This is a genomic window from Mariniflexile sp. AS56, from assembly GCF_030552475.1.
Taxonomy (GTDB): domain Bacteria; phylum Bacteroidota; class Bacteroidia; order Flavobacteriales; family Flavobacteriaceae; genus Mariniflexile.
Map to the genome: position 1 here is coordinate 1 of NZ_JAUPED010000012.1, position 115026 is coordinate 115026.

Annotated in this window: 82 protein-coding genes and 2 tRNA genes; 49 read left to right on the forward strand and 35 right to left on the reverse strand. The window is 35.0% G+C overall.

What is annotated here, in order from left to right; all coding sequences use genetic code 11:
• Positions 1 to 302 precede the first annotated feature (302 nt).
• The 3 genes from Q5N74_RS14260 to dxs all read right to left on the reverse strand — a co-directional run bounded on the left by Q5N74_RS14260 (position 303) and on the right by dxs (position 3325).
• Positions 303 to 1010, reverse strand: a complete 708-nt coding sequence (locus tag Q5N74_RS14260; RefSeq protein WP_304389581.1) for a DUF1919 domain-containing protein — start codon at positions 1008 to 1010, stop codon at positions 303 to 305.
• A 27-nt stretch (positions 1011 to 1037) separates the two neighbouring features.
• Entirely contained in the window at positions 1038 to 1496 is a 459-nt protein-coding gene (locus Q5N74_RS14265) for a GNAT family N-acetyltransferase (RefSeq protein WP_304389582.1), read from the reverse strand.
• A gap of 77 nt (positions 1497 to 1573) precedes the next feature.
• Positions 1574 to 3325 carry a 1-deoxy-D-xylulose-5-phosphate synthase gene (gene dxs / locus Q5N74_RS14270; RefSeq protein WP_304389583.1) on the reverse strand — a complete coding sequence of 584 codons (1752 nt, stop codon included), beginning with the start codon at positions 3323 to 3325 and terminating at the stop codon, positions 1574 to 1576.
• A gap of 89 nt (positions 3326 to 3414) precedes the next feature.
• Between dxs and Q5N74_RS14275 the strand changes: the two genes are divergently transcribed.
• Positions 3415 to 3864: a nucleoside deaminase gene (locus tag Q5N74_RS14275; RefSeq protein WP_304389584.1), complete on the forward strand. Its 450-nt coding sequence runs from the start codon at positions 3415 to 3417 to the stop codon at positions 3862 to 3864.
• Between the two features lie 33 nt (positions 3865 to 3897).
• Here the strand turns inward: Q5N74_RS14275 and Q5N74_RS14280 are convergent, their stop codons facing one another.
• The 3 genes from Q5N74_RS14280 to aspS are packed head-to-tail and all read right to left on the reverse strand — an operon-like array spanning position 3898 to position 7762.
• Complete coding sequence (locus Q5N74_RS14280) at positions 3898 to 4131, reverse strand: hypothetical protein (RefSeq protein WP_304389585.1); 234 nt, start codon at positions 4129 to 4131, stop codon at positions 3898 to 3900.
• A gap of 44 nt (positions 4132 to 4175) precedes the next feature.
• Positions 4176 to 5963, reverse strand: a complete 1788-nt coding sequence (locus Q5N74_RS14285; RefSeq protein ID WP_304389586.1) for a chloride channel protein — start codon at positions 5961 to 5963, stop codon at positions 4176 to 4178.
• A gap of 44 nt (positions 5964 to 6007) precedes the next feature.
• Positions 6008 to 7762 (reverse strand): aspartate--tRNA ligase, encoded by a 1755-nt coding sequence (aspS, locus tag Q5N74_RS14290; protein ID WP_304389587.1) that lies wholly within the window; start codon positions 7760 to 7762, stop codon positions 6008 to 6010.
• Between the two features lie 298 nt (positions 7763 to 8060).
• Here aspS and Q5N74_RS14295 point away from each other — a divergent pair, with 298 nt between their 5' ends.
• From Q5N74_RS14295 to Q5N74_RS14305, 3 genes are all read left to right on the forward strand, one after another.
• Positions 8061 to 10961: a TonB-dependent receptor gene (locus Q5N74_RS14295; protein WP_304389588.1), complete on the forward strand. Its 2901-nt coding sequence runs from the start codon at positions 8061 to 8063 to the stop codon at positions 10959 to 10961.
• 311 nt (positions 10962 to 11272) lie between these two features.
• A complete protein-coding gene (locus Q5N74_RS14300) occupies positions 11273 to 14251 on the forward strand; it encodes a SusC/RagA family TonB-linked outer membrane protein (RefSeq protein WP_304389589.1) in 2979 nt (992 codons plus the stop codon).
• An 18-nt stretch (positions 14252 to 14269) separates the two neighbouring features.
• Positions 14270 to 15571 carry a RagB/SusD family nutrient uptake outer membrane protein gene (locus tag Q5N74_RS14305; protein ID WP_304389591.1) on the forward strand — a complete coding sequence of 434 codons (1302 nt, stop codon included), beginning with the start codon at positions 14270 to 14272 and terminating at the stop codon, positions 15569 to 15571.
• Positions 15572 to 15644: 73 nt separating this feature from the next.
• Here Q5N74_RS14305 and Q5N74_RS14310 read toward each other — a convergent pair whose 3' ends face one another.
• From Q5N74_RS14310 to Q5N74_RS14325, 4 genes are all read right to left on the reverse strand, one after another.
• Entirely contained in the window at positions 15645 to 19142 is a 3498-nt protein-coding gene (locus tag Q5N74_RS14310) for an efflux RND transporter permease subunit (RefSeq protein ID WP_304389592.1), read from the reverse strand.
• A gap of 64 nt (positions 19143 to 19206) precedes the next feature.
• A complete protein-coding gene (locus Q5N74_RS14315) occupies positions 19207 to 20382 on the reverse strand; it encodes an efflux RND transporter periplasmic adaptor subunit (RefSeq protein ID WP_304389593.1) in 1176 nt (391 codons plus the stop codon).
• Positions 20383 to 20387: 5 nt separating this feature from the next.
• Positions 20388 to 21713, reverse strand: a complete 1326-nt coding sequence (locus Q5N74_RS14320) for a TolC family protein (RefSeq protein WP_304389594.1) — start codon at positions 21711 to 21713, stop codon at positions 20388 to 20390.
• A 1-nt stretch (position 21714) separates the two neighbouring features.
• Positions 21715 to 22320 carry a TetR/AcrR family transcriptional regulator gene (locus Q5N74_RS14325; protein WP_304389595.1) on the reverse strand — a complete coding sequence of 202 codons (606 nt, stop codon included), beginning with the start codon at positions 22318 to 22320 and terminating at the stop codon, positions 21715 to 21717.
• Between the two features lie 123 nt (positions 22321 to 22443).
• On the opposite strand from Q5N74_RS14325, the gene Q5N74_RS14330 reads away from it, so the two are divergent.
• Together Q5N74_RS14330 and Q5N74_RS14335 are read left to right on the forward strand one after the other, a co-directional pair.
• Positions 22444 to 23418 (forward strand): polyprenyl synthetase family protein, encoded by a 975-nt coding sequence (locus Q5N74_RS14330; protein ID WP_304389596.1) that lies wholly within the window; start codon positions 22444 to 22446, stop codon positions 23416 to 23418.
• Positions 23418 to 23768 (forward strand): hypothetical protein, encoded by a 351-nt coding sequence (locus tag Q5N74_RS14335; RefSeq protein ID WP_304389598.1) that lies wholly within the window; start codon positions 23418 to 23420, stop codon positions 23766 to 23768. Before Q5N74_RS14330 ends, Q5N74_RS14335 begins: the two co-directional genes overlap by 1 nt.
• Before the next feature lie 19 nt (positions 23769 to 23787).
• On the opposite strand, the gene Q5N74_RS14340 is transcribed toward Q5N74_RS14335, so the two are convergent.
• The gene (locus Q5N74_RS14340; RefSeq protein WP_304389599.1) at positions 23788 to 24318 is read right to left on the reverse strand and encodes an alpha-ketoglutarate decarboxylase; all 531 of its coding nucleotides are present in this window, start codon (positions 24316 to 24318) and stop codon (positions 23788 to 23790) included.
• A gap of 155 nt (positions 24319 to 24473) precedes the next feature.
• On the opposite strand from Q5N74_RS14340, the gene Q5N74_RS14345 reads away from it, so the two are divergent.
• Entirely contained in the window at positions 24474 to 27215 is a 2742-nt protein-coding gene (locus Q5N74_RS14345) for a 2-oxoglutarate dehydrogenase E1 component (RefSeq protein WP_304389601.1), read from the forward strand.
• A 52-nt stretch (positions 27216 to 27267) separates the two neighbouring features.
• A complete protein-coding gene (gene odhB, locus Q5N74_RS14350; protein WP_304389602.1) occupies positions 27268 to 28479 on the forward strand; it encodes a 2-oxoglutarate dehydrogenase complex dihydrolipoyllysine-residue succinyltransferase in 1212 nt (403 codons plus the stop codon).
• A gap of 649 nt (positions 28480 to 29128) precedes the next feature.
• Here the strand turns inward: odhB and Q5N74_RS14355 are convergent.
• From Q5N74_RS14355 to Q5N74_RS14380, 6 genes are all read right to left on the reverse strand, one after another.
• On the reverse strand, positions 29129 to 29758 hold the full coding sequence (locus tag Q5N74_RS14355) for a response regulator transcription factor (RefSeq protein WP_304389603.1): 630 nt from the start codon (positions 29756 to 29758) through the stop codon (positions 29129 to 29131).
• Positions 29759 to 29820: 62 nt separating this feature from the next.
• Complete coding sequence (locus Q5N74_RS14360; RefSeq protein ID WP_304389604.1) at positions 29821 to 30264, reverse strand: TIGR02281 family clan AA aspartic protease; 444 nt, start codon at positions 30262 to 30264, stop codon at positions 29821 to 29823.
• Positions 30230 to 32818 carry a CHAT domain-containing protein gene (locus Q5N74_RS14365; RefSeq protein WP_304389606.1) on the reverse strand — a complete coding sequence of 863 codons (2589 nt, stop codon included), beginning with the start codon at positions 32816 to 32818 and terminating at the stop codon, positions 30230 to 30232. The genes Q5N74_RS14360 and Q5N74_RS14365 overlap by 35 nt, the downstream gene beginning before the upstream one ends.
• Before the next feature lie 29 nt (positions 32819 to 32847).
• Positions 32848 to 34803, reverse strand: a complete 1956-nt coding sequence (locus tag Q5N74_RS14370; RefSeq protein WP_304389608.1) for a PKD domain-containing protein — start codon at positions 34801 to 34803, stop codon at positions 32848 to 32850.
• A gap of 375 nt (positions 34804 to 35178) precedes the next feature.
• Positions 35179 to 36153 (reverse strand): hypothetical protein, encoded by a 975-nt coding sequence (locus Q5N74_RS14375; RefSeq protein WP_304389609.1) that lies wholly within the window; start codon positions 36151 to 36153, stop codon positions 35179 to 35181.
• Positions 36154 to 36241: 88 nt separating this feature from the next.
• Entirely contained in the window at positions 36242 to 36679 is a 438-nt protein-coding gene (locus Q5N74_RS14380; RefSeq protein WP_304389610.1) for a hypothetical protein, read from the reverse strand.
• Between the two features lie 133 nt (positions 36680 to 36812).
• Between Q5N74_RS14380 and Q5N74_RS14385 the strand changes: the two genes are divergently transcribed.
• From Q5N74_RS14385 to Q5N74_RS14430, 10 genes are all read left to right on the forward strand, one after another.
• The gene (locus tag Q5N74_RS14385; RefSeq protein ID WP_304389611.1) at positions 36813 to 37394 is read left to right on the forward strand and encodes an RNA polymerase sigma factor; all 582 of its coding nucleotides are present in this window, start codon (positions 36813 to 36815) and stop codon (positions 37392 to 37394) included.
• A 5-nt stretch (positions 37395 to 37399) separates the two neighbouring features.
• Entirely contained in the window at positions 37400 to 38134 is a 735-nt protein-coding gene (locus Q5N74_RS14390; protein WP_304389612.1) for a tol-pal system YbgF family protein, read from the forward strand.
• A 135-nt stretch (positions 38135 to 38269) separates the two neighbouring features.
• Positions 38270 to 39037, forward strand: coding sequence for a TatD family hydrolase (locus Q5N74_RS14395; RefSeq protein ID WP_304389613.1), 768 nt, complete (start codon positions 38270 to 38272; stop codon positions 39035 to 39037).
• 77 nt (positions 39038 to 39114) lie between these two features.
• Positions 39115 to 40146, forward strand: coding sequence for an asparaginase (locus Q5N74_RS14400; RefSeq protein WP_304389614.1), 1032 nt, complete (start codon positions 39115 to 39117; stop codon positions 40144 to 40146).
• Between the two features lie 77 nt (positions 40147 to 40223).
• Positions 40224 to 40311, forward strand: a tRNA-Ser gene (locus Q5N74_RS14405).
• 78 nt (positions 40312 to 40389) lie between these two features.
• Positions 40390 to 41160 carry a MotA/TolQ/ExbB proton channel family protein gene (locus Q5N74_RS14410; protein ID WP_304389615.1) on the forward strand — a complete coding sequence of 257 codons (771 nt, stop codon included), beginning with the start codon at positions 40390 to 40392 and terminating at the stop codon, positions 41158 to 41160.
• Between the two features lie 19 nt (positions 41161 to 41179).
• Positions 41180 to 41602, forward strand: coding sequence for a hypothetical protein (locus Q5N74_RS14415; protein ID WP_304389616.1), 423 nt, complete (start codon positions 41180 to 41182; stop codon positions 41600 to 41602).
• Between the two features lie 3 nt (positions 41603 to 41605).
• Complete coding sequence (locus tag Q5N74_RS14420) at positions 41606 to 42193, forward strand: biopolymer transporter ExbD (RefSeq protein ID WP_304389617.1); 588 nt, start codon at positions 41606 to 41608, stop codon at positions 42191 to 42193.
• A gap of 21 nt (positions 42194 to 42214) precedes the next feature.
• Positions 42215 to 42691, forward strand: coding sequence for a biopolymer transporter ExbD (locus tag Q5N74_RS14425; protein WP_304389618.1), 477 nt, complete (start codon positions 42215 to 42217; stop codon positions 42689 to 42691).
• A gap of 121 nt (positions 42692 to 42812) precedes the next feature.
• Positions 42813 to 43505, forward strand: a complete 693-nt coding sequence (locus Q5N74_RS14430; protein WP_304389619.1) for a porin family protein — start codon at positions 42813 to 42815, stop codon at positions 43503 to 43505.
• 4 nt (positions 43506 to 43509) lie between these two features.
• Here the strand turns inward: Q5N74_RS14430 and Q5N74_RS14435 are convergent, their stop codons facing one another.
• The 14 genes from Q5N74_RS14435 to polA form a co-directional block, all read right to left on the reverse strand.
• On the reverse strand, positions 43510 to 44115 hold the full coding sequence (locus Q5N74_RS14435; protein WP_304389620.1) for a hypothetical protein: 606 nt from the start codon (positions 44113 to 44115) through the stop codon (positions 43510 to 43512).
• The gene (rpoN, locus tag Q5N74_RS14440; protein ID WP_304389621.1) at positions 44115 to 45575 is read right to left on the reverse strand and encodes an RNA polymerase factor sigma-54; all 1461 of its coding nucleotides are present in this window, start codon (positions 45573 to 45575) and stop codon (positions 44115 to 44117) included. The genes Q5N74_RS14435 and rpoN overlap by 1 nt, the downstream gene beginning before the upstream one ends.
• A 97-nt stretch (positions 45576 to 45672) precedes the next feature.
• A complete protein-coding gene (gene asnS / locus Q5N74_RS14445) occupies positions 45673 to 47106 on the reverse strand; it encodes an asparagine--tRNA ligase (protein ID WP_304389622.1) in 1434 nt (477 codons plus the stop codon).
• A 96-nt stretch (positions 47107 to 47202) separates the two neighbouring features.
• Entirely contained in the window at positions 47203 to 49608 is a 2406-nt protein-coding gene (locus tag Q5N74_RS14450; protein WP_304389623.1) for an RND family transporter, read from the reverse strand.
• Positions 49609 to 49655: 47 nt separating this feature from the next.
• Positions 49656 to 50921 carry a hypothetical protein gene (locus Q5N74_RS14455; RefSeq protein WP_304389624.1) on the reverse strand — a complete coding sequence of 422 codons (1266 nt, stop codon included), beginning with the start codon at positions 50919 to 50921 and terminating at the stop codon, positions 49656 to 49658.
• A 57-nt stretch (positions 50922 to 50978) separates the two neighbouring features.
• Positions 50979 to 51536: a ribosome recycling factor gene (frr, locus tag Q5N74_RS14460; protein WP_304389625.1), complete on the reverse strand. Its 558-nt coding sequence runs from the start codon at positions 51534 to 51536 to the stop codon at positions 50979 to 50981.
• Between the two features lie 44 nt (positions 51537 to 51580).
• A complete protein-coding gene (gene pyrH / locus Q5N74_RS14465; protein ID WP_304389627.1) occupies positions 51581 to 52288 on the reverse strand; it encodes a UMP kinase in 708 nt (235 codons plus the stop codon).
• A gap of 209 nt (positions 52289 to 52497) precedes the next feature.
• Positions 52498 to 53472 (reverse strand): translation elongation factor Ts, encoded by a 975-nt coding sequence (gene tsf / locus Q5N74_RS14470; RefSeq protein WP_304389628.1) that lies wholly within the window; start codon positions 53470 to 53472, stop codon positions 52498 to 52500.
• A gap of 84 nt (positions 53473 to 53556) precedes the next feature.
• A complete protein-coding gene (gene rpsB, locus Q5N74_RS14475; RefSeq protein WP_304389629.1) occupies positions 53557 to 54330 on the reverse strand; it encodes a 30S ribosomal protein S2 in 774 nt (257 codons plus the stop codon).
• Positions 54331 to 54534: 204 nt separating this feature from the next.
• Positions 54535 to 54921 carry a 30S ribosomal protein S9 gene (rpsI, locus tag Q5N74_RS14480; RefSeq protein WP_304389632.1) on the reverse strand — a complete coding sequence of 129 codons (387 nt, stop codon included), beginning with the start codon at positions 54919 to 54921 and terminating at the stop codon, positions 54535 to 54537.
• Complete coding sequence (gene rplM / locus Q5N74_RS14485; RefSeq protein WP_304389633.1) at positions 54921 to 55376, reverse strand: 50S ribosomal protein L13; 456 nt, start codon at positions 55374 to 55376, stop codon at positions 54921 to 54923. Before rplM ends, rpsI begins: the two co-directional genes overlap by 1 nt.
• Before the next feature lie 161 nt (positions 55377 to 55537).
• Entirely contained in the window at positions 55538 to 55906 is a 369-nt protein-coding gene (locus Q5N74_RS14490; protein WP_304389634.1) for an iron chaperone, read from the reverse strand.
• Positions 55907 to 56000: 94 nt separating this feature from the next.
• A complete protein-coding gene (locus tag Q5N74_RS14495) occupies positions 56001 to 56903 on the reverse strand; it encodes a transporter (protein ID WP_304389636.1) in 903 nt (300 codons plus the stop codon).
• 104 nt (positions 56904 to 57007) lie between these two features.
• Positions 57008 to 59851: a DNA polymerase I gene (polA, locus tag Q5N74_RS14500; RefSeq protein ID WP_304389638.1), complete on the reverse strand. Its 2844-nt coding sequence runs from the start codon at positions 59849 to 59851 to the stop codon at positions 57008 to 57010.
• Positions 59852 to 60048: 197 nt separating this feature from the next.
• Between polA and Q5N74_RS14505 the strand changes: the two genes are divergently transcribed.
• Both Q5N74_RS14505 and Q5N74_RS14510 read left to right on the forward strand, forming a co-directional pair.
• Positions 60049 to 61284: a metallophosphoesterase gene (locus Q5N74_RS14505; protein WP_304389640.1), complete on the forward strand. Its 1236-nt coding sequence runs from the start codon at positions 60049 to 60051 to the stop codon at positions 61282 to 61284.
• A 131-nt stretch (positions 61285 to 61415) separates the two neighbouring features.
• Positions 61416 to 61712: a co-chaperone YbbN gene (locus Q5N74_RS14510; RefSeq protein ID WP_304389641.1), complete on the forward strand. Its 297-nt coding sequence runs from the start codon at positions 61416 to 61418 to the stop codon at positions 61710 to 61712.
• A gap of 99 nt (positions 61713 to 61811) precedes the next feature.
• Here Q5N74_RS14510 and Q5N74_RS14515 read toward each other — a convergent pair whose 3' ends face one another.
• Together Q5N74_RS14515 and Q5N74_RS14520 are read right to left on the reverse strand one after the other, a co-directional pair.
• Positions 61812 to 62480 carry a polysaccharide deacetylase family protein gene (locus Q5N74_RS14515; RefSeq protein ID WP_304389642.1) on the reverse strand — a complete coding sequence of 223 codons (669 nt, stop codon included), beginning with the start codon at positions 62478 to 62480 and terminating at the stop codon, positions 61812 to 61814.
• A gap of 3 nt (positions 62481 to 62483) precedes the next feature.
• Positions 62484 to 65795: a DUF2723 domain-containing protein gene (locus Q5N74_RS14520; protein ID WP_304389644.1), complete on the reverse strand. Its 3312-nt coding sequence runs from the start codon at positions 65793 to 65795 to the stop codon at positions 62484 to 62486.
• Positions 65796 to 66037: 242 nt separating this feature from the next.
• Between Q5N74_RS14520 and Q5N74_RS14525 the strand changes: the two genes are divergently transcribed.
• Positions 66038 to 66110, forward strand: a tRNA-Gln gene (locus tag Q5N74_RS14525).
• A gap of 164 nt (positions 66111 to 66274) precedes the next feature.
• Here Q5N74_RS14525 and Q5N74_RS14530 read toward each other — a convergent pair.
• Entirely contained in the window at positions 66275 to 67099 is an 825-nt protein-coding gene (locus Q5N74_RS14530; protein ID WP_304389645.1) for a universal stress protein, read from the reverse strand.
• A gap of 214 nt (positions 67100 to 67313) precedes the next feature.
• Here Q5N74_RS14530 and rimP point away from each other — a divergent pair, with 214 nt between their 5' ends.
• From rimP to infB, 3 genes are read left to right on the forward strand one after another with little or no spacing between them, the layout of a single operon-like run.
• A complete protein-coding gene (rimP, locus tag Q5N74_RS14535; protein WP_304389646.1) occupies positions 67314 to 67775 on the forward strand; it encodes a ribosome assembly cofactor RimP in 462 nt (153 codons plus the stop codon).
• A 13-nt stretch (positions 67776 to 67788) separates the two neighbouring features.
• The gene (gene nusA / locus Q5N74_RS14540; RefSeq protein WP_304389647.1) at positions 67789 to 69021 is read left to right on the forward strand and encodes a transcription termination factor NusA; all 1233 of its coding nucleotides are present in this window, start codon (positions 67789 to 67791) and stop codon (positions 69019 to 69021) included.
• A gap of 29 nt (positions 69022 to 69050) precedes the next feature.
• A complete protein-coding gene (gene infB, locus Q5N74_RS14545; protein WP_304389648.1) occupies positions 69051 to 71879 on the forward strand; it encodes a translation initiation factor IF-2 in 2829 nt (942 codons plus the stop codon).
• Between the two features lie 64 nt (positions 71880 to 71943).
• Here infB and Q5N74_RS14550 read toward each other — a convergent pair whose 3' ends face one another.
• Positions 71944 to 72333, reverse strand: coding sequence for an SPOR domain-containing protein (locus Q5N74_RS14550; RefSeq protein ID WP_304389649.1), 390 nt, complete (start codon positions 72331 to 72333; stop codon positions 71944 to 71946).
• Between the two features lie 214 nt (positions 72334 to 72547).
• Here Q5N74_RS14550 and Q5N74_RS14555 point away from each other — a divergent pair, with 214 nt between their 5' ends.
• The 25 genes from Q5N74_RS14555 (at position 72548) to Q5N74_RS14675 (ending at position 114800) form a co-directional block, all read left to right on the forward strand.
• On the forward strand, positions 72548 to 73843 hold the full coding sequence (locus tag Q5N74_RS14555; RefSeq protein WP_304389650.1) for a c-type cytochrome: 1296 nt from the start codon (positions 72548 to 72550) through the stop codon (positions 73841 to 73843).
• Between the two features lie 33 nt (positions 73844 to 73876).
• Positions 73877 to 76966 (forward strand): TAT-variant-translocated molybdopterin oxidoreductase, encoded by a 3090-nt coding sequence (locus Q5N74_RS14560; RefSeq protein WP_304389651.1) that lies wholly within the window; start codon positions 73877 to 73879, stop codon positions 76964 to 76966.
• A gap of 27 nt (positions 76967 to 76993) precedes the next feature.
• Positions 76994 to 78451, forward strand: a complete 1458-nt coding sequence (nrfD, locus tag Q5N74_RS14565; RefSeq protein WP_304389652.1) for an NrfD/PsrC family molybdoenzyme membrane anchor subunit — start codon at positions 76994 to 76996, stop codon at positions 78449 to 78451.
• 3 nt (positions 78452 to 78454) lie between these two features.
• Positions 78455 to 78985 (forward strand): DUF3341 domain-containing protein, encoded by a 531-nt coding sequence (locus Q5N74_RS14570; RefSeq protein ID WP_304389653.1) that lies wholly within the window; start codon positions 78455 to 78457, stop codon positions 78983 to 78985.
• Between the two features lie 5 nt (positions 78986 to 78990).
• Complete coding sequence (locus tag Q5N74_RS14575) at positions 78991 to 79542, forward strand: cytochrome c (protein WP_304389655.1); 552 nt, start codon at positions 78991 to 78993, stop codon at positions 79540 to 79542.
• Between the two features lie 22 nt (positions 79543 to 79564).
• Positions 79565 to 80920: a quinol:cytochrome C oxidoreductase gene (locus tag Q5N74_RS14580; RefSeq protein ID WP_304389656.1), complete on the forward strand. Its 1356-nt coding sequence runs from the start codon at positions 79565 to 79567 to the stop codon at positions 80918 to 80920.
• A 30-nt stretch (positions 80921 to 80950) separates the two neighbouring features.
• Positions 80951 to 82018, forward strand: coding sequence for a cytochrome c oxidase subunit II (locus Q5N74_RS14585; protein WP_304389657.1), 1068 nt, complete (start codon positions 80951 to 80953; stop codon positions 82016 to 82018).
• Between the two features lie 28 nt (positions 82019 to 82046).
• Positions 82047 to 83837, forward strand: a complete 1791-nt coding sequence (locus Q5N74_RS14590; protein ID WP_304389658.1) for a cbb3-type cytochrome c oxidase subunit I — start codon at positions 82047 to 82049, stop codon at positions 83835 to 83837.
• Between the two features lie 235 nt (positions 83838 to 84072).
• Complete coding sequence (locus tag Q5N74_RS14595) at positions 84073 to 89274, forward strand: gliding motility-associated C-terminal domain-containing protein (protein ID WP_304389659.1); 5202 nt, start codon at positions 84073 to 84075, stop codon at positions 89272 to 89274.
• Positions 89275 to 89300: 26 nt separating this feature from the next.
• On the forward strand, positions 89301 to 90260 hold the full coding sequence (locus Q5N74_RS14600) for a type IX secretion system membrane protein PorP/SprF (RefSeq protein WP_304389660.1): 960 nt from the start codon (positions 89301 to 89303) through the stop codon (positions 90258 to 90260).
• Between the two features lie 18 nt (positions 90261 to 90278).
• Positions 90279 to 92168, forward strand: a complete 1890-nt coding sequence (locus Q5N74_RS14605) for an OmpA family protein (protein WP_304389661.1) — start codon at positions 90279 to 90281, stop codon at positions 92166 to 92168.
• Between the two features lie 196 nt (positions 92169 to 92364).
• A complete protein-coding gene (gene ruvB, locus Q5N74_RS14610; protein ID WP_304389662.1) occupies positions 92365 to 93387 on the forward strand; it encodes a Holliday junction branch migration DNA helicase RuvB in 1023 nt (340 codons plus the stop codon).
• An 85-nt stretch (positions 93388 to 93472) separates the two neighbouring features.
• Entirely contained in the window at positions 93473 to 94564 is a 1092-nt protein-coding gene (locus Q5N74_RS14615; RefSeq protein WP_304389663.1) for a nickel-binding protein, read from the forward strand.
• 161 nt (positions 94565 to 94725) lie between these two features.
• Positions 94726 to 96096, forward strand: a complete 1371-nt coding sequence (locus Q5N74_RS14620) for an FAD-binding oxidoreductase (RefSeq protein WP_304389665.1) — start codon at positions 94726 to 94728, stop codon at positions 96094 to 96096.
• 96 nt (positions 96097 to 96192) lie between these two features.
• Positions 96193 to 97116, forward strand: a complete 924-nt coding sequence (gene queG, locus Q5N74_RS14625) for a tRNA epoxyqueuosine(34) reductase QueG (protein WP_304389684.1) — start codon at positions 96193 to 96195, stop codon at positions 97114 to 97116.
• A gap of 221 nt (positions 97117 to 97337) precedes the next feature.
• Positions 97338 to 98540: an ATP-binding protein gene (locus tag Q5N74_RS14630; RefSeq protein WP_304389667.1), complete on the forward strand. Its 1203-nt coding sequence runs from the start codon at positions 97338 to 97340 to the stop codon at positions 98538 to 98540.
• A gap of 223 nt (positions 98541 to 98763) precedes the next feature.
• Positions 98764 to 101061, forward strand: coding sequence for an NADP-dependent malic enzyme (locus Q5N74_RS14635; protein WP_304389668.1), 2298 nt, complete (start codon positions 98764 to 98766; stop codon positions 101059 to 101061).
• Between the two features lie 51 nt (positions 101062 to 101112).
• Positions 101113 to 101694: a Holliday junction branch migration protein RuvA gene (ruvA, locus tag Q5N74_RS14640; protein ID WP_304389670.1), complete on the forward strand. Its 582-nt coding sequence runs from the start codon at positions 101113 to 101115 to the stop codon at positions 101692 to 101694.
• A 6-nt stretch (positions 101695 to 101700) separates the two neighbouring features.
• The gene (gene sprA / locus Q5N74_RS14645; protein WP_304389672.1) at positions 101701 to 108936 is read left to right on the forward strand and encodes a cell surface protein SprA; all 7236 of its coding nucleotides are present in this window, start codon (positions 101701 to 101703) and stop codon (positions 108934 to 108936) included.
• Positions 108937 to 109003: 67 nt separating this feature from the next.
• The gene (gene gcvH, locus Q5N74_RS14650; protein WP_304389673.1) at positions 109004 to 109384 is read left to right on the forward strand and encodes a glycine cleavage system protein GcvH; all 381 of its coding nucleotides are present in this window, start codon (positions 109004 to 109006) and stop codon (positions 109382 to 109384) included.
• 82 nt (positions 109385 to 109466) lie between these two features.
• Positions 109467 to 109751, forward strand: a complete 285-nt coding sequence (locus tag Q5N74_RS14655; RefSeq protein ID WP_304389674.1) for a VanZ family protein — start codon at positions 109467 to 109469, stop codon at positions 109749 to 109751.
• 62 nt (positions 109752 to 109813) lie between these two features.
• Positions 109814 to 110536, forward strand: coding sequence for an energy transducer TonB (locus Q5N74_RS14660; protein ID WP_304389676.1), 723 nt, complete (start codon positions 109814 to 109816; stop codon positions 110534 to 110536).
• A 126-nt stretch (positions 110537 to 110662) separates the two neighbouring features.
• Positions 110663 to 111448 (forward strand): energy transducer TonB, encoded by a 786-nt coding sequence (locus Q5N74_RS14665; RefSeq protein WP_304389678.1) that lies wholly within the window; start codon positions 110663 to 110665, stop codon positions 111446 to 111448.
• Positions 111449 to 111566: 118 nt separating this feature from the next.
• On the forward strand, positions 111567 to 113666 hold the full coding sequence (locus tag Q5N74_RS14670) for a gliding motility protein RemB (protein ID WP_304389681.1): 2100 nt from the start codon (positions 111567 to 111569) through the stop codon (positions 113664 to 113666).
• A 339-nt stretch (positions 113667 to 114005) separates the two neighbouring features.
• On the forward strand, positions 114006 to 114800 hold the full coding sequence (locus Q5N74_RS14675; RefSeq protein ID WP_304389683.1) for a hypothetical protein: 795 nt from the start codon (positions 114006 to 114008) through the stop codon (positions 114798 to 114800).
• The last annotated feature ends 226 nt before the right edge of the window (positions 114801 to 115026 follow it).

The following is a 115026-nucleotide window of genomic DNA, read 5'->3' on the forward strand; positions in this document are numbered from 1 at the left end:
GTAAAAATGAAAACCGCCTTAAAAGACGGTTTTGAATTATAGTTTTGTATTTTATAATAGGCTTGTGCAACGATTACGGTTGTTAAACGAAGTTAGTTGTTTTTTCTTATAAAGTCAAACTTTCAAAATTCAGTCCCCTTATTTTTTGCGGTTCGGTAACACTGCCATGCTCAATAAAAAAGATTAGGAGTGCCTAAAACCTTAATGTTTTTTTTGTGGTTTATGGTAGCAGAAAATTTTAAAATAGCAGGCTAATACTGTTGGTTTCAGCAAACCTATTGCACTATCTTGTAATGTCTGGTTTAAAAAATACGGGCTATTTTTGTGCGCAGTTTTCTAATTTTATATAGAATTTTTCTATCTGTAGTAGGGTCAAAAAGAAGGAAGTTCATCATAGCGTATATTAAAGATTTATTAATGACTCCTGTATTCAACCACTTGAAAACATTAAAAGACCTTCTTGAAATGTCAAACATTAAAGCGCCATCTAATACCCAGTTTTTAATATAAACACCGTTGTGAATGTCGCCACTCCATTCTTTTAGAACTCTATCTGAATAAAAAGCGATGCTGTTTGGAAGCTTCATTTCATTCCATTTCTTAATATGGTCCGCATTCATTCCAGGCTTTTCTAAATCAATTTTATACAGTAGCTTATTCCAGTTAATACGTTGATACCTTCTTTGGAATGTGTTAACAGCGATATCAAAATTTTTATAGTGTAGAAAATGGAATTTCGCATAAGCAGACTGCCCTACAGGATATGTTTCGTTAGAATTAGCATTGTAAAGATTGGCAGCGTTAGCCTTGCTTAAATTTTCAATAAATTGGATGTAATCATGTCCTCCAATCCATAAGCCAACTGTTGGTGTGTAGTACGGTATCTCTAATTGATTATATATTTGTCCGCCCCAACAATCATCTGAAATTATTGTGAATTTGTCCTTAATTAGTCTTTTAGAAAGGTTTTTTGAGATTTTATTTCTGTGATTATAGATGTTTCTTAACATATATGCTGTTTATAATTAAGCGTCATTCTATTCTTTAAAATGTAATTTCATGCCTTCATGGCTTGCTATAAACCCTACATCTTCGTAGAATTTTATGGCTCTCGGTCTTTGTTTGTCCGATGTTAATTGTAATACATGCGCATTTCGTTCTTTGGCTCTGTTTATAGCCCATTCAAACATACGTTTTCCAATCCCCAAGCCTCTTTGGTCTTTTCTAATCATGACGTTTTCAATTTGTGCTCTAATGCCACCGTAATAAGACATATATTGAATATATGTTAATTGGAAGGTGCCAATAACCTCATAGTTTTCATTTTCCACCACCATAAGTTCTTGATTGTCGTCGGCGTTTATTTTTTCAAAAGCTTTGAGATAGTGTTTAGGCAAAGGTGTTTGGAAATTTTCTCTGTTTTTTCCAAGGTCATCATTTGCCATGAGTTGCACAATGGCTAAAATATCATTTTCTGTAGCTCTTCTAAAGGTCATGATGGGTAATTTGGTAATTTAATTTGTGAATTTTATTAAATATTTGAACTGAAAATAGAATTCTAAAAGGTAATCAATTACAAAAGCTCATTAAATAACAACCTCAAACTTGCCACATCCAAGAATATACTTTTTTGAAGTTCAGTTACACTACCATGCTCAATAAAAGTATCAGGAACACCTAAAACCTTAATTGTGTTTTTGTAGTTATTGGTGGCAGCAAATTCTAAAATAGCAGACCCGAAACCGCCGTTGATGCTGTTATCTTCAACAGTAACTATGGTTTGGTGTTCTTTAAAGATGGTATGTAATAAGGTTTCGTCTAAAGGTTTTACAAAACGCATATCGTAATGTGATATCTCTAAATTTAAAATAGCTTCAGAAATATTTTTAGCCATAGTTCCTATGCTTAAAACGGCAAGAGAATTACCTTTTTTAAGTTGTACTGCTTTACCAATGTCTATTTTTTCAAAAGGCTGTTTCCAATTAACGATGACGCCAGTGCCTCGTGGGTAACGAATGGCAATGGGTTGTTGTAAGCCTAATTGTGCGGTGTACATGATGTTGCGTAATTCCACCTCGTTTCTAGGTGCAAAAATGATGAGGTTGGGTATGCATCTTAAAAAAGATAGGTCGAAAACACCATGATGTGTCGCACCATCTTCACCTACCAAACCTGCACGGTCTAAACAAAAAATAACGGGTAACTTTTGTAAAGACACATCGTGTATTATTTGGTCATAAGCACGTTGTAAAAAGGTGGAGTAAATATTGCAAAACGGAATTAAGCCTTGGGTTGCCATACCTGCGGCTAAGGTAACTGCGTGTTGCTCTGCAATACCCACATCAAATGCTCGGTCTGGCATTTGTTCCATCATATATTTTAATGAACTTCCTGTAGGCATCGCGGGTGTAATACCTACAATATTTTTATTTTGTTTCGCAAGTTCCACTAGCGTGTGCCCAAAAACATCTTGGTATTTGGTGTATTCTGATGGTGTTTTAGAAATGATATCGCCCGTTGAGGCATCAAATTTTCCTGGAGCGTGGTAGGTTACTTGGTCTTCTTCTGCTTGTTTTAAGCCTTTACCTTTGGTGGTAATAATATGTAAAAACTTAGGACCTTTTACCGATTTTAAACGTTTTAATTCTGAAATGACTTTGTTGATATTGTGCCCATCAATAGGCCCCGAATAATCAATATTTAAAGCGTGAATAATATTGTTTCTGCGTTGTGTGCCTTTTTTAACATTGGTTAAATACTCTTTTAATGCACCAACGCTTGGGTCGATTCCAATGGCATTATCATTTAAAATAACCAATAAATTAGCATCGGTAACTCCTGCATGGTTTAAACCTTCAAACGCCATACCTCCAGCAATACTAGCATCACCAATTACCGCAATATGTTGCTTTTTCAAATCCCCTTTTATTTGGGATGCAATCGCCATCCCTAAGGCCGCAGAAATGGACGTAGAGGCATGTCCAACGCCAAACGTGTCATAGATACTTTCGTCTCGTTTTGGAAAACCACTAAGGCCCCCAATTTGTCGGTTGGTATGAAATAAATCTTTTCTGTCAGTTAAAATTTTATGTCCGTAGGCTTGATGGCCCACATCCCAAATTAGTTGGTCTTCCGGAGTATTAAATACATAATGGAGCGCAATAGTTAATTCAACCACACCTAAACTAGCACCCAAATGCCCTTCTTTGGTGGCGACAATATTTATGATGAAGTCACGTAATTCTTTGGCAAGTTGAGGTAAGTCTTTTTGATTTAAAAGACGGAGTTCTTTAGGTGAATTAATATGTTTTAAGAAATCACTCATTCGCTTACAAATGTAATATTTGAAAACGATACGAACGCCATTATCATTTTGAAATTGTATTTTTGATTTTTGACAACTAATTTTTCCCCATGATAGAGCCTTTTGATGATACCTATTTTATGAAGAAAGCACTTCAAGAAGCGGAAGCCGCTTTTGAGAAGGGCGAAATTCCTGTGGGAGCTGTTGTTGTTATTGATAATAGGGTTATTGCACGCGGTCATAATTTAACTGAAACACTTACCGATGTTACCGCGCATGCTGAAATGCAGGCTATTACCGCAGCTTCTAATTTTTTAGGGGGAAAATATTTAAAAAATTGTACACTGTATGTCACGTTAGAGCCTTGCCAAATGTGTGCGGGTGCTTTGTATTGGAGTCAGATTTCAAATATCGTTTATGGTGCCAGAGATTTGGAACGTGGTTGTATTCATTTGAACACGAAACTACACCCAAAGACCATCATGAAAGGTGGGGTTCTGGAAACTGAAGCATCGGAGTTAATGAAACGCTTTTTTATTCAAAAACGTAATTTGAATTGATTCTCTGAATATGCTTACTAGCACTGACTCCTGCTAGTTCTCCTTTTTTTCACGTTCACGCATTTTATCTAAATTCTCCTTGGTAAGCATGTAATCTTTAACATCTTTATCTTTCCATCTGTAATATGAAAATATAGGAAATGCAATAAAAAAAAGACCACAAACACCAAAACCAATTAGTTTTTGGGAGTATTCAGATTCTAAGAAATAGCCTGTTAAGATACTTCCGAATGCTGCTATAAAAAGAAAAATAATTAGATATTTCACGGTTGGTATTTTTGTTCTAAAACTCTTAAATTTAAGCTTTAGGTTTATTTTGTAAAGTTTATTAATTGTCTTCTGTAAGCTGTTAAAAGCTTTGATTTGGATATGAAACCAATATATTCATTGTTTTTAACCACAGGTAAATTCCAGGCACTACTGTCTTGAAATTTCCTCATAATATCGGTCATCTTATCCTTTTCTAGTTCTATTATTTCGGGTGCTGGTTGCATGATGTCGGTAGCTGTAATATCCATGTACAAACTTTGGTCGAACATGACGGGGCGTAAATCATCTAACAAAATAACACCAAGAAACGCGTTGGTTTTTTCATTAACAACTGGAAAAATATTCCGATTCGATTTTACAACCGCCTCATGTACAATATCTCCTAGATTCATTTTTGGAGTTATGGTAATGAAGTTGGTTTCAATAACCTTATCAATATCCATGAGGGTAAGCACCGCGTGGTCTTTGTCGTGGGTGATAAGCTCCCCTTTTCTACCCAATTCCATGTTATAAACAGAGTGTGAGCTAAAATATTTAGTTATACCAAATGATATGGTTGCGGTAAGCATTAACGGAATAAATAGTTCATAACCACTAGTTAGTTCTGCAATTAAGAAAATAGCGGTTAGTGGCGCGTGTAAAACACCAGCCAATAGACCAGCCATACCAACTAGTGTGAAATTACTTTCGGAAACGGGCGTGTTAAACAAGCCACAGTTATTAATTATTTTGGCAATACAGTTTCCCATAATACTTCCCATAAAAAGTGTTGGAGCAAAAATACCACCTACACCACCAGCACCAAACGTAAGCGCACTGGCTATAATTTTAAAGAAAACCAAGCCGGCAAGAAGTAAAACGATGGTCCAAATATTGGTTAAATCCATTTGGAAAATGTTGTTTTCTAAGGCTTTTTCAGGGTTACCGGCTATCAGGTTATTAATAACATCAAAACCTTCACCATAAAGTGGCGGAATGAAATACACTAAAACACCCAATAAGATACCTCCCAGAAGAAGACGTTTTATAGGTGAGTTTATTTTATCGAAAAAGGTATGAAATGCATCGTATACTTTAGCGAAATATATAGAAGTTAAGGCAGCAAAAACACCAAGAATCATGTAAAAAGGGGCGTCTGCCAGTACAAATTTATCTTCAATTTTAAATGGCAATAAAATATCGTCACCAAAGAAAAAATAAGAAGTTAAAATGGCTGAAAGCGATGCCAGTAAAAGCGGTAACATAGATGCTATGGTTAAGTCTAAACTAAACACTTCAATAGCAAAAATAATAGCAGCAATGGGGGCCTTGAAAATAGAAGACATCGCACCGGCTGCAGCACAACCAATCAGTAAATTCCGAGTGGTTTGGTTCATGTGGAACATTCTCGAAATGTTTGAACCAATAGCAGCTCCTGTCGCAACTGTAGGACCTTCTAGCCCTACCGAACCTCCAAAACCAACGGTTAAGGGTGCTGTTAAGATTGAACCAAACATTTGGTACTGCTTCATAACACCTTTTCGTTTGGAAATGGCGTAAAGCGTAGAAGGGATACCATGACTTACTTTGTTTCTAATAACGTATTTTATAATAAAATAAACAACGGTTAAACCAATAATGGGAAACAGAAAGTAAAAGGCATGATGGTAATATTTTATTAAATTACCTTCTAGTAAATGTTGGAAAAAGTGCGTTAAATTTTTTAAAACAACCGCGCCAACCCCAGAGGTGAAACCAATAACAATACTTAATATGTACACAAACTGCCGGTGAGAGATGTGTTTTGCTCTCCAGATAAGTACTTGTTTTAAAATGGTTTGTTTAGGCATAATTTAGGTTACTAAAAAATCCTGCAAAAAGCAGGATTCATTTTTTATTGTTTTAAATTAAGTTTTAAGCTTAACTCGGTTAATTGAGCATCGTCTATTCGGGAGGGCGCATCAATCATCACGTCGCGACCTGCATTGTTTTTTGGGAAGGCGATATAATCGCGAATGGTTTCTTGTCCGCCAAGTATGGCTACCAATCTATCCAAACCAAATGCTAAACCACCATGTGGCGGTGCACCGTATTGAAAGGCATCCATTAAAAAGCCAAATTGAGCTTTTGCTTCTTCGGGTGTAAACCCTAAGTAATCAAACATTAAGGCCTGTGTTTCTTTATCGTGAATTCTTATAGAACCACCGCCAATTTCGTTTCCGTTCATTACCAAATCATAAGCATTGGCTTTTACCTCTCCAGGGTTTGTTTTTAACAACTCTAATTGTCCAGGTTTTGGAGATGTAAAGGGGTGATGCATCGCGTGGTAGCGCTTGGTATCTTCATCCCATTCTAATAGAGGGAAATCCATCACCCATAATGGTGCGAATTCTTTAGGGTTTCTAAGGTTTAAACGTTCTGCTAATTCCATACGTAAAGCACTTAATTGAGCACGTACTTTGTTTGTGTTACCAGAAAGAACGCAAATTAAATCGCCTGCTTTGGCTCCAGTAGCTTCTGCCCATTTTGCTAAATCGGCTTCATCATAAAACTTATCTACAGATGATTTGTAGGTGCCATCTTCATTGCAACGCACGTATATCATACCTAAAGCACCAATTTGTGGACGCTTCACCCAATCAATAAGTTTGTCTATTTCTTTACGTGTATAAGTGTTTCCGCCAGGTACCGCAATTCCAGCAACCAATTCGGCACTATTAAATACACCAAAGTCTTTATGTTGTGCATTGTTGTTTAATTCGCCAAATTCCATCCCAAAACGAATGTCTGGTTTGTCGTTTCCGTACAAGCGCATGGCATCGTCATAAAGCATTCTTGGGAATTTATCAATAACAACACCGTTCACTTCTTTTAGTAAGTGGCGTGTTAAACCTTCAAAAGCATTTAAAATATCTTCTTGGTCAATAAACGCCATTTCACAATCTATTTGTGTGAATTCTGGTTGTCTATCTGCACGTAAATCTTCATCTCTAAAGCATTTTACAATTTGGAAATATTTGTCCATACCACCCACCATAAGCAATTGCTTAAAGGTTTGTGGTGATTGCGGAAGTGCATAAAATTGACCAGCGTTCATGCGAGAAGGCACTACAAAGTCACGCGCCCCTTCGGGTGTCGATTTTATTAAATAAGGGGTTTCAACTTCTATAAAACCTTCTTTAGATAAGTAGTTTCTAACTTCCTGAGTTACTTTATGTCTAAAAATCAAGTTGTTTTTAACAGGGTTACGACGAATATCTAAGTAACGATACTTCATACGTAACTCTTCACCACCATCGGTTTTATCTTCAATAGTAAAAGGAGGCAGTAAAGATTCGTTTAGAATGTTTAATTCTGAAACCAAAATTTCAATATCACCAGTGGTCATATTTGGGTTTTTTGAAGCACGTTCTATAACGGTTCCTTTTACTTGAATAACAAACTCACGCCCTAAGTTTTGAGCTTGTTCTAGCATGGTTTTAGAGGTGCGTTCCTCATCAAAAACTAATTGCGTAATACCGTAACGATCACGTAAATCGACCCAAACAATAAAACCTTTATCTCTAGATTTTTGTACCCACCCAGCAAGTGTAACTTCTTTATTTATAAATGACGCATCTAATTCGCCACAATTATGACTTCTATACATAGTTGAAAATTGAAGTGCAAATTTAATGAAATACAACGGAGTATAAATTTTTTGGCATTTTTTTTTAAATCTCTATTTATACCTTGTAAAGCCCAGTGTTTGCTGTAGGTTTTTTTATATGTGTATTGCGAATCGATTTTGAAATATCGATTTTAAGGATGTATTATTGTGAATAATTCATTTTTACATGCTTATTACTGTTGAAATTTCATATGCATGCATAATAAATTCTTGTATTTTTTTTCAAATACCTTTATTATCCGTACCTTGTCGGAACTAAAAACTAATTAAAATACATATGAAAAACTTTTTACTCTTTAAAATCTGCTTGGTTGTAGGTTTGTTTTTTCCATTGGCAATAGTTGCTCAAGGAACAATAACAGGAACAATAACCGAAGCAGGAAGCAATGCGCCTTTGCCAGGAGCAAATGTTATCGTTAAAGGCACAACGAATGGAGCTATTTCCGATTTCGACGGTAATTTTAGCATCAATGTTTCAGCATTTCCAGTAACCGTAGTTGTCTCATCTGTTGGTTATAATACGAAAGAAGTGTCAGTAGCATCTGCTAAAAATCTTAAAATAACACTTCAAGAAGGTGTTTCTTTAGATGAGGTTGTGTTAATTGGCTCTAGAAATAAATCTAGAACAGCGATTGATACTCCTGTTCCTGTAGATGTTATTAATATGTCTGAAATTGCTACATCAGGACCGCAGACAACAATTACGGAAATTTTAAATTACGTGGCTCCATCATTTACATCAACAACGCAAACCGTTTCAGACGGAACAGATCATGTAGATCCAGCATCTTTAAGAGGTTTAGGTCCAGATCAGGTTTTGGTTTTGATTAATGGTAAAAGAAGACACAAATCTTCATTAGTAAATGTAAATGGTACGGTTGGTACAGGTACAGTTGGTACCGATATGAACTCGATTCCTACGGCTTCAATACAACGTATCGAAGTTTTAAGAGATGGTGCAGCAGCCCAATATGGGTCTGATGCTATTGCAGGTGTAATTAACCTTGTTCTTAAAAAAGCAACAAATGAGTTGACTTTAAACGTGAACTCGGGCGCTAATATGAGTAAGCACTCTAATCAATATAATGAAGGAGGTACTGATGGTGAAAAATTTCAAATAGATGCTAATTACGGTGTCGGTTTAGGTGATAACGGTGGGTATATTAACTTTACGGGGTCTTTAAGTACAAGAGGAGCTACCAATAGAAGTGATGAAATGGGACAGCCTATTTACACTATGTTTGATGTTGCGACTAGAACATTGGGTTATGATAATGCTTTTGCTATGGACCCTAGTGACTTAGCTAGTTATGTGGCAGGTTTAGACCCGACATTACAAGCTGTTTATGATAATGGTGTTGTGGCAGGCGATTCTTTTTATGATATTATAAGTTCAGATTCAGCAACCTTTGTTGGAGATACATCGAACTCTTCACCAATTTCAGATTATGAATTAGCACAACGTGGTTTAACACGTGATGATTTTAGAATGAAAGTAGGGCAGTCTAAATTAAGAAGCGGACAGTTTATGATGAATATGGAGATACCTTTAGATGATAACGGTTCTGCTATTTACTCTTTTGGAGGCATGAGTTTTAGAGATGGTTTAGCTGCAGGATTTTATAGAAGACCAGCTTATACAGATGGTAGAGGAAATACAGAAGCTTTGCCAGATGGTTTTTTACCACATATAGCTTCGCGTGTTATAGATAGATCTTTAGCTGCTGGTATTAAAGGAAAAATAGGTGATTGGGATGTAGATTTTTCTAATACATACGGCGTAAATAGCTTCGATTTCACTATTAAAAACACAGTGAATGCTACTTTAGGGGCGTCTTCTCCAAGAGAGTTTGAAGCTGGTGGATTTGCATTTGCACAAAACACTACAAACTTTGATTTGTCTAACTTTTACGAAGATACTTTCGAAGGTTTAAACGTGGCTTTTGGAGCAGAGTATAGAATTGAAAATTATCAATTAGTTGCTGGAGAGGAATCTTCGTATGCTAAATATGATGTAAATGGAGAAGTCGTAAATAACTATACGAATTCTGATGAAATAGTAACAAGTTATTTTGGTAGTGATGTTCCAGGTGGAGCACAAGTATTTCCTGGGTATAGACCAGAAAATGAAGTAGATCAAAACAGAAATAGTTTTGCTGCGTATGTTGATTTGGAAGCAGATTTAACAGAAGCGTTTTTATTAAGTGCAGCTTTACGTTACGAGAATTTTAACGATTTTGGAGAGACCTTTAACTGGAAATTATCTGGTAGATATAAATTATCAGAGAACAGCGCTATACGTGGTGCAGTAAGTACAGGGTTTAGAGCGCCAGATTTACATCAAATTTATTTCAACGCTACAGCAACACAATTTGTTGGAGGCGTTCCTATTGAGCAAGGAACTTTTGCAAACAATAGTAGGTTGGCCGATTTATTATCTATACCAGAACTGGAAGAAGAAACTTCATTTAATTTAAGTTTAGGGTTTACTGCTAAAATTCCAGATGCAGGTTTAAAAATTACTGTTGATGGGTATATGGTAAATGTAGATGATAGAGTAGGTATAACAAGAAGTTATTCGCCTTCTACAACAGAACAACAAGCTATTTTTGATGCAGCAGCAGCAGGTTCTGCTAAGTTTTTTACCAATGGTTTTGATACAGAATCTAAAGGTTTAGATCTTGTTTTAGATCATAAAACGAGCATTGGTACTAACGGAACTTTAACCAATATTTTATCGGGAACATTCTCTAAAACTGAAGTTAAAAATGTGAAGTCTATTCTAGGAACCGAAATTTTAGATGAAACTCTTAAAGGCTACATAGAAGATGCTATGCCTAGAACAAAATTAAACTTAACAAACAACTATGCTACTGGTGATTGGAATTTTATGTTGCGTAACGTATATTTTGGTGCAGTTAACGATCCGGACTTTAGAGGATCTGCTACTCCAGTTACTTATTCCGAAAAAATTATTACCGATTTATCTCTAACATATAGTTTTTCTGATAATTTAAAACTTACAGCAGGAGCAAATAACTTATTAGATGTGTATCCAGACGAGGTTCCTTTTGAAGGTTCACAATACGGAGATCAATTTATATTCTCTCGTAGAACGTCTCAATTTGGATTTAATGGACGTTATGTGTTTGGTAGATTAACATTTACTTTAAAATAATAGAAAGTTAATTTATAATTATTAAAAATATAGGGTTTCAGTTTCATTTTTAAAGGATATAAAATAGAACCAACAATTTGGAATTGGTGGACGCTTTATGTTTGCTAGATTAAGTTTTAAATTGAAATAAAATAAAAGACTTTTAATGAAAAGCCTCAGCGTGTGTTGAGGCTTTTCTTGTTTTATAAATTATCAAAATCGTAATTTTTTAAACTTTAAATTATGAAATTACAAATTATTCATAAGGTATTTTGTGATATTTGTTTATTTTTTAAATATATTAGCAGTACTAACTCAATAATTAAACAATTATGAACAAATTTTTAACTATCAAATGGCTTACGCTTTTGTTAGTTTTTATTCCATTACTATCTTTTTCACAACAGATAAAGGGAACAATTACTGACGGAACAACAAAAATGCCTCTGGCTGGAGCAACAGTTTTAATAAAAGGGACAGCTACCGGGACTACATCAGATTTTGATGGGAATTTCAGTCTAAATGTTAGCGGTTTTCCAACAACGTTAGTATTTTCTTCCTTAGGGTTTGAAAAATTAGAAAAAACATTAAAAGATGCTTCAACCGTTAATGTTGTGCTTACTGAATCTGCAACAGCGCTTGATGAGATTGTAATTTCGGGATTAGCATCTTCTGTAAAAAGGTCCAATTTAGCAAATTCTGTAGCTACAGTTTCTGCAAGCGAACTAACAGGGGTAACACCAGCACAAACATTAGACGGTGCCTTGTCAGGGAAATTTACAGGAGCCTTAGTGACCGCTAATTCTGGCGCTCCAGGTGGAGGATTGTCTGTTAAATTAAGAGGGGTAACTTCTATTAATGGTAACTCGCAACCATTATATATTATTGATGGTGTTTATATTGATAACAGTAGTATTTTCTCTGCTGGTTTAAATGATGTGTCTAGTGCAGCTTCTGGAGGTGCTAGTGCAAACAGTAACCAAGATAATGCGACAAATAGAATCGCTGACATAAATCCAGACGATATTCAAAACATTGAAATTTTGAAAGGAGCATCTGCTTCTGCTATTTATGGGTCTAGAGGAGCTGCTGGTGTAATTATTATTACCACTAAAAAAGGAAAACAAGGAAAGTCTAAATTAAATTTTTCTCAGTCTTTAGGATTTAATGAAGCTTTAAGGTTGCAGGGCCAAAGAAAATGGACTGCTGCATTGGCAGAAAGTGAATATGGTGAAGGAGCTCTTTATACAGCTGCACAAAATGCTGGGACTTTACGAGATTATGAAAAAGAAGTTTATGGAGAGAAAGGTTTTATTACTAATACTAATGTGAGTTTATCCGGTGGAAATGAATCTACTTCATTTTATTCTGGTATAACAAGAAATCAAGAAGATGGTATTGTTAAAGGTACAGGCTATGAAAAAACATCCTTTAGATTAAATTTAGATCACGATTTTAATGATAATATTAAACTGTCATTAACGTCTAATTATATAAGTTCTTCGGCAGATAGAGGATTCTTTAATAATGATAATGCAGGAACAACAATTGGTGTTGCATTAACGGCTACACGTCCTTGGGATAATCTTTTGCCAGATGCGAATGGAAACTACCCCGACCATCCTAATAATTCATCGAACCCGCTTCAAACAAGAGATTTGATGACTAATAACGAGTCTACAAAACGAATTATATCTGGAGGATCTTTGGATATTAATTTATATAGATCTTCTAATTCAGATTTGAAATTTGTTGCCAAAGCAGGTGTAGATAATTATACGCTACAAGGAAAAGTGATTTTTCCTAAAGAATTACAGTTTATGAGACCAGATAATGGTGGGGTAAACGGATTGTCGGCTGTGTCTACCACTACAAACACGAATGCTAACTATTCTGCTTTCTTAGTTCATAGTTATGATACACAGAATGATATGTCCTTTTCAACACAAATTGGAGCTACAAGTCAGCAGTTTTCACAAAATACAGTGAGAGTTACGGCATCTGATTTGATTGCATCTGAAACAAATGTGGATCAAGCTGCCAATGTGGGAACGAATCAAGCGAGGTTAGAACAAGAAGATTTTGGTTTTTATGCCCAGGAGATGATTAATTATCAGGATAAATTAATTGGTACTCTTGGTGTAACTGGTGATAAATCGACTAATAACGGAGATATAAATAAGTTCTTTTATTATCCAAAAGCATCCTTGGCTGCAAATTTACATAAATTTGATTTTTGGGGGTCGAGTGATAAGTTAAATAGGCTTAAGCTTCGTGCAGCCTATGGTGAAGCAGGAACTTTTGCAGCTTTCGGATCGTTATACACGGTTTATGCAAATACTTTGGTTGATGGAAATGTAGGTATTGTTGTTCCTACCACACGTGGTAATCCTAATCTTTCACCTGAAAGACAAAAAGAATTTGAAATTGGACTCGATGCTGGTTTCTTAGAGGATCGTGTTGGTCTTGAATTTTCATATTATAAGAAAAAAGTTGAAGATTTATTATTGAGAGCTAATGCAGAACCTTCATCTGGTTATTCAACAAAATGGACCAATGCAGGAGAGCTTGAGAATAAAGGGGTAGAGATTGGGATAAATGTAAGTGCTGTTACTTCTGAAATTTTTTCATGGGATACGAATGTAAGCTGGTTTAAAAATAAATCTGAAATGACTAAATTGAATGTTCCAACATTTAATCTAGGTGGTTTTGGTAATAGCCTAGGGCAGTTTCAAATTGAAGAAGGAAAAAGTGTTACACAAATTGTTGGAACAACCGGTCCTGGTACGCCTGTAAGTGTATTGGGTGATGCTGAACCAGATTTTCAAATGACGTGGAGTAATAACATGAAGTATAAGGATTTTACATTGTCATTCTTATGGCATTGGAAAAAAGGTGGAGATAATATTAATTTAACGAATTTACTGTCTGATTTTGGTGGAACAAGTTCTGACTTTGATGATTTTGATATAGATCCAAACCATCAAATTAACAATGGAACATATAGAATTAATAATGGCTTGTTTGCGGGGAATGCAACACCGTTTGTTGAGGATGCTTCCTATTTAAGATTAAGAGAACTAGGGTTGTATTATGCTATCCCTTCGGAAATGCTTTCAAAGTGGTTTAATGATACAGTCTCAAATGTTAAATTGGGCTTTTCAGGACATAATTTAATTAATGTTTTCGACTATAAAAGTTTTGATCCAGAAGTTTCGAATTTTGGAGGTTCTGGTTTATCAACGGGTGTTGAGGTAACTCCTTTTCCATCGTCAAAAAGATACATGTTGCACTTATCGGCACAATTTTAAAACTTAAAAAAATACAAAATGAAAATTATAAAAAAGTTTAACATACTTATACTAACTATCGCTTTTCTAGCATTAATATCTTGTAGTCTAGAAGGTGGTGAAAGTTTAAATGGAGCAAGTACCTCTTCTATCTCAGATGATTTGTCAAGAGGTGAATTGCCACAGGCGGTGTCTGGTGTGATTTCAGAAATGAGGACTAGAATAAATACGCAAGTAGATGTTCAAAGTATTCTTGGTAGAGAATATTATTATATTACAAATTCAGACCCAAGATATGAAGGTGATGTTGTTACTGGTAATTTAGATGATAATACGTTTTATGTAACGCAAGCTTGGGGTTCAAGATACGCGGCAATAAAAGAGGCGAATTTAGCTTTGGCTGGATTGGAGAATACAACTTCTGATTTTTCACCTGAAGAAATTGCAGCTTCAAGAGGTGTTTTAAATACGCTTAAGGCTCATGAACTTTTAATGGTGGCAAATAATCAAGAAAGTATTAGAATAAACGTTGCAGATCCTGATAATTTGGGGCCATTTGTTGGTCATGATGCTGCTTTGGCGGCTATATCAGAACTACTAGTAAGTGCTGCTGCTGATTTAACAGCTGGAGGAACAAGTTTTCCATTTAGTTTAACTTCTGGATACGCAGGGTTCGATACGCCAGCTGGATTTCTTAAATTTAACAAAGCGCTAACAGCTAGGGTTGAGGCTTATAGAGGGAATTACACTAGTGTTTTGAGTCTTCTAGGAGCTTCATTTATGAATATGACTGGAGATTTGAAAACAGGTGTTTATCATACGTTTTCATTATCGGGGGCAGATATTGCGAATCCACTTTTTCTTGCGTTGAATCAAGAGGCTAATGTAAGAATGGTTCAGTCTAGTTTTATAACTGATGCCTTGCCAAATGATACAAGAGTTAATAAGGCTGTTTTAAGAAATTCGCCTAAAACGGCTTCTGGATTAGTGGGTAACTATGATGTGTATATTTACCAATCAAATGTTGCCAGTGTGCCCGTAATTAGAAATGAAGAATTAATATTGTTGTTTGCAGAAGCTAATATGGTATCCAATCCTTTGGTTGCTGTGGATGCTATTAATGTTGTGAGGAATGCTGCTGGTTTAGGTAACTATTCTGGGGCTCAAACTGCTGCTGCATTAGAAAGCGAAATTCTTTTTCAAAGAAGATATTCATTGTTTGGAGAAAGTCATCGATGGATTGATATGAGAAGGTTTGGAAGATTAAACGAATTGCCGAACGATAGAGCAGGTGATGCGGTTCCTGCTTATATTCCAATACCAAGAAATGAAAACCAGTAGTTTAACTGTTTTATAAAAAAAAAAGCCTCAACATGTGTTGTGGCTTTTTTTTTTATGATTATTAGTCTGTAATTTATGGTTGTTTTATAGTCGTAGTAGTTTCCGAAGTCGTTTTACTGCGTATCCACATTTTAAATTGCATTGCTAAATAGAATAAAACAGGAACAACAATTAAAGTTAAAAAGGTTGCTACGAATAAACCATAAATAACGGTCCAAGCTAAAGGTCCCCAGAATACTACATTGTCTCCACCAAAATAGATGTGAGCATTGAATTCACTAAACAATGTGAAGAAATTAATATTTAAACCAATCGCTAAAGGAATTAAACCTAATATGGTAGTAATCGCTGTTAGTAATACAGGGCGTAAACGTGCTTTTCCTGCCTGAACAATACTATCATATAAATCTTCTTTTTCTAGGTAATCATCTTCTTCTAAACCTCTATCGTATTTTTTTCTGTCAATAAGAAGTTGGGCATAATCTAAAAGTACCACACCATTGTTTACTACAATTCCAGCAAGCGAGATGATACCCATCATGGTCATCATAATAACAAACGCACTTCCAGTAATTACAATACCACTAAACACACCAATTAAGCTTAAAAAGATGGCAAGCATAATAATGGTTGGTTTTGAGAACGAATTAAACTGGAAAATAAGAATTAAAAAGATTAAGAATAATCCAGTAAAGAAAGCGCCCATTAAAAACGTCATTTGTTTATTCTGTTCCTCAATTTGCCCAGTGTAATCTACTTTAATGTTTTTTGGTAGTTGGGTAAAGTCTTTCATAACATGCTGTACTTGTGTTACCACGGCGCCTGCATCGGTATAACCGGGTGCTAAGGCAGAATATACGGTAACAACACGTCTAACATCCCTATGTTTAATAGAACTGAAACCAGAGGTGTTAGATTGCTTTGTTACAGCAGATACGGGAACTTCTTTAATTTGTCCCGAAGCCATATCTCTAAATGTTATTTTCTGATTAAAAATGGCGCTTGAGTTATAGCGGTTTTCTTCATTAAAACGCACATAGATGTCGTAATCATCTCCATCTTCTTTATAAACACCTGCTTTGGCTCCGAAAATAGCATTTCTTAGTTGGGTTCCAACTTGAGACGAACTAATGCCTAATTCACCTGCTTTTTCTCTATCAACCACCACTTGCATAGCTGGTTTGTCTTTATTAACGTCTATTTTTAACTCGTCAATGCCCGCAATACTTCTAGAGTTTATGAAGTCACGCATTTTTTCAGCGGTATTAATAAGCTCTGAATAATCATCACCTTCTAATTCAATATTAATTGGTGCTCCTGCAGGAGGTCCGTTTTGGTCTTTTTCAACCGAAATTAAAACCCCAGGGTAGATGCCAACTAAAGCTTCTTGTACTTTTTGACGCATTAATTCACTGTCTTCTCCTTCTCTAAACTTATACTCGCGCATAGAGGCTGTAATTTTACCTTTATGAGGCATTTCAGCAGCCGATCCACCATCGGTTTGAGGGTTTCCTGCACCTTCGCCAACTTGAGATACTGCACTTTCTACCATAAAGTTATGGTCGCCTTTTTTATACATGTCTTCATTTAAAACATGGTATACTTTGGTTTCTATTTCTTTAGTAATGGTGTTGGTTTTTTCAATATCGGTGCCTTCAGGGTATTCAATATAGACAATAATTTGATTTGGTTTATTGTCTGGAAAGAACTCTACTTTGGTTCGTTGTGTTGCCAAGGAAATTCCGAAAACTATAAAAGCTACGATCAATAAAATGAAGGTTCCAATACTTATAACATAGGGTCTTTTTCCTTTTAGAGCACTTTTTAATGCTTTTTCATAGAAATTTTCAAGTCTTACAAGGGTCTTGTTTTGAAAACGATTCGCCATTTTACGAAGTATTAAGCGATATACCCAGAGCATAATGGCTGTGAAAATCATTAGGGAACCAAAGGCTCTATAATCACCACCAATAACAAGAATAATAAGCCCGATAATAGCGATTATGGACGTTGTATAAATAATACGTTTTAAAGGCATGTCTTTATCTTCAACCGTCATAAATTGCGATACTAATACCGAGTTGAAAAATATAGCAACAAATAGTGAAGAACCTAAAACGACAGATAATGTAATTGGGAAATACACCATAAATTGCCCCATAACTCCTGGCCATAAACCTAACGGAATAAAGGCTGCTACTGTAGTTGCTGTAGAAATGATAATAGGAAATGCAATTTCACTAATACCTTTTTTAGCGGCGTCTACTCTGCTCATGCCTTCTTCATCCATAAGTCTGTAAACATTTTCTACGACCACGATACCGTTATCTACCAGCATACCTAGCCCCATGATAAGCCCAAAAAGAATCATGGTATTCATGGTGTAGCCTAATAAGCTTAAAACCATTAAAGACATAAACATAGACATGGGGATGGCAAACCCAACAAATAGCGCGTTTTTAAATCCTAAAAAGAACATTAAAACGGTTACAACCAGTATGATACCGAAAATAATATTGTTCACTAAATCATCAACCTGCCCAATTGTTTTGGAAGATTGATCGTTAGTGATGGTTACTTTTAGATTTTTTGGAAATACGTTTTCTATGGCATCATTCTTTATCAGTTCTATTTTTTCGGCAGCTTCCACCATGTTTTTTCCAGCACGTTTTTTAACGTCAAGCATAACAACAGGTTCGCCAAATTCACGGGCGTAGGTTGTTTTGTCTTTTTCTCTAAAACTAACATCGGCAATATCTTTTAAATAGATAGGGTTGTTGTTTTCAGATTTTACAACAAAGTTTTTTAAACTATTTGGATCGTCTATTTCACCAATAATTCGAATGGTTCTACGTTGGCCACTGGCTATAAAGTTACCGGCAGACATGGTCATGTTTCCTCTGCTTATAGCTCCAATAACATCATCAAAACTTACTTGAGACGCCATCATTTTATAAATATCTACGGCTACCTCTACTTCTTTTTCTTGTGCACCACGGATGTCTACTTTTTTAATTTCGGTTAAATTTTCAATTTCATCTTGAAGATATTCACCAAATTCTTTAAGTTTTTCAATGGGATAATCGCCGGAAATATTAATGTTAAGAATGGGCATTTCTTCAGACATGCTTAATTCAAACACATTAGGTTCTACTTTTGCGCCGTTAAAGGTTGGCCAATCTTCACTAGAAGTTTCAGAATCTATTTCATCTTTAACCTTTTGTTTTGCTTGTTCTACGGTAATATCTTCATCAAATTCAACCACGACCATCGAGTAATCTTCTTGTGATGATGAGGTTATTTCAACCACATTACTAACCGTTTTAAGTTTGTCTTCAAGAGGGTCTGTGATTAACTTTTCAATATCTTCGGCTGTATTTCCAAAGAACGGTGTGCTTATATAAATTTTGGTTTCCTTAATTTCAGGGAAACTTTCTCTAGGCATTTTAAAATATGCTGAAATACCTAAAAAGAGAATCATAGCCATCATCATGTAAATAGTGGTCTTGTTATGTATAGCCCACGATGATAGTTTGAATTCTTTATCGACTTGTTTTTGTTGTTTCGTCATGATTGTTAGTCTTTGGTCGTTAGACCTTAGTTTTTAGTATCTGTTTTTAGATGATATTATTTGGCTAGAGACTATTTATAATCTTAACGGTTTGGCCGTCGTTTACACTTCTTGCACCTTCTTGAATAATTTCGGCGCTGTTTTCAAGACCTTTGGTTACTTCAATCACATTGCCTTGAGATTTACCTGTTTCAATAATAATACGTCTAGCGCTTCCTTCGTTGGCAGCATTTTTATTTTCAACAATGTAAATGTATTGCTCACCTTCTGCATTTTCTGAAATGATACTTTGAGGAATTAGTATTGCTGTATCGTTGGTGTAATCGTTAATTTTAAGTTTAGCTGTTAAGTTTGGCTTGATACTTTTATCTTTATTAGGAATAGCAATCTCAATTTTAAAGGTTCTGTTTGAAGGATTTATAAAGTTTCCGGCTTGTCTAATTTTAGCATCCATCGATTTACCTAAAATAGGGAACTCTACTTTTACGGTTTTGTTAACGGTAATATTTGTAATGTGATTTTCTGGTACATCGGTTTCAATATACATGTCTTCTAAATTCACAATACGCATTAGTTGTGATTGACCAGGGGCCACAACGCTACCTTGATCTGTGATTACATCATCAATAACACCAGAGAAAGGGGCTCTTATAGAGGTTTTGCCTAACTGACTTTTTAGCTGACTTACAGCACGTTGTTGTGCTTCAAAACTAGATTTTGCTTGCAAATACTGCATTTCACTACCTATTTTTTGGTTCCATAATCGTTCTTGACGCTCAAAGGTTGTTTTGGCTAAATCGGCTTGAATTTGTAATTGGGCTACTTGTTGGCTTAATCCACCATCATCTATCGTTGCAAGTAATTGTCCTTTTGTAACGTTTTGACCTTCTTTTACATAAACACGTGTTAATATACCGCCCATTTCTGGGTAAATAACAAGGTTTTGTTTGGTTTGTACATTCCCTTGTAATTCTAAATAATGATCAAATTTTTCAGATTGTACACTTACTGTAGTAACTAGAGGTAGTTTTTTAACGGTGTCTAGTTCTGATATTCTGCTGTTAATTAGCTTTAATTGTTCTGCAAATTCTTGTTGTTTTGTGTCGATATCTTCACGTTTTTGTTTTAGGGCTTCTAAGTTATTTGAAGCGACTAAATCTTCTAAAGATTGTTCTTTTTTCTCACCACTGCATGCAGTTAACACAAGTGTGACAATTAGTATGGCGTATATATTTTTCATGAGTGTTATTTTTTAATGTTTAGTAAGTTCTTTAATTCTGATTTTTTATTGATAACATCTATAATTGCTTGTAGATATTCTTGTTGACTGGTATAGAGTTGCATTTGTGCTTGTCTTAAATCGAAGCTACTTACTAAACCTTCTTTATACTTAATAGTGTTTTTGTTTTCTATTTTTTCTGCTAGTTTTAAATTTTTCTGCTTATTGCCATAAGTGTCTATCGCTAGCACGTATTCGTTTTTTGCTGTTTTAAAATCTAGTTTTAATTTTTCTTCAGTTTCCTTTAGATTAGTATTAGCGATGTCCCACTCAATTTTAGATTTTTGTCGTCTCGCTCTGCCTTGAAAAGAACTGAATATTGGAACTTTTAAACTAACTCCTCCAGTGGTTGTAAATAACCATTCTTGCTCCTTCTTAAAGTAATTGGAAAAATGATCGCTATAACCTAAATAACTTGAGTTTATAAAGCCAGTAAGGGTTGGTAATTGTTTTGATCGTTCTAATTTATATTCCAGTTTTTTGCTTAAAACGTCATTATCTGCCATTTTATAATTTAAATTGTTGGATACAGAATGGGTGGTGTTAATTAGTTCTAAGGAAATGTTTTCCATGATTAAAGAGTCTAAGCTATCTGTTAATTTGATAGTTCCGTCTGAATCAATTCCCAATAAAAATTTCAAATACCCCATAGAAATAGTATGAAGGGTTTCCATGTTTTTTAGATTTAACTCTAAATTTGAAAGCGTTAGTTGTAGTTGTTCAACATCTTCTTCTTCTACAAGGCCATTTTTATAAATTTCGGCAGTCTCATTCAGGTTATTAGTTAATACAAAAATGTTGTTTTTCATAATGATAACGCTTTCTTGAGTAAATAAGGCGTTATTATAAGCGCTTACAACCATGGTCTCGACGTTGTTCAAAGTTTGGTCTTTCGCTAATTGTGAAATAGATAAAAACACTTTGTTTGCTTGCAAACCAACAATATAGCCGCCATCAAAAATAAGTTGAGATAGGGATACGCTTGGAGACATGTTATGTTTTGGGTACAGAAATAAAAACGGACTGTCAGGATCTAAATTTGCTGTGTCAAATGGTGTTTTAATGTTTGTTGTATAATCAATAGCGCCATTAACTTGTGGCAACCCTTGAGCGGTAGTTTCGCGAACCGTTTGTTTTGCTATTTGTATATTGGAATAGGCGTTTTTAATAGTTCTATTGTGTTCAAGAGCATGATCTATAGCTTCCTGAAGGGAAAAACGCTGTTTAGTTTCTTGCCCAAATCCAGAAATGGATAGGAGTAAACTAAAAATTAAAATTAATTGGTACTTCATTTTATGATTGATTTGATGTTATAAATTTATTTAGTAATTGTAAACCTTTGTCTGTTACAATGGCTCTTAAATGGTATTCTAAGTAGCTTTCCATGAGGTACTCCATGGTGTATAATGTAGAAGGGAAATAGGTGTCGTCTTTAATACCCGTCATTCCGTTAAAGTACATTCTGGAAATAAAATCGACATTGATGCTAGCCCGAAACAGCTCAGTATCTACGCCTTTTTGAAGACTTTCTGTTACCGAACTGTGCATTTTTTCGAATTGCTTTAAATGGAGACGCTGGTATATTTGTGGGTAATATTTTTTAAGCTGGTGTTGTGGCGATGTTTTTTCGTTTCTTAGGTGTTGCATCACAAACAATTTAATGTCATATAACTGCTGAATGGGGTTTGGCGATGTATCACAAATACCATCAATACCTGCGCAAATGTTTTCAAAAACATCAAAAGTTACGGCTTCAACAAGCTTCGTTTTATTTGCAAAGTGTACATATATGGTTTTTTTAGATATGCCCATTTCATTAGCAATATCATCCATTGTGACGCTTTTAAAGCCAAGACTTAAGAATAACTCGGCAGATTTTTGTATAATATTTTCTCTCATAATTGGCTGCAAAGATAGTTAGGAAACTTTAAAAACCAAAAAAGTTTCCAAAGTTTTATAATTATTTAATACTAAATTTATATTCGAAGGTTTTAATACAGGTAATTATTTTATTTTTGCGGCATGCTTGCAATAGAAAAATACCAAAACGACTTTGTTGACTATTTAAAAAAATATGCCATTGTTAAAGAACCTGCGGGACTTTATGAGCCTATACAGTATATTTTAAATTTAGGAGGGAAACGTTTACGCCCAGTTTTAACTTTAATGACTGCTGATATTTTTAGTAGTAATGCTGAAAAAGCACTCGATGCTGCTTTAAGTATTGAGGTGTTTCATAATTTTTCATTGGTACATGATGATATTATGGACGATGCACCGCTGCGAAGAGGTCAAGAAACCGTTCATGAAAAATGGAATATCAACACAGGTATCCTTTCAGGTGATGCCATGTTGATTATGGCGTATCAATTGTTTGAAAATTACGAGCCAAAAACCTTCCAAGCACTTGCTAAATTGTTTAGTAAAACAGCTTTGGAAGTTTGTGAAGGTCAGCAATATGATGTCGATTTTGAAACACGTAACGATGTGACCATTCCCGATTATTTAAAAATGATCGAATATAAAACCGCTGTTTTGGTGGGTGCAGCTATGAAAATGGGTGCAATTGTGGCGAATGCATCAGAAAACGATCAAAATAGCATCTATGAATTTGGTAGAAATTTAGGTATTGCATTTCAATTACAAGACGATTATTTAGATGCCTTTGGAGATCCTGAAACCTTTGGGAAACAAGTGGGAGGTGATATTATTGAGAATAAAAAAACCTATTTGTATATAAAAGCTTTGGAGTTTTCTTCCGAAGAAAATAAAAATAAATTAGAACATTTATTTAGCAGCAAAACAAACGAAGCTACACAAAAAATAAGCATTGTAAAAAACATTTTCGAACAAAGTGGAGCTGCTGATGCTACTAAAATAGCCATTCAAGAGTATACGAATAAAGCGTTTGGTGTTTTAAAAACTATTAATATTTCTGAAGATAAAAAAGCTTTATTGGAAACCTTTGGGAACAATCTGATGAATAGAAACGTTTAATGAGTTTACCAACAACATTCGAAAATTTAGTTGAAGAAGCCAATCAACTAGATTTATATAAAAGTTTAGTGGTTCAATTGAATAAAGATTTTTTATTAGCGAATATCGATTTAGATTTTCATGAAGATATTTTACCTACTAGCTTAAAGTTTTTGCTTCATGAAACGGTATATAAACTTATTCAGGATAAATTTACTGAGTATTTAAGTCTGCTTTACATTATTGATGTTTCAGAAAAAAAAGTAAAAGCACTAAATGGTGAAGATACCCTAAAACTATCTGAAGATGTTGCTTTCTTAATTCTGCAACGTGAATGGCAAAAAGTGTGGTTTCGAAATAAATATTCTTAAGTTTTAAAGGTCTTATTTACTAAAAATAAAACCGTACAAAAGGGATGAAAGCGTTGGCGTAAATACTTTTGTTTTCATCGTATAATAAATCGTATCGCATCCCAAAGGTCACGTTTCCATTTCTAAAACCTGCGCCTAAAAAGAAAGCGGGCGACCAGTAGGTGTCGTTTTCTAAATTCAGGTTACTTTCATAGCGTCTATTAACATGGAGTTGTTCGTATTCTGCGGATAGTTGAATCGCATTAACGGGGCTAAATAAACCAATAAGGCTACCTCCTAAAATAGTCGATTTATAAAAGTCTTTTTGTGTATTGTACGTGCCATTGAGTCCAAAACCTAAAGCAACTTGGTTATTGAATTCATATATAGCGCTGGGGGCAAGCGTGCCGCTAAAAAAGCCATTACCAAAACTAAGGCCAATGCTTCCTCCAAAACGTACCGAATTAAAGAAATCATTATCATTTTGTTGCGCATTTAAAGTACTTGCGGAACTAAGAAAAATGAAATAAAATAGGGCGTAAATTTTAATGATTAAATAAAATCTATTCATATAATTAGAAATATTTAAAAAATTAACATATAAAATTAATTTTTCTATATTACGGTTGTAATTGAGTTATAAATATAACAAAAGAAACATCTATTTTTGGTAAAAGTTGTATTTTTGCTGCAAATTTGATTTAAATTAGTGTATTAAAAATTATAATGGATAAATTTTCCTTTTTAAACGCAGCACATACATCGTATTTTGCCGATTTATATGACCAGTATTTACAAAGCCCAGATTCTGTAGAACCAAGTTGGAGAGCCTTTTTTCAAGGTTACGATTTTGGTAGTGAAAATTCAGAATTACAAGGGGATACGGTTGAAAGTTCTTCAACACAAATGCCAGAATCTCTCCAAAAAGAGTTCCAGGTAGTGAAGCTAATTGATGGTTACAGAATGCGAGGGCATTTGTTTACAAAAACAAATCCTGTTCGCGAACGTAGAACCTACGAACCGTCATTGGCTATTGAAAATTTCGGACTGAGCTCAAACGATTTAGATACCGTTTTTAATGCAGGTGAAGTTTTAGGTATTGGTGCTCAGACTTTACGTGAAATTTTAATTCATTTAGATAAAATTTATTGCAGTTCTATTGGGGTGGAGTATATGTACTTGCGTAACCCCGAAGTTATTGCATGGTGGCAAGGTCAATTAAATGTGAATGACAACCAGCCTAATTTTAATGAAGATTCTAAGAAATACATTCTTTCTAAATTAAACCAAGCGGTTACTTTCGAGAATTTTTTACAGACCAAATATGTAGGTCAAAAACGATTTTCGTTAGAAGGTGGAGAATCTCTTATTCCTGCATTAAGTAATACTTTATATATTTCTTCTGAAAAATATGGCGTAAAAGAGTGCGTTTTAGGAATGGCACACCGTGGTCGTTTAAGTACTCTCGTTAATATTTTTAGAAAACCAGTTCACGAACTTTTTAGTGAGTTTGATGGTAAAGATTTTGAGGATTTAGATATTGATGGTGATGTAAAATACCATTTAGGTTTAACTCTAGATAAAACCTACCAAAACGGTAAAACTATTAAGATGAATTTGGTTCCAAATCCATCACATTTAGAAACTGTTGCATCGGTAGCCGAAGGTATTACACGTGCTAAGATTGATAATGATTATGATGGTGATGACTCTAAAATTTTACCAATTATAGTACACGGTGATGCGGCTATTGCAGGTCAAGGTATTGTATATGAGGTGGCGCAAATGAGCCAACTTAATGGTTATAAAACAGGAGGAACGCTTCATATTGTAGTTAATAACCAAATTGGTTTTACTACCAACTATTTAGATGCACGTTCAAGTACCTATTGTACAGATGTTGCTAAAGTAACATTGTCTCCAGTATTGCATGTTAATGCAGATGATGCTGAAGCAGTAGTACATGCTGTAGAACTCGCGTTGGCATATAGAATGCGTTATAAAAAAGATGTATACATCGATTTATTAGGTTATAGAAAATACGGGCATAATGAAGGTGATGAGCCTCGTTTTACACAACCTAAATTATATAAAGAAATAGCCAAACACAGCAATCCATTTCAAATTTATTCAGATAAATTAATTGCTGAAAAAACGATCGAACAATCGTATACGGATGGTCTTGTAGCAGAATTTAAAAATGTTTTAGAAGCAGCTTACGAGAAATCTAAAGACGAAAAATCGTCGAAGGTTAGAGAGTTTATGATAGAGCGTTGGGGAGGTTTTAGTCGTAAAGGTCTAGAAGATATTCTTAAAACCGAAAACACATCATACTCGAAAAGTAATTTAGAAGCGATCGCAAAGGTGGTGTCAACAGTTCCAGAAGGCGTAAAATTTGTTCGTAAAGCAGAACGAATTTTGGACGGAAGAGCGTCTATGGTTTTTGAAACCGATACATTAGATTGGGGAATGGCTGAAACTTTAGCTTACGGAACCTTACTTGAAGAAGGTTATAATATTCGTATTTCTGGTCAAGATGTAGAGCGTGGTACTTTTAGCCACCGTCATGCTATTTTGCGTGATGAAATTTCAGAAGAGCGTATTAATTTATTAAACACAAACCCGTTAAATAAAGGTAAAATGGATATTTATAATTCCTTTTTATCAGAATATGGTGTGCTTGGTTTCGATTATGGTTATGCCATGGCAAACCCAAACACACTAACCATTTGGGAAGCGCAGTTTGGTGATTTTAGTAATGGTGCTCAAATTATTTTCGACCAGTATTTATCGGCTGCAGAAGATAAATGGAAATCTCAAAATGGTATTGTGGTCTTATTACCTCATGGGTATGAAGGTCAAGGGTCTGAACACTCTTCAGCAAGAATGGAGCGTTATTTGCAATTATGTGCAGATGATAATATGATTGTTGCCGACTGTACAACCCCTGCAAACTTTTACCATTTATTGCGCCGTCAAATGAAATGGGATTTTAGAAAACCATTAATTGTTTTTACACCAAAAAGTTTACTACGTCACCCAAAAGCAGTATCATCTTTAAATGATTTAGCAGCGGGCGAGTTCCAAGAAGTTATAGATGATACTATAAACCCAGAGCAAGTAACTAAATTAGTTTTCTGTACGGGTAAATTCTATTACGATTTATTGGCACAGCGTGAAAAAATAGAGAATACAAATGTTGCTTTAGTACGCGTAGAGCAATTATTTCCGCTTCATGAAGCGAAGATAAAAGAAGTGGTTGCAAAGTATCCGAATGTGAAAAATTATGTTTGGGCACAAGAAGAGCCGAAAAACATGGGTGCGTGGAGTCATATCGTACAACGATTAGATTTTATTAAATTAGAAGTTATGTCGAGACCTTATAGCTCTGTACCAGCACCAGGTTCTAGTACAAGAGACAAGAGACGACAACAAAAAGTTATCGACAACGTATTTGATATAGTGTAACAAAACATATTAGTTGAGTTGAAAAACTCGTAAAAACATTAAAATAAAAAGAATGATTTTAGAAATGAAAGTGCCTTCACCAGGCGAGTCTATAAAAGAAGTAGAAATAGCAACTTGGTTAGTTCAAGATGGCGATTATGTTGAAAAAGATCAAGCCATTGCAGAAGTAGATAGTGATAAAGCGACTTTAGAACTTCCAGCTGAAGCTGCGGGTATTATTACCCTTAAAGCAGAAGAAGGCGATGCTGTAGCAGTAGGCGCAGTGGTATGTTTAATCGATACGAGTGCAGCAAAACCTGAAGGTGCTGAAGCACCAAAAGAGGAAAAGAAAGCTGAAGCACCAAAAGCAGAAGCTCCTAAGCCTGCAGTAGCAGAAACTAAAACTTATGCAACAGGAACAGCAAGTCCAGCTGCAAAAAAGATTTTAGCTGAAAAGAATATGGATGCATCATCAATTTCTGGAACAGGAAAAGATGGACGTGTAACTAAAGAAGATGCTGTTAGTGCAGTACCATCTATGGGAACACCAACAGGAGGAAGCCGTGGTACTTCAAGAAGTAAAATGTCTATGTTGCGCAGAAAAGTAGCAGAGCGTTTAGTAGAGGTTAAAAATACAACAGCGATGTTAACAACGTTTAACGAGGTTGATATGTCGCCTATTTTTGCGTTGCGTAACGAACATAAAGATGCCTTTAAAGCAAAACATGGTGTTGGTTTAGGGTTTATGAGTTTCTTCACTTTAGCAGTTGTTAGAGCTTTAGAAATGTATCCAGCAGTGAATTCAATGATGGATGGTAAAGAAATGTTGTCTTATGATTTTTGCGACATAAGTATTGCTGTTTCTGGACCAAAAGGTTTAATGGTTCCAGTAATTAGAAATGCTGAAAACTTAAGCTTTAGAGGTGTTGAAGCAGAGGTTAAACGTTTAGCACTTCGTGCAAGAGACGGGCAAATTACTGTTGATGAAATGACAGGAGGAACTTTCACTATTACAAATGGTGGTGTTTTTGGTAGTATGTTATCTACGCCAATTATTAACCCGCCTCAAAGTGGAATTTTAGGAATGCATAATATTGTAGAGAGACCAGTTGCTATTGATGGTAAGGTTGAAATTCGTCCTATTATGTACGTTGCTTTATCTTATGATCACAGAATTATTGACGGAAAAGAAAGTGTTGGGTTTTTAGTAGCTGTAAAAGAAGCTTTAGAAAACCCTACAGAGTTATTAATGAACAACGATGTGAGAAGAGCTTTAGAGCTTTAATAAACTCGTTTTTGTTAAATAAAAAAGTGCTAACACAATTTTATGTGTTAGCACTTTTTTTTTAAATTGATTAACTAACTCAAACAATAAAAGATATTTATTGCAATTACAATTACAACTAATGTAATTAATCCGACAATAAAATATTTGTCCAGATAACTGTTATCCTTCTCCATGTTTTTTTTTTTTTTTTGGATTTCCAAAAAAACAGTAATACGACACGCTGCATGATAAAACGCAGCGTGTCTGTGTTTTATGTAACCCCTTAGTAATTGATTAATAGCAGTGTAAAGGTAAGGTTTGTATGTCAGATAAAAAATACGCAGTAGTACGTATTTTAAGTTTTTAAGAGGCTTTATTGGGACTATTATAAATGCAGAAGACTTTAAGCATAACACTTAAAGCCTTCCATAATTCTCCCTAAGAACTAATTAATAGCCTTGTAAAGGTATCCAGAATAAGAGTCTTAAAAAATACGCACTTCTACGTATTTTTAGGTTATTGAAAGACTTTTATGAAACTATTATAAATGCAGAAGACTTTAAGCGAAACACTTAAAGTCTTCTATAATTCTCCCTAAGAACTAATTAATAGCACTGTAAAGATACAGTGAATAAGGGATTTAAAAAATACGCACTTCTACGTATTTTTACAAATGCTCCCTGTTATTATTAGCCCAAATAGATAATGAGGTTGGTTTATTATCTAAATTTAATTTAGCTACAATATTACTTCTGTGTTTATCTACCGTTCTAATAGATATAGATAATTCTTGAGCAATATCATTACTTGTTTTTGTTTCAGAAATAAGCTTTACAATTTTCAATTCTGTTTTGGTAAGTAGCTCTATTTCTGCAGGTTTGTGGTTCGTGCTGTATTTTAAATACTGAGCTATTTCTTCACTAAAATAAGGTTTGTTATTTAAAGCATGCTCAATACAAGTTTCAATTTCTTCAACAGCAAATTCCTTTAAAATATAGCCGTAAACATTAAATTCTTTGGCTTGATCGTACAACTCTTCTTCTTTATCGAAGGTTATGATGATGATTTTAGTTGGTAAATTATTTTTTTTACAGGCTTCGGCAATTTCTAAACCTGTTTTGTGAGGCATTCTTATATCTAGAATCGCAATTTCTGGCTTTAATTTTACAATAAGATTGTAGGCCGTATTGCCATCTTCAGCACTTCCTATAATATTAAAACCTTTTGAGGTTAAAAAGGAACTGAGACCACGCAACATGATAGGATGGTCATCTGCTATAACAATAGAGGTGTTCATTTAAGAGGGAATTATGTATTACTATTAAGTTGCTATTAACCTAAGGCGTAAATATAGTGATATTAAGGTTTTAAGTAAAGGTATTTTGTCTCATAATCTATAACCGCATTTGATTTTTTTAAAATATCGGCCCCAATAATGCCATCAACTGGTTTTGATTTATGGTTTATAAGCGCCGTATTTACATGAGTAAGGTTAAATAAAACCAAGACAAGCTTGTTGGTTTCCCATTTACCAATGCGCACTTTGTTTTTTTTAGACATTTTAGTTTCCATATTAATGGCGCCTGCACCAGCCGCCAAAATATTGGAATCTTTTACTTTTAGATTAAACGTTTCTACAGCTTCGAAACCAACACAGGAATTAGAGGCGCCTGTATCTAAAATAAAGCGTCCTTTAACACCATTTAAAGTGGCCTTTATTTCAAAATGATTGGTTTTGGTAAGTCGTAACTTAACACGATTATAACCTTTATTTATAAGAAATTCTTGAAGAGTTTCGGTCATGATTTTTAAATTTCAAAAATAAAAGTACCAAAATAATAACGATTGCCATGCCAAAAAAAACATAAAACAGGCTGTTATGTGGTTTTTCGGTTTCCATATTTCCGTAATAAACAAAGGCACTCCAGTAGTAAGGTGACTTTTTTACATTGGTAATGGCTTCATTTTCGAGGTATTCTATTTTTGAATGGTAATTCGCTATATACGCAGATTCCGATTTATTATAATGTTCATAAAACGATTGCATGATTTGTGAGGTCGATAAATCATTTATTTGCCAAAGTGAAAACAATAAGTTATCTGCACCAGCATATTGAAACCCTCTCGCAATACTCATCGCGCCTTCACCCTTGTAAAGTTTGCCAATGCCCGTTTCGCAGGCGCTTAGCACCACTAACTTTGGGTTTAAATCTAAGCTGTATAATTCATTTAAAAATAGTGTGTCGTCATAAAACGAAATGTTGGCAGGGTTTACAACATCACCACTACTGGCATGGGTTGATAAGTGTAAAATACTATAAGAACTTGCATTTTTTATGAAGTTTTCTTTAGTTGCCTTCGCATTCCTAAATAGGGTTGATGGCATTTCCTTTTCAATAGCTTGTGCTTCGTTAACGGAATAGGTTAGTTTTTGGTTGGTGTTTTCAAATACGGGAAAGAAACCAAGCAGATCTTCGTTTTTGTATTTTTGACTTTCGTTTAGATAAAAGCTTGCACTCGAATTATAAACAATATTTTGTCTCCTAATTACAAAAGGCATTTTTGAAAAGGATGTCGAAGTCGTTTTAGAAGTAAGTAAAGCTTCAAACGGAATGAAGTTTAATAAGCCGTCAGGAATTATGACAACGTTTTTATGGGAGGAAAGGGTGTTAAAATTCAGTAATTTGAAAATAGCGTAGGCTTGATTGGTGTAGTTTTTTATATCATTGTTTATAACGGAGGCATTGTCAAATAGATGAATAAAGCTTACTATGTTTTTTTGGACTTCTTCGCTTAATGGAATGCTTTCAATTGTTATGTCTTGTTCTGAAATAATGAATTGGTATATGGTCTTTTTTCCGAAGAAATATTCAACTAAAACGGCGTCGTTTTTTTCTAATTTATTTTGAAAATCTTTTAAAGTGTCTGTCTTAGTGCTTTCTGGATGCTTTTTGGCAATAGCGGTTTTTATTGTCTTTAATTGAAGACTAATGGCGCTTAATTTTTTGCTTAAATGGTTAACAGTTGAGGCTTTATTTTTACCAAGCTGTTCTTTTATTAGTAAACCTGTATAATATTCTTGTGTTTTTAAAAGCTGAAATTCTTTAGTAAGTAAACTGTCATTTGGAAACTGTAGAAGGCGTTTTTTCTTCTGGTTCATATCCTTTAAAACAGATGCTTTGTTATTTTCTGAATATTGAAAAGCTTCAAATAAAAGCGCTGTATTTTTAGTTTGTTTATAGCTGTTAAAAAGGATGTCGATACAGCGTTCACTTCTAATACGGTTAGTGGTTTCATTGAAAATTTTAGTTTCCTGTGAAGTCCAATTTTCTTGCAACAAATTAGAAACATGAAAGCTTAAATTATAGCTTCTTAAAGCTTTTTCAGGATTATTTTGAATGGCTGCATACAAGTCGAATATATCTATAAACGTGTTTTCTGAGTATAAATCTTTTTTACTGGGTAATCCAATACCATTAAAATGGGGTAGCAAAATTTTGAGAGCTTGTTGTAAACTATTTAAAGCTTCCTTTGGCCGATTTAATAAATGAAATAATTTTGCTTCTTCTATTTGAAATTTGGCCCAATCTCTGGTTGATAGATTTTTTTTAGGAAGTAATTTTTTTGCTTTTTGGAAAGCAGTTAGCGCAGTTTCATAATTACCTTTTTGGAATTCTATAACATAATCAGCTTTATGCTTTTCAAAATCTGAGTTTCTTGAAGTATTGTTTAATATTGAAGCGCCTTCGTAATTATTTAAAGCAATCAAGCTGCTTGTTTTTATACTTTGAAGCAGTGCTTTCTGGGTGCCTTTTATATTAGGGAATTTAAAAGCGTCATCAATAATTTTTAAGACCGTTTCATGCTTGTTAATAGTTTGATATAATTTAGCCAAGTTGATAGCGCCACTAATTTGATGTTGGGTGTTTTTACTTTTTTCTGCTAAAAATATATATTGATTGATGGTGCTTACAGCATTGGTGTAATCGTCCGTTTTGGTGTATAAATTACCGAGTGGTTTTAAGCAATTTTCAATAATGTCGAAATCTGAAAGTTTTGAAAGCTCATATGTATTGAATCGTTTCAGGGCATCTTCATAAGTGGAAATAGCTTCTTTTAGTTTTGAATGGGCGTCTAAATAATAGCCCTTGTGGCATTGTAAAAAAACGAGTGCGAGTTGTTCATCTTTAGATGTTGCATGTGTTTTAAATGAGGCTTCTTGCTGATTTAAAAGCTTTAATGCTGCATCATTTTTAGTACTAATAAAAGTTTCTGCAGCCGTATAAATAGCTTCTTCTAAATTTTGAGAAAAAGAGATTCCATAAATTAAAAAGAAGAAGATATATAGGTTTTTCATGAGTGTGTACTGGCAAACGAAGTTTATATTTAGAATTTCCAAATGGCATAAAACTGCCAATAATTAAAGTCATTTTCAAAATTCATAATATAACGCGCACCTAAACTGGGGCCTATTCTAGCGAAACCTGCTGTAGCTTCAAAGAGTAAGCCAGTTCTTAAATTAGTGAATGAATTGGTTTCAGAGCTTGAACTTTCTTTGCTGCTAAATGGTGGGAAATCGCTTGAATCTCCTTCATATTGTTCTACTAATACCGCTTGTTCTTGTTCTTCACTTAACGAAATCGTGTTTTGTAAACCAGCGCCTAAACCAAAAAAATTATTAAGATTGTAGCGTATTAGAACAGGCACATCCCAATCAATATTTTCAAAAGAATTTCTGGTAGTGGTGCGCTGTAAAAACCGAAACCCTTGCGCATCTTGAATAAATTCTTCGCTTACTTGTGTTGAAGCATCGTACTTATGAAAATTATTCATCAACTCTACTTGCCAATACAAGCGATAGGATTTGTAAGGAGATAGAGTAGCTCCAAAAAAGTAGCTTTCGGAATTGTTTAAATCTGAAAAGGAATTTACCCCAACCTTTGCGCCAATAGAAATTCCTGGAAGAAACCGCGTGGTGGAATAGTTGGTAATAATAGGGTCGTTTTTATCAAAAATAATAGCGGTTCTACTTTTTGTTTTTTTCTTATGAAAATCTTTAGCAAACTTGATACTGTATTTTACAAAGCCTTTGGTAGAATCGTATTCCATTACGTTTTTTTGTTCGCTTCCGGGAAGGTAAATGTTTTTAAAGGTGAATATCGCCTGAGTGTCTGTAAACGTCGTGTCTAAACAACTATATAAAACTTCTTTTTTAGGGCAGATATCACATTTGGGATACATATCTAAAACTTTTAGAGTCGATTTATCCAACATTTCAGGAATATCAGTTTCCAAACGAATGGTGCGTGCGGGCCCTTCACCGTTATTTTGAAACTTGATTTTATATTTTAATGTTTTAAAACGAACGAACCTATAATTCATAAAAGTACCGTTTGATGACATTTTATTGGGATCGTGCGAGGTTACAATTTCCATTTCCATGTCCTTAACCTTATGGTTATCGTAATTAGCATCTGGCACATACACACCTCGCACAGAAATGATGGCGCTGGTATCCTTAAGCATCTCGGGAGTTGTTTTTAAACTAAAAAAGACATTGCGTTCTTCTTGAGGTTTCATATTATCGAACTCTAAAAGGCTCCAGTTTTTGTAAAAGGCTTTCGAGTTTATAACGGTTAAGGGCAAATTATTTTTTTCGGTAGAATCTTGCTGAAAGGTACGCGCTTCTATAAAGTCGTTATTGGACGTTGCTAAATAAGTGCCATCATTCTCTATGTTATGGGTGAAAGCAAAACCAGCTTCCGAAGTGTTTTTTTCGTTGTAATACGTTCGTGTGTCTGTTAATTCAAAATTATTGGCTTTGTATTGGTGTTCGTTGTAAAAAAGATACAATTTTCCGTTTGTAGTATAGTTTTTTTGGTTTTTGTAACTTACTATAACCACCATTTCTTCATCTGGAACCGGTTCGCGGTTGCGTTTTAATGTGAAGTCTTCGTCCATACTTGCAATGTCATTATCCTGAGTTGTTATGTTGTTTATTGCAATTTTTTTAGGTCGGGTTGTTGGTGGTTTTCCAGTATCATAATTGTTAGTAGCCCATAAACGTACGTCGTATTCACCAGTTTTTTTATAACTGTGTTTTGGTTGTTCTTCCGTACTGTAGTGGCCATCGCCAAATTCCCAGTAATGGGTATAAAAGGCTTTGGGAGCTCCTGCAATTTGATTTAAAGTTGGTGTTTCGGGTGTGAATAAAACGGTATTGCCTTGAGTGATATTTTTAATGTTTGCAATGCGGGTGAGCGTATCGTTTTCAATAGGCTTTTGGGCATAGCTGTTAATAGTCAATAAAATTAAACAGAAGAAAGAAAACCGCTTGTTCATGATTATGAGGTTTGAATAGGTTTTAAATATACAAAAAGTGACATTTAAGTCCCCGTTTTTAATAAGTATCTATTTTTATGATGGTTGTAAGTTAGATAGTATTACAAAAATATTAGCACCAATTACAAATAAAATGATGCAAACTATAATGAATATAAAAACAAATTTTTTCATGATATGTTCTGTATACTATTATATCAATAACGTAAGGTTTTTGTTACCCTTTTTTAGGAATAAAAAAATTAGGTATTTGGTATAAATGGGTGAGGAGTAAAAAAAAATCCCAGAAACGTGGTGTCTCTGGGATTAAAAAAGCAGGTTAATAATTGTGGCAAACCATGATTTTTAAGTAGGTAATTAAAATGAGTAGATTATTTATGGTAAACCATTTATGATGGTTGTAAGTTGTGCTTCAGTGGCTACAGAAGTTTCACCTTCCGTAAATGTGATGACACCGTTTTCTATGATAGTTGCAGCTTTTACAGCATATTTCCAGTTTCCACCATCTTCAGTTGCAAAAATAACATGACATTCTAAACCGATTGGAATTTGTCCGTAATGTTCACTGAATAACCCTGTTCCAGCATCATAAGTATCTAATTTTGCAAGTCCAGCTTCTTCACCATCATATGATAAATATACCGAGCTATTTGTGTTGTCATATCCTGTTGGTACAGCAACTAAAATAGTAGTTTTTGGTCTTGGGTCGCTGTAAAAACGATCTACGTTACTCCATCCAAACGATTGGAAAAAACCATAGTATTGGTTACCTTCTGCAAATACACCAGCATTTTGTCCGGCAGCATCACGTTTTTCTTCAGCCCAAGCAAGGTCTCCGTTATCGTCTATAATACCATTCCAAAGTATCATGGCATTATCAGCTCCTCCAGTTAAATCGGCAGGGATTTGCATTTGGAATCCACAATTAGTTTCTAATGCAACACCATCTTGAGTAGCTTGTACAAAAAACTCACCACCAGAGATTAATAGGGCTTTGTCGCCGTTGGGTAAAATACCCATAGTAGGTTTGTTGGTTGTAAGCATGTTGCCTTTATCGAATAATTCAACAAATTCTAAATCAACATCTCCAGTTACAGCTACGCCGTTTTTTGTTAAACATCCACCGTTAATAAATATTTCAACGCCTTTATCTGATGTTAAATTAATAGACCCGTCGTCAGCATTAAATTGAAATGTTTGTGTTAATCCGTCTAAAGCTTGTTCTCTTATGGCATCAAATTCTTGAGCAGATGCTGGAATTATTAAATCGTCGTTGTCGTTTTTTGTACAGCTTGTTAATGTAATCGCTGTTAATAAAAGTGTTCCTAAAATGTGTTTTAAATTTTTCATAATATTAAGGTTTTAAATTGTTATTCATGTTTATATAAACAGGGCAAGTAATTTGTTACCCTGTTTTGGTAATTATTTTATTTTTTTTTTATTGTTGAGGTTGACTGATGATCATTTTAGAGACCACAGCATCACCAGATGCTACTAAAGCAATCATTTTGTTGGCATAATCTTCAGAAGAAGCGTAACCTTTTGCGGAGCCTGTTTCAGTTTCAACTTCCCAGAAATAATTTCTTTGGGCGTTCACTTCAGCTTTTAAAACCAAGTAACTTTGAATTTCGGTTCCTAAAATAATTTCACCAGAACTAGTTAAGGCAATCATTTCTTTGGCGCTTTCAAGAGTAAGGGAGGTTCCTGAATAAGTGGTTTTGTTGGTTTCAACTTTCCAACCAAATACTTGAGCAATGTTTTCTTTTTTAAGGGTTACAACTTCCGTTGAAGTGTTAAGTGTTGATGTTTCGTTGGTAGCGTTTATATTTAATATTGAAAAAGCTACAGTTGCGATAATTAAAATTGATTTTTTCATGATTTCTAATTTTTGGATTAATTAAAATTTTGTTTTAGCATATTTGCTGTTACACCCTTATATCAAAACCATTTAAAAATTGTTACCCATTTATTTTAAAGTTTTTTTAAATTAGCAGTAAATACAAGGGTTAATGAGCGAAAAAAAAATACATGAAGACCAAAAGTATATTGTTGGATTGCTTAAAAACAACTCCTTTATTATACAAGCTATCTATGATAAGTTCGTGCCGAAGGTTATTAATTATATAAAGCAGAACAGCGGTGATGCCGAGAGAGCCCAAGATATTATTCAAGACACTTTAATTACTATATATAATCAGGCAAGTGCAAAGAAATTAGAATTAACATGCCCGTTTGATGCCTATTTCTTTTTACTGTGTAAACGGAAATGGTTAAATGAACTGAAAAAAACATCTAATAAGGAGGTAACAATTAATGAAGAAGTTTTATATAAAGATGACGACGCTCAAGAACTAGCGTTTGAAACCGATGTATTTAGCGAAAAACAAGCCTTATTTACAGAAATGTTTCAAAAACTAGGAACTGCTTGTAAAGAGTTATTAACGGCTACTTTTAAAATTAAATCGATGGAAGAAGTAGCAAAGAGTTTAGGGGTAACATACGCTTATGCTCGAAAAAAGAAATCTTTATGTACAGGGAAATTAACAGAGCTGGTTCAACAGTCGCCAAAATTTAACCAACTTAATAATTAATTGTCATGGAAGATCAAGATTATATACTATTCGAAAACTATTTGCTAGGAGACCTATCTAAGGAAGATGAGGTAGCTCTAGAAGCGCGTTTGGAAAGTGACTCAAAATTTAAAGACAGCTTTACTACTTATAAAGAGCTCTCATCTTTTTTAGAACATAAGTTTGAGAATGAAGACGCTTCTGTGGCATTTCAAGATAATTTAAAAAATATTTCAAAAACTTATTTTGAAAAACAGGAAGCGCCTAAAAAGATAGCTCGTTTTAAACCTTGGCAATATGCTATGGCAGCCACTGTCGCTTTATTTATAGGGGTCACAGTGTTTAATAACTTTTCTAGTCCCGTTTATGAAGATTTTGCAAATTATGATAGCATTAGTTTAACCGTAAGAGGCGATCAAGATGCTTTATTAAAAACGGCTGAAAATGCTTTTAATACAAAAGATTTCGCCAAAGCAGATGAAGCTTTTAAAAGTTTAATGGTGATGAATAAAGACAATGCTGAATTTCAGTTTTATAGAGGCGTAGCCAATTTGGAATTAAATAAATTTGATACTGCTGAAGGCTTATTAACAAGTTTAAGTAAAGGGCAATCGGCCTATAAAAACAAAGCAACCTGGTACTTGGCTTTAAGTAATTTGAAGCAAAATGAATTTGATGATTGTTTAGAAATATTAAGAACCATTCCAGAAGATGCTGAAGATTATAAAAAAGCACAAAAACTTATTAAGAAGTTAGATTAATAGGTGTCAAGTTCATCCTAATCGAGAACTTGAAATTATTTAATAATATTATTTGAGTTGAAAGTTATCCAGACCTCACTGTTTTTTAAAACCGGTGGGGTCTTTGTTTATTAAAATACTTCTTATTTTTACCGAATGATAATTACAGATACCCATACCCATTTATATAGTGAAGCTTTTGATGAAGATAGAGATGCCATGATAACTCGGGCGTTAAATGAAGGTGTTTCACGCTTTTTTATTCCAGCAATCGATTCGACCTACACCGCATCGATGTTGCAATTGGAAAAAGACTATCCTGAACATGTTTTTTTAATGATGGGCTTACACCCGACGCATGTAAAAGATAATTTTAAAGACGAGTTAAAGCATGTTGAAGAGATGCTTGCAAAACGAAAATTTTACGCTGTGGGTGAAATTGGTATCGATTTATATTGGGATAAATCGACACTTGCCATTCAGCAAGAGGCTTTTAAATATCAAATCCAATTAGCGAAAAAATATAAATTACCTATTGTTATTCATTGCAGGGAAGCCTTCGATGAAATATTTGAAGTGTTAGAGGCTGAGAAGGACGCTGATTTATATGGTATCTTTCACTGTTTTACCGGAACTTTAGAACAAGCACATCACGCAATATCCTATAATATGAAATTAGGAATTGGTGGCGTGGCTACTTTTAAAAATGGAAAAATCGATCAGTTTTTAAATCAAATAGATTTAAAACATATTGTATTAGAGACCGATTCACCTTATTTAGCACCAGTGCCTTATAGAGGGAAGCGCAATGAAAGTGTTTATGTTATAACGGTGTTAGAAAAATTATCAGAAGTATATGCTTTACCTTTAGAAGCTATAGCCGAGATAACAACCCAAAACTCCAAAGTCGTATTTGGTATCTAGAAAACCAATTCAAGTGTTTTAGGTTGAGTAGAATCAAGGCCTATTAGTAATGTGTAAATCCATAATTGTAATTTAACATGACAAAAAACATTCCCAACATATTACTTATATATACTGGCGGTACCATAGGTATGATTAAAGATTTTAAAACAGGTGCTCTAAAGGCCTTCGATTTTAAAAATCTGATAGATAAAATACCCGAATTACAGCTTTTAGAATGCCAAATAGAAACCGTTTCTTTTGAAGAGCCAATCGATTCTAGTAATATGAATCCTGTTTATTGGGTTCAAATTGCCGAGGTTATAGAAGAAAACTACACTAAGTTTGATGGGTTTGTGGTGCTTCATGGTAGTGATACTATGAGTTATACCGCATCTGCATTAAGTTTTATGCTTGAAGATTTGGCGAAACCAGTTGTATTCACGGGTTCACAATTGCCTATTGGCGATTTAAGAACCGATGCTAAAGAAAATTTAATCACTTCCATTCAAATGGCATCTTTACAAGAAGGTGGAAAGCCATTGGTAAAAGAAGTGTGTTTATATTTTGAATATAAATTGTATCGCGCTAACCGAAGTACGAAACTAAATGCAGAAAATTTTAAGGCATTTGCGTCGTTAAATTATCCGGAATTGGCAGAATCTGGCGTGCATTTAAAAGTAAATAATGATTATTTATGGAAGCCAGATTCTAATAAATCACTAAAAGTTCATAAAAATTTAGACACCAATATTGCGCTTATTAAACTTTTTCCGGGTATATCCGAGGGGTTTTTAAGGGCTGCTTTGGCAACTCCTAACCTAAAATCGGTGGTTTTGGAGACCTTCGGATCAGGAAATTGTAGTACAGAGGCTTGGTTTATTAATCTTTTACAAGAAACAATTTCTAAAGGTTTACACGTTGTAAATGTAACCCAATGTGTAGGCGGTAGTGTGATGATGGGACATTATGAAACAAGTAACCAGTTGAAAACCATAGGTGTTATTTCAGGAAAAGACATGACAACGGAAGCGGCCATTAGTAAATTAATGTATTTGCTTGGGCAAAAAATACCGGCTAAATTATTTAAAAACACCTTCGAAAACCCGTTGCGGGGCGAAATGTTTTAAAATTAACTTATAAAATTTTAGCGTTCAAAGTTTTTTTTGTTATTTGCTCACCCATAAAAAAGTGCAATATAAAATACAGAGAGGTGGCCGAGTGGTCGAAGGCGCACGCCTGGAAAGTGTGTATACCTCAAAAGGGTATCGAGGGTTCGAATCCCTTCCTCTCTGCTGTTATTTTTATTTTTTTATTGTATTTTTTTTATATCTTTAACACATTAATTAACTAATAAAATTAAGATTTAGAACATGAAAAGATTATTTTCTATCCTTGCCATTACAGGAATGATGGCTTTTGGAACTGTTAATGCAGCTACAAATGCAAACACAAGTACAGTTGCAACAACTGTAGCAAGTATGACACAAGATGACACTGCACAAGCAGAAGAACTTGGGTTTCATCAAGAATTAAAAAAGAGATTTATTGAAGGAGGTCCTGGATTTATGGGGATTGTATTATTATGTTTAATTCTTGGATTAGCAATTGCTATCGAAAGAATTATCTTTTTAAATCTTTCAACTACAAACACAAAAAAATTAACTCAAGAAGTTGAAGATGCACTTGCATCTGGTGGTGTTGAAGCTGCTAAAGAAGTTTGTAGAAACACAAAAGGCCCAATCGCTTCTATCTATTACCAAGGTTTAGACAGAACGGATGAAGGTTTAGACGCTGTTGAGAAAGCTGTTGTAGCTTACGGTGGTGTTCAAATGGGTCAATTAGAGAAAAACGTATCATGGATTTCATTATTTATCGCATTAGCGCCAATGTTAGGGTTCATGGGAACTGTAATTGGTATGATTAACGCGTTCGATAAAATTGAAGCTGCTGGAGATATGCAACCATCACTTGTTGCTGGGGGTATTAAAATTGCACTTTTAACAACCGTATTTGGTCTTGTTGTTGCGATGATCCTTCAAGTTTTTTACAACTACATTATTGCTAAGATTGATAGTATTGTTAACGATATGGAAGATGCTTCTATCACGTTAATGGACTTATTGATCAGAAATAAAAAGTAATAATTAAAACGAAATAATCATGAATTTATATAAAATACTCAAGTATTTAGCTTACGCTCTTGGTATTATTGGTGCTATTTTTGCACTAATGTTAATGACCACAGATTCAGAAAGCATGATAGATAACATTTTATTTGTTACTTATATTGTACTTTTTGTTGTTATAGCTTTAATACTTATTTATGTCCTTAAAGGCATATTTGCAGGAAATATTAAAAAAACTTTATCGACGGTTGGAATGTTTTTAGCTGTTATTTTGATCTCTTATCTAATATCTTCAGGTACAGATTTAGATTTGAAACAATTTAATGATAAAGGTTTAGGCATTACAGAAGGAGTTTCTAAGAACGTTGGAGCAGGTTTATATGCTTTTTACATTCTTGCGGCTGTAGCAGTAGTTGCTACGTTCCTATCAAGTGCGAAAAAACTAATAAATAAATAAATTATGGCAAAAAGAGCAGCACCAGAAGTAAATGCAGGCTCCATGGCCGACATTGCGTTCTTACTATTAATATTTTTCTTAGTAACAACCACTATTGAAACGGATTCTGGTTTAAACAGAAAGTTACCGCCTATCGAGGATAACGTAGAACCGCCTATCATTAAGCAAAAGAATATTTTTACTGTACTTTTGAATGGTAAAGATCAATTACTTGTTGAAGATGAGGTTATGGAACTTAAAGATTTGAGAAAAGCAGCCACAGAGTTTTTGGATAATGGTGGTGATCGTACTTGTGATTATTGTAATGGAGAAAAGGATCCTGATTCATCAGATAATCCAGATAAAGCCGTTATATCATTAAAGAATGAACGCGAAACAAGCTATAAAATGTATATAGCTGTTCAAAATGAGTTAGTAGCTGCATACAACGATTTAAGAAATACGAGAGCATCAGCGCTTTATGGTAAATCTTTTGTTGAAATGGAGGCGAACCTTAATGATGTGAATTGGCCAGGAAACAAAGAAAAGCTTAAAGAGCAACTTGAGAAGATAAAACTTGAGTACCCTCAAAAGCTTTCAGAAGTACAATAATTTAAAATTTAACACATTACTATGGGTAAATTTAAAAAGAATCAAGGAGGCGATATGCCAGCAATATCAACTGCATCATTACCCGATATTGTATTTATGTTATTATTCTTTTTTATGGTGGCGACTGTTATGAGACAGAATACCTTAAAAATAGAGAATAATTTACCGTTTGCAGATCAGGTTGAGAAGTTAGATAAGAAGGATTTGGTAATGTATATATATGCAGGTAAACCAAGTGCTAATTATAGAAACTTTGGTACTGAAAGCAGAATACAATTAAATGATGATTTTGCTGATGTTAAAGATATCGCAGCTTTTATTGCCGCTGAACGCGCTTCTAAAAGAGAGGAATTAATTCCTTTTTTAACTACTGCATTAAAAGTAGATAAAGACGCTAATATGGGTTTAATAGGTGATATTAAGCAAGAATTGCGAAAAGTAAATGCACTTAAAATTAATTACACAACTAAGAAAGGTTCTGTAATGAGTAACAATTAATTTCTATATTCTTAATTTTATAACAAAGGCGCTTTGATTTATCAAAGCGCCTTTGTATTTTTAATAATATCACATGTCATTATATTACCTTTGCCTGTGTAACTAATTATAATTGTTAAGAATGAAATCTTTATATACTATTCTATGTTCTTTAGTGTGTGTAACCGTAGGTTATTCTCAAACAGATAGTATTAGTAAGGTTGATGAACATTATAAAGAGGATCAATTTTATATAGGTATTACTTATAATTTATTGGGTAATAAACCAACAGACTTGTCTCAAAGCGGGTTTTCTAGTGGGTTGCATTTTGGTATTGTAAAAGACATGCCATTAAATGAGGCAAGAAATGTAGCCTTGGGTATTGGTTTGGGCTATTCCTTAAATTCTTTCAATCAAAATTTGCTTATTGATAAAGATGCTTCAGGTACTGTCACCTATGCTGTTTTAGATGATGGGAGCACGTATTCCAAAAACAAGTACACTAACCAACTGTTAGAACTTCCGATTGAATTTAGATGGCGTACATCAACACCATCGGAATATAACTTTTGGCGTATTTATGCTGGTTTTAAGGTTGGCTACTTAGTAAGTAGTACAACAAAGTATAAAGGCGACTTAGGCTATCTTAAACATCGTAATATTAGTGATTTTAATAAGCTTCAATATGGTGTAACGCTTTCTGCAGGCTATAATACTTGGAACTTATACATATATTATGGGTTAAACCCCATTTTTTCGAATGATGCGACCTTAAATGGAAGTACAATTAAAGCAAATACCTTAAAAGCAGGGTTGATGTTTTATATTTTATAGGTGACTATAACCAATAAGTCACTAAGATGAGTTGGGGCATCATTCCAATAAATATACCCATAAGTAACTCTTTATACGTATGTGCCTTTAAATGCAGTCTAGAAGTTGCTACGGCGCCTGTTATTACACACATTAAAGCCAGTATATCATTTATGTTTATATTGAAATGAATACTTAAATCAATAAAAAACATAAAAAGCCCGGAAATCGCAATCATGTGTATACTTGCTTTGAATTTAAAAACGGCTAAGATTAAACAGGACATGGTGGAAATTAGTACGCCAACAAAAAAGAAATAAAGTTCTATAAATTGCGATTGTGTAAATATTCGAAGTAAAATTATAAGAATAATTACACTATTTAAGGCTAATGGAATAATACGTTCGGTTGTTGTTTTTAAATAGATAGTCTGTATCTTACCTAAGGTTTTTAATAAAAAATATATTAAAACTGGTAAAACAATGGTTAGTATGGCTAATGATATGAGTTTCGCATACACAATTTCTTGTGGTGTAAAACGAGGGGAAACAAAAAAATAAAAACCAACCCCCACTAAAGGCATAATTAAAGGGTGGAAAATAACCGAGACACTTTTTAAAAAACGATCCATTATATTTTTTTTCGTAACCTAGCCACTGGTATATCTAATTGCTCCCTATATTTAGCAACAGTGCGTCGTGCAATTGGGTAGCCTTTTTCTTTTAAAATAGCAGCTAAAGTTTCATCGGTTAAGGGTTTTCTTTTTTCCTCTTCTTCAATAACTGTTTCTAAAATTTTCTTGATTTCTCGGGTTGAAACATCTTCACCTTGATCGTTTTTCATCGATTCTGAAAAGAATTCTTTTATTAATTTCGTTCCGTAAGGTGTGTCAACATATTTGCTGTTTGCTACGCGTGATACTGTGGAAACATCCATAGATATTTCATCTGCCACGTCTTTTAGAATCATAGGTTTTAAATTGCGTTCATCGCCTGTTAAAAAATATTCTTCTTGATAGTTCATGATGGCACTCATGGTAATGAACAGTGTTTGCTGGCGCTGCTTGATGGCTTCAATAAACCATTTGGCAGCATCTAATTTTTGTTTGATAAATATAACGGCGTCTTTTTGAGATTTCGATTTATCTTTAGATTCTTTATAGCCTGTTAGCATGTTATTGTACTCTCTCGATACATGAAGTTCGGGGGCATTACGGCCGTTCAAAGTTAATTCCAATTCACCATCAACTATTTTAATAGCAAAATCAGGAACTACATGTTCCACAATGCGGTTGTTACCGGCGTAAGAGCCTCCTGGTTTTGGGTTTAAATGTTCAATTTCACGAATGGCATCTTTTAGTTGAATTTCTGAAATGTCAAACTTTTGAAGCAGCTTGTCGTAATGCTTCTTTGTGAATTGATCGAAGGCGTTATCTATAATATCAATTGCTAATTCGGTATCGGCTGTTTTTTCTTTTCTATGTAATTGAATACTTAAACACTCTTGTAAATTTCGAGCTCCTACACCTGCAGGATCTAATTGATGTACAATTCTAAGCACTTTACCTATTTTTTCTTCAGTGGTATAGACACTTTGCGTAAAAGCCAAATCGTCCATGATATCTGGTAACGATCTGCGTATATAACCGCTTTCATCAACACTACCTACTAAAAACTCTGCAATTTCGTATTCTTCATCATCCAATCTGTAGGTGTTTAATTGGTTTATTAGATGTTGTGTGAATGAAGTTCCTGCAGCATAAGGCATTGTTTTTTCTTCATCATCGCTGCTGTAGTTGTTGGCTTGGGTGCGGTAATCTGGAATTTCATCATCACTTAAATATTCATCAACATTGATGTCTTCGTTTCCGATGGTTTCACTGTCATCAAAATCATCATTGGTGTTGTCGAAATCTGAGTCAAAATCACTTTCTAATTCTTCCTTGCCACCTTCTAAAGCAGGGTTTTCTTCCAACTCTTGTTTCAAGCGTTGCTCAAATGCTTGCGTAGGCAACTGTATCAATTTCATTAATTGAATTTGTTGCGGCGACAGTTTTTGCGATAATTTAAATTGTAAATGTTGCTTGAGCATATTGTGATTTGGTTTCTGTAAAAATAAAAAACTATTTCTAAAAAAAAGACCTCACATGTTTTTAATACTTGTGAGGTCTAATTAATTCATATAGAATTTAGAATTCAGCGTTTTGCGGTGTTCTAGGAAACGGTATAACGTCTCGAATATTGCTCATACCAGTCGCAAACATAACCAAACGTTCAAAGCCTAAACCAAAACCAGCGTGTACAGCGGTTCCAAATTTACGTAAATCTAAATACCACCACAGTTCTTCTTCAGGGATATTAGAAGCTGCCATACGTTGTTTAAGGACTTCTAAGCGTTCTTCACGTTGTGCACCTCCAACAATTTCTCCAATACCTGGAAATAGAATGTCCATAGCGCGAACGGTTTTCCCGTCATCATTCATACGCATGTAAAATGCTTTGATGTCTGCCGGATAATCGAACAATATGACTGGACATTTAAAGTGTTTTTCAACTAAAAAGCGTTCATGTTCACTTTGTAAATCGGTACCCCAATCTTTAATTATGTATTTAAACTTCTTTTTCTTATTAGGTGTGCTGTCTCGAAGAATGTCTATGGCTTCTGTATAGCTTACGCGTTTGAAATTATTATCGGTTACAAAGTTTAATTTTTCAATTAAACTCATATCGTTTCGTTCGTTTTGAGGTTTTCTTTTGTCTTCGTCTTGTAAACGAGCGTCTAAGAAATCTAAGTCTTCACGGTTATTTTTAAGAATGTATTTGATTACGAATTTCATGAAATCTTCAGCCAAATCCATATTACCAGCTAAATCCATAAAAGCGACCTCGGGCTCAATCATCCAGAATTCTGCTAAATGTCTTGATGTATTGGAGTTTTCTGCTCTAAAAGTAGGCCCAAAAGTATAAACCTTCCCTAAAGACATCGCGTAAGTTTCAGCTTCTAATTGACCAGAAACGGTTAAATTAGTTTCTTTTCCGAAGAAATCTTTAGAATAATCCACATGACCTTCTTCATTTAAAGGTGGTTTTTTAGCATCTAGATTGGTAACTCTAAACATTTCACCAGCACCTTCGGCATCACTTCCAGTAATGATTGGGGTATGCACGTTGTGAAAACCGTTCTCATTAAAGTATTTATGAATGGCGAACGATAACGCAGAACGCAAGCGCATAACGGCACTAAACGTATTTGTTCTGGTTCTTAAATGGGCATTTTCTCTTAAAAATTCAAAAGAATGTTTTTTGGGTTGAATAGGGTAGGTTTCAGGGTCTGAATCGCCTAAAATTTTGATACATGTTACTTGAATTTCAACCTTTTGTCCTTTTCCCTGGCTTTCTACTAGCTCGCCTTTAATATGTATTGCAGCACCTGTAGTAATGCGTTTTAAGAGAGATTCTTCTAAGGTTTCAAAATCGACAACACATTGTATGTTATTAAGTGTAGAACCATCGTTTAAAGCGATGAATCGATTCGCTCTAAAAGTTCTAACCCATCCTTTTATGTCAACTTCAGAACGAACATAATCTTGCGTTAGTAAGTCTGAAATGGTACGTAATTTCATAAGCATTAAAATTTAGTAATGTAAATATAAAGGTTTCGAAGGTGAAAATTCAAAATCTAAAAACCAAATTCCAAAATCTTAATTTGAGATGTGGTTTTAAATATTGGAATTTCTGTCATCGCTATCATCTTCCTCTGGAATAATATTGATTGCAGGCTCTTTTAGCACTTCTTTATTAGCGATGCTACGTTCTAAAGATAATAATAAAGAAGGTAGTAATAGTAAGTTTGACAACATCGCAAAAAGCAATGTGGCCGATACTAAAGCACCTAAAGCGACGGTGCCACCAAAACTAGAAATGGTGAATACAGAGAAACCAAAGAACAGTACAATGGAGGTGTAAAACATACTCACACCCGTTTCGCGTAATGCCCCATAAACAGATACTTTAATTTTCCAGTTATTAGCTTGTAATTCTTGTCTGTATTTTGCTAAAAAGTGAATGGTGTCATCTACTGAAATACCGAAGGCGATACTAAATACCAAAATGGTTGAAGGTTTGATGGGAACACCTAAATACCCCATAAGACCTGCGGTGACAAGAAGCGGAATGAGGTTAGGAATTAATGATACAATAATCATACGTCCAGATCTAAACATATACGCCATAAATAGCGCTATTAAGATGATGGCTAGCGATAAAGAAATGGCCAGGTTTTTTACCAAATAGGTAGTTCCTTTTTGAAAAACTAAGGCTTTCCCCGTCATGGTAACTGTATATCTTTCTTTAGGAAATAGTTTATCTATTTTAGTTTGAAGGTTTTCTTCAATACGTTCCATTTTATCGGTACCAATATCTTTCATAAAGGTTGTGATGCGGGCGTATTGACCAGTGCTATCCACAAAGTTTTTAAGTAAATCGACATTAGAGGTCGAGTTTTTGGCATATGATAAAATAAAACTGTTTTCTTGTGAAGTAGGCAGTTGGTAAAATTTAGTATTCCCGTTGTAATAGGCTTGTTTGGAATATTTAACCAAATCGACCACCGAAATAGGTTTTGATAATTCAGGTGTTTCAGTGATTAATTCCTGAAGTTCGTCCATGCGTTTTAATGTAGAAAGTTTCATGACACCTTGCTTGCGCTTCGTATCAATCATTATTTCTAAAGGCATGATACCATTAAATTCGTCTTCAAAAAAGCGGATATCCTTAACAAACCCCGAATCTTGCGGCATGTCTTCTATTAAACTACCCGAAATTTTTATCTGGTAAATACCAATAATACTCACAATTAGAAGCACTAAAGCGACCGAGTAAATAGCAATACGCTCATGTTTTACCATACGCTCTGTCCAGTTTACGAAGCCACCAATCCAACGTTTATTTAAATGTTCTAAATGCCTGTCTTTTGGGTAAGGCAAAAACGTATAGATAATGGGGATGATAAGTAAACATAAAATAAAAATGGCAAGAATACTTAAAGAAGCTACAATACCAAATTCTTTTAAAAGGGTGCTTTCTGTAAGTATGAAAGTCGCAAAACCAGAAGCGGTAGTGACATTCGTCATTAAAGTCGCATTACCAATTTTTGTGATAACACGCTGTAACGATTTTACTTTATTACCATGCAGTTTTACTTCGTGCTGGTATTTATTTATTAAAAAGATACAGTTTGGAATCCCAATAACAATAATTAATGGCGGAATAAGGGCTGTTAAAACTGTTATCTCATAATTAAGTGCACCAATAATACCTAAGGTCCACATAACACCTACACAAACCACCACCAATGATATTAAAGTCGCTCTAAACGATCTGAAAAACAAAAAGAAAATAAGTGAGGTTACTAGTAATGCGGCTAGCACAAACCAAACAATTTCATCAACTATTAATTGGGCGTTTAAGGTTCTAATATAAGGCATACCCGAAATGCGCACATCTAAATGGGTAACATCCTCAAAAGCCTTAATTTTAGGTTCTAATTCCTTAATTATAAAATCTTTTCTGGCCGATGTGTTAACAATGGCTTTGTCAAGATAAATTATGGTTCTTATGGTTTTTGTTTTCTTATTGAATAAGAAATTATCGTAAAAAGGGTATTTGTTGAAAAGTTCATCTTCAAGCTTATTTACTTGTGCGGTAGAAGTAATAGAATCTTTTATGAAAGGTTCTAAATTGAATTTTTGTTGAAGGGTATCTTTTACAAGTTTTTGAAGGTCTTTAACAGAAATAACGGTTTCAACTTCAGCATAATCTTTAAAGCTATCGGCTAATTTATTCCAAGCATTTAATTTTTCAACTGAAAGTAAGGTGCTGTCTTTAACACCAATAATAATAAGATTTCCTTCTTCACCAAAGGTGTTTAGAAAGTTGTTATAGGTGACATTTACTTCATGATCGTCTGGTAAAAGATTCGCTTCCGTATTCGAAAAACGCATGTTTTTCCATTGGGTACTAAATAAAACGGTGATACTAATAATACCAACAAGAATTCCTATCTTATTACGTAAAATTAACCTTGCGGTAACGTCCCAAAAATCTTTGGTAAAAAGTTTTAACATGCCTTAAATAAAAGTTGGGCAAAGGTAGAAAAAATGAGGGTAATACCTCATAAAGTCAAGTTAAATGTAAACTTAAAGGCAACATTATCACCAATATCAGGCAAGTGGTAGGCGCCGTAGCGGTAGGTGAAGCTTAATCCAAATCCGAAAAGTAATTTGTTAATTTCAAAACCCGATTCCGTATAGCCCTTTTCAATCGAACCAAAAGTGACGTTTTGGTGTCTTTCTGGCTCTTTAGTGTCACCAATTGCGTAGCGCGTGATTAATACCATTTGGGGTTTAAAACGTTCGGAAATATGAAAGGGTTTTAAAAAGTGTTTAACCTGAAGTGTAGCAAACTTGTCAGAAAAAAACTCATTAAAAAACATAGTTTCGAAGCTATTGGTACCAGCTACCGAAAACCGTTGCATAATAGTTTCTTTAGTAATGTTATTGGGGTAGGCGTGGTATAAATGTGTTAAGGGGATGTCTCCGCTAGCAATACCGCCAACTAAGGTGATTTCAGAAAGGTTGCCATCTTTTTTTCCAATTTGGTGAATGGTTCTGAAATCTAATTTTGAAAAACTTAAATCACTCTTGAAAACGTCGTTAAAACTTTTGGTGTATTGAAGGGTGACTAAGGGGTAGTCGTTTTCTTGAGTATCAGTTTCTGAGGCTGTGCTACTTTTTAAGGGTTTCCATTGCAGGGCTACTTTTGCCATGCTTAGTTTGAAAATGTTCAGTACACCGTCATCGGTAACAAAACCATAATTGTAGGTTGGGGAAATGTTGCTTCTAGAAAATTCTGTTTCTACATTTAAATTGTTTGTTACTTCGCGTTCGAAGGAAACTGCTTTAGTAATGTGCTTATGAAATAAGTCGATGTTAAGTAAGCGTGGTTCAAAAAACTGAAAGAAACGTTTGTCTGTTAAAAATTTGGTGCTCCCTGTTTCTTGTAAATCGTCTGTATAAGTAAGTGTTACCCAGGTTTTGGTTGCTTCATCTATCCGGAAACTGGTACCAACACTGTATTTAAAACGGTCGTCTCTAAATCCATAAACCGTATAGCCGTTTATTTTTATTTTCTCCGAAAGGGCATCGTTTGTAACACCTCCAATTCCCGTACGTATACCTTCATATTGGTTGTATTTTATGAGGTATCTTAAGTCGAAATTAAAGTATTTGGTAGGTATGTAGCCGTTGCCAAGACCTTTTACAAAGGCATTTTTTTTAATAGAATCTTGAGTAGTTTCTAAGTTGTTTTCATGACTTGATTGTGCCTGAAATGAGGTAGCATAAAAAATGCAAAAAAGAAGAATGCCATATTTAAACATAGGTACAACGTAAAGCTAAAATTTGTAAAAAAAAGCGACTTGATAGTCGCTTTAATATTATACAGTCATAATTTCCTTTTCTTTGATGTCGAAATGGTCATCAATCTTTTTAACGTACTTATCAGTTAAATGTTGTACATCTACTTCTGCGTTCTTTTTCAAATCGTCAGATACATCTTCAGATTTTTTAATATCGTTGTTTGCGTCTTTTCTAGCAGAGCGCACACCTATTTTAGCATCTTCAGCTTCTGCTTTAGCTTGTTTTGCTAAATCACGACGGCGTTCTTCTGTTAAAGGTGGTACATTTATTATAATAGTATCGCCATTGTTCATTGGGTTGAAACCAAGATTTGCAATTTGAATACCTTTTTCAATTTCTTGAAGCATCTTTTTTTCCCAAGGTTGTACGGTAATCGTTCTACCATCGGGTGTATTTACGTTGGCAACTTGGGTTAAAGGTGTTGGTGCACCGTAATAATTAACCATAACGCTTCCAAGCATGGCAGGACTCGCTTTACCTGCTCTAATATTAGCAAATTGCTTCTCCAAATGCCTCACAGCATTATCCATAGATTCTTTTGCTGTGTCTAATATAAATTGTATTTCTTCATTCATAATATCAAACTTTTTCTATCAATTACTCAAAAATTACGCCAAATTTATAGGTTTACTTCGGTTCCTATGTTTTCGCCGGCAACAACTTTTAATAAATTGCCTTTTTTATTCATATCGAAAACTATAATAGGAAGTTCGTTTTCTTGACTTAGTGTAAAAGCCGTAGTATCCATGACTTTTAAACCTTTTTTCAAAACATCATCAAATGAAATGAAATTAAATTTAACAGCTGTATCATCTTTTTCAGGATCTACATTGTAAATACCGTCAACACGAGTTCCTTTTAAAATAACGTCGGCTTCCACTTCAATAGCACGTAAAACGGCTGCAGAATCTGTTGTAAAATATGGATTTCCTGTACCTCCACCAAAAATAACAACACGTCCTTTTTCTAGGTGACGCATGGCTTTACGTCTAATAAAAGGTTCTGCTACTTGGTTGATGTGTACGGCCGATTGTAAGCGTGTTGGTAATCCGGCATCTTCTAGGGCACTTTGTAGCGCTAAGCCGTTTATAACGGTTGCTAACATACCCATATGGTCTCCTTGTACACGATCCATACCGTTACTTGCGCCTGCAACACCTCTAAAGATGTTACCACCTCCAATAACGATGGCAACTTCAACACCTGCATCTGTTATGGTTTTAATGTCTTGAGCGTATTCGGCTAAACGTTCTGGGTCGATACCGTACTGGCGTTCTCCCATTAGGGCTTCACCAGAAAGTTTTAAAAGAATTCTTTTATATTTCATGTTCGTTTTTGAAAGTTCAGCAAAACTACATAATTTTTTGTTGTTTACCGAAAACCTAATTATCAAAAACAAGGCTGTTTGAAAAATATAGGGTGTATTTTAAGTGATCGCTGCCAATTTTGGATATAAAAAAACCACTAAGCTTTGAAGCATAGTGGTTTTTTTATAATTTATTGTTTTATTAAATTTTGAACCCGTAGGTTTAAAAATTATCCTAAAGCAACACGTTTAAATCCTAAGATTGAAACATCTCCGTAAGATGCTACATATTTAGCAACGTTTATTTTCTCATCTTTAATAAAGTTTTGATCTAATAAACATTGTTCTTGGTCTAAAGTCGTGTTATCTGAAATAAAACGCTCTAATTTACCTGGTAAAATTCTATCCCAAATTTGCTCTGGTTTACCTTCAGCTTTTAATTCTGCTTTCGCATCTTCTTCAGCTTTAGCTAAAACTTCTGGCGTTAATTGAGCCATAGAAATGAATTGAGGTACATTTTTAAGTGTTTTACCTAAACGTGCAAACTCTTCGTTATCTTTTTCAATAACTGCAATTCTTGCCTCTAATTCTGAAGCGATGAAAGACGCATCAAAATCTTTGTAAGATAATGTGCTAGCTCCCATAGAAGCTATTTGCATAGCTACATCTTTAGATAGAGTTTCAGCATTTTTTACGTTAGCAGATAAACCTACTAAAGCTGCAATTTTGTTAATGTGAACGTAAGAACCAACATAAGGTGCTTCTAATTTCTCAAAAGCATTGATATCTAATTTTTCACCAATAACTCCAGTTTGCTCAATTAATTTATCAGCAACAGTCATTCCACCAAAATCTGCAGCTAAAAGCTCTTCTTTAGTGTTTACTGTGAAAGCTAATTCAGCTAATTGGTCAGCTAAAGCAATAAAATTTTCGTTTTTACCAACAAAGTCAGTTTCGCAACCTAAAACGATGGCAACACCTACTGTATTGTCAGCATTTACTTTTGCAATGGCTGCACCTTCAGAAGACTCACGGTCTGCTCTGTTAGCAGCAACTTTTTGTCCTTTTTTACGTAGAACTTCAATTGCTTTATCAAAATTGCCTTCAGCTTCAACTAAAGCTTTTTTACAATCCATCATTCCTGCACCCGTAGCTTGTCTTAATTTGTTAACCTCAGCTGCTGTAATTTTTACTGTAGATTCCATATGTAATTTAAATTTAAAAAAGTCGTTCAAATATTCCTGTAAAGAAAATAATTAAACGACTTATTTGTATTGTGAAATTGTTAATTATTCTTCCTCGTCGGCAACAACAGCTTTAGCAGCACTCTTTTTAGTTGGTGCAACTGCTTCATTGTTATCATCTTGGTCTTTATCAGCTTTTCTGTCTGCTAAACCAGCAGCAACAGATGCTGTTACATAAGATAACACTTTATCGATAGATTTAGAAGCATCATCATTTGCAGGTATTACATAATCAACTTGACGTGGATCTGAGTTGGTATCTACCATTGCAAAAATTGGAATGTTTAATTTTTGAGCTTCTTTAATAGCGATGTGCTCACGTTTAATATCAACTACAAATAATGCACCTGGTAAACGTGTCATGTCTACAATAGAACCTAAGTTTTTTTCTAACTTAGCTCTTAAACGATCTACTTGTAAACGTTCTTTTTTAGAAAGCGTTAAGAAAGTTCCGTCTTTCTTCATTCTATCAATCATAGCCATTTTTTTAACAGCTTTTCTAATAGTTACGAAGTTAGTTAACATTCCACCAGGCCATCTTTCAGTGATGTAAGGCATGTTAATAGAACCTGCTTTTTCAGCTACGATATCTTTTGCTTGCTTTTTTGTAGCAACGAATAAAATTTTACGACCAGAAGCTGCAATTTTAGCTAATGCTTCTCCAGCTTCGTCAATTTTAGCCGCTGTTTTATAAAGGTTAATAATGTGGATGCCATTACGCTCCATGTATACGTAAGGAGCCATGTTTGGATCCCACTTACGTGTAAGGTGACCGAAGTGTACACCTGCTTCAAGTAATTCTTTTACTTCTACTGCCATTTTGTGATAGTTTACGTTCTGTTGAATTAGCAATGATAAAGTGGTCACTTGCGTTCGCCTTTACCATTTAGATGCTAAACTTATCCCGCTGTTAAGCTAGGACAACAATAACTGGTTAAATTTTGTTTTAATTTGAAATTAATATTGAATAGCGCTGCGACAATGCGTAGCGAAACCATGCAATAAAAACTCCCAAATTGGGTATTAACGTTTAGAGAATTGGAATTTCTTACGCGCTTTCTTCTGACCGAATTTTTTACGCTCCACCATTCTTGGATCTCTTGTTAATAAACCTTCTGGTTTAAGTGTTAGTCTGTTTTCTGCATCTAACTCGCACATTGCACGAGAAATTGCTAAACGAACAGCTTCTGCTTGTCCAGTAATACCGCCACCGAATACACTTACTTTAATATCAAAGTTACCTTCATTATTAGTCAAAGCTAATGGTTGGTTTACTTTGTATTGTAAAGTAGTTGTAGTAAAGTAGGCGTTTAATTCTTTTTTGTTAACTGTGATGTTACCAGTTCCTGAGGCAACATAAACACGAGCAACTGCCGTTTTTCTACGACCAATTTTGTGAATTACTTCCATTACTTGAATTCGTTTAAGTTAATTGTTTTTGGCTTTTGTGCAGCATGAGTGTGCGCTGAACCAACAACAACGTTTAAATTACGGAATAAATTTGCACCTAATTTGTTTTTAGGTAACATTCCTTTTACTGATTTTTCTACTACTCTTGCTGGATCTTTTCCAAACAATTCTGTAGCAGTTAAACTTCTTTGACCACCTGGATAACCTGTGTGACGAATGTACGTTTTATCGTTCCATTTGTTACCGGTTAAGTTGATTTTTTCAGAGTTGATAACAATTACGTTATCACCACAATCAACGTGTGGTGTGAAGCTTGGTTTGTGTTTACCTCTTAAAAGTTTTGCAACTTTAGAAGCTAAACGACCCAAAGTTTGACCTTCAGCGTCAACTAAAACCCACTGCTTATCTACAGTAGCTTTGTTCGCTGAAATGGTTTTGTAGCTTAATGTGTCCACGTTATTAATTATTTTTTATTAAACATTCCTCTCTCAAAAAGAGTTTGCAAATGTACGATAATCTGATTGATAACCAAACACTATACAGGAAAATTTATTTTAGAGTTATTCTGTTGAATATTAGGGGGCTTAATATTTTAGGTTAAACATTAAAAAGAAGTTTAGAATTTAATTAAAATTGTTTGGTTTTCTTGAACCCTAAAGTTTATAATACGCGTCATTAAGTCTATAGGAATGGCTGTGTTTAAAAGGAACTGAATAGAGCCTTTGCCTTGTTTATAGTGGCTTAATTCTTCAACGAAAGGTTTATGTCCCGTTGGGGTTGCATAGAAACCAATGTGCTTTTCATAGGCAGCAAAATAGACCAAAGGTTTATTATGGGTTTTATAGGCAGGCATACCGAAGGCTATCGTTTCAGTCACCCCTGGAGCTTGTGTTATTATTAAGTTGCGAATAATTTGAAGTATTTTCTGGGTGTTATAAGGGAAAGAGGTAATATATGCATCAACTGTTATTATCGTTTCTTTCATTAGGTCGTTGTTTCGAGGTTTCCGTATACAATAAATCCCATTTGAATTTAATTCAAATGGGATTTATTAAAAGTAATAATTTTTTTCGAAAACCTTATAGTTTGAAAACGACTCCTCCTGTGTAAGTTGTGCCTTTTCCTATATTTCTTCCATCTACAATAGTACCAACACCTGCGTTAATACCAAAATTGCTCGCGATAGGTACATAAACGTTACCACCAACTCTTGCATAATCTACTTTCGTCTCAGGAAAGTTACCAAAGAACCCTGGTCCACCTATGTCAATGCCTTTTTTCGATGTCGATTGTGAATCAAACCAGGCATCCAAATAAATAATACTTGCGCTATAACCTACTTTAATGAGTGTATTTACACTGTTTGGAGCATCAAAATCAGATCCATCACCTAAGTTAAAGTTGTTGTCGGCTTCTCCTCTAACGGTATATCCTAATGCTACTGTTCCAAAAAAACCACCATTATTTTTATAATGCATACCTAATTTAGCATCCAAGGTAGGTGCACCATTACCTATAGATAAAATACCGGTAGGCTCATAACCAAGCGGCATAGAACCTCCAAGAGCCGCAAAATACGTCATGGTACCATGTTTTAAAGTTTCATTGTGTAAATTATATTTTAAAGCAACACTTAAATCTTGAATATCTTTTTGCTCGGTAGTTCCGTTAATTGGATCCGGATTTCCTTTACCATTCGAAGAAATATAAGGTAAGTTTACAATGGCTGTAAGCCTATCCGTAATACCATAATTAGCATAGAAATTAAAAATGTCTTGAGTTATTTCGTTGTGTGCTGGGACGCCTTCAACTTTTGTTTTACCAACATAAAAAGAATCGTAAGTGCTATACGAGTATGATAAGGATAAGTTAGCTTCTCCTTTTTTATTGAAAAAGCCATCGATAAGTCCTTGAGCTGTGACATTTGTTGTTGTTAAGCATATAAATGCTACAATCATTGCGGTTAGTTTAATTTTCATCATATTAATTTTTTTAGTTAGGTCATTCAGACGCATTAAAGCATGAGTCATTACAAAAAAACGGATGGTATATGATAAAGATTTTCTTAACTAAATATTCGTATTATTTAATGTGCTTCTAACCAGTCGTTTCCAACGCCTAATTCAACATCTAAAGGCACTTCTAGTTTATAAGCATTTTCCATTTCGGTTTTAACCAAGGTTTTAATGGTTTCTAATTCGGGTTTGTAGACATCAAAAACCAATTCATCGTGTACTTGCAGTAGCATTTTGGTTTTGAAATTGCCTTCAGAAAGTTTCTTGTAAATATTAATCATGGCCAACTTAATAATATCGGCAGCGCTTCCTTGTATAGGTGCGTTTACAGCATTACGTTCGGCAGCGCCGCGTACTACAGCATTCCTAGAATTAATATCGTTTAAATAGCGACGTCTTCCTAAAACGGTTTGTACATAACCATTCTCTCGAGCAAAATCTATCTGTTCACTTATGAAATTTCTAAGTTTCGGATAGGTTGTATAATAGGTGTCTATCAATTCTTTAGATTCACCTCTGCTTAAATCGGTTTGATTACTTAAACCAAAAGCCGAAACACCGTAAATAATACCGAAGTTAACGGTTTTGGCATTGCTACGTTGCTCTCTAGTAACTTCTTCAAGAGGCACATTAAATACTTTTGATGCCGTACTTGCATGAATATCTTCACCGTTTTTAAAGGCCGAAATCATAGTTTCTTCGTTGCTTAAAGCAGCAATGATGCGGAGTTCTATTTGCGAATAATCGGCAGCTAAAAGCGTGTAGTCTTCGCTTCGCGGAATAAATGCTTTTCTAACTTGACGTCCGCGTTCCGTACGAATTGGAATGTTTTGAAGGTTCGGGTTGTTGCTTGAAAGTCGCCCGGTGGCAGCAACAGTTTGCATATAGTCGGTATGTACACGACCTGTTGATGGCTCTACTTGGTTTGGTAGGGCGTCCACATAGGTGCTTTTTAGTTTTGCTAAGCCCCTAAATTCTAAAATATGTTGAATAATATCGTGGTCTTTCGCCAGGTAACTTAAAATATCTTCACCTGTGGCATATTGACCTGTTTTGGTTTTTTTAGGTTTGTCAACTAGTTTTAGTTTGTCAAATAAAATATCTCCCAATTGTTTTGGCGACGCGATGTTGAATTCCTCGCCTGCTTCCGCATAAATTTTGGTTTCTAAATCTTTGATATCACTATTTAATTGTTCCGATAAGGAATTTAAAAACGTTTCATTCAAGTTAATACCTTCTAATTCCATGGCAGCTAAGACACGAAGTAGCGGAACTTCAATATCCTCAAACAGTTTTTTTGTATTGGCATCACCTAATTCCTTTTCAAAATGTTCTTTAAGTTGCAAGGTAATATCAGCATCTTCAACTGCATATTCTGTTTGCTTTTCTAAAGCAACATCACGCATAGACAGTTGGTTTTTTCCTTTTTTACCAATTAATGCTTCAATAGAAATTGGGCTGTAATTTAAATAGGTTTCGGCCAGCACATCCATATTATGGCGCATATCGGGGTTAATTAAATAATGCGCTAACATGGTGTCAAACAGGTTTCCTTTTACTTCAATATTATATTTTGCTAAAACTTTGATGTCGTATTTTAAATTCTGACCAATTTTTTCAATGGTTTCATTTTCAAAAAACGGACGCAATTGTTCTATAATTTCTTGAGCTTCGTCTTGAACTTCCGGAAAAGGAAGGTAGAAGCCTTTACCAGCTTCCCATGAAAAGGCAATGCCTACAAGTTCTGCCGTTATAGGGTTTAGTCCAGTTGTTTCCGTGTCAAAACACACCGAAGTTTGCTTCATTAAGTTTTTAATAAACAATTTGGAAGCCATGCCTGGAGCGACACTTTGGTAAAAATGCGCATTGGTTTCGGCTGTTTTTCTAATGAATTCTGAAACACTCTCAGTGTCAGCCTTAGTAGAAATATCACCTCCAAATAATGAAAATTGTCCGGCACCTGCAGAAGCTGTTTCTTGAGGTGTTGCTTTTACTTCGGTTTTATTTGAATCTATTTCTGTTGAAGTAGCTTGTACTGCAAAGGTTTTTTCAAAGTTAGTTAGTAATTGTCTAAACTCTAGATCTAGAAAAATTTCAGTAACTTTTGGAAGATCCGGTTGGTCTAATTCAAAATCTTTTGCGTGAAAAGTAACGGGAACATCTAGCATAATAGTTGCTAGTTTTTTTGAAAGTATGCCCAATTCTTTATTGTCTTCTATTTTCTCCTTCATTTTACCTTTTAGCTCGTGGGTGTTGGCTAAAAGATTTTCCATGCTGCCGTATTGTGCTAAAAATTTCTTGGCCGTTTTTTCACCAACTCCAGGAAGTCCGGGGATATTATCACTAGAATCGCCCATCATCCCTAAAAAGTCAATAACTTGTAGCGGGTCTGTGACTTCAAATTTTTTCTGAACTTCGGGAATGCCCCAAGTTTCGTAACCACCACCAAAAACGGGACGGTACATAAAAATGTTTTCTGAAACTAATTGCGCAAAATCTTTATCTGGGGTCACCATAAATGTTTGGTAGCCTTCCTTTTCCGCTTGTTTGGCAAGTGTTCCAATAACATCATCGGCTTCAAAGCCTTCTTTTACCATAATAGGAATGTGCATGGCTCTTAAAATGTCTTGAATAATAGGCACAGCTATTTTTATAGCTTCGGGCGTTTCATCTCTATTTGCTTTATAGGCTTCAAACATTTCAACACGATCGGCACTTCCGCCTTTATCAAAACAAACCGCTAAATGGTCTGGACGCTCTCGTTTTATAACGTCTAAAAGTGAGTTCATAAAACCCATAACCGCAGAGGTGTCTAAACCTTTAGAGTTAATTCTAGGGTTTTTTATAAAAGCATAGTAACCACGAAATATTAATGCGAAGGCATCAACTAAAAAGACACGTTTATTGTCAGACATTTTGTTTGTTTTGATAGAAAACCAAAACTACAAAAAGTATTTCTGTTTTGGGGTTTGCTATGTTACAATTGCTCGAATTTTGAAACAAATACTTTAAACCATCAATAGTATGCTTAATTGTTCTGTGTAAACGTTTAACAGTTTGCTAAGAAAATCAAAACGTGAAATGAGTAACTTTACAGATTAATTTGATATATATGCTTCGCTGGATTATTTTCCTTGTTATTTTTTTCATTCTAGATTTATACGCTTTTCAGGCATTTAAAACGGTCTCAAAAAACAATTGGTCTCATGTAACTTATTGGTTAATCTCGATGTTAGTGGTGGGTAATTTTGTTTACAGTTATTATGGGTTTAATAGGAGGGATGGTTTTTCGCATGCGAACGCCTATGCTGCTGGTTTTTTAATTGCTATAGCGCTTCCTAAATTGGTGCTTTTTTTCGGAATGTTTGCCGAGGATGTTTTTAGAGTGCCACTAGCTATTTATCGTTATTTTACAGAAGGTGATACCGCTAAAGGCAATTACTTTGCATCACGTAGGCAGTTTGTTAGTAAAATAGCATTGGGTATTGCAGCGATTCCGTTGGTATCTGTATTATACGGAATTTATAAAGGGAAGTATAATTTTAAAGTTTTAAAATACACCTTGACTTTTGAGGATTTACCTAGTGCCTTCGATGGGTATAGAATTACGCAGTTAAGTGATATCCATTCGGGGAGTTTTGATAATGTTGAAAAAGTAAAATACGCCGTCAATTTAGTAAATGAACAAAAAAGTGATGTGATTTTGTTTACCGGTGATATGGTAAATAATAAGGCAGAGGAGATGCACCCGTATTTGGATGTATTTGATAAGCTACAAGCTAAAGATGGTAAGTTTTCTGTATTGGGAAATCATGATTATGGCGATTATGTTTCTTGGGATTCTGAGGCTGATAAACATCAAAATTTAGAAGATTTAAAAACGATTCAGAAACAAATTGGATTCGATTTGTTGTTGAATGACAGTCGCTTTATAGAAAAAGATGGACAGCGAATCGCTTTGGTTGGTGTCGAAAATTGGGGAACAGGAGGTTTTAAACAGGCGGGAGACTTAAAGAAAGCTGCTGCGAATGTTGATAAGGACGACTTCAAAGTTTTAATGAGTCACGACCCAACCCATTGGGAAAAGGTGGTGATTGATGATAATTATCACTACCATTTAACCCTTAGTGGGCACACCCACGGGATGCAGTTCGGTATAGAAATTCCGGGATGGTTTAAATGGAGTCCTGTAAAATGGCGCTATAAATACTGGGCAGGTATTTATAAAGAGATGGGCCAATATATTAATGTGAATAGAGGTTTTGGTTATTTGGCTTTTCCGGGGCGTGTAGGGATTTGGCCAGAAATAACGGTAATTGAGCTTAAAAAAGGGAAAAACGTGGTTTAGTACATTGCATTTTTAATATGTAAAGAAATTGCTTACTTTTATCCGAAACCATTATAAATACAGCATTTATTGATATTTTCGAAAAATTGCGTAGGTTTGTATAAGTACATTTGACTAATAAACAATAAAGTATGTCAAAATTTGGGGAACTAATTGATGTAGAAATTCCTGTTTTGTTAGAGTTTTTTACAGATTGGAATGATCAATCTACAATCATGCACGCCGTTTTAAGAGATGTGGCTGCTGCACTTGGAGATAAAGCTAAAGTGATTAAAATTGATGTTGAAAAAAACAGCGAACTTGCTGAAGCTTTACGTGTAAAATCACTACCAACTTTAATTATTTATAAAGATGGTGAAATGAAATGGCGCCAAAGTGGAGAGCAAGATGCAAATACGCTTATTGGAATTATTCAAAAGTATGTTTAGTGCCTGCAAACATAGAGGCTTCTTTTCTTATGTTTTTTAAGGACGCTGCCTAAGGGTTGGGTTTTCTGCTCTAAGTTGTTAATTATCTAAAAGTAATTATCAGAATTCTAAAGCCTTAAAGCTAAAGCCTTTTTTACTATAATATTTTAATACTTTAGGTAAAACATATTGCATGTTTTTAGATGCTTTTACGCTATCATGAAATACTACAATACTACCATTTGTTGTTTTTGAAAGAACATTTTTTAGGCAGGTTTCTTTAGGGATGTCTTTTTCCCAATCAAAAGAAAGTATATCCCACATAATTATTTTGTATCCTAATCCTAAGAGTTTTTTTCCTTGCTTAGGTGTTATTTGACCATAAGGAGGTCGGAAAAGATTAACGATTGGTGATGGACTATTCCCGGTACCTGAATGGGGGATTTTATTTTTGAAAACACTTTCACATAAACTTACATTTTCAAGATAATCTTTTGCCTTTGTTTTCCAACCTTTAATGTGGTTGTTGGTGTGGTTTCCAATGGCATGTCCTTCATCTAAAATGTGTTGAAAGATTTCTGGGTGTTTTTCAATGTTATTTCCAATGCAAAAAAAAGTAGCTTTTGCGTTGAATGCCTTTAAAGTATCTAATGTCCAGGTTGTGATTTCAGGTGTTGGACCGTCATCAAACGTCAAGTAAATAACGTTATCATTAGTTGCGATGTCCCAAACATAGTTTGGGAACATCTTCTTAACAACTAAAGGTGTTTTTACAGGCGTTAAGGTCATGCCTTACTCTGTGATTAAATCGATATTGCTATCTGTAGTAGGTAAATCTTTTTCTTTTTTAGGAGCAGTTCCTTGTGTTTCCGGTTGACCTCCGTAAAAGTGTTTAAACATCATTAAATGGTTGTTGAAAACATCTCCTTCTGTTTCTGCGAACTCCAAATCATATTTCACTAAAACATTTATTAAACCTTTATAGCGTTCAATATCTGTGTAAATATCTTCAAATAAACGTTCTTGATTTTCGGTTTTTAAGGTGCTGTAATAGTATAAACTCTCTTGGTATTTTTTAGCAACCTCTTTAAAAAGTTTTTGTGCTTTTTCTTTATTGCCTACTTCATAGTAAGCGCTAATGTAAGGCTCTAAAAGGGTGTAATATCCAAAATAGTCAACAGGCATGTTTGTCATGGCAATGTCTGCTATCTCTTCTGCTTTTTTTAGTTTTTTCTCAGTAAGTAATTGTTCTATTAAACGGGCTAAATTACCTCTATAAGAAATAGAGTTTTTACGTGTTTCTGGGTCGTGATAAATATCTGGGCTTCCACTATTACCCCAATCCCATTTTTTAACCTTATTATACATCAGGTCACTATCTACACGTCCCATATCAAACGGGTTGGCTCTATCTATTTCCGATTTTATAGGTACTAGCTTGTAACACATACCATCTAATTGTAAATAATCCTTCATCCAGATGTAATCATCATCACCAAAGCTTCCGCCGGTAAAATAAATAGGGCGTTTCCAATCGTTATTCGCTACAATATCGAGCATTAACAATCTGTTCTTATATAATGCGCCACCTGTGACTTTAATATCAATATGTGAAACAATTTTATCGGCATCTTTTGGCTGAACAATGCCGTATTTTAATGCATTCTCTTTGTTAACCGGAATTCTTAAAAACTCGGTAGGTAAATAACTTGCATTTAAATCTTGGGTTCTAACCTGTGAAAGGTCAATACCTTTTTGTTCTAATATGTAGCGGTACTTGGTTTTGGGATTGTTACTAGATATAAAATCTAAAAATTGTTTTACCTGTAACGTGTCTTTTACTACGGGTTCGATAATGATGTAGTCGTTGGTGCCGTATTTGTATAAATCGTGTGTTAGTTGCGACGGGATAGGGTCGCTATCGTATGCTTTACGCTTCATTTGGTCTATGTACCAATCTGTTTGAAATAAACTGGTATTAACCACACGTACATCGGTTCTGTAGCCTTCAATTTCTTGAGCATACCAAAGTGCAAAAGTATCGTTATCTCCAATGGTGAAAAGTATACCATTTTCCTCACAAGAATCTAGATACATTTTGGCCATAGATCGCGCTGTATATTTATCTGAACGATCGTGGTCGTCCCAGTTATTTGCAGCTAAAATACCAGGAACTAATATTAGACATATAATAGATATGGCGGGTGCTAGAATTTTAGGTGATGCATATTTTTTTAAGGCATCAAATAAAGCATAGACTCCAAAGCCAATCCAAAGAGCGAATACATAAAATGATCCAACTACTGAATAGTCACGTTCACGTGGTTCAAAAGGGCGCACGTTGGTGTATACTTGGATGGCGATTCCTGTGAAAAGGAAAAACACGAGTAGAATCCAAAATACATTTTTGTTACTGTTGAATAAAAAGAAGAAGCCAATCAATCCTAATATAAGAGGAAGTAAGTAATAGGTGTTTCGTCCTTTATTATTTTTTACATCACTAGGTAAATTGTCCTGAGAGTAGCCCAGAAGTTTTTCGTCTAATGGTTTTATTCCGGTTATCCAATTTCCATGATTGTCATATTTTCCTTGAATATCGTCTTGTCTTCCTGAGAAATTCCACATAAAATAACGCCAGTACATAAACCCAAGTTGGTACTCGAACATATATTTAACGTTACTTGCTAGTGAAGGTTTTTCAATTTCAATGTAATTCTTAAAACGCTTTAAGAAGTTGTTGTAGTCTTCATAATCAACAGCGCCTTTGGCAACCTCATTCTTAAAATTAGTAACGGTTGTACGTAACTCATTTTCCATTTGATACTCTGGTTTTAGTTTGAAATCTAAAAATCCAGAAAACATCATGTAGTTTTCAGCATGTTCTGAACTCCACATACGCGGGAGAATAGATGCTTGTTTATGGTTGTAATTTTGTTTTGCTTTTTTATAGTCGTTTACTACAACATATTCGCCTTTAGCTTCGTCTTTTTCGTATTTAGGTTTGTCATCTATATACGGGTTGTTTTCATCTAAATAAGCATATTGGTCTGTAAACTGTGGTCCGTAAAACAGATGTGTTTCCGGATACTGTTCTAAATTATAATAGGCCAATAATTCTCTAGCACTCGATGGGTTGTTTTCATTTACAACCACATTGGCATTGGCGCGAATAGGAAGCATTAACCAGGTTGAGAACCCTACAATAATAAAAGTGACACATAAAATACCTGTATTAATATGTATCATGCCTTTTTTACGGGTGTAATTTAAGCTGTAATAAATAACAACTACTAATAAGATACCTGCAATAATAGAGCCCGAATTAAAAGGAAGTCCAATAGAATTGACAAAGAAAATTTCGAAAACACTGAATATTTTAAGAATATTTGGTGCGAGTAGTTTAAATATGAATAATAGGATAGCTACAGAAACCACATTGGCAACAATGAAGTTTTTAAGTGTAATTGTTTTATAATTTTTAAAGTAGTAGATAAGACCAATTGCAGGAATGGTTAATAAACCCATAAAGTGAACACCAAAAGAAAGCCCGATAATGAAGGCAATTAATATAAGCCAACGGTTTCCACGAGGTTTGTCCATATCTTGTTCCCAACGCAGCCCAAGCCAAAACATAACCGACATAATTAAGGTGGCCATAGCATAAACTTCAGTTTCTACAGCGTTAAACCAAAACGAATCTGTGAATGTAAAAGCCAAACTACCTACAACACCACTACCTAAAATAGCGATTGCTTGCTCTTTAGTGATGTCGGTTTTATTTCCAACTAACTTTTTTAATAGTAGGGTAATGGTCCAAAACATAAATAAAATAGTGAAGGCACTAGATATGGCGCTCATCATATTCATCATAAAACCAACTTGCGATGGCTCTAAGGCGAACATAGAGAAAAACGCTCCAAGCATTTGAAATAAAGGGGCTCCGGGTGGGTGACCAACTTGTAATTTCGCCGAAGTTAAAATGTATTCACCTGCATCCCAGAAACTAACAGTGGGTTCAACAGTTAATCCGTACGTTATAAATGCTATTAAAAAAGTGAACCATCCTAAAATTGTGTTCCATTTTTTAAAGTTGAAATGTGCCATATATATAGATCTTTGTTTGGTTTGGCGAATTTAATAATAAATATGAAATGAACCTTCAATATTATATTAGACTTAACATAAATGGAAAAAGAGATGTTTCGATAGTGAAACAGATGGAAATGTGAGCGTTATAGACTGATAATCAAGCTCTATTTTAAATAATAAAAAATCAGCAATAAATTTTTTAAAAAAAACTTGCGCAAAGAATTATTTGTATTAAATTTGCATCCTCATTACACGAATGGCCTATGGTGTAACTGGCAACACGTTGGTTTTTGGTACCAAAGAGTCTAGGTTCGAGCCCTAGTAGGCCAACATTACTACAAACCCTAATTCTTTATTGAGTTAGGGTTTTTTTTATGCTTGTAATTCAAGTGGCTCGCTTAAAGTGTGCTTGTTGTTTATTTTTATAAGCCAATAGTAAGTAGGTTTTTGTTTGAGTCTTATTTAGGGGTGTCTGTTTTCTTCATGTGAAAAATTTAAATCTTAAATGTAATTACGGGACGTTTCGCGTGGTTAACTAAGTCTTCACTAATACTACCGTTAAAGAAGTGTGAAATACCTTGTCTGCCATGAGTGCTCATGCCAATAATATCGGCGTCAATAGATTGTGAAAAGTTCATAATACCTGTTTCAATCGTGACATCATTATAGATATTTATAGTGTAGTTTGGCATTTTTACTTTTTTCGTAAAATTTAGAATTCTACTTTGTGCATCGCCAGAGGTAATGAAATGGTTGGGTGTATTCACCATGAGTAAATGCATTTTGGAACCCAAAATATTGGCAAATTGTATTGCTTTCTCAAAAGGAGGTAGGCTTTCTTCTTTAAAATCAGAAGCGAAAACAAAATGTCTGGTGCCAAAAGTTCTATGTTCATTTTTAATAACAAGAACGGGTGTTTGTGATGTACGAACTACTTTTTCAGTATTACTACCAATAAGCATTTCTTTTAATCCGCTGGCGCCGTTGGAGCCCATTACAATTAAATCGATTTGTTGTTTTTTGCAAACCTGAAAAATGCCTTTAAATATTTCATGAAATTCTACATGTTCATGTATTACAACGTCTTTCAAGTAATCTTTTTCTCTTAAATCTTCAAATTGTTTGTGTGCAAGCTTCATGAAAAACATGGCTTCGGGCAATTCGTTGTAAGAACTTAAGGCGTCTATGGTGTGCATAGGCACCTCTAAAATATGCAATAAATAAATTTCACAATGGTGCTTTTTAGCTAATTGTGCGGCTACCTTTAAAGCATTTTCAGCTTGGGTAGAAAAGTCAGTGGGGACAAGAATTTTTTTCATAATTTCAGTTTTGGTTTATAATTATGATTTAGATGCTGTTAGCATAAAAAAACATTCGATTTTCAGTATTGCTCAATTTATGATTTGATAAGTAAGGTGTATCTAAATTTATGAAATATTACTTTAAAAATCAATTAAATATTATATATTTGCACCGTTGAAAGGCTAAAACAAAGAAAGAGGGGACGGAAAGTCCCCTCTTTCTATAAGAAAAATGTTTAAAAATACCGTAAAAAATTTACTAGACGCTGCGTTGATAGAACGACCAGACTTATTCTTAATTGAGTTTTCAATTAAGGAAGGCAATCATATCATTATAGTTATTGATGGAGATGATGGCGTGTTAGTTGAAGATTGTATGTTTGTTAGCAGGGCTATAGAAAACAATTTCGATAGAGAAGAACATGATTTTTCTTTAGAAGTGATGTCGGCAGGCGCTACATCGCCTTTAGTAAACCAAAGGCAGTATGGTAAGAATTTGAAAAGAGAGTTAGTAGTTAGAACGGCTTCAGAAAAAATTGAAGGTGTACTTACTAAAGCAACCGATACAAATATTACTTTAGAATGGAAAGTTAGGGAGCCTAAACCAATAGGTAAGGGTAAAGTAACTGTAAAGAAGCAAGCGGATATCGCTTACGAAGATATTGTAGAAGCAAAAGTTATGATTAAATTTTAATTCAATAAGAGTTATGGAGAATATCGCGTTAATTGAATCTTTTTCAGAATTCAAAGACGATAAGCTAATTGACAGAGTAACGTTAATGGCGATTTTAGAGGATGTATTTAGAAGTGCCTTAAAAAAGAAATATGGTGATGACGATAATTTTGATATTATTGTTAATCCTGATAAAGGTGATTTAGAGATTTGGAGAAATAGAGTTGTAGTTGCAGATGGTGAAGTTGAAGAGCCTAACCAGGAAATTACACTAACTGAAGCTCGTAAAATTGAGCCCGATTTTGAGGTAGGTGAAGATGTATCGGAAGAAGTTAAGCTTATTCATTTAGGAAGACGTGCTATTTTAGCCTTACGCCAAAACCTTATTTCTAAAATTCATGAACACGATAATACTATTGTTTTCAAACAATTTAAAGATTTAATAGGTGAAATTTACACAGCTGAAGTACACCATATTCGTCACAGAGCTGTTATTTTATTAGATGATGAAGGGAATGAAATTGTGCTTCCAAAGGAAAAACAAATACCTTCAGATTTCTTTAGAAAGGGTGATAATGTAAGAGGTGTTGTTGATAGTGTGGAATTAAAAGGTGCAAAACCAACTATCATTATGTCTAGAACGTCTCCGGCGTTTTTAGTAAAACTTTTTGAACAAGAAATACCAGAAGTTTTTGATGGTTTAATTACCATTAAAAATGTAGTAAGAATACCAGGTGAAAAAGCAAAAGTAGCTGTAGATTCTTATGATGATAGAATTGATCCTGTGGGTGCTTGTGTTGGTATGAAAGGTTCTAGAATTCACGGTATTGTACGTGAATTAGGAAACGAAAATATTGATGTAATTAATTACACAAATAATTTACAATTATACATAACAAGAGCATTAAGCCCTGCAAGAGTTACTTCTATTAAAATTAATGAAGAAACAAAACGTGCAGAAGTGATCTTGAAACCAGAAGAAGTAAGTAAAGCGATTGGTAGAGGCGGACATAATATACGTCTAGCTGGCCAATTAACAGGATATGAAATCGATGTGTTTAGAGAAGGTGCTGAGGAAGATGTTGAGTTAAGAGAATTCTCTGATGAAATTGAAGGATGGATTATTGAAGAATTTAGTAAAGCTGGATTAGATACTGCAAAAAGCATTTTAGAGCAAGATGTAGTAGATTTAGTGAAAAGAACAGATTTAGAAGAAGAAACAATTAAAGACGTTATTAGAATTCTGAGAGAAGAATTTGAAGAATAACATATATTTGAGTATTTTAAAGGCAATTTATGGCTGAAACAATTAGATTAAATAAAGTATTACGCGAGCTAAATATCTCTTTAGATCGTGCTGTAGAATTCTTGGATTCTAAAGGCATCGATATAGAGAAAAGACCCACTACCAAAATTTCAGAGGAGGTGTACACCGTTCTGTCTAATGAATTTCAAACAGATGCTAACAAAAAAGTAGCATCTAAGGAAGTAGGGGAAGCTAAGCTGAAAGAAAAGGAAGTGTTGCGTGAGCAGCGCGAGCGTGAGCTTGAAGAAAAACAAAAAGAGGCAGCCAGAAAAGAAGAAATTATAAAAGCCTCTAAAATTATTTCTGGTCCTAAGCAGGTTGGTAAAATCGATTTAGAACCTAAGAAGCCGGTAGAAACACCTGTTGCTCCAAAGCAAGAGGAAAAAGTGGCTCCTGCTCCTCCTAAAGAAGTGCCTGTAGAAAAGGTAGTTGAAAAGGTCGTAGAAAAGGTTGTTGAAAAAGAAACAGTTAAAGCAGAAGAGGTAAAACCTCCAGTTGTGGAAGTTGTTAAGAAGGAAGAAGTGAAAGCAGAAGTGCCGAAACCGAAACAAGAAGCAACACCTGAAGCTAAGAAGCCTGTTGAGGTTAAAAAAGAGGTTGTTACAAATTCTGAAGGGGAAGTAATTCCTGAAGAACGAGTAAAAACTAAATACCAAAAACTTACTGGTCCTAAAATCGCAGGTGATAAAATTGATTTATCTCAATTCAACAAGCCTAAGAAAAAGAAGGAAGATAAGAAAACGGATGGCAAACCTGGTGATGCTGCAGCTGCTAATAAGAAGAAACGTCGACGTATTAGTAAAGTTGGTGGCCCACAACAAGGCGGTGATAATTCGAATAGATCCGGTGGTAACGATCGTTATAAAGGTAACAAGCCTGGTCAAGCAAGACGTCCAATTGTTAAGGAAGATCCTAGCGACGAAGATGTTAAAAAGCAAGTACGTGAAACTTTAGAGAAACTTCAAGGGAAGTCTTCTAAAGGTAAAGGTGCTAAATATAGAAGAGATAAAAGAGATCAACATAGAGATCAAACGGAAAGAAACTTAGAGCAAGAAGCAGCTGAAAGTAAAATTCTAAAAGTAACTGAGTTTGTTACGGCAAGCGAAGTTGCAACGATGATGGATGTATCTGTTACCCAAATTATTTCGGCATGTATGTCACTTGGGATGATGGTAACCATGAATCAACGTTTAGATGCTGAAACTTTATCTATTGTTGCAGATGAGTTTGGTTATGAAGTTGAATTTGTAACTGCTGATATAGAAGAATCTATAGAAGTTTTTGAAGATAAAGAAGAAGATTTAAAACCAAGAGCGCCAATTGTAACCGTAATGGGTCACGTCGATCATGGTAAAACATCGCTTCTAGATTATATTCGTAAAGAAAATGTAATTGCTGGTGAATCTGGTGGAATTACACAACATATTGGAGCTTATGGTGTTGAGCTAGAGAACGGACAAAAAATGGCCTTCTTAGATACACCGGGTCACGAAGCGTTTACCGCGATGCGTGCTCGTGGTGCTCAAGTAACCGATATTGCTATCATTGTGGCTGCGGCCGATGATGATATCATGCCACAAACAAAAGAGGCTATTGCCCATGCACAAGCAGCAGGCGTACCTATTGTTTTTGCCATTAATAAAATTGATAAGCCAGCAGCAAATCCTGAAAAAATTAAAGAAGGATTAGCACAAATGAATTTATTAGTTGAAGATTGGGGTGGTAAAATTCAATCACATGATATCTCTGCAAAAGTAGGTACAGGTGTTAAAGAATTATTAGAAAAAGTATTGCTTGAAGCTGAATTATTAGAGTTGAAAGCAAATCCAAATAGACCAGCATTAGGAACGGTTGTTGAAGCGTTCTTAGATAAAGGTCGAGGATACATTGCAACTATTTTAGTACAAGCAGGTACACTTCGCGTTGGAGATTATGTATTAGCTGGTAAAAATAGTGGTAAGGTTAAAGCTATGCACGATGAGCGTGGTAATAATGTGATTGAGGCAGGTCCATCAACACCAGTATCTATACTTGGTTTAGACGGAGCGCCACAAGCGGGAGATAAGTTTAATGTATTTCAAGACGAGCGTGAGGCTAAACAAATTGCTTCAAAACGTGCACAGTTACAACGTGAACAATCAGTTAGAACACAGCGTCATATTACTTTAGATGAAATTGGTCGTCGTATCGCATTAGGTGATTTCCAAGAATTGAATATCATCCTTAAAGGTGATGTGGATGGTTCTGTGGAAGCATTAACCGATTCATTCCAGAAATTATCAACTGAAGAAATTCAAGTTAATATTTTACATAAGGGTGTTGGAGCAATTACAGAAAGTGATGTATTATTAGCATCTGCTTCTGATGCTATTATTATTGGATTTAATGTACGTCCTGTTGGAAATGCTAGAATGATAGCTGATAAAGAAGAAATTGATATCAGAACATATTCTATTATTTACGATGCCATCAACGATCTTAAAGATGCGATGGAAGGTATGTTATCTCCTGAATTTAAAGAAGAGGTAACAGGTACTGCAGAGATTAGAGAAATATTTAAAGTTACTAAAATTGGTAGTATTGCTGGTTGTATGGTAACTAACGGAAAAATTCTTAGAAGCTCAAGTATTCGTTTAATTAGAGATGGAGTTGTTGTTCATACAGGTGAATTAACCTCGTTGAAACGATTTAAAGATGATGCTAGAGAAGTAACTAAAGGTTTCGACTGTGGTATGCAAATTAAAAATTACAACGATATTCAAGAGAACGATATCATTGAAGCATTCCATGAAGTGGAAGTTAAAAAGAAGCTTAAGTAGTAAAACTATTATAAATAAAAAAAGCGACCAATTGGTCGCTTTTTTTATTTATACAAACTAAATGTTATTTCTTAGGCTTGAATATAAAAGCCGCAGGAAATTTGTTTTTAATTTTCTTCAATGCGCGATCTGCTTCTAAGCGCGTTCTGTAATTTCCAGCCCAAATTTTAAAGTTGGGTGTTTCATATTCAATAGTTGCTTTCCAATCAGAGAAATTGGAGTTAAATTCTTTTTGAGAAGCTTCCGCCGTAGATCGGTTTCCAGAATATATTTGTATTTTATATCTGTCCGAATCGACTTCGTTTTTATTCATTTCTTTTTTAGCTTCTAATAAAGTGGCTATTTTTTTGTCTTGATTCACCACAATACTGCCTTGTTGAGCAAATGAATAGGTAGAAACAGACATAAAAGCAATAAGACCTAAAGCACTAATTTTTAAATTCAATGATTTCATTTTCAAATATATTTATACAAATGTATACGTTATAAACTTAATTTAAGTTGTTTTTATTATTTAGAATCCCTCTAAATTACCAATTAACAGTTCCCTAACATTTCGCAAATCGACTTTAAGTATTACTTTTGCGAGAGATTTTTTTAACTGTATTTTTTTCAATTGTTAAATGAAAAAATCATACCAAAGTTTAGAAGTTAATTTGACCAACAATATGAGAAAGGTGATTCACCGTAAATTAAGTGTAAACATTCTTCGTGTAAGCTTAGTTTTATTATTAGCATTTACTAGCGCTCTTTCTGCTCAAGGAGGGGATCCGGCAAAAGGAAAATCATTATTTAATGCCAACTGTGCAGCATGTCATCAATTAGATAAGAAAATGACAGGGCCTGCTCTACGTAATGTAGAAGCACGTCTAGCTGACGATGAAGGTTTAGATAAGGAATGGATTTACAACTGGATTCACAACAGTGCAGGGGTTGTTAAATCTGGCGATGCTTACGGAAACAAAGTGTACAATGAATATGGCGGAGCTGCAATGACGGCTTTTCCTCAATTATCAAATGAAGATATTGATAACATTCTTGCTTATACAGCAGAAGTTAAAGCGGAAGCGCCTGCAAGTGCAGTAGCAGCTACTGCGGCTTCGGGTGGTGCAGCAACAACAGGAGGTGTTTCAAACGAAATAATATTAGCAGCCTTAGCTATATTATTTATGTTGTTGGCCGCTGGTTTGTTTTTAGTAAATAAAACGTTACGTCGTTTTGCAACTGCTCAAAATATTGAGTTACCTGAAGAAACAACAAGAAAGCCTCTTTGGAAATCTTTTGTTCAAAATCAATTCTTAATGTTGGTTGTTTCTATATTCTTTTTATTAACTAGTGCATATTTTGTATATGGCTATTTAATGCAAATTGGTGTAGATCAAGGGTATCAACCAGTACAGCCTATTCATTTCTCACATAAAATTCACGCAGGTGATAATGGGATTGATTGTAAATACTGTCACTCTTCTGCAAGAACAAGTAAAACTTCAGGAATTCCTTCTTTAAATGTTTGTATGAACTGTCATAAATCAGTTTATGAATATAATGGAGAAACTACTTTAGAGCATTCTAAAGAGTTCTACGATGGAGAAATCAAAAAATTGTACAAAGCTGCTGGATGGGATGATGCTGAGCAGAAATATACAGGAAATTCACAACCAGTTAAATGGGTTCGTATTCATAATTTACCAGACTTCGTTTACTTTAATCACTCACAACACGTTACTGTTGCAGGTGTAGAATGTCAAACATGTCATGGTCCTATCGAGGAAATGGAAGTAGTTTACCAACACGCACCATTAACTATGGGTTGGTGTATTGAGTGTCACAGAACTACAGATGTGAATATGAAAGACAACGCTTACTATACTAAAATACATGAGCAATTATCTAAAAAGTATGGTGTAGATAAGTTAACGGCAGCTCAAATGGGTGGTTTAGAATGTGGAAAATGCCACTATTAATAAATTTAATAAGAAGTAATTCAATTATATAATATGTCATCAAACAAGAAATACTGGAAAAGTGTTGAAGAGCTAAACGAGAATAGTTCTATTGTTGAGACGCTAAAACAAAACGAGTTTGTAGATCAAATTCCCACTGATGAATTTTTAGGTGATAAAGATGCATTAGAGGCAAGTTCTACAACACGTCGCGATTTCTTAAAATATGTAGGGTTTAGTACCGCTGCAGCATCTTTAGCTGCTTGTGAAGGCCCTGTTGTTAAGTCTATTCCTTATGTAGTACAACCTCAAGAAATTATTCCTGGTGTTGCTAACTATTATGCAACTACAATTGCAGATGGATTTGATTTTGCTAGTGTTTTAGTTAAAACGCGTGAAGGTCGTCCAATTAAAATTGAGAATAACGCTTTAGCGGCTACCAATAGTGTGGCGAATGCGAGAGTGAATGCTTCGGTTTTAGGCTTGTATGATAGTTTAAGAGTACAAGGTCCTAGAAAAGGAGAAGCCTCTATTTCTTGGAGTACATTTGATAAGGAAACCAATCAAAAATTAACTGATTTAAAAGTAGCTGGTAAAGAAATTGTGTTACTAACACAAACTTTTGCGAGCCCTTCTACAAGCAAGTTGATTTCTGAATTCAAAGAAAAATATGGTAATGTACGTCACGTTGTTTATGATGCTGTTTCAGAATCTGCTGCGTTAGATGCTTACCAAGCTAAATACGGCGAACGTGCTTTAGCTAATTATGATTTTTCTAAAGCCATGACGATTGTTTCTGTTGGCGCCGATTTCTTAGGTGACTGGCAAGGTGGTGGTTTTGATTCTGGATATTCAAAAAACAAAATTCCGCAAAACGGAAAGATGTCACGTCATATTCAGTTTGAATCTAATATGTCTTTAACTGGTGCAAATGCTGATAAGCGTGTGCCATTAACGCCAAGTGAACAAAAAATAGCTTTAGCTAAATTATATAGTTATGTGGTTGGTGGCTCTGTTTCAGGAAGTTTGCCAAATCATATAGAAGATGCTGTTAAAAAGGCTGCTGCTCAATTAAAAAATGCAGGTAGTGATGCTCTTGTAGTTACTGGTATTCAAGATGTGAATGCACAAACAGTTGCTTTAGAAATCAATGCATTTTTAAGAAGTAAGGCTTTTGATAAAGCAACGCCAATTAAAACAAGACAAGGTAGTGATAAAGCCGTATTAAGTTTAGTTGCCGATATGAAGGCAGGTAAAGTTGGTGCTATTATTACAAGTGGTGTGAACCCATTATATACTTTACCTAATGCTTCAGATTTTGCTGAAGGATTAAAGAAAACAGAATTGTCGATCGCGTTCTCAATGAAAGTTGATGAAACGTCTTCAAATACACAATATGTTGCAGCTGCTCCTCATTATTTAGAAGCTTGGGGTGATGTTGAAATTAAAAAAGGACAATACGCTTTAACACAGCCTGCTATTCGTCCGTTATTTGATACAAGACAATTTCAAGAAGCTTTATTAAAATGGACAGGAAACGATGTTTCTTACCATGATTATATTAAAGATTCTTGGGGAACAACGATATTAGGTGGTAGTTCATTCAACCAAGCATTACATGATGGTGTTTATGTTGGAAGTATTGCTATTGAAACTGAAAACACGTCAGATGCTGAAACTTTAGCAGAGACACCTTCAGGAGATGCTGCGAGTGCTTTAGCATCTTCAGCAAAAAAATCAGGATTAGAATTAGCATTATATACCAAAGTAGGTATGGGAGATGGGCAACAAGCCAACAACCCATGGTTACAAGAGTTTCCAGATCCTATTACTAGAGCATCTTGGGATAACTATTTAACTGTTTCTACAGCCGATGCTAGCGCATTAGGTTTAATGAACAAACATGTTGCTAATGGCGCATTAAATGGTAGTTATGCTAAAGTGACTGTTAATGGAGTTAGCATTACTGCGCCAGTTATGATTCAACCAGGACAAGCAAAAGGTTCTGTTGGTTTAGCATTTGGTTATGGTAGAACTGTTGGCTTAAAAGAAGAAATGCAAACAGGTGTAAATGCTTATGCTTTATACCAAAACTTCAACACGGCACAAAACGTGACTATTGAGGCTGCTTCTGGTGAACATGAATTTGCTTCAGTACAGTTGCATAATACCTTAATGGGGCGTGGAGATATCATTAAAGAAACATCTTTAGAGGTTTTCAATACAAAAGACAAGAAACATTGGAACGCTGTTCCTATGGTGTCTTTAGATCATAAAGAAACACCAGTAACTTCTCCAGATGTAGATTTATGGGATGAATTTGATCGCTCTATTGGGCATCACTTCAACTTATCTATCGATTTAAATTCTTGTACAGGTTGTGGATCTTGTGTGATTGCATGTCATGCAGAAAACAATGTGCCTGTAGTTGGTAAAACAGAAGTTCGTCGTAGCCGTGATATGCACTGGTTACGTATTGATAGATATTATTCATCTGAAGAAACTTTTGACGGTGATAATGAGAAAAAAGAGAGTACAAAAGGTTTAGCTATTGCGGGAGCTTTGGGAGAAATGGAGAATGCCTCTATGAACCCTCAAGTGGCTTTCCAACCAGTAATGTGCCAACACTGTAACCATGCACCTTGTGAAACAGTTTGTCCTGTGGCAGCAACATCACACGGTCGTCAAGGTCAAAACCATATGGCATATAACCGTTGTGTAGGTACAAGATACTGTGCTAACAACTGTCCTTATAAAGTACGTCGTTTCAACTGGTTCCTATACAATGGTAATGATGAGTTCGATTATCATATGAATGATGATTTAGGACGTATGGTATTGAATCCAGATGTTGTAGTTCGTTCTCGTGGTGTTATGGAAAAATGTTCTATGTGTATTCAAAAAACACAAAAAACTATTCTTGATGCTAAACGTGATGGACGTGAAATTAAAGATGGTGAATTCCAAACAGCATGTTCTGCGGCTTGTGGCAATGGGGCAATGGTTTTTGGAGACATTAACGATAAGGAAAGTAAAGTTGCAAAACTTAAAGAAGATAACCGTATGTACCACTTGTTAGAGAGCGTTGGGGTGAAACCAAACGTGATGTATCAAACAAAAGTGAGAAATACAACTGAAGCATAAATTAACTAAAGAATCAATCATATAATTATGGCGTCTCATTACGAAGCACCTATTAGAAGACCCTTAGTTACAGGTGAAAAATCATACCACGACGTTACTGTGGATGTGGCTAAACCAGTAGAAGGAAAAGCGAATAAACAATGGTGGATAGTTTTCTCTATAGCACTTGTAGCCTTTCTTTGGGGAATTGGATGTATTTTATATACCATAACAACAGGTATTGGAACTTGGGGTTTGAATAAAACCGTAGGTTGGGCGTGGGATATCACGAACTTCGTTTGGTGGGTTGGTATAGGTCACGCAGGAACACTTATTTCTGCAGTACTATTATTATTCCGTCAAAAATGGAGAATGGCAATTAACCGTTCTGCGGAAGCGATGACCATATTCTCTGTAGTTCAGGCAGGTTTATTCCCAATTATTCACATGGGTCGTCCATGGTTAGGATACTGGGTATTACCAATTCCGAATCAATTTGGTTCGTTATGGGTAAACTTTAACTCTCCGTTACTTTGGGATGTATTTGCGATTTCAACGTATTTATCGGTATCACTAGTATTCTGGTGGACAGGTTTATTACCAGATTTTGCGATGTTACGTGATAGAGCAGTGAAACCTTTCCAAAAGAAAATTTACTCTTTGTTAAGTTTCGGTTGGTCTGGTCGAGCTAAAGATTGGCAACGTTTTGAAGAGGTATCTTTGGTACTTGCAGGTTTAGCAACGCCACTTGTACTTTCTGTACACACGATTGTATCTTTTGACTTTGCAACATCGGTTATACCAGGATGGCATACAACTATTTTCCCTCCGTACTTCGTTGCAGGAGCGGTATTCTCTGGTTTTGCCATGGTAAATACACTTCTTATTATTATGAGAAAAGTGTGTAACCTAGAAGATTATATCACAGTGCAACACATCGAATTAATGAACATTGTAATTATGATTACTGGTTCTATAGTAGGTGTGGCCTATATTACTGAGTTATTTATTGCATGGTATTCTGGTGTAGAATATGAACAATATGCATTCTTAAATAGAGCAACTGGACCTTACTGGTGGGCATATTGGGCAATGATGACGTGTAACGTGTTCTCTCCACAGTTCATGTGGTTTAAAAGATTAAGAACAAGTATCATGTTCTCTTTCTTTATCTCGATCGTGGTAAATATTGGTATGTGGTTTGAGCGTTTTGTAATTATCGTAACATCGTTACATAGAGATTACTTACCTTCTTCATGGACTATGTTCTCTCCAACATTTGTAGATATTGGTATTTTTATTGGAACTATAGGATTCTTCTTTGTGTTATTCTTATTATACTCAAGAACATTCCCTGTAATTGCACAAGCCGAGGTGAAAACTATTTTGAAATCATCTGGTGAGCGTTATAAAAACATTAGAGAAAGAGGTGATAGTTTAGTAGGAACAGGAGCAGACACAAGAACCTCTGTGAATAAAGTAACTAATAACAAAAACGAAGCGTAGGCAATGGAAGCATCTAAAGTAATTCACGCTATTTATACCGATGATGATGTATTAATGTCTGCTGTTAAAAAAGTTAAGGCAGAAAGATATCACATTGAAGAAATATATACACCTTTTCCAGTTCACGGGCTAGACAAAGCCATGGGATTAGCACCAACTCGTATCGCTATTACAGCGTTTATATATGGTTTAATAGGTTTATGTGTAGCAATCACGATGATGAATTTCATTATGATTGAAGATTGGCCTCAAAACATTGGTGGTAAACCAAGTTTTAGCTACATAGAAAACATGCCGGCATTCGTGCCAATTATGTTTGAGCTAACCGTGTTTTTTGCAGCGCATTTAATGGTAATAACGTTTTATTTAAGAAGTAGAATGTGGCCATTTAAAGAAGCTGAAAACCCAGATCCAAGAACTACAGATGACCATTTTTTAATGGAAATTGCGGTAAATGGAAATGAAAAGGAACTTGAAAGCTTGCTTAAAGAAACTGGAGCAGTTGAGATTAATTTAATTGATAAAGCGCATTAATAAAGATGAAGAGCTTAATTAAAATATTAGTATTAGCAGTTATTTTAGTGTCTGTATCATGTAAAAAAGATACGGCACCGAATTACCAATTCATGCCAAATATGTATGAATCTGTTGGATACGAAACTTACGGAGAAGCAGCATTTAAAAATGGTGTTGAAGCACAATTACCTGCAGAAGGGTCTATAGCAAGAGGGTTTGTTCCTTTTGATATTGAAAATTCTACTGAAGGGTATGTAGTAGCAAAAGAGACTTTAAAAAGCCCCTTAGATTCTACAATGGTAGATTCAGAAAGAGGTAAAGCGTTATATGATATTTATTGTGGCATTTGCCATGGTAATAAAGGTGACGGACAAGGAAACTTAGTGAAACGCGAAAAAATTCTTGGTATCCCTAGTTATGACGATGCTGGTAGAGCTATAAACGCAGGAAGTATTTACCATACTATTTATTATGGAAAAAATGCGATGGGTTCTTATGCTAACCAATTGAAAGAAGAAGAGCGTTGGCAAGTAGTTTCCTATGTGTTGGAATTAAAGGCTAATTTAGAAAAGTAAGATAGACAAGATTATTATAGATATGTATACATTTTCAAATAAATTAAAGACATTTTCTTTCATACTAATGATTTTAGGAGCATTAGGTGTTGGTTATGGTTTTATGACATCTCATAAATCTTTTGAAGAAGTTGAAACCTTACTTGCAGAAGAATCTCATCACGGTGGTGGTCATGAAGTAGAAGCTTCACATGAAGCACCAAGTCATGATGCACATGCAGCCGAAAAAGGCCATGGTGAAGACGCACACGCACAAGTAGATGAGCACAAAGAACATATTGAACATGTTCAGCATCAAATAGCGAACAGACCTTGGTCTGCGTTATATGTAGCTGCTTTTTTCTTTATGATGATTGCTTTAGGTGTTTTAGCCTTTTATGCGATTCAAATTGCATCTCAAGCAGGTTGGTCTCCAGTATTGTTTAGAGTTATGGAGGGTATTACAGCTTATGTATTACCTGGAGCTTTAATAGTTCTAGCTATAGCCATAGCATCTGGTACTATAGGTCACTACAATATATTTATTTGGATGGATCCTGAAGTTGTAGCTCATGATAAATTGATACAAGGAAAATCAGGTTGGTTAAACATTGGATGGTTCGCCGTTAGAGGTTTAATTTTTATAGCTGGTTGGAGTATATACCGTCATTTTGCACGTAAATTTTCAATCGCTCAAGATACTGCTGAAGATAAAAGTAACTTTAAGAAGTCTTTTAGAATTGCAGCTGGGTTTTTAGTATTCTTTATTTATACGGAATCTATGATGTCTTGGGACTGGATTATGAGTGTAGATCCTCACTGGTTCTCTACATTATTTGGCTGGTATGTATTTGCTAGTATGTTTGTAAGTGGCATAACCGTAATTGCATTAATTACTATTTACCTAAAATCTAGAAACTATTTACCATTTGTAAATGAAAACCATTTACATGATGTTGCTAAGTTCATGTTTGCTTTCAGTATTTTCTGGACATACTTATGGTTCTCACAATTCATGCTTATTTGGTATTCGAATATTCCAGAAGAGGTTACTTATTTTATAACACGTTTCAAAAGTTATCAATTACCTTTCCTTGGAATGGTCGTTATGAACTTTGTGTTCCCAATATTAATGTTAATGAATGCCGATTATAAACGTATTCCATGGTTTGTTGTGATGGCAGGATTGGTTATTTTGTTCGGACATTATATTGATATTTTCAATATGATTATGCCAGCTACTGTTGGAGACAGATGGTTTATTGGTATACCTGAAATTAGTGCGGTATTGCTTTTTGCTGGATTATTCATATTTGTAGTATTTACAGCTTTAACAAAAGCACCATTACTTGTAAAAGGATATCCTTTTATAAAAGAAAGTGAAGATTTTCATTATTAATTAAGTTATAAATAAAGACGAACGACAACAATGACTGCTTTATTAACAATTATAGTTTTAGTATTTATTTTAGTTGCCATTTGGCAAATGGTAAAGATTTTCGATTTAGCACAAGCTAAAAACGATAATTCTCAAGTTGCCAACGACAAGGATAATACAATCAATGGATATTTAATGATGGGCTTTTTAGCTTTCATTTATATCATTACCATCGTATGCTTTGTTCAATGGGGCGATTTGCCATTAATGTCGAATTCGGCATCTGAGCACGGACCAACGATTGATAACTTAATGGTGATCTCTATGGTCATTATTTTTATCACACAAACCATTACGCAATTTCTATTACACTATTTTGCTTTTAAATACAAAGGTGAAAAAGGGAAGAAAGCTTTATTCTTTGCAGATAACAATAAGTTAGAAGCTGTTTGGACTATTATTCCAGTAATTGTATTAGCAGGTTTGATTATCTACGGTTTGAATACTTGGATTAACATTATGGGAGTTGACGAAAGTGATGACCCATTAGTAGTTGAATTATATGCACAACAGTTTAACTGGAAAGCACGTTACGGTGGTGCAGATAATACCTTAGGTAAATCGAATGTACGTTTAATTGATATTGATAGAGCAAATATTTTAGGTTTAGATGAAGCTGATCCGAATGCTCAAGATGATGTTATCACAACTGAATTGCATTTGCCAGTTGGCAGACCAGTATTATTTAAAATGCGTTCTCAAGATGTATTACACTCTGCATACATGCCTCATTTTAGAGCACAGATGAATTGTGTACCAGGTATGATTACTCAATTTGGTTTTACACCAACAGTAACTACTGCTGAGATGAGACAAACAGCAGAAATGGTTGAAAAGGTTGGAAACATTAATAAAATAAGAGTTGAAAAAAGTAAAGAGTTAATCGCTGAAGGTGGTGAAGCTTTAGATAGATACGAGTTTGACTATATATTATTATGTAATAAAATCTGCGGAAAATCTCATTACAACATGCAAATGAAGATTGTAGTAGAAACTCAAGAAGAATATGATGCTTGGATGAAAGAGCAAAAAGAATTCAAAAACTCTCTAGTTAATTAATTAAAAAAGATAAATACGTAATAAGATTATGTCAGCACACGAAGATACTCACGCTCACGACGACCACGGACATCATCATAAAGAGACTTTTGTAACTAAATATATATTTAGTCAAGATCATAAAATGATTGCTAAGCAGTACCTAATTACTGGTACTATTATGGGAGTTATAGGTGTTTTAATGTCTATGATGTTCCGTATGCAAATTGCATGGCCAGAAGAGCCTAATTTGTTATTTGAAGCATTGTTAGGTAAATGGGCACCAGAAGGTGTTATGGATGCCGATATCTATTTAGCCTTGGTTACAATACATGGTACTATCATGGTATTCTTTGTACTTACTGCGGGTTTAAGTGGTACTTTTAGTAACTTATTAATTCCATTGCAAATTGGAGCACGCGATATGGCTTCAGGATTTTTAAACATGGTTTCTTACTGGTTGTTTTTCCTTTCTAGTATTATCATGGTTATTTCATTATTTGTTGAAGCAGGTCCGGCAGCAGCTGGATGGACAATCTATCCACCATTAAGTGCGCTACCAATGGCACAAGGTGGTTCAGGGATGGGGATGACTCTTTGGTTAGTTTCTATGGCTATTTTTATTGCTTCATCTTTAATGGGATCTCTTAATTACGTTGTTACTGTAATTAACTTGCGTACAAAAGGGATGTCTATGACAAGATTACCACTTACAATTTGGGCGTTTTTTGTAACAGCTATAATTGGTGTTATATCGTTTCCTGTATTGTTATCTGCTGCATTATTATTAATCATGGATAGAAGTTTTGGAACATCATTCTTCTTATCAGATATATTCATTCAAGGTGAAGTGCTACACTATCAAGGTGGTTCTCCAGTATTGTTTGAACACTTATTTTGGTTCTTAGGTCACCCAGAGGTATATATTGTAATATTACCAGCCATGGGATTAGTATCTGAGATTATGGCATCAAATTCACGTAAACCTATTTTTGGTTATCGTGCGATGATTGCTTCTATTTTAGCGATTGCATTTTTATCGACTATCGTTTGGGGTCACCATATGTTTATCTCTGGTATGAATCCATTCTTAGGGTCTGTGTTTACATTTACAACCTTATTAATTGCAATACCATCTGCAGTAAAAGCTTTTAACTGGATAACGACACTTTGGAAGGGGAATTTACAAATGAACCCTGCCATGTTATTCTCTATTGGATTTGTATCAACATTCATAACTGGAGGTTTAACAGGAATTATTCTTGGTGATAGTGCTTTAGATATTAACGTACATGATACATATTTTGTGGTAGCTCACTTCCACTTGGTAATGGGTATATCTGCACTTTATGGAATGTTTGCTGGTATTTACCACTGGTATCCAAAAATGTTTGGTCGTATGTTGAATAAAAACTTAGGTTATATTCACTTCTGGATTACTGCTATTTGTGCTTACGGGGTATTTTTCCCAATGCACTTTATAGGTATGGCTGGTTTACCACGTCGTTATTATACAAACACGAACTTCCCATTATTTGACGATTTAGCAAATGTAAATGTTATCATTACTGTTTTTGCTTTAGTTGGTGGAGTAGTACAGATCGTATATTTATATAACTTTTTCAGTAGCATCTTCTTCGGAAAGAAAGCTACTCAAAATCCATGGAGTTCTACTACATTAGAATGGACAACACCTGTAGAGCATATGCACGGAAACTGGCCAGGAGATATTCCTCACGTTCACCGTTGGGCATATGATTACAGTAAACCAGGTCATGATGTAGATTTTGTACCTCAAAACGTTCCGTTAAAGGAAGGTGAAGAGGAACTTCAACACTAAAAAATCATATTAAATAATAAAAACTCATCTCTTGTAGATGAGTTTTTTGTTTAAAAGCGTATTTATTTCGTTAAGTTGTAAAAATAATCTTTTGAAAATCGTTGAAATACAAAAAAATCAGTTAAATTGCACTGTTTTTAAATAAATAAGATTAATTCTATTAATGAATTTATAGCGTTTATCTTACGTAAATTAAAACGGGCTATTAACAAAATGATTCTAATCTATTTCAACTATGATAACAAACTACTTATCTAGGAAAGTCATTAAAATGACATCAATTCTTTTGATGTTTTTATGGGCATCAATATCATGCTTTGCACAATGTCCTACTATTGCAGATCCTAATCCACCTCCCATCTGTGATGCTGCAAAATTCACTTTTAACAACTTAAATGCATACGCCTCAAGTACATCGGGTATTGCTTGGTATGCTAATAGTACAGGTGGTAGTGCCTTTAATCCGAATCAATTAGTAAAAGAAGGGACGTATTACGCTGATAACAGTTCTGGTACGTGTGGTGCTAGAGAATCAATTGTTGTTGATTTTCAAGTGAATCCTTCTGGACAAAACTTAGACCGTCTTTATTGTAGTAATGATAATGCTACAATTCAAACGTATATTGATGATGTGTTACAAGTAGGTATTCCTTCAGGTGGTTCAGTTGCCGTTTATTATGATTTTAATTTAACGAATCAAGCAAACCCTAGTGATCCTTTAACTTCAGGTGCATCAAATTATTATATTGTATTTGTAGATAGTACTAGTTGTAGAAGTCAAATAGAATTTGGCCAAGTAGGTGTGTTTAATGCGCCTGCAGACCCAACACCAGCTACTCCGCAAGAATTTTGTGAAGATTCAAACCCTGTGGTTGGTAATTTAGACCCAGGTACGACTTCAACAAATTTTAAATGGTATGAGAATGTGGATGGTTCAGGAGAGCCTATTCAACCAGCTTTATCACCATTAACTCCTTTAGTAAATGGAGAAACATATTATGTACAGGTAGATGATATTTTCTGTGTAAGTAATGCCATTGCTGTTACAGCTATTATCGATATTCCTGTAGATGCAGGTGACCCTAGCACATCAGAATATTGTAATGATAGTTTACCAACTAATGATTTTAATTTGTTTGATGAATTGGGTGGCACGCCAGATGCTTCGGGATCAGGATCGTGGTCAGGACCATTAACTACTTCAAATGGCTATTTAGGTACTGTGAATATTTCCACATTAACAACGGCTGGCACCTATGTGTTTACCTATTTAGTACCAAGTACAGGTATTTGTCCAGACGAAATGTCTACTGTAACGTTTCAAGTATATGAAACATTAAGTTCAGGAACGGTTGCTGCGAGTAATCCAGCTATGTATTGTGAATCTCAATTACCGGCTTCGTTTGATTTATCAAGTTTATTAGATAATGAAGACCCTAACGGCCAATGGACGGAAGGAACTTTAAGTTCAGACCCTACAGTTTCAAACCCAATAGATTTAACAGGTCGTATACCAGGCACCTATAATTTTACATATACACAAAACTTATTACCAAATCCATGTCCAGAAGAGTCTACTACTGTTCAAGTGACCGTGTTAGCAGATCCAAATGCAGGAATAGCGGTTAATCAAACGTTTTGTGAAAATGAATTAGCAGCGAATTCACCATTCGATTTGTTTACAGCTTTAGACGGATCACAAGATAATAATAGTGGTACTTGGACAGATGCTAACAATGTAACTGTAGCCAATTCGATTGATATTTCAGGATTAACAGTTGTGGGAAGTCCTTATACTTTTAACTATACTATTGATAACGGAACCTGTTCGGATACAGAAGCAATAACAATTACAGTAGAACCATCACCCGAATCTGGTACAGTAAATGCACCAGTAGCATTCTGTGAAGGTTCGGCACCAGCAAGTTATAATTTGTTCGATTTACTAACAGGAGCCGATGTAACAGGAACTTGGTTTTCAGGTTCAGACAATTTAGGAACAGCGGTTTCAAACCCTATCGATTTATCTGGTTTCATTCCAGGAGATTATAATTTCACTTATGATGTAGATGCTGTTGGAAGTTGTGACGACGAATTAGTAACGGTATTAGTAACTATAAATGCTTTACCAGTTACCGGCACACCAACGCCAGCTATATTTTGTGAGAATGAATTAGCAGCCAATTCACCATTAGATTTATTTGCACAACTTGCAGGTGAAGACGCAGGAGGAACTTGGTCTGATGATAATACATCAGGCGCATTAAGTGGAAGTGATGTTAATTTAACTTTGCTAGCTATTGGTTCATATAATTTCACCTATACCATTACAGATGCTAATGGTTGTGAAAACAGCTCAATCGTTCTAGTTAGAGTGGATGATGCTCCAGAATCTGGTACAGTAAATGCTCCAGTCGCGTTTTGTGAAGGTTCGGCACCAGCAAGTTATAATTTGTTCGATTTATTAACAGGAGCCGATGTCACAGGAACTTGGTTTTCAGGTTCAGACAATTTAGGAACAGCGGTTTCAAACCCTATCGATTTATCTGGTTTCATTCCAGGAGATTATAATTTCACTTATGATGTAGATGCTGTTGGAAGTTGTGACGACGAATTAGTAACGGTATTAGTAACTATAAATGCTTTACCAGTTACCGGCACACCAACGCCAGCTATATTTTGTGAGAATGAATTAGCAGCCAATTCACCATTAGATTTATTTGCACAACTTGCAGGTGAAGATGCAGGAGGAACTTGGTCTGACGATAATACATCAGGCGCTTTAAGTGGAAGTGATGTTAATTTAAATTTGCTAGCTATTGGTTCATATAATTTCACCTATACCATTACAGATGCTAATGGTTGTGAAAACAGCTCAACCGTTCTGGTTAGAGTGGATGATGCTCCAGAATCTGGTACAGTAAATGCACCAGTAGCATTCTGTGAAGGTTCGGCACCAGCAAGTTATAATTTGTTCGATTTATTAACAGGAGCCGATGTAACAGGAACTTGGTTTTCAGGTTCAGACAATTTAGGAACAGCGGTTTCAAACCCTATCGATTTATCTGGTTTCATTCCAGGAGATTATAATTTCACTTATGATGTAGATGCTGTTGGAAGTTGTGACGACGAATTAGTAACGGTATTAGTAACTATAAATGCTTTACCAGTTACCGGCACACCAACGCCAGCTATATTTTGTGAGAATGAATTAGCAGTCAATTCACCATTAGATTTATTTGCACAACTTGCAGGTGAAGATGCAGGAGGAACTTGGTCTGACGATAATACTTCAGGCGCTTTAAGCGGAAGTGATGTTAATTTAACCTTGCTAGATATTGGTTCATATAATTTCACCTATACCATTACAGATGCTAATGGTTGTGAAAATAGCTCAACCGTTCTAGTTAGGGTGGATGATGCTCCAGAATCTGGTACAGTTAACGGTCCTCTGGTATATTGTTTAGCAGATGTTACCTCAGGGCAAACATTTAATTTGTTTGAGCAGTTAACTGGTGAAGATCAAACAGGTGTTTGGAGTGATGATAATGCGTCAGGAGCTTTGGTTGGAAATTCAGTAACTATTGATGGTCTTGTAGCAGGTTCATATAATTTCACATTTGATGTGGATGCCATTGGAACTTGTGATGACGAATTGGTAACAGTAACTATAATAATTAACGATACACCAGCACCAGAAGCAATTGCAGTACAAGAGTTTTGTGATACAGCGACAGTTGCAGAATTAGTTGCAACAGGAACCACTATAAAATGGTACGACGATGCAACTGGAGGAGCGGAATTAGCAGGAACAACAGCTTTAGTGCATGGAGAAACCTATTTTGCAACTCAAACAGATGCTACTTCGGGTTGCGAATCTTCAGTTAGAACACAGGTTACTGCAGCTGTATATATGTCTCCAAATTCTGGAATTGCGATTCCAGTGTTAGATTGTAATACGAATAGTGCGATTGATTTAGTTACAGGACTAGATGAGACACAAGATGCTGGTGGAACATGGGAAGATACAGACGGAACAAGTGCCTTATCTGGAAATATTTTTGATGCTTCAGGTGTCGCCCCAGGAAACTATCAATTTACATATGTAGTAACTGCAACGTCACCTTGTGTAGATGCAAGTACGGTTGTAACAGTAACTATTGATGCGCCTTTAAATCCAGGAAGCAATAATACACTAGATGTTTGTAGTAATAATGGAACATCCGATTTATTTCCACTTTTAGGTGGTGCCGATGCTGGTGGTACTTGGTCTCCAGCGATGGCTAGCGGAACAGGTATTTTCGATCCTTTAGTAGACACAGCAGGAACTTATACTTATACTTTAACAAATGCTTGCGGTACTGTAAGTAGCGATGTGGTTGTATCGGTTACGCTTGCTCCAAATGCAGGAACTGATAATGTAGTTGCTATTTGTGTAATAGAAGGAGAAACAGATTTATTTCCACTTTTAGGAACAGGGGCACAAAGTGGTGGAACATGGTCGCCAGCATTAACGAGTGGAACAGGTGTTTTCGACCCAAGTGTTGATACAGCGGGTGCTTATATCTATACCGTTACAGCGGTTGCACCTTGTTCACCAGATTCGAGTGCAGAAATTACGGTAACAGTTAATGATTCACCTCAAATAATAGTATTAGAGCCTAATCCTTCTTACTGTTTAGTTAATAACCCAACGGTAGCAGATTTAGCATCGAGTATTCGTCCAACAGGTACCGTTATTTGGTATACCGACGCGACCTTAACTACATCATTAGCAGCAACTGATGTGTTGATACATGGAGAAGATTATTTTGCAACACAAACGAATAGCTCGGGTTGTGAGTCTTCTGCAAGTGTTGAAATTAATGTAATCATTAACGATGCACCAACACCTACAATAAAAAATGCAAGTGTGGAATATTGTATTAATGATACTCCTACAATCAATGATTTAAGCGATAATTTAACGGAATCGAATACAGTTAATAATAATGTAGTTTGGTATGATGCCGATGTTAATGGATCGGTAATAAGCAGCTCAACAACACTTACTAATTTAACAACATATTATGTGGCACTTATTGATGCTGCTTCAGGATGTGAAAGTAGTGTGCGTTTAGCAGTGACTCCAGACTTAACCTCTTGTGGTATCCCTAATTTACCAGATGGGTTTTCTCCTAATGGTGATGGAAAAAATGATACTTACGATGTTGATAATGTAGCCATTTTATATCCGAATTTTGAAATCGAAATTTATAACCGCTATGGCAATATTGTTTATAAAGGGAATGTGTCAACACCACGTTTTGATGGGAAGTCAAATCAATCAAGAACAGCTGTAAAAGGCCAGTTACCAGTGGGAATGTACTATTACATTTTCAATTTTAACGACGGAAAGACCAAGCCAAAACAAGGCCATTTATACTTAAGCAGATAATTTTAGATAAACAAAATTTAGAAATCATGAAAAATTTAAATATATATCATAAAATAGCTGCTTTCATAGGATTGACATTCATGTCTTTACAAAGTTTTGCGCAGCAAGACCCTCAGTTTACACAGTATATGTACAACATGAGCGTTATTAACCCCGCTTATGCCACGGCCGATGAAGCCATTTTAAGCATGGGTGGTCTATACAGAACGCAATGGGTAGGCCTTGAAGGAGCACCTAAAACAGGAACCTTTTTTGCTCACACACCCATTAATGAGAAAATAGAAGCTGGTATTTCGTTTACCAACGATAATTTAGGCGATGTAGTTCAAGAAAACAACATCTATGCAGATTTTGCTTATGTGTTACCTATGGGACTAGACGGTGGTAAATTATCATTAGGTCTTAAAGCTGGTTTTACATTTTTTAATGTGAATTTTGATGGCTTTAGTTTGCAGTCGGGTAGTGCATCAACAGATGAGGCTTTTGATGAGAACATCAATAAAATGTTCCCAAATGTGGGTATAGGTGCTTTCTATTTTACCGATAATTACTATATTGGTTTGTCTGCTCCTAATATGTTGAATGCCAAACATATTGAAACTGAAAATGGTGTTAAAGCCACAGGTGTTCAAAGTATTCACTACTATTTAACAGGTGGTTACGTGTTCGATATAGATGAAAACCTAAAATTTAAACCAGCATTTATGGCGAAATCGGTTCAAGGGGCGCCTTTAGCTTTAGATCTTACTGCTAATGTTTTAATTAATGAAAAACTAGAAGCAGGTTTGGGTTACCGTTTAGACGATGCCATAAGTGGTTTGGTAAGTTTTAGAGTGAAGCCCGATTTAAAAATTGGATATGCCTACGATTTTACAACTACCAACTTGGGCGATTATAACTCGGGTTCTCACGAAATATTCATTTTGTTTGATATTGATTTATTCGGACTTAAAGGCGGTTACGATCGTTCACCTAGATTCTTCTAACTTATAAAGACTATAAAGATGAAAAAACAGATATACATACTTGCAAGCCTTTTATTAGTTAGTGGAATAGCACTAGCGCAAAAAGGAAATATAAAACGAGCCAATAAGCTTTTTGAAATGAGAGCTTATGTTGAAGCTGCGGAAATGTACGAAACCAAAGATCGAACCCAAGAAGTACTTCAAAATTTAGGGGATAGTTATTATTACAACGCACACCTTCAAAAGGCCATTAAGACCTATAGAGAGCTGTTTGTTAATTATGGCGACTCTATAGATATCGAGTTTCATTTTAGATACGGGCAGGCCTTAAAAGGCGTTCAAAACTATAAAGAGGCCGATGCGCAATTAAGCAGGTATTACAATAAAAAGATAAATACCGCTGCTTTTATGGAGTTAACAGATAAAACGACACCTCATACGTTTCAGTTAGCAAAAATAGCAAATGAAACATCTACCAATAGCGACTTTGGTTTAACGTTTTATGGGGATGATAAAGTGGCTTTCGCTTCTACTAGAAACACCGAAAATCCGTCGTATTCTTGGAATAATTTACCGTATTTAGATCTGTATTCAGGCACCTTATCAGATGCTGGAGTTTTAGAAAATGTTGTTCCTTTTTCAGATGAAATCAATACAGATTTTCACGAAAGTAATGCCACGTTCAGTGCCGATGGGAATACCATGTATTTTAATAGAACCAGAAGTACCCGAACTAAAACGGAAGAAGAACGTATTGCACATATTCAAATTTTTAAAGCTGAATTAGTAGATGGCACTTGGACGCATGTACAAGAATTACCATTCAATTCTAATACTTACAGTTGTGAACACCCTGCGCTAAGTAAAGATGGTAAAACGCTTTATTTTGCGAGTGATATGCCAGGAACCCTAGGGAGTTTTGATATTTATAAAGTATCTGTTAATGATGATGGTACTTACGGAACCCCAGAAAATTTAGGTGCAAAAGTGAATACTAAACACCGCGAGCAGTTTCCATTTATAAGCGATTTAGATGTATTGTATTTTGCTTCAGATGGTCATTTAGGTTACGGTGGGTTAGATGTTTTTAGAAGTAATTCTGTAAACGGAAGCTTTGATAAACCTGTTAATTTAGGAGCTAGCATTAATAGTAATTTAGATGATTTTGCATATTCTATAAGAGAAAAGGACAATAAAGGCTTTGTAACTTCAAATAGAAGTGGCTTTGATAGGTTGTTTGGTTTCGCAAGAGAAGAAAACATTTTAACCAAGTATTTGGTTGAAGGTGTAGTGCAAGATAAAAATAGTCAAGAATTACTTTCAGGAACCTTAGTTACTTTATTTGATGATGCTGGAAATGTGCTACAAGATTCTATTGTAGGTTCAAAAGCAGACTATTTATTTAAAATTGAACCAAATAAAAAGTATAAAATTCGAGGAACGCGTAAAGCTTATATTCCGCAGGACGTAGAATTTTCAACCGATAGTAAAGGAAAAATTCAGCATAACATTTATTTAATTTTAGAATCGTTTGCCGATGCTGAAGAGCGTGTGAAACAAAACGAAAAAGGTGAAGTGCAAGTAGAATTAGATAAAATTTATTTTGATTTTGATAGATCTAAAATTCGTAAAGACGCTGCCATTACTTTAAATGTGCTGGTAGATTTAATGAAAAAATACCCATCTATGGAAATTGAAGTATCTGCACATACCGATGCGCGTGGTAACGACCAGTATAATTTAAAACTGTCTAAACGTCGTGCGGCTTCAACTTTAGAGTATTTAGTAAGTAAAGGCATCGAGCGAAACCGATTAAAAAGTATTGGTTATGGTGAAATGCAACCACTTAATGAATGTATGAAGGAAGGTATTTGTAAAGATGAGGAGTACGACATAAACAGACGTTGTGAGTTTACAATCTTGAATTAACTTCATTCCTGTGAAAATAGGAATCTCAAAATAAATTATCTACTAAGCCTTTCCTTTTTGGGAAAGGCTTTTTGTTTATATTTGCTTTTAATGTTATTCCATAGTTTAAACTTCGTGAAGTCGTAGTAAACTCATGGAACCACTTTACTGAAATCTTTAAGTAATAAAAAGATTCCTGCTTTCGCGGGAAGTAGCTATGAACGAAAACCTAGACCCAACAAACGAAAATTTTTCTCCAGAAGAATTAGACGTCGAAAAGAAGTTAAGACCCTTGTCTTTTGATGATTTTGCGGGGCAAGACCAAGTATTGGAGAACCTTAAAGTTTTTGTTCAAGCAGCGAATTTACGAGACGAAGCCTTAGATCATACCTTGTTTCATGGTCCTCCTGGATTAGGAAAAACCACACTGGCTCATATTCTAGCAAACGAACTCAATGTTGGTATTAAAATAACATCAGGCCCTGTCTTAGACAAACCAGGTGATTTAGCAGGCTTGTTAACCAATCTTGATGAGCGCGATGTGTTATTTATTGATGAAATACACCGATTAAGTCCCATTGTAGAAGAGTATTTATACTCGGCCATGGAGGATTTTAGGATTGATATCATGATAGAGTCTGGTCCAAATGCGCGTTCGGTTCAAATAAATTTAAATCCGTTTACACTTGTTGGAGCAACCACACGCTCGGGGTTGTTAACATCGCCTATGCGTGCTCGTTTTGGTATACAAAGTCGTTTACAGTATTATAATACCGAATTATTATCAACCATTGTGCAGCGAAGTGCTTCTATTTTAAATGTACCAATTTCAATGGAAGCTGCTATAGAAATAGCAGGAAGAAGTAGAGGTACACCACGTATTGCCAATGCACTATTGCGTCGCGTACGTGATTTTGCCCAAATAAAAGGCAATGGAAGCATTGATATTAAAATTGCAAAATATGCTCTAGAAGCATTGAATGTAGATGCTTTTGGTTTGGATGAAATGGATAATAAAATATTAACCACCATCATAGAAAAGTTTAAAGGGGGCCCTGTTGGTATATCTACTATAGCAACTGCAGTAAGTGAGAGTTCCGAAACTATAGAGGAAGTTTACGAACCCTTTTTAATACAACAAGGTTTTATTATGCGAACCCCTCGTGGGCGCGAAGTAACCGAGTTAGCCTATAAGCATTTAGGAAAAATAAAAGGACCTATACAAGGTGGGCTATTCTAAATTCACCTGTTAATAAATTTTTTCGTACATTTATCATTCTTCCTTTCTAAATTATTTAGCGCAAATAACTTAAATTTTTAAGATTATGCCAATATATATGGATTTTCATGTTTTCCCTGGGGTGACCGTCGAGGATGTGAAAAAAGCGCATATTGCTGACCTTAAAACGCAAGATAAGTATAATGTTAAGTACCATCAATTTTGGGTAAATGAAGAAGCTGGAACCGTATTTTGTTTAATGGAAGGGCCTACCTCTAAAGCATGTTCTGATGTACATAATGAAGCTCATGGAGGTGTTGCTTGCAATATTATTGAGGTTGAAACAGGATTGGTTGATTTGTTTTTAGGAAATAATCAAACCGTTCAACATGGAGTAGTTTATACTAAAGAAGGTGAAGTTGACTCTGGTTTGCGTTATATTTTCGTTCTGGACATTATAGCAAAAACTACATTGATTGATCATAGTAATCTTTCAAAATTTATTTTTCCACAGAAACCACGGCATGAAGCTAGAAAATTAATTGCTAACTATGCTGGAAAAGAGATAAAAAATCTTAAAGATGATAGCATTCTGGCGGTATTTGAAACACCAAACGATGCATTGGAGTGCGCATTGAAAGTCCAAGAGATATTCACTTATAAAAGGAATGCGAAGGAATGGGATATTAATTTTAAAATAGGTCTCTGCGAAGGACAACCCGTAACCATGAATGATAGTTTGTTTTCTGACGCCATAGATTTTGCTAAATGGTTAAGCTTGATGGCATCAGATAGGGAAATTATCGTGTCTCATGATATTAAAAAATTAAGTGACTTTCAAAAACTTTGCAAGAATAACGTTTTGGTTAAAATTGTAAATAAGAAACAGCAGAAATTTATTGAAAACTTCTGTAGATATGCCGAAACCAATTTATCTAACGAAAAATTTTCCGTAAAATCATTAAGCGAAGAAATTGGCGTTAGCCGGCCACAACTTTATAGAAAAGTAAAATCGATTTCAGGACGCTCTCCCCAAAATTTTATACAAGATTTAAAAATGCGTAAAGCCTTGTTTCTGCTAAAAGGTAAAAATTTTAATATCTCTGAGGTTGCTTACGAAGTAGGTTATGGCGATCCTGCCTATTTTTCAAAATGTTTTTCTGAAAAATATGGCTTTGCGCCTTCAAAAATTTCATAAATATTATATAAGCAAGTTAATTCTTCTTTGGAAATGAATCAAAACTCAAAGGTTTTGAACGATTTATATTCTATGGAAGTTGTCTTCAATCGGTAATTTAGTAATGTGAAATTTAAATGGTTTCATGTTAACTAATTTATTCATTAAAAACCACAAGATCCATGGAGCAAGCAATTAAACAACTTAAAAGTTCAATCAAGGGTACAATTACATTGCCCCATGATTCTAATTACGACGAAGTCAGATCAATCTATAATGCCATGATTGATAAACGACCTGCTATTATAGTAAAGTGTCAAAGTACTGATGATATTATAAGTGCGGTAAAATTTGCTAAAAAAAACAACCTTGAAGTATCAATAAGAAGTGGCGGCCATAACGGCGCTGGTTTGGCCTTGGTTGAAAATGGCTTGGTCATTGATCTTTCTGAAATGAAAGAAATAACTATTGACGCTTCAACTAAAACCGCCATCGTACAATCTGGAAACACGCTAAAAGATGTCGATGCGGCCACTCATGAATATGGTTTGGCATTACCAAGTGGTATTATTGGAACCACAGGTGTGGGCGGTTTAACACTTGGAGGCGGCATGGGGTATTTAAGTAGAAAGGCTGGGTTGACAATTGATAACTTATTAGAATGCAAAGTAGTGCTTGCTTCTGGCGAACTTGTAACTGCAAATAAGGATGAGAATACTGATCTGTTTTGGGGGTTGCGCGGCGGCGGCGGCAATTTTGGTGTCGTGGTTGATTTTAAATTTAAATTGATAGATATCAAAAATGTATATGCTGGCCCTATGTTTTGGCCCATAGAAAAAGCCAATGAAGCCATGCGGTTCTACGATAATTTTACAAAAAACGCTTCCAATGATTTATATGGTTTCTTTGCCTTTTTAATTGTGCCGCCGGCAGCACCTTTTCCAGAACACCTATGGAATAAAAATGTATGTGGCGTCGTGTGGAACTATACAGGACCTATTGATAAAGCTGAAGAAGTCTTTAAACCCATTCGTGAATTTGGACCAGCAATTCTTGATTTTGTAGGTGAAATTCCAATGCCCGCTTTAAATGGGATGTTCGATGGCTTGTATTCACCAGGGTTGCAATGGTATTGGAGAGCACATTATATCAAAGAGTTGACGCCGGAATGTATCAAAGTAAATATCGAACACGGTTCAAAAATCCCAACCATGCACTCCACCACACATTTTTATCCTGTGGATGGTGCTTGCCATAATGTTTCAAACAAGGAAACGGCATGGTCTAATCGAGAGGCACGCTGGGCACAAGTTATTGTGGGCGTAGATCCAGATCCAGAAAACGCAAACAAAGTAACAAATTGGTGTAAAAATTATTTTGATGCCTTAACACCTCATGCCATGGGAGGCGCTTACGTAAATTTTATGATGAACGAAGGTCAAGAGCGCGTAAAAGCAGCCTACAAGAATAATTATGAACGTTTGGTGGAAATTAAATTGAAATATGATCCAGAAAACTTCTTTCATGTGAATCAAAATATCATACCTAGATAAACCATTATGAAGGATAAGTTGATATTTTGTGATTAATCTTTTTTCTTAGTATAAGTCGTATTTTATAAAAAATATTACAGATTATATTACTTTCGTATTGTGGAGAACAAACAATATTATTCGCAACTTATAAAAACCGAAGCCAAACGCCTCGGTTTTTTGTCTTGTGGTGTTAGTAAAGCGGAATTTTTAGAAGAAGAGGCGCCTCGACTTGAAAAATGGTTAAACAAGAACATGCATGGGCAAATGCAGTACATGGAAAACCATTTTGATAAACGGTTGGATCCAACTAAATTGGTGGAAGATTCAAAGTCTGTTATTTCATTATTATTGAATTACTATCCAGAAGAAGCACAAACAGAAAATAGTTTTAAGCTTTCTAAATATGCTTACGGAACGGATTATCACTTTGTTATAAAAGACAAGCTTAAATCGCTTTTAAATTTCATTCAAGAAGAAATTGGAGAGGTTCACGGAAGGGCTTTTGTAGATTCGGCACCTGTGTTAGATAAAGCTTGGGCAGCAAAATCGGGCCTAGGGTGGATTGGAAAACATAGTAATTTACTAACGCAACAAGTCGGCTCATTTTATTTTATAGCGGAGTTAATTGTCGATTTAGATTTGGAATATGATTCCATTACAACCGACCACTGTGGTACCTGTACAAAGTGTATTGATGCCTGTCCAACACAGGCTATCACCGAGCCTTATGTTGTAGATGGCAGTAAATGTATTTCCTATTTTACTATAGAACTAAAAGAAAATATCCCAACGGAATTTAAAGGTCAGTTTAACGATTGGATGTTTGGCTGTGATGTTTGCCAAGATGTATGCCCTTGGAATCGGTTTTCAAAACCTCATAAGGAACCCTTGTTTAATCCGCACCCCGAATTACTTTCTATGACCAAAAAAGATTGGGACGAGATTACGGAAGATGTTTTTAGAAAAGTGTTTAAAGACTCGCCTGTAAAACGGACTAAATTTTCAGGATTAAAGCGAAATATTGACTTTTTGAAATAGTACGTGAATATTTTTAGGAACCGTAAAAATAAATAAATCTGATGCGAATAAGATTGATGTTTTATGGACAAACAAAAACGATTCAGCATACCTTAAAGTAAATTTTTACACTAAATCGTTTCAAATTCATTACACAGAAAATGGCAGTCTAAAGCAATAAAATTTTAAAAGCTTGTAGGCTAAGCTTAAAATAGATTATCTTGCTATGTAAAAAAATATTTATGATACCTCCAAATATACCTGATAATGAGAAGGAAAGAATTAAAAACTTGTACTCCTATTCCATATTGGATACACTGCCAGAAGCGGATTATGATAATTTAACAACTATCGCAGCTGAATTATGTGGAACGCCAATTTCATTAATTAGTATTATAGACGATAAGCGACAATGGTTAAAAGCACATCATGGTTTAGATATGCCTGAAACTTCTAGAGAATATGCTTTTTGTGCGCATGCTATAAATGAATCTAGTGACGTGTTTATTGTTCCTGATTCCAGGTTGGATGATCGATTTCATGATAACCCTTTAGTAATAGGAGATCCGCTTATTGTTTTTTATGCTGGCGTTCGCTTGGTAACAAAAGAAGGGTATTCTTTAGGGACCTTGTGTGTTATCGACCAAAAGCCTAACATCTTAAGTGAAAGCCAAATTAGTTCTTTAAAAGCACTTTCAAGTCAGGTGATGAATTTATTGGAATTGCGTAAAAACAAATTATTATTAGAGGAAACGTTAAAAGATCTTGAAGAAAAAAATGAAGCTTTAGAGCGGTTTGCTATTATTGCGGCGCACGATCTTAAATCGCCGTTATTGAACATTACGAGTTTGGCCGAACTTTTTCTAGAAGAATACGGTGTAAACGTAGATGTGAGTGGTGTTGAAATGCTCAAATTAATAATTAGCGCGTCTGATAGTCTTGCTGGTTTAATTGAGGGTTTACTCAGTTATAGCCGAAGCGAAAGTGTTTTAAAAGAAAAAACAGTGCGTATCGATTTACTAAGTTTGAAAAATGAAATTGCCGATTTATTTCGTTCAGAATATCATTTTAATATGACACTAAATTCTTCATTAACCACTATCTCGGTAAACAAAACGGCTATCAGTCAAGTTTTAATTAATTTGGTTGCTAACGCTATAAAACATAGTGATAAAGATTTAGTTGATATTGAATTAGGTGTTTCTGAATCTGGTTTATATTACGAGTGTTATGTTAAAGATAATGGCCCTGGGATTGCTTCAAAATATCAAGAAAAAATATTTAAGATTTTTGAAAAAATTAAGGCAAATGATAAATTTGGGCAACCAAGTAATGGCATTGGCTTGGCTACAGTAAAGAAAATAGTTGGCAAATTAGGGGGTTCCATTACTTTGGAGTCTGAACTTGGTCAAGGCGCTAAATTTATTTTCACCTTAGAGAAATAAATAAGAATGCCCAACGCGTATTCATTATAAAAGCCTGTTAGAATTTCGAAATCACTTAAATGAGTTGCTATTTGTGGGTGTAAAATCCTGAATTAACAAAAGATAGTAGGGTCTGCAAAAGGTTCTTCATTTCCTTTCAAAGAACAGGTGTTTTCCGTAAAAAGAATGGTGTTATCAACAATATGATTATTATCTTTGTTCGATTAGCTAACTAATTATTCTTATGAGCGAAGAAAGCAAACGTAGAGAAGCACTTATATATCACGCAAAACCTACTCCAGGTAAAATTAAAGTAGTTCCAACAAAAAAATACTCAACCCAACGCGATTTGTCGCTTGCCTATTCACCAGGTGTAGCAGCGCCATGTTTGGAGATTGAAAAAGATAAAAATAACGCCTATAAATACACAGCCAAAGGAAATTTGGTTGCCGTAATATCAAACGGTACTGCGGTATTGGGCTTAGGTAATATTGGTGCATTGGCAGGGAAACCTGTTATGGAAGGTAAAGGTTTGTTATTTAAAATATTTGCGGATATTGATGTGTTTGATATTGAGGTAGATACCGAAAATGTTGAAGAATTTATTGCAACCGTAAAAAACATAGCACCTACTTTTGGGGGTATTAACTTAGAAGATATCAAAGCTCCTGAAGCGTTCGAAATTGAACGTCGTTTAAAGGAAGAATTGGATATTCCGGTAATGCACGACGATCAACATGGTACAGCCATCATATCGGCAGCAGCATTAATAAATGCCGTTGAAATTACAAATAAGAAACTAGACGAAGTTAAGATTGTAATTAGTGGTGCTGGTGCAGCAGCTATTTCTTGTTCGCGTTTGTACCAAGCATGTGGTGCAAAACGTGAAAATATGGTGATGCTGGATAGTAAAGGTGTTATTAGAGATGATCGTGAAAACTTATCGTCTGAAAAAGCCGAATACGCCACACATAGAAAAATAGATACGCTTGATGAAGCTATGGTTGATGCCGACGTATTTATTGGATTATCTATGGCTAATATTGTGTCGCCAGCGATGTTGCTTTCAATGGCTAAAGACCCGATTGTGTTTGCAATGGCTAATCCAGATCCAGAAATAAAATACGAATTAGCGATAGCAACTCGTAAAGATATTATCATGGCTACGGGAAGAAGTGACCATCCTAACCAGGTTAACAATGTACTTGGATTCCCATTTATATTCCGTGGTGCACTAGATGTGCGTGCTACTAAAATTAATGAAGAAATGAAAATGGCGGCTGTACACGCGTTGGCAAGATTAGCTAAAGAGTCGGTGCCAGAACAAGTTAATGTAGCTTATGGGGAAACCAGATTAACATTTGGTAAAGAGTATATCATTCCAAAACCATTCGATCCGCGTTTAATTGCTGAAGTACCACCAGCTGTAGCAAAAGCAGCCATGGAAAGTGGTGTTGCTAAAGAACCTATCTTAGATTGGGAAAAGTATAAAGATGAATTAAGAGAGCGTTTAGGTAATGATAACAAGCTTATTAGGTTGTTATTTAACCGTGCAAAACTAGACCCGAAACGTGTTGTTTTTGCGGAAGCAGATCAACTTGCCGTTGTGAAAGCAGCTCAAATAGTTTATGAGGAAGGTATTGCAATTCCTATTTTACTAGGGCGTATTGAAACGATTAAAGAGTTGATGGCAGAAGTTGAATTTGATGCCGATATACTTATAATCGACCCTAAAACAGAAGAAGAAAACGAGCGTAAAAACAAATATGCTAAAGTATATTGGGAACAACGTAAACGTCGTGGCGTAACTTATTACTCGGCACAACGTTTAATGAGAGAGCGTAACTATTTTGCCGCTATGATGGTGAATGAAGGAGATGCTGATGCCTTAATTTCTGGGTATTCTAGAAATTATCCATCGGTTGTAAAACCTATGTTAGAGCTTATTGGTATGGCAAAAGGCACATCGCGTATTGCAACTACGAATGTGATGATGACGAAACGTGGGCCATTATTCTTAAGTGATACCTCTATAAATATTAGTCCAACAGCTAGAGAGCTTACCAAGATTGCACAAATGACCTCGCAAGTGGTTAAAATGTTTGGTATGGATCCGGTTACGGCTATGATTTCGTATTCAAATTTCGGGTCGTCTTCAAATGAAAATGCAACGAAAGTACGTGAAGCTGTTTCTCATTTACACCGTTATTATCCAGAAATGGTTGTAGACGGAGAGCTTCAAACGGATTTTGCATTAAATCCAGAGATGCTGCAAGAGAAATTTCCGTTTTCAAAGTTGGTTGGTAAAAAGGTAAATACCTTGATTTTTCCAAATTTAGATTCGGCAAATATCACCTATAAATTATTGAAAGAATTAAATGAGGCCGTATCTATTGGCCCAATCATGATGGGAATGCGCAAGCCGGTGCATATACTTCAATTAGGTGCGAATGTAGACGAAATTGTAAATATGACAGCCATTGCGGTTATCGATGCTCAGCAAAAGGAAAAGCTAGAATTGGGAAAGGAAAATTCTAAGTAATCTCGTTGAGAATAAATTTATTACATTTGGTCGATTAACGAATTGCTATAGATGATCACACATATTCAAGGAAAACTTGTAGAGAAAAACCCAACCGATGTTGTAATAGATTGTAATGGTGTTGGCTACATGCTAAATATTTCATTACATACTTACTCTCAAATTCCCGAAGGTGAGCATTTAAAATTGTTTACACACCTTCAGGTAAAAGAGGATTCGCATACACTATATGGGTTTTCCTCATTAGCCGAACGCGAAATTTTCAGGTTATTAATTTCTGTTAGTGGTATTGGTGCGAGTATTGCACGCACCATGCTATCTTCATTAACGCCAAAACAGGTTATTGAAGGTATTGCTAGTAGTGACGTTGCTTTAATTCAAAGTATAAAAGGTATTGGCGCTAAAACAGCCCAACGTGTTATTATAGATTTGAAAGATAAGGTCTTAAAGATTTATGATATTGATGAAGTTTCTGTCGCAAAAGGCAATACCCATAAAGATGAAGCGTTATCTGCTTTAGAAGTGCTTGGGTTTGTTAGGAAACAAGCAGAACGTGTTGTGGAAAAAATTGTTTCGGCGCAACCAGATGCCAACGTAGAGACTATTATTAAACAAGCTTTAAAAAATTTATAATAGATTTTGAATATAACCAACCTCAATTTTTATATATCCATTAAAAATAGCACTGCCTTAGTTTTTGTGCTTTTGTGTTCTTTGGCTGCTTGGTCGCAACAGCCAATACCTCAAGATTCGGTTAAAACGGGTTTCAATTTAGGAAGTATTAAAACACCAAATCCTAATAGTATTGAATCTAAATACACCTATGACGCTGTTACAGATCGCTACATTTATACAGAAAAAATAGGAAGTTTTAATATCAATTATCCTGTTATCTTAACGCCTAAAGAGTATTACGCTTTAGTAGCAAGAGAAAGTGTAAAAGACTATTACAAGGAAAAAATAAGCGCTTTTGATGGTAAAAAGAATGGGGCCGATGATGCTCAAAAAAATCTATTGCCAGAGTTTTATGTAAAGTCAGATTTTTTCGAATCTATATTTGGAAGTAATACCATTGAAGTCGTTCCTCAAGGTTCTGTAGAAATGGATTTAGGGATGCTTTTTTCAAAACAAGATAACCCATCATTTTCACCAAAAAACAGAAGTAATTTCACGTTCGATTTTGATCAACGTATTAGTTTAAGTTTATTAGGTAAAGTGGGAACACGGCTTCAAGTAACAGCCAATTATGACACCCAATCGACCTTCGATTTTCAAAACCTTATCAAATTAGAATACACACCAACCGAGGATGATATCATTCAAAAAATAGAAGTTGGTAATGTAAGCATGCCTTTAAATAGTTCACTAATTACTGGTGCACAAAGTTTATTTGGTGTAAAAGCCCAATTGCAGTTCGGGAAAACGACGGTAACAGGGGTGTTTTCTGAACAGAAATCGCAGGCCAATACCGTGGTTGCTCAAGGTGGTGGTACTTTAGAAGATTTCGAATTGTTTATTAGAGATTATGATGAAAATCGCCATTTCTTCTTAGCTCAGTATTTTAGAGACACTTATGATAAGGCCTTAGAAACCTATCCGTACTTAAATAACAAAGGTTTACAAATTACAAGAATTGAAGCTTGGGTTACTAACAGAAGTAATAAAACAGACAATGTTAGAAATGTGGTGGCATTACAAGATATTGGTGAATCTGATCCTGAAAAAGTAGGTTCGGCAGTAACTATTACAGCAGCGCCATCAGCATATCCAAACAATAAAAATAATGCTTTCGACCCAACAAATATTAACGGAAGCGGTTCACAACTTACTTCGGCTGTAAGAGATGTCGCTACGGTGCAATCTGGTATCACGGTGCCAAGTGTGCGAGAAGGTTTTGACTATGCGAAGTTAGAAAACGCCAGAAAGTTAGTGAGTGGTCAAGAATATATTTTGAACACACAGTTGGGGTATATCTCCTTAAACCAGCGATTGAATAATGATGAGGTATTAGCTGTCGCTTTCCAATATACTTTGGGAGGGAAAGTTTACCAAGTAGGTGAATTTGCCAACGATGGTGTGGATGCAACGAATGTAACTACCAATAGTTCGGGGCAGGTAACAGATGTAGTGAATAGTAATTTAATACTTAAGTTAATAAAAAGTAGTATCACCAATGTAAACCAACCTGTTTGGGATTTGATGATGAAAAATATCTACGATACGGGTGCTTATAATTTAAGCTCAGATGATTTTAAACTGAATATATTCTATAACGAAGCGTCGCCTTTAAACTTTATAAAACCCGTAGGTACTACAGCGTTTCCAGCTCCTGGAACTAATGAAGATCCTTTGGATGAAACACCTTTGTTACGCGTGTTCAGTTTAGATAAGTTGAATTATAATAACGACCCACAATCTAAAGGAGATGGTTTTTTCGATTATGTAGAGGGTATCACAGTACTATCACAAACCGGAAAAATTATTTTTCCAAGTGCAGAACCTTTTGGGGAATACCTGTTTAAAACATTAGCGCTTGGTGGAAGTGAAGATTATAATGAGAGTACTACATACAATGAAAATCAAGCAAAGTACGTGTACGATGTGCTGTATAAAGAAACCAAAACTAAAGCATTAGAAGCGGTTGAAAAAAATAAATTCAAATTAAAAGGACGTTATAAATCTAGTGGAGGCGACGGTATTCCTATCGGGTCTTTTAACGTGCCAAGAGGTTCGGTTCGTGTTACCGCAGGTGGTCGTGTTCTGGTTGAAGGGATTGATTATACGGTGAATTATCAGTTAGGTCGTGTTCAAATTTTAGATGAAGCTTTAAAAGCCTCTAATACGCCTATTGAGGTTTCTACCGAGAATAACGCGGTGTTTGGTCAGCAAACCAAACGTTTTACGGGTATTAATGTAGAACATAAATTTAACGAGAACTTTGTATTAGGCGGTACGCTTTTAAACTTAAACGAGCGCCCTATAACACAAAAAGCAAATTACGGAACAGAGCCTATCAATAATACCATTTTTGGTTTTAATGGGAATTATTCAACCAAAGTGCCTTTCTTAACTAGATTAGCCAATGCTTTACCAAATATAGATACCGATGTGGAATCTAATTTATCGGTGCGTGGTGAATTCGCTTATTTAGCTCCAGGGTCTCCAAAGGGGACGAGCCTAAAAGGGGAAGCAACATCGTATGTTGATGATTTTGAAGGGACTCAAAACTCCATCGATTTAAAATCGCAACAGTCTTGGTTTTTGTCTAGTAGACCATTGGATTTAACTGGATCTCCTGGTGATGATGCAAACGGAATTCAAAATGGTTATGGTCGTGGTATGCTAAACTGGTATAATATCGATCCTATATTTTATACAAGTCAGCGACCAAACGGAATTTCAGATAATGATGTGTCTAGTTTATATACCAGTCGTGTTTTTATAAAAGAATTGTTTCCTGATAGAGATTTGGTACAAGGGCAAAACACGGTTTTAAATACTCTAGATTTAGCTTATTATCCAACGGAAAGAGGACCTTATAACTTTGATCCTGCCACTACGAATGATGTTATTAGCAATCCGGCATCTTCTTGGGCAGGTATAACAAGACAGTTAACTTCAACCGATTTTGAGCAACAAAATGTTGAATATATCGAGTTTTGGTTGCAAGATCCGTTTCAAGAAAATACATCCAACCCGGGTGGGAAATTAGTATTCAATCTTGGTAATATTTCAGAAGATATTATTAAAGATGGTAGAAAAATGTACGAGAATGGCTTGCCAAAAGATGGGAATATCGATTTGCTTCCTGTAACGGCTTGGGGTACTGTGATTCCTCAAAACCAATCTTTAGTATATGCTTTTGATACTACAGGGGAAGAGCGTACCAACCAAGATGTGGGTTATGATGGGTATGATGATGCGGAAGAAGCGGCTAAATTTGGAGCTAATTTTGGTAGTGACCCTGCAAGAGATAACTATGCTTACTTTTTAAATGTAGACGGAAATATTTTCGATCGTTATAAAAAATACAATGGGGTTGAGGGGAACACACCAGATACTTTTTCGAATACCGATAGAGGTGCAAATACACAACCAGACGTAGAAGACATCAATCGTGATAATACCATGAACACGATTGATAGCTATTTCGAATATGAGTTGCCAATTACCAGACAAAATTTACCAACTTCGAAAGGAGATTTTGATAATTTATCGACTTCTAATAATCCATTAAAAGAATATTTAGTCGATTTTAAAGATAGACCACGTGCACTTCCAAATGGACAAAGCCCGAATGTAAGATGGTATTTGTTTAGAATTCCAGTACAAGGAAGCCTAGCAAAACCTGTTGGAGGTATTTCCGATTTAAGGTCGGTGCGATTTACGCGTTTATTTCTTAAAGAATTTACAGATCCTACGGTATTCCGTTTTGGAACTTTAGATTTGGTAAGAAGTGAATGGAGACGTTATACACAAACCTTAGAAGTTGGTAAGGATAACCCTGATGATGATAATACAGAGTTTTCAGTAGGTGTTATTGGTACTTTAGAAAATGAAGGTAGTTACGAACGACCTCCAGGAATTGAGCCCGAAGAGCTGTTTAATAACAATACGGTTGTTCAGCAAAACGAACAATCTTTAGTTGTTAATGTATGTGATTTAGAATCGCAAGATTCTAGAGGTGTTTATAAAAACATCAATTTAGACATGCGTCAATATAAACGTTTAAGAATGTTTATGCACGCAGAGGCTGAAGGAACAGGAGTGCCTACTTCAAATGATGTTGTAGGTTTTGTGCGTATGGGTAATGACCTTACAGAGAACTACTATCAAATAGAAATTCCTTTAGTGTTAACAGGTGTTGATGAATCTGAAGTTTGGCCAGAAGAAAACGAGATTAATTTACCTATAGATATTTTAGGAAAAATTAAAGCCTTGGAAATTGCTAATCCAACATTGCCAAGTGAAAAACAGAAGTTTTATGATGTAGTTGATGGGAAATTAGTAGACACACCGGTTGATGAGTTTTCTGAGTATACCATAGGGCAACATCGTGTTACAATAAAAGGAAATCCTAATTTCGGTGACATTAGAACCTTGATGGTGGGTGTGAAAAATGGGATTGAAAATGGGTTTAATGATGCGCCTCCAACGGCATCACCAGTTTGTGCCGAAGTATGGTTTAACGAATTGCGATTATCTGATATGGATAACGAAGGTGGTTGGGCTGCTGTGTTAAGTTTAGATACCAATATTGCCGATTTCATGAACATCAGCGCTACAGGTAGACAAAGTACTTCTGGGTTTGGTAGTATCGAGCAAGGTCCTAGCCAACGTAGTTTGGAAGATGTGAAGCAGTATGATGTGGTAACGAATATTAATGTTGGACAGTTATTGCCAAAAACATGGGGGATTCAAGTGCCTTTTAATTATGGACAAAGTGAAGAACTCATCACGCCTAAATACGATGCGTTTTATAAAGATTTAACTTTAGATTCTCGATTGGATGCAGCGAGTTCGAATGCAGATCGTGAATCTATCAAAGAACAATCGGAAGATTATACAAAACGCCAAAGCATCAATTTTATAGGGGTTAGAAAATCGAGAACCACCGATGCTAAACCGCGTTTCTACGATGTGGAGAATGTGACTTTAAACTATTCATATAATAAAGTAGAACATAGAGATTTTGAAATTGAAAATGCCTTAAACAAAACGGTACGTGTTGGTGCTAATTATGCCTTCAACTTCAATCCTATAAAAGTGGAGCCTTTCAAAAAGAATGATTCCTTATTTACGGGTAAATATTGGAAGCTTTTAAAAGACTTTAATGTGAATTTATTGCCAACAAGTTTCTCGGTAAATTCAGATATTAATAGACAATTCAACAGACAAAAATTTAGAGAAGTCGATCTTACAGGAGGTAGTATTGGTATTGAAGAATTATTTAGAAGAAACTATACCTTCGATTTTCAATACACCATTAATTATAATTTAACGGAATCGTTAAGTTTAAATTTCACGGCTTCTAATAATAATATTGTTCGAAATTATTTTAAAGACAATATTGTAAATGGCGAGCAAGATGAAACTCTAGATGTTTGGGATGGTATTTTCGATTTTGGAGATCCAAACAGGCAATCGCAAAATTTAGGTGTCACCTATCAGCTGCCTATCAATAAAATTCCAACCTTTAGTTTTATAAATGCCACGTACCAATACAGTGGTAATTTCCAATGGCAAAAAGGATCCGATTTATATGGTGAATTGGAGTTAGATGGCAATACCTACGATTTAGGAAACACCATTCAAAATGCCAATACCCACAATATTAATACAACCTTAGATATGAATAGGTTTTATAGATATATAGGTTTGGTAAAGAAACCAATTTCAAGAGTTAGAGCGAGAACATCTAGTCCAGGAGGCCCTCCGGGAGCGGCTCCAAATAAAACGAATCAACCGAAAGCTAAAAACCAATCGGTTACGAAGTTGCTAAATGCAGGAGTTGATATTTTAACAACTATTAAAAGAATTCAGTTTAATTATTCTGAAAATAACGGGATATTTTTACCAGGTTATTTACAAACCCCAGGTTTTGTAGGTACTTTAAAACCAACAACAGGGTTTACATTTGGTAGCCAAAGTGATATTAGAGATTTAGCGGCAAGACGTGGTTGGTTAACCTTGTTTCAAGATTTCAACCAGCAGTATACCACTACCAATACCAAGCAAATGGATTTATCGGCCAGTTTAGAGCCTGTAAAAGATTTGAAGATTGATGTTGTTGGAAATAGAACCTATTATGAAAACTATACTGAAAACTATAGAATTAATGATAATGCAGGGGAATATGAATACGAATCGTTAACACCAAATACCTTTGGTAATTTTAATGTTTCAACCATTTTAATAAAAACAGCCTTTGGTACAAGTGATGAAACCGCATCGGGAGCGTTTAACGATTTTAGATCTAACCGACTTATAATTGCGCAACGATTGGCTCAAGAAAAAGGGGTGGATTTGAGTGATGTTGATGATGAAGGCTATCCTAAAGGGTTTGGTAAAAACAGTCAAGCAGTCTTGTTGCCAGCGTTTTTAGCAGCCTATTCAGGGCAAGATGCCAACAAGGTGAAAACCTCGGCGTTTAGAGATGTGCCCATTCCAAACTGGGATTTAAAATACACCGGCTTTATGAAGTTTGCTTGGTTTAAAAAGAATTTCAAACGTTTTTCATTAACACATGGCTACCGTTCTACATATACTATCAATCAGTTTCAATCTAATTTAGATTATGTACAACCAGATTATAGTGAAGCTTATGATAACCAACCTAGTGAAGTTTTAAACCAATCTGGTAATTACAAAAACGAAACATTGTTTAGTAATATCAACTTAACCGAAATGTTTAGTCCGTTGGTTCGAATCGATTTTGAAATGCAAAACTCGGTTAAAATATTAGCAGAAGTTAAAAAAGATCGTTTATTGTCGCTAAGTTTTGATAATAATTTAATGACGGAAGTGCAAGGAATGGAATACGTAATAGGCTTAGGTTATAGAATTAAAGACTTGCGTATCAACTCTAATTTAGCGGGTCCAAACAAGCGTATTGTGAGCGATTTAAATATGAAGGCGGATATTTCTATTAGAGATAATAAAACCATTATTAGATATTTAGACTTGGAAAATAATCAAGTAACGTCTGGACAAACCATCTGGGGCTTAAAATATTCAGCCGATTATGCGTTTAGTAAAAACTTAACAGGTATCTTTTATTTCGATTATACATTCTCAGAATATGCCATTTCAACAGCATTTCCACAAACAACGGTTCGATCTGGTTTTACCATTCGATATAATTTTGGGAATTAACACATATTATATTTGAATTTAGAATTTGAATAAATACATTTGCGTTGAACTAACTTAAAATAATAAAATGAACATTCCATCAGAATTAAAATATACGAAAGATCACGAATGGGTAAGTATTGAAGGAGACATCGCAACTATTGGTATTACAGATTTTGCACAAGGTGAATTAGGAGATATTGTATATGTGGACGTTGAAACAGTTGACGAAACATTAGAAGCTGAAGAAATTTTTGGCTCGGTAGAAGCAGTAAAAACGGTATCCGATTTATTTTTACCATTAACAGGTGAAATTATAGAGTTTAATACAGCTTTAGAAGACGAACCAGAAAAAGTAAACACAGATCCTTATGGAGATGGGTGGATGATTAAACTGAAATGTTCTGATTTATCGCAAGTAGAAGGCCTTATGTCTGCAGATGATTATAAAGCGCTTGTAGGTGCTTAAGAAGGTCCTGTTTTTAATAAGCCTACTTTATACCGCAGTATTGGCTACGGTTTGCTTAATTAAAATCAAAAAGCTTCCAAGCATGGGAGTATCTTTCGGGGATAAAATATTTCATTTTTTAGCGTATACGGTGCTCGCCTTTTTATGGTATAGCACTTTTTTGAATACCTTTAAGCTTGAAGATAAAAAGGCATTAAGCTATGCTGTACTGTTTTCAATAGCTTTTGGTATAATTATTGAGGTATTGCAAGGGACGGTAACGGCATCGCGATCTGCTGATGTTTATGATGTTATGGCAAATACCATGGGCGTGTTTCTTACAGTGTTAATAGTTTTCATTAATAAATGGATTACTATTAAAAAATAATAAACACTTGCTTATTTGATAAATAAATAGTTATTTTAGCAATCTTGAAAAACAATTAAATTATGGAACCTAAAAAAAATCCTAAAGCAAATGTTGGACGTAACAGTTCACTTTATTTCGCTATTGGTTTAGCGTTAATGTTATTCTTAACAAACTTCGCTATCAATTTCAAAACGTATGACAAAGTAAATGTCGATATAGGTATGGTAAGTATGGATGAAGAATTGGATGAAGAAATTCCAATTACAAATCAATTACAAACACCACCACCACCACCACCACCACCAGCTGCACCAGAAGTAATTGAGGTTGTAGAAGATGAAGAAGAAGTGGTAGAAACTGTTATTGAGTCTACAGAATCTAATCAAGAACAAAAAATTGTAAAGGTTGAAGCTGTAAAAGTAGCACCTTCTATTGAAGAAGATGTTGAGGTTCCTTTTGCTGTTATTGAAAACGTACCAGTATTTCCTGGTTGTGAAGGTGGAGATAACAATGCAAAAAGAAATTGTATGTCTAAGAAAATACAAGATTTTGTAAATAAAAAGTTTAATACAGATTTAGCTGGTGAATTAGGTTTATCAGGAAGACAACGTATTAATGTAATCTTTAAAATAGATAAATCAGGAGAAGTTGTTGGTATTCGTGCAAGAGCACCGCACCCAGGTTTAGAGAAAGAAGCTGCACGTGTTATTGGAATGCTTCCTAAAATGCAACCAGGTAAGCAACGTGGTAAAGCAGTAACTGTACCTTATTCATTACCAATTATTTTTCAAGTACAAGATTAATTTTTCTTAATATAAAGAAGGAATTTTATAATATAAAATCCCGTTACAAAATTTGTAACGGGATTTCTTTTTTTGGTATGCTTATTGAGACTTTATCATAATATTAACATTTAAACTTTAATTATTATGAGTTATCCAAAGAAAACTCACGAACCCATTCGCCAAAATGGAGAAAACGTGAAAAAGTCGCAAAAGCATGATGCAAATTTACGAAAAAACTCAAGTCTTTATTTTCAAATAGGCTTAATTGTTTGCTTACTCGCCGCCTATGGGCTGTTAGAGATGAAATTTGAAAGAGTTCTCCCGAAAGTTGTTGATGCACGTCTACCCGATGAAACCTTCATGGCAGATGTTACCGTGTTTAAACCTGAAGTAGCCATGGTAGAAGAGCCCGTTACACAAAAGGCCAACAAGCCAACAGAACAATTTGTAGAGGTTCCAGATGAAACGCCAGATATTTTTATTGATGTTCCTGAAAAACCAACGACACCAGTAACACAAAGTTTCGATCCGGGTATCGTAACCCTTGCGAAGAAACCAGTGGAGCCAGAAAATGTGCGTTTTGAAACCATCGAACACGTGCCTGTTTACCCAGGTTGCGAGAATAAGAAAACGAATGTCGAAAAACGTAAATGTATGTCTGATAAAATTACGCTTCTCATTCAAAAAAAGTTCAACACCGATTTGGGTAGTGCATTAGGCTTATCTGGAAAGCAAGTAATCCGTACCCAATTTAAAATAGATAAAACAGGTAGGGTGAACGATGTTGAAGTAAGAGGGACGCATCCAGACCTGGAAAAGGAAGCTGCACGTGTTATCAACATCATTCCAGAAATGACACCGGGGAAACAACGTGATAAGAATGTGGGGGTTATTTACACCTTACCAATTATCTTTGAAGTACAAGATTAATTTGAATATAATTTTAAAAGTTAAAAGCCGTTATCTATTCATGGATAATGGCTTTTTTAATAAGCGATTATTAAAAATATAGTATCTTTCTACCCTAAATCCACGTTAACATAAAACTATGAAGCAATTCGTTGTTCTGTTCCTACTTTTTTCAAGCATTTCTATAAGTTCTCAAAATAAGGCTTCTAATGAAAAACCACCTGTCTTTCCTAGTTGTGATAGTTTGACTATAGATGTCCTTCAGCATTGTTTTGACACGAAAGTTTACACCCATATTTACAATACGTTTGAAGTGCCTGAAAAGGTAACAAAAGAAAATTATAAGGGTGAAGTGGTCGTGCTATTTGAGGTGGATACCACGGGGCAATTTAAAGTGCTTTACGTAGAAGCGATGTATGATGCCTTGAAAACCGAGGTGAAACGCGTGTTCTCCATGTTTCCAAAAGTTACACCAGGAACCTATAATGGACGCGCTACCTATACACAGTACACAATACCCATTCGTATCCCTTTGGTTAATCAAACAGTGGCAACACAGAATAGTGAAGCAGAGAACGAGCTAACGAAGTTAGAGCAGCAAGCTGTGGCTGAATTTGATAGTGTGAATGCTTCTTTAAAAGCATTTGAAGATAAAGCGTATTCCAGTCAATTAAATATCCCGTTTGTTCATAGTGATTATGCCAAGTTTGATAGGCAAATGAATAGGATTGGTACCAATAGCCATACCGCATCCAAACCATTCATTTATGAGGATGTTTCAAAGTATTATGATTTTAAAGCTGAAAAAGATAAATTATTAAAGGAAGCCGATTCTTGGGGAAGTAGAAAACTTTGGAATGAACATCTCGTTCAATTACAAGGGCCTGATTATTGGTTTACTATCGATCCTGTTTTCGATTTACAAACGGGAACAGATGCTAATGCCGATTTCAATTCCACCTACAATAACACCCGAGGCGTTTTAATACAAGGTGGTTTGGGAGATAAGCTGAGTTTTTCTGCATCTATTTTTGAAAGCCAAGGCCGCTTTGCCGAGTATGTAAATGACTATGCTGAAAGTTTAAAAGCCTTTGGGCCAGACCCAGCTATTATTCCTGGGCGTGGTATTGCGAAACGTTTTAAAACCGATTCTTATGATTATCCGGTGGCTGAAGCTTACCTGTCCTATGCGCCAGCTAAATTTATAAACGTGCAATTTGGGCATGGTAAAAACTTTATAGGTGATGGGTATCGCTCACTCTTATTAAGTGATGTGGCGAGTCCGCACCCGTTTTTAAAATTAAACACCTCGTTTTGGAAAATTAAATATACCAATACATGGATGTGGTTGAAGGATGTACGTCCCGAGGTAGAAAACGATAAAGCCTTTTTAAGCAAGTACATTGCGAACCATTATTTAAGTTGGAACGTGTCTAGGAAATTAAATATAGGTTTATTCGAGTCGGTATTGTGGACTAATAGTAATGATAGAGGTTTTGATGTAAACTATTTAAACCCCATTATATTTTATAGAGCCATTGAGTTTGAAACAGGTCAAGGTGCAGGTAATGCCATTTTAGGAGCTTCGGCAAAATATAAATGGAACGACCATGTGAATATTTATAGCCAGTTTGTTTTAGATGAATTTTCGCTTAGTGATATAAAAGCAGGAGAAAAAAGTTATAAGAATAAATTCGGATACCAGTTAGGTGTTAAATATTATAATGCCTTTAAGGTTGATAATTTATTGCTTCAGTTTGAATACAATAGAGTGCGCCCTTATACGTATTCGCATAATACCATCGTGTTAAACTATGCGCACAACAACCAGTCGATGGCGCATTTATGGAATTCCAATTTTAGTGAAGCCATAATTATAGGTAGATACCATTATAAGCGTTGGTTTGCAAACGCCAAATTAATTTTTGGAGTTAGAGGATTTGATATTAATGACGGCACAGACAATTTTAGTTATGGTGGCGATATTTACAGAGATTATTTCGATAGACCTTTCGATACCGGTGTTAAAGTAGGTCAAGGTATAAGAACCAATATTTTTAATGGGAACATACAAGCAGGTTATTTAATTAACCCAGCCACCAACTTGAAAATTTTTACAGATATTACCGTTAGAAATTTTAATCCAGAGGCAGAAAATACGACCACTTTTAAAAACAATACCGTTTGGTTTAACTTCGGTATTAGAACCGATTTGTTTAATTGGTATTTTGATTTTTAAAACCATTCCTACGAAAACAAGGATATCATAAATTAAATCTAAAAACTTTATTATTTGGGCGTTACCTGTATCCTAAAACAAGTTCAGGGAGCAGGTCGGGCTATCTATTACGATCTTCTTAAAACGTCATGCCGAGGACGAAGGAATCTGTTAAATTTCAGTTCTTGCCAAAATCATGCTTGGGAAGACGAGATTATAGAGGTGAAAACTGAAAACAAATAAAAAGACACTTATATTTGTAAGTGAATATTTATTAATATATAAATTGGATATAGTTAATTGTCTATATTTAATTGTTGTGGTGCATATCGGGATTCGCGAAAAATCGAACTTAAACAAATGAAAATATACATATTTATATTATTAATCAGCACTAATGTAATTGCTCAAATACAAAAAAAAGACACCTTGTATTTTAGCTATGATGAGAAATATATTTTATTTTCAGATTTCAACGATACAGAAAAGTTTAATTATAAAAAATTTGAACAAAAAGTTGTTAAAAACATAAAATGGACAGGAACTGAAGGTTACTTTTTGTTAAAGAAATTAGATACTTTGTATAATTTGAATCCTAAAAAAATCCATTCTTTGAAAGGTTATGTTGAACAACGTAGCTTCTATTATCCAGGTAAATATAGTAGAACTGTAAACAGAAAAATCTTAAAAGAAAATCTCTTTAACAAATATGTTATATTTATAGTTGATGATAATAATTTCATAAAAATTAGACAACATCCAAATGAAAACATTTATAATTCATATTATCCAATAAAATTCTCTGATGATAAAATAATCACCAAACCTTTAAGAGACACAATATTCATTAAATTTAACAAAAATATATTAACTAGAAAGCAAGACGTAAACGGAAAAAATTATTATTATTTAATAAAAAATTTAGACCAAGATTCGGAGACAACCTACTTTTCGGAACAACAAGAATATCTAAATATTGAGCCAACAGAAATTCTGAATTTACGAGAAATTATTGAAAAATCTGGTGCTTATTACGGTAAAGACAAGTTTAACGACTTTGACTTATTTAATTATTTTTCAAAAGCTGGGTATATTGTGTTTCTTGTTAAAGAAAATAAATGTGTTAAAGTGGAAATTAATAGTGTTATTGAATAAAATACGCACCACAACACAGTATATAATTTATTGCTGGTTTCTTGCCTACTTACGAAAGTCTTCGCGGAATTTCTTTGTCCGTAATTATTTACTAAATTAGTTGCTTGAAACACGCAACAAACCATATACAACAACGTTAGGCGTCATATTGACTTGTCCGGAATAAAGGCTACATAATTTTAAACATTATGTATAAAAATGACAAAGTAATTAGACGTTACAGTGA

What these genes read in the sequence shown, in the direction of transcription:
- Q5N74_RS14260 (WP_304389581.1), bottom strand. Translation starts at nt 1,010, where the DNA reads ATGTTAAGAAACATCTATAATCACAGAAATAAAATCTCAAAAAACCTT.
- Q5N74_RS14265 (WP_304389582.1), bottom strand. Translation starts at nt 1,496, where the DNA reads ATGACCTTTAGAAGAGCTACAGAAAATGATATTTTAGCCATTGTGCAA.
- dxs (WP_304389583.1), bottom strand. Translation starts at nt 3,325, where the DNA reads ATGAGTGATTTCTTAAAACATATTAATTCACCTAAAGAACTCCGTCTT.
- Q5N74_RS14275 (WP_304389584.1), top strand. Translation starts at nt 3,415, where the DNA reads ATGATAGAGCCTTTTGATGATACCTATTTTATGAAGAAAGCACTTCAA.
- Q5N74_RS14285 (WP_304389586.1), bottom strand. Translation starts at nt 5,963, where the DNA reads ATGCCTAAACAAACCATTTTAAAACAAGTACTTATCTGGAGAGCAAAA.
- aspS (WP_304389587.1), bottom strand. Translation starts at nt 7,762, where the DNA reads ATGTATAGAAGTCATAATTGTGGCGAATTAGATGCGTCATTTATAAAT.
- Q5N74_RS14295 (WP_304389588.1), top strand. Translation starts at nt 8,061, where the DNA reads ATGAAAAACTTTTTACTCTTTAAAATCTGCTTGGTTGTAGGTTTGTTT.
- Q5N74_RS14300 (WP_304389589.1), top strand. Translation starts at nt 11,273, where the DNA reads ATGAACAAATTTTTAACTATCAAATGGCTTACGCTTTTGTTAGTTTTT.
- Q5N74_RS14305 (WP_304389591.1), top strand. Translation starts at nt 14,270, where the DNA reads ATGAAAATTATAAAAAAGTTTAACATACTTATACTAACTATCGCTTTT.
- Q5N74_RS14310 (WP_304389592.1), bottom strand. Translation starts at nt 19,142, where the DNA reads ATGACGAAACAACAAAAACAAGTCGATAAAGAATTCAAACTATCATCG.
- Q5N74_RS14315 (WP_304389593.1), bottom strand. Translation starts at nt 20,382, where the DNA reads ATGAAAAATATATACGCCATACTAATTGTCACACTTGTGTTAACTGCA.
- Q5N74_RS14320 (WP_304389594.1), bottom strand. Translation starts at nt 21,713, where the DNA reads ATGAAGTACCAATTAATTTTAATTTTTAGTTTACTCCTATCCATTTCT.
- Q5N74_RS14325 (WP_304389595.1), bottom strand. Translation starts at nt 22,320, where the DNA reads ATGAGAGAAAATATTATACAAAAATCTGCCGAGTTATTCTTAAGTCTT.
- Q5N74_RS14330 (WP_304389596.1), top strand. Translation starts at nt 22,444, where the DNA reads ATGCTTGCAATAGAAAAATACCAAAACGACTTTGTTGACTATTTAAAA.
- Q5N74_RS14335 (WP_304389598.1), top strand. Translation starts at nt 23,418, where the DNA reads ATGAGTTTACCAACAACATTCGAAAATTTAGTTGAAGAAGCCAATCAA.
- Q5N74_RS14340 (WP_304389599.1), bottom strand. Translation starts at nt 24,318, where the DNA reads ATGAATAGATTTTATTTAATCATTAAAATTTACGCCCTATTTTATTTC.
- Q5N74_RS14345 (WP_304389601.1), top strand. Translation starts at nt 24,474, where the DNA reads ATGGATAAATTTTCCTTTTTAAACGCAGCACATACATCGTATTTTGCC.
- odhB (WP_304389602.1), top strand. Translation starts at nt 27,268, where the DNA reads ATGATTTTAGAAATGAAAGTGCCTTCACCAGGCGAGTCTATAAAAGAA.
- Q5N74_RS14355 (WP_304389603.1), bottom strand. Translation starts at nt 29,758, where the DNA reads ATGAACACCTCTATTGTTATAGCAGATGACCATCCTATCATGTTGCGT.
- Q5N74_RS14360 (WP_304389604.1), bottom strand. Translation starts at nt 30,264, where the DNA reads ATGACCGAAACTCTTCAAGAATTTCTTATAAATAAAGGTTATAATCGT.
- Q5N74_RS14365 (WP_304389606.1), bottom strand. Translation starts at nt 32,818, where the DNA reads ATGAAAAACCTATATATCTTCTTCTTTTTAATTTATGGAATCTCTTTT.
- Q5N74_RS14370 (WP_304389608.1), bottom strand. Translation starts at nt 34,803, where the DNA reads ATGAACAAGCGGTTTTCTTTCTTCTGTTTAATTTTATTGACTATTAAC.
- Q5N74_RS14375 (WP_304389609.1), bottom strand. Translation starts at nt 36,153, where the DNA reads ATGAAAAATTTAAAACACATTTTAGGAACACTTTTATTAACAGCGATT.
- Q5N74_RS14380 (WP_304389610.1), bottom strand. Translation starts at nt 36,679, where the DNA reads ATGAAAAAATCAATTTTAATTATCGCAACTGTAGCTTTTTCAATATTA.
- Q5N74_RS14385 (WP_304389611.1), top strand. Translation starts at nt 36,813, where the DNA reads ATGAGCGAAAAAAAAATACATGAAGACCAAAAGTATATTGTTGGATTG.
- Q5N74_RS14390 (WP_304389612.1), top strand. Translation starts at nt 37,400, where the DNA reads ATGGAAGATCAAGATTATATACTATTCGAAAACTATTTGCTAGGAGAC.
- Q5N74_RS14395 (WP_304389613.1), top strand. Translation starts at nt 38,270, where the DNA reads ATGATAATTACAGATACCCATACCCATTTATATAGTGAAGCTTTTGAT.
- Q5N74_RS14400 (WP_304389614.1), top strand. Translation starts at nt 39,115, where the DNA reads ATGACAAAAAACATTCCCAACATATTACTTATATATACTGGCGGTACC.
- Q5N74_RS14410 (WP_304389615.1), top strand. Translation starts at nt 40,390, where the DNA reads ATGAAAAGATTATTTTCTATCCTTGCCATTACAGGAATGATGGCTTTT.
- Q5N74_RS14415 (WP_304389616.1), top strand. Translation starts at nt 41,180, where the DNA reads ATGAATTTATATAAAATACTCAAGTATTTAGCTTACGCTCTTGGTATT.
- Q5N74_RS14420 (WP_304389617.1), top strand. Translation starts at nt 41,606, where the DNA reads ATGGCAAAAAGAGCAGCACCAGAAGTAAATGCAGGCTCCATGGCCGAC.
- Q5N74_RS14425 (WP_304389618.1), top strand. Translation starts at nt 42,215, where the DNA reads ATGGGTAAATTTAAAAAGAATCAAGGAGGCGATATGCCAGCAATATCA.
- Q5N74_RS14430 (WP_304389619.1), top strand. Translation starts at nt 42,813, where the DNA reads ATGAAATCTTTATATACTATTCTATGTTCTTTAGTGTGTGTAACCGTA.
- Q5N74_RS14435 (WP_304389620.1), bottom strand. Translation starts at nt 44,115, where the DNA reads ATGGATCGTTTTTTAAAAAGTGTCTCGGTTATTTTCCACCCTTTAATT.
- rpoN (WP_304389621.1), bottom strand. Translation starts at nt 45,575, where the DNA reads ATGCTCAAGCAACATTTACAATTTAAATTATCGCAAAAACTGTCGCCG.
- asnS (WP_304389622.1), bottom strand. Translation starts at nt 47,106, where the DNA reads ATGAAATTACGTACCATTTCAGACTTACTAACGCAAGATTATGTTCGT.
- Q5N74_RS14450 (WP_304389623.1), bottom strand. Translation starts at nt 49,608, where the DNA reads ATGTTAAAACTTTTTACCAAAGATTTTTGGGACGTTACCGCAAGGTTA.
- Q5N74_RS14455 (WP_304389624.1), bottom strand. Translation starts at nt 50,921, where the DNA reads ATGTTTAAATATGGCATTCTTCTTTTTTGCATTTTTTATGCTACCTCA.
- frr (WP_304389625.1), bottom strand. Translation starts at nt 51,536, where the DNA reads ATGAATGAAGAAATACAATTTATATTAGACACAGCAAAAGAATCTATG.
- pyrH (WP_304389627.1), bottom strand. Translation starts at nt 52,288, where the DNA reads ATGAAATATAAAAGAATTCTTTTAAAACTTTCTGGTGAAGCCCTAATG.
- tsf (WP_304389628.1), bottom strand. Translation starts at nt 53,472, where the DNA reads ATGGAATCTACAGTAAAAATTACAGCAGCTGAGGTTAACAAATTAAGA.
- rpsB (WP_304389629.1), bottom strand. Translation starts at nt 54,330, where the DNA reads ATGGCAGTAGAAGTAAAAGAATTACTTGAAGCAGGTGTACACTTCGGT.
- rpsI (WP_304389632.1), bottom strand. Translation starts at nt 54,921, where the DNA reads ATGGAAGTAATTCACAAAATTGGTCGTAGAAAAACGGCAGTTGCTCGT.
- Q5N74_RS14490 (WP_304389634.1), bottom strand. Translation starts at nt 55,906, where the DNA reads ATGAAAGAAACGATAATAACAGTTGATGCATATATTACCTCTTTCCCT.
- Q5N74_RS14495 (WP_304389636.1), bottom strand. Translation starts at nt 56,903, where the DNA reads ATGATGAAAATTAAACTAACCGCAATGATTGTAGCATTTATATGCTTA.
- polA (WP_304389638.1), bottom strand. Translation starts at nt 59,851, where the DNA reads ATGTCTGACAATAAACGTGTCTTTTTAGTTGATGCCTTCGCATTAATA.
- Q5N74_RS14505 (WP_304389640.1), top strand. Translation starts at nt 60,049, where the DNA reads ATGCTTCGCTGGATTATTTTCCTTGTTATTTTTTTCATTCTAGATTTA.
- Q5N74_RS14510 (WP_304389641.1), top strand. Translation starts at nt 61,416, where the DNA reads ATGTCAAAATTTGGGGAACTAATTGATGTAGAAATTCCTGTTTTGTTA.
- Q5N74_RS14515 (WP_304389642.1), bottom strand. Translation starts at nt 62,480, where the DNA reads ATGACCTTAACGCCTGTAAAAACACCTTTAGTTGTTAAGAAGATGTTC.
- Q5N74_RS14520 (WP_304389644.1), bottom strand. Translation starts at nt 65,795, where the DNA reads ATGGCACATTTCAACTTTAAAAAATGGAACACAATTTTAGGATGGTTC.
- Q5N74_RS14530 (WP_304389645.1), bottom strand. Translation starts at nt 67,099, where the DNA reads ATGAAAAAAATTCTTGTCCCCACTGACTTTTCTACCCAAGCTGAAAAT.
- rimP (WP_304389646.1), top strand. Translation starts at nt 67,314, where the DNA reads ATGTTTAAAAATACCGTAAAAAATTTACTAGACGCTGCGTTGATAGAA.
- nusA (WP_304389647.1), top strand. Translation starts at nt 67,789, where the DNA reads ATGGAGAATATCGCGTTAATTGAATCTTTTTCAGAATTCAAAGACGAT.
- infB (WP_304389648.1), top strand. Translation starts at nt 69,051, where the DNA reads ATGGCTGAAACAATTAGATTAAATAAAGTATTACGCGAGCTAAATATC.
- Q5N74_RS14550 (WP_304389649.1), bottom strand. Translation starts at nt 72,333, where the DNA reads ATGAAATCATTGAATTTAAAAATTAGTGCTTTAGGTCTTATTGCTTTT.
- Q5N74_RS14555 (WP_304389650.1), top strand. Translation starts at nt 72,548, where the DNA reads ATGAGAAAGGTGATTCACCGTAAATTAAGTGTAAACATTCTTCGTGTA.
- Q5N74_RS14560 (WP_304389651.1), top strand. Translation starts at nt 73,877, where the DNA reads ATGTCATCAAACAAGAAATACTGGAAAAGTGTTGAAGAGCTAAACGAG.
- nrfD (WP_304389652.1), top strand. Translation starts at nt 76,994, where the DNA reads ATGGCGTCTCATTACGAAGCACCTATTAGAAGACCCTTAGTTACAGGT.
- Q5N74_RS14570 (WP_304389653.1), top strand. Translation starts at nt 78,455, where the DNA reads ATGGAAGCATCTAAAGTAATTCACGCTATTTATACCGATGATGATGTA.
- Q5N74_RS14575 (WP_304389655.1), top strand. Translation starts at nt 78,991, where the DNA reads ATGAAGAGCTTAATTAAAATATTAGTATTAGCAGTTATTTTAGTGTCT.
- Q5N74_RS14580 (WP_304389656.1), top strand. Translation starts at nt 79,565, where the DNA reads ATGTATACATTTTCAAATAAATTAAAGACATTTTCTTTCATACTAATG.
- Q5N74_RS14585 (WP_304389657.1), top strand. Translation starts at nt 80,951, where the DNA reads ATGACTGCTTTATTAACAATTATAGTTTTAGTATTTATTTTAGTTGCC.
- Q5N74_RS14590 (WP_304389658.1), top strand. Translation starts at nt 82,047, where the DNA reads ATGTCAGCACACGAAGATACTCACGCTCACGACGACCACGGACATCAT.
- Q5N74_RS14595 (WP_304389659.1), top strand. Translation starts at nt 84,073, where the DNA reads ATGATAACAAACTACTTATCTAGGAAAGTCATTAAAATGACATCAATT.
- Q5N74_RS14600 (WP_304389660.1), top strand. Translation starts at nt 89,301, where the DNA reads ATGAAAAATTTAAATATATATCATAAAATAGCTGCTTTCATAGGATTG.
- Q5N74_RS14605 (WP_304389661.1), top strand. Translation starts at nt 90,279, where the DNA reads ATGAAAAAACAGATATACATACTTGCAAGCCTTTTATTAGTTAGTGGA.
- ruvB (WP_304389662.1), top strand. Translation starts at nt 92,365, where the DNA reads ATGAACGAAAACCTAGACCCAACAAACGAAAATTTTTCTCCAGAAGAA.
- Q5N74_RS14615 (WP_304389663.1), top strand. Translation starts at nt 93,473, where the DNA reads ATGCCAATATATATGGATTTTCATGTTTTCCCTGGGGTGACCGTCGAG.
- Q5N74_RS14620 (WP_304389665.1), top strand. Translation starts at nt 94,726, where the DNA reads ATGGAGCAAGCAATTAAACAACTTAAAAGTTCAATCAAGGGTACAATT.
- Q5N74_RS14630 (WP_304389667.1), top strand. Translation starts at nt 97,338, where the DNA reads ATGATACCTCCAAATATACCTGATAATGAGAAGGAAAGAATTAAAAAC.
- Q5N74_RS14635 (WP_304389668.1), top strand. Translation starts at nt 98,764, where the DNA reads ATGAGCGAAGAAAGCAAACGTAGAGAAGCACTTATATATCACGCAAAA.
- ruvA (WP_304389670.1), top strand. Translation starts at nt 101,113, where the DNA reads ATGATCACACATATTCAAGGAAAACTTGTAGAGAAAAACCCAACCGAT.
- gcvH (WP_304389673.1), top strand. Translation starts at nt 109,004, where the DNA reads ATGAACATTCCATCAGAATTAAAATATACGAAAGATCACGAATGGGTA.
- Q5N74_RS14655 (WP_304389674.1), top strand. Translation starts at nt 109,467, where the DNA reads ATGGGAGTATCTTTCGGGGATAAAATATTTCATTTTTTAGCGTATACG.
- Q5N74_RS14660 (WP_304389676.1), top strand. Translation starts at nt 109,814, where the DNA reads ATGGAACCTAAAAAAAATCCTAAAGCAAATGTTGGACGTAACAGTTCA.
- Q5N74_RS14665 (WP_304389678.1), top strand. Translation starts at nt 110,663, where the DNA reads ATGAGTTATCCAAAGAAAACTCACGAACCCATTCGCCAAAATGGAGAA.
- Q5N74_RS14670 (WP_304389681.1), top strand. Translation starts at nt 111,567, where the DNA reads ATGAAGCAATTCGTTGTTCTGTTCCTACTTTTTTCAAGCATTTCTATA.
- Q5N74_RS14675 (WP_304389683.1), top strand. Translation starts at nt 114,006, where the DNA reads ATGAAAATATACATATTTATATTATTAATCAGCACTAATGTAATTGCT.